This is a genomic window from Streptomyces sp. NPDC087422 (genome assembly GCF_044744145.1).
Lineage (GTDB): Bacteria > Actinomycetota > Actinomycetes > Streptomycetales > Streptomycetaceae > Actinacidiphila.
The window spans coordinates 1-112,978 of the sequence record NZ_JBIUXT010000015.1; the positions used below are offsets into that span (position 1 = coordinate 1).

The 112,978-nt window shown below is 73.0% G+C and carries 98 protein-coding genes and 2 pseudogenes (1 of these 100 cut by a window edge); 48 read left to right on the forward strand and 52 right to left on the reverse strand.

Translation table 11 applies throughout. The features are described from left to right. The 3 genes and pseudogenes from ACIO6U_RS32500 to ACIO6U_RS32510 all read right to left on the reverse strand — a co-directional run. Nucleotides 1-269 (reverse strand): annotated as a pseudogene (locus ACIO6U_RS32500) ((4Fe-4S)-binding protein); the annotation flags it as partial. Next, nucleotides 266-1,036, reverse strand: a complete 771-nt coding sequence (locus ACIO6U_RS32505; RefSeq protein ID WP_401314068.1) for a (Fe-S)-binding protein — start codon at nt 1,034-1,036, stop codon at nt 266-268. The gene ACIO6U_RS32505 and the pseudogene ACIO6U_RS32500, both read right to left, overlap by 4 nt. Nucleotides 1,037-1,268: 232 nt before the next feature. Continuing rightward, a complete protein-coding gene (locus ACIO6U_RS32510) occupies nt 1,269-2,408 on the reverse strand; it encodes an NAD(P)-binding domain-containing protein (protein WP_401724580.1) in 1,140 nt (379 codons plus the stop codon). A 176-nt stretch (nt 2,409-2,584) separates the two neighbouring features. On the opposite strand from ACIO6U_RS32510, the gene ACIO6U_RS32515 reads away from it, so the two are divergent. Continuing rightward, entirely contained in the window at nt 2,585-3,121 is a 537-nt protein-coding gene (locus ACIO6U_RS32515) for a MarR family transcriptional regulator (RefSeq protein ID WP_355343699.1), read from the forward strand. Nucleotides 3,122-3,134: 13 nt separating this feature from the next. Here the strand turns inward: ACIO6U_RS32515 and ACIO6U_RS32520 are convergent, their stop codons facing one another. The 3 genes from ACIO6U_RS32520 to ACIO6U_RS32530 all read right to left on the reverse strand — a co-directional run bounded on the left by ACIO6U_RS32520 (nt 3,135) and on the right by ACIO6U_RS32530 (nt 6,414). Continuing rightward, the gene (locus tag ACIO6U_RS32520) at nt 3,135-3,977 is read right to left on the reverse strand and encodes an NAD(P)H-binding protein (RefSeq protein WP_391050270.1); all 843 of its coding nucleotides are present in this window, start codon (nt 3,975-3,977) and stop codon (nt 3,135-3,137) included. 230 nt (nt 3,978-4,207) lie between these two features. Then, complete coding sequence (locus ACIO6U_RS32525) at nt 4,208-5,041, reverse strand: glycoside hydrolase family 3 N-terminal domain-containing protein (RefSeq protein WP_355343705.1); 834 nt, start codon at nt 5,039-5,041, stop codon at nt 4,208-4,210. 167 nt (nt 5,042-5,208) lie between these two features. After that, entirely contained in the window at nt 5,209-6,414 is a 1,206-nt protein-coding gene (locus ACIO6U_RS32530; RefSeq protein ID WP_355343708.1) for an LLM class flavin-dependent oxidoreductase, read from the reverse strand. Nucleotides 6,415-6,858: 444 nt separating this feature from the next. Between ACIO6U_RS32530 and ACIO6U_RS32535 the strand changes: the two genes are divergently transcribed. Both ACIO6U_RS32535 and ACIO6U_RS32540 read left to right on the forward strand, forming a co-directional pair. Beyond that, nucleotides 6,859-7,281 (forward strand): secondary thiamine-phosphate synthase enzyme YjbQ, encoded by a 423-nt coding sequence (locus tag ACIO6U_RS32535; RefSeq protein ID WP_355343711.1) that lies wholly within the window; start codon nt 6,859-6,861, stop codon nt 7,279-7,281. Nucleotides 7,282-7,604: 323 nt separating this feature from the next. Beyond that, nucleotides 7,605-8,834, forward strand: coding sequence for an extracellular solute-binding protein (locus ACIO6U_RS32540; protein ID WP_355343714.1), 1,230 nt, complete (start codon nt 7,605-7,607; stop codon nt 8,832-8,834). A gap of 36 nt (nt 8,835-8,870) precedes the next feature. Here the strand turns inward: ACIO6U_RS32540 and ACIO6U_RS32545 are convergent, their stop codons facing one another. Beyond that, the gene (locus tag ACIO6U_RS32545) at nt 8,871-9,932 is read right to left on the reverse strand and encodes an ATP-dependent DNA ligase (RefSeq protein WP_355343717.1); all 1,062 of its coding nucleotides are present in this window, start codon (nt 9,930-9,932) and stop codon (nt 8,871-8,873) included. Nucleotides 9,933-10,009: 77 nt separating this feature from the next. Here ACIO6U_RS32545 and ligD point away from each other — a divergent pair, with 77 nt between their 5' ends. After that, entirely contained in the window at nt 10,010-11,041 is a 1,032-nt protein-coding gene (gene ligD, locus ACIO6U_RS32550) for a non-homologous end-joining DNA ligase (protein WP_391050262.1), read from the forward strand. Between the two features lie 32 nt (nt 11,042-11,073). Here the strand turns inward: ligD and ACIO6U_RS32555 are convergent, their stop codons facing one another. Then, nucleotides 11,074-12,906, reverse strand: coding sequence for a glycoside hydrolase family 35 protein (locus tag ACIO6U_RS32555; RefSeq protein ID WP_401724586.1), 1,833 nt, complete (start codon nt 12,904-12,906; stop codon nt 11,074-11,076). Between the two features lie 144 nt (nt 12,907-13,050). Here ACIO6U_RS32555 and ACIO6U_RS32560 point away from each other — a divergent pair, with 144 nt between their 5' ends. Further along, nucleotides 13,051-14,079 (forward strand): LacI family DNA-binding transcriptional regulator, encoded by a 1,029-nt coding sequence (locus ACIO6U_RS32560; RefSeq protein WP_401724589.1) that lies wholly within the window; start codon nt 13,051-13,053, stop codon nt 14,077-14,079. Between the two features lie 243 nt (nt 14,080-14,322). Further along, on the forward strand, nt 14,323-18,915 hold the full coding sequence (locus ACIO6U_RS32565) for an endo-alpha-N-acetylgalactosaminidase family protein (RefSeq protein WP_401724592.1): 4,593 nt from the start codon (nt 14,323-14,325) through the stop codon (nt 18,913-18,915). A gap of 78 nt (nt 18,916-18,993) precedes the next feature. Here the strand turns inward: ACIO6U_RS32565 and ACIO6U_RS32570 are convergent, their stop codons facing one another. The 4 genes from ACIO6U_RS32570 to ACIO6U_RS32585 form a co-directional block, all read right to left on the reverse strand. Further along, nucleotides 18,994-19,893 (reverse strand): MauE/DoxX family redox-associated membrane protein, encoded by a 900-nt coding sequence (locus ACIO6U_RS32570; protein WP_355343733.1) that lies wholly within the window; start codon nt 19,891-19,893, stop codon nt 18,994-18,996. An 11-nt stretch (nt 19,894-19,904) separates the two neighbouring features. Next, nucleotides 19,905-20,534, reverse strand: a complete 630-nt coding sequence (locus tag ACIO6U_RS32575) for a cell wall protein (RefSeq protein ID WP_401314053.1) — start codon at nt 20,532-20,534, stop codon at nt 19,905-19,907. 11 nt (nt 20,535-20,545) lie between these two features. Then, nucleotides 20,546-20,968 (reverse strand): hypothetical protein, encoded by a 423-nt coding sequence (locus ACIO6U_RS32580; RefSeq protein ID WP_188284393.1) that lies wholly within the window; start codon nt 20,966-20,968, stop codon nt 20,546-20,548. Nucleotides 20,969-21,678: 710 nt separating this feature from the next. Next, a complete protein-coding gene (locus tag ACIO6U_RS32585) occupies nt 21,679-22,257 on the reverse strand; it encodes an Lrp/AsnC ligand binding domain-containing protein (RefSeq protein ID WP_391050250.1) in 579 nt (192 codons plus the stop codon). Between the two features lie 145 nt (nt 22,258-22,402). Between ACIO6U_RS32585 and ACIO6U_RS32590 the strand changes: the two genes are divergently transcribed. Then, nucleotides 22,403-23,968 (forward strand): FUSC family protein, encoded by a 1,566-nt coding sequence (locus tag ACIO6U_RS32590; protein ID WP_401724598.1) that lies wholly within the window; start codon nt 22,403-22,405, stop codon nt 23,966-23,968. 83 nt (nt 23,969-24,051) lie between these two features. Further along, nucleotides 24,052-25,098: a lactonase family protein gene (locus ACIO6U_RS32595; RefSeq protein WP_401724600.1), complete on the forward strand. Its 1,047-nt coding sequence runs from the start codon at nt 24,052-24,054 to the stop codon at nt 25,096-25,098. A 117-nt stretch (nt 25,099-25,215) separates the two neighbouring features. Here the strand turns inward: ACIO6U_RS32595 and ACIO6U_RS32600 are convergent, their stop codons facing one another. The 5 genes from ACIO6U_RS32600 to ACIO6U_RS32620 form a co-directional block, all read right to left on the reverse strand. Then, a complete protein-coding gene (locus tag ACIO6U_RS32600; protein ID WP_355343749.1) occupies nt 25,216-26,103 on the reverse strand; it encodes a hypothetical protein in 888 nt (295 codons plus the stop codon). Nucleotides 26,104-26,184: 81 nt separating this feature from the next. Then, a complete protein-coding gene (locus tag ACIO6U_RS32605; protein ID WP_401724603.1) occupies nt 26,185-27,267 on the reverse strand; it encodes an N-acetylglucosamine kinase in 1,083 nt (360 codons plus the stop codon). Between the two features lie 3 nt (nt 27,268-27,270). Continuing rightward, nucleotides 27,271-28,110: a phospholipid scramblase-related protein gene (locus ACIO6U_RS32610; RefSeq protein ID WP_355343755.1), complete on the reverse strand. Its 840-nt coding sequence runs from the start codon at nt 28,108-28,110 to the stop codon at nt 27,271-27,273. 25 nt (nt 28,111-28,135) lie between these two features. Continuing rightward, a complete protein-coding gene (locus ACIO6U_RS32615) occupies nt 28,136-28,813 on the reverse strand; it encodes a uracil-DNA glycosylase (protein ID WP_188280927.1) in 678 nt (225 codons plus the stop codon). 98 nt (nt 28,814-28,911) lie between these two features. Beyond that, a complete protein-coding gene (locus tag ACIO6U_RS32620; RefSeq protein WP_401314042.1) occupies nt 28,912-30,006 on the reverse strand; it encodes an NADH:flavin oxidoreductase/NADH oxidase in 1,095 nt (364 codons plus the stop codon). Nucleotides 30,007-30,144: 138 nt separating this feature from the next. Between ACIO6U_RS32620 and ACIO6U_RS32625 the strand changes: the two genes are divergently transcribed. After that, nucleotides 30,145-30,570: an ArsR/SmtB family transcription factor gene (locus tag ACIO6U_RS32625; RefSeq protein WP_401724608.1), complete on the forward strand. Its 426-nt coding sequence runs from the start codon at nt 30,145-30,147 to the stop codon at nt 30,568-30,570. 130 nt (nt 30,571-30,700) lie between these two features. On the opposite strand, the gene ACIO6U_RS32630 is transcribed toward ACIO6U_RS32625, so the two are convergent. From ACIO6U_RS32630 to ACIO6U_RS32655, 6 genes and pseudogenes are all read right to left on the reverse strand, one after another. Then, nucleotides 30,701-32,074, reverse strand: a complete 1,374-nt coding sequence (locus tag ACIO6U_RS32630) for an FAD-dependent oxidoreductase (RefSeq protein ID WP_401724610.1) — start codon at nt 32,072-32,074, stop codon at nt 30,701-30,703. A 96-nt stretch (nt 32,075-32,170) separates the two neighbouring features. Beyond that, nucleotides 32,171-32,857 carry a TetR family transcriptional regulator gene (locus ACIO6U_RS32635; RefSeq protein WP_391164107.1) on the reverse strand — a complete coding sequence of 229 codons (687 nt, stop codon included), beginning with the start codon at nt 32,855-32,857 and terminating at the stop codon, nt 32,171-32,173. Between the two features lie 227 nt (nt 32,858-33,084). Continuing rightward, complete coding sequence (locus ACIO6U_RS32640) at nt 33,085-33,789, reverse strand: HAD-IA family hydrolase (RefSeq protein ID WP_355343771.1); 705 nt, start codon at nt 33,787-33,789, stop codon at nt 33,085-33,087. Nucleotides 33,790-33,812: 23 nt separating this feature from the next. After that, entirely contained in the window at nt 33,813-34,751 is a 939-nt protein-coding gene (locus ACIO6U_RS32645; RefSeq protein ID WP_355343774.1) for a M56 family metallopeptidase, read from the reverse strand. Nucleotides 34,752-34,832: 81 nt separating this feature from the next. Then, on the reverse strand, nt 34,833-35,444 hold the full coding sequence (locus tag ACIO6U_RS32650) for a DUF5134 domain-containing protein (protein ID WP_355343777.1): 612 nt from the start codon (nt 35,442-35,444) through the stop codon (nt 34,833-34,835). A 376-nt stretch (nt 35,445-35,820) separates the two neighbouring features. Then, nucleotides 35,821-36,705 (reverse strand): annotated as a pseudogene (locus tag ACIO6U_RS32655) (DMT family transporter); the annotation flags it as partial. On the opposite strand from ACIO6U_RS32655, the gene ACIO6U_RS32660 reads away from it, so the two are divergent. Continuing rightward, nucleotides 36,704-38,131: a PLP-dependent aminotransferase family protein gene (locus ACIO6U_RS32660; protein ID WP_401724615.1), complete on the forward strand. Its 1,428-nt coding sequence runs from the start codon at nt 36,704-36,706 to the stop codon at nt 38,129-38,131. The pseudogene ACIO6U_RS32655 and the gene ACIO6U_RS32660 sit on opposite strands and share 2 nt — an antisense overlap. 221 nt (nt 38,132-38,352) lie before the next feature. Next, complete coding sequence (locus tag ACIO6U_RS32665; protein WP_355343786.1) at nt 38,353-38,886, forward strand: GNAT family N-acetyltransferase; 534 nt, start codon at nt 38,353-38,355, stop codon at nt 38,884-38,886. 78 nt (nt 38,887-38,964) lie between these two features. Here the strand turns inward: ACIO6U_RS32665 and ACIO6U_RS32670 are convergent, their stop codons facing one another. The 4 genes from ACIO6U_RS32670 to ACIO6U_RS32685 form a co-directional block, all read right to left on the reverse strand. Further along, nucleotides 38,965-39,792: an ATP-binding cassette domain-containing protein gene (locus ACIO6U_RS32670; RefSeq protein ID WP_391164113.1), complete on the reverse strand. Its 828-nt coding sequence runs from the start codon at nt 39,790-39,792 to the stop codon at nt 38,965-38,967. Further along, nucleotides 39,789-40,667, reverse strand: coding sequence for an amino acid ABC transporter permease (locus tag ACIO6U_RS32675; RefSeq protein WP_355343789.1), 879 nt, complete (start codon nt 40,665-40,667; stop codon nt 39,789-39,791). Before ACIO6U_RS32675 ends, ACIO6U_RS32670 begins: the two co-directional genes overlap by 4 nt. Beyond that, complete coding sequence (locus ACIO6U_RS32680) at nt 40,664-41,584, reverse strand: ABC transporter substrate-binding protein (protein WP_401724619.1); 921 nt, start codon at nt 41,582-41,584, stop codon at nt 40,664-40,666. Before ACIO6U_RS32680 ends, ACIO6U_RS32675 begins: the two co-directional genes overlap by 4 nt. A gap of 142 nt (nt 41,585-41,726) precedes the next feature. Beyond that, entirely contained in the window at nt 41,727-42,398 is a 672-nt protein-coding gene (locus tag ACIO6U_RS32685; RefSeq protein ID WP_355343795.1) for a glycerophosphodiester phosphodiesterase family protein, read from the reverse strand. Between the two features lie 234 nt (nt 42,399-42,632). On the opposite strand from ACIO6U_RS32685, the gene ACIO6U_RS32690 reads away from it, so the two are divergent. The 4 genes from ACIO6U_RS32690 (at nt 42,633) to ACIO6U_RS32705 (ending at nt 46,577) form a co-directional block, all read left to right on the forward strand. After that, a complete protein-coding gene (locus ACIO6U_RS32690) occupies nt 42,633-44,030 on the forward strand; it encodes a DUF6421 family protein (RefSeq protein ID WP_401724622.1) in 1,398 nt (465 codons plus the stop codon). A 23-nt stretch (nt 44,031-44,053) separates the two neighbouring features. Next, nucleotides 44,054-44,812, forward strand: a complete 759-nt coding sequence (locus ACIO6U_RS32695) for an SDR family oxidoreductase (RefSeq protein WP_355343801.1) — start codon at nt 44,054-44,056, stop codon at nt 44,810-44,812. Beyond that, nucleotides 44,791-45,882, forward strand: a complete 1,092-nt coding sequence (locus tag ACIO6U_RS32700) for a threonine aldolase family protein (protein ID WP_401724625.1) — start codon at nt 44,791-44,793, stop codon at nt 45,880-45,882. The genes ACIO6U_RS32695 and ACIO6U_RS32700 overlap by 22 nt, the downstream gene beginning before the upstream one ends. Before the next feature lie 92 nt (nt 45,883-45,974). Continuing rightward, nucleotides 45,975-46,577 (forward strand): transglutaminase family protein, encoded by a 603-nt coding sequence (locus tag ACIO6U_RS32705; RefSeq protein WP_401314023.1) that lies wholly within the window; start codon nt 45,975-45,977, stop codon nt 46,575-46,577. Nucleotides 46,578-46,636: 59 nt separating this feature from the next. On the opposite strand, the gene ACIO6U_RS32710 is transcribed toward ACIO6U_RS32705, so the two are convergent. Next, entirely contained in the window at nt 46,637-47,383 is a 747-nt protein-coding gene (locus ACIO6U_RS32710) for a lysophospholipid acyltransferase family protein (RefSeq protein WP_355343810.1), read from the reverse strand. Nucleotides 47,384-47,542: 159 nt separating this feature from the next. Then, nucleotides 47,543-47,950 (reverse strand): DUF4395 domain-containing protein, encoded by a 408-nt coding sequence (locus ACIO6U_RS32715; protein WP_355343813.1) that lies wholly within the window; start codon nt 47,948-47,950, stop codon nt 47,543-47,545. 205 nt (nt 47,951-48,155) lie between these two features. Here ACIO6U_RS32715 and ACIO6U_RS32720 point away from each other — a divergent pair, with 205 nt between their 5' ends. The 5 genes from ACIO6U_RS32720 (at nt 48,156) to ACIO6U_RS32740 (ending at nt 52,865) form a co-directional block, all read left to right on the forward strand. Further along, on the forward strand, nt 48,156-48,569 hold the full coding sequence (locus ACIO6U_RS32720) for a thioredoxin family protein (protein ID WP_401724629.1): 414 nt from the start codon (nt 48,156-48,158) through the stop codon (nt 48,567-48,569). A 264-nt stretch (nt 48,570-48,833) separates the two neighbouring features. Continuing rightward, complete coding sequence (locus ACIO6U_RS32725; protein ID WP_401724632.1) at nt 48,834-49,373, forward strand: flavin reductase family protein; 540 nt, start codon at nt 48,834-48,836, stop codon at nt 49,371-49,373. Between the two features lie 206 nt (nt 49,374-49,579). Continuing rightward, entirely contained in the window at nt 49,580-50,365 is a 786-nt protein-coding gene (locus tag ACIO6U_RS32730) for an electron transfer flavoprotein subunit beta/FixA family protein (RefSeq protein WP_355343822.1), read from the forward strand. A 99-nt stretch (nt 50,366-50,464) separates the two neighbouring features. Further along, a complete protein-coding gene (locus ACIO6U_RS32735; RefSeq protein ID WP_355343825.1) occupies nt 50,465-51,427 on the forward strand; it encodes an electron transfer flavoprotein subunit alpha/FixB family protein in 963 nt (320 codons plus the stop codon). Between the two features lie 145 nt (nt 51,428-51,572). Then, nucleotides 51,573-52,865, forward strand: coding sequence for a DUF6986 family protein (locus ACIO6U_RS32740; protein ID WP_401724635.1), 1,293 nt, complete (start codon nt 51,573-51,575; stop codon nt 52,863-52,865). Between the two features lie 90 nt (nt 52,866-52,955). Here the strand turns inward: ACIO6U_RS32740 and ACIO6U_RS32745 are convergent, their stop codons facing one another. Further along, nucleotides 52,956-53,945, reverse strand: coding sequence for a LacI family DNA-binding transcriptional regulator (locus tag ACIO6U_RS32745; protein WP_401724638.1), 990 nt, complete (start codon nt 53,943-53,945; stop codon nt 52,956-52,958). Between the two features lie 177 nt (nt 53,946-54,122). Here ACIO6U_RS32745 and ACIO6U_RS32750 point away from each other — a divergent pair, with 177 nt between their 5' ends. The 4 genes from ACIO6U_RS32750 (at nt 54,123) to ACIO6U_RS32765 (ending at nt 57,842) form a co-directional block, all read left to right on the forward strand. Further along, nucleotides 54,123-55,094, forward strand: a complete 972-nt coding sequence (locus ACIO6U_RS32750; protein WP_391050209.1) for an ROK family protein — start codon at nt 54,123-54,125, stop codon at nt 55,092-55,094. A gap of 642 nt (nt 55,095-55,736) precedes the next feature. After that, nucleotides 55,737-56,042, forward strand: a complete 306-nt coding sequence (locus ACIO6U_RS32755; protein ID WP_401724641.1) for a hypothetical protein — start codon at nt 55,737-55,739, stop codon at nt 56,040-56,042. A gap of 295 nt (nt 56,043-56,337) precedes the next feature. After that, nucleotides 56,338-56,502, forward strand: a complete 165-nt coding sequence (locus tag ACIO6U_RS32760) for a hypothetical protein (RefSeq protein ID WP_401724644.1) — start codon at nt 56,338-56,340, stop codon at nt 56,500-56,502. Nucleotides 56,503-56,807: 305 nt separating this feature from the next. After that, nucleotides 56,808-57,842 carry an NUDIX domain-containing protein gene (locus ACIO6U_RS32765; protein ID WP_355343837.1) on the forward strand — a complete coding sequence of 345 codons (1,035 nt, stop codon included), beginning with the start codon at nt 56,808-56,810 and terminating at the stop codon, nt 57,840-57,842. Nucleotides 57,843-57,926: 84 nt separating this feature from the next. Here the strand turns inward: ACIO6U_RS32765 and ACIO6U_RS32770 are convergent, their stop codons facing one another. Next, nucleotides 57,927-59,300, reverse strand: coding sequence for a dipeptidase (locus tag ACIO6U_RS32770; RefSeq protein WP_355343840.1), 1,374 nt, complete (start codon nt 59,298-59,300; stop codon nt 57,927-57,929). Nucleotides 59,301-59,459: 159 nt separating this feature from the next. Here ACIO6U_RS32770 and ACIO6U_RS32775 point away from each other — a divergent pair, with 159 nt between their 5' ends. After that, nucleotides 59,460-60,713, forward strand: coding sequence for a geranylgeranyl reductase family protein (locus ACIO6U_RS32775; protein ID WP_401724648.1), 1,254 nt, complete (start codon nt 59,460-59,462; stop codon nt 60,711-60,713). Nucleotides 60,714-60,759: 46 nt separating this feature from the next. On the opposite strand, the gene ACIO6U_RS32780 is transcribed toward ACIO6U_RS32775, so the two are convergent. Then, nucleotides 60,760-61,224 (reverse strand): nitroreductase family deazaflavin-dependent oxidoreductase, encoded by a 465-nt coding sequence (locus tag ACIO6U_RS32780; RefSeq protein ID WP_355343847.1) that lies wholly within the window; start codon nt 61,222-61,224, stop codon nt 60,760-60,762. A 150-nt stretch (nt 61,225-61,374) separates the two neighbouring features. Here ACIO6U_RS32780 and ACIO6U_RS32785 point away from each other — a divergent pair, with 150 nt between their 5' ends. The 3 genes from ACIO6U_RS32785 to ACIO6U_RS32795 are packed head-to-tail and all read left to right on the forward strand — an operon-like array spanning nt 61,375 to nt 64,287. Beyond that, on the forward strand, nt 61,375-62,157 hold the full coding sequence (locus tag ACIO6U_RS32785) for a TetR/AcrR family transcriptional regulator (protein ID WP_355343850.1): 783 nt from the start codon (nt 61,375-61,377) through the stop codon (nt 62,155-62,157). A gap of 58 nt (nt 62,158-62,215) precedes the next feature. Then, nucleotides 62,216-63,622 carry a sensor histidine kinase gene (locus ACIO6U_RS32790; RefSeq protein WP_401724653.1) on the forward strand — a complete coding sequence of 469 codons (1,407 nt, stop codon included), beginning with the start codon at nt 62,216-62,218 and terminating at the stop codon, nt 63,620-63,622. Further along, entirely contained in the window at nt 63,622-64,287 is a 666-nt protein-coding gene (locus tag ACIO6U_RS32795; RefSeq protein ID WP_391050197.1) for a response regulator, read from the forward strand. The genes ACIO6U_RS32790 and ACIO6U_RS32795 overlap by 1 nt, the downstream gene beginning before the upstream one ends. On the opposite strand, the gene ACIO6U_RS32800 is transcribed toward ACIO6U_RS32795, so the two are convergent. Together ACIO6U_RS32800 and ACIO6U_RS32805 are read right to left on the reverse strand one after the other, a co-directional pair. Then, complete coding sequence (locus tag ACIO6U_RS32800; RefSeq protein ID WP_401724657.1) at nt 64,248-64,694, reverse strand: DUF6332 family protein; 447 nt, start codon at nt 64,692-64,694, stop codon at nt 64,248-64,250. The genes ACIO6U_RS32795 and ACIO6U_RS32800 overlap by 40 nt on opposite strands. Nucleotides 64,695-64,878: 184 nt before the next feature. Then, entirely contained in the window at nt 64,879-66,456 is a 1,578-nt protein-coding gene (locus ACIO6U_RS32805) for an MFS transporter (protein WP_401724660.1), read from the reverse strand. Between the two features lie 87 nt (nt 66,457-66,543). Here ACIO6U_RS32805 and ACIO6U_RS32810 point away from each other — a divergent pair, with 87 nt between their 5' ends. Then, on the forward strand, nt 66,544-66,939 hold the full coding sequence (locus ACIO6U_RS32810; RefSeq protein WP_355343865.1) for a MarR family transcriptional regulator: 396 nt from the start codon (nt 66,544-66,546) through the stop codon (nt 66,937-66,939). A 35-nt stretch (nt 66,940-66,974) separates the two neighbouring features. Here the strand turns inward: ACIO6U_RS32810 and ACIO6U_RS32815 are convergent, their stop codons facing one another. The 3 genes from ACIO6U_RS32815 to ACIO6U_RS32825 form a co-directional block, all read right to left on the reverse strand. Further along, the gene (locus tag ACIO6U_RS32815) at nt 66,975-67,757 is read right to left on the reverse strand and encodes a maleylpyruvate isomerase family mycothiol-dependent enzyme (protein WP_401724663.1); all 783 of its coding nucleotides are present in this window, start codon (nt 67,755-67,757) and stop codon (nt 66,975-66,977) included. A gap of 62 nt (nt 67,758-67,819) precedes the next feature. Continuing rightward, nucleotides 67,820-68,233, reverse strand: coding sequence for an SCO4225 family membrane protein (locus ACIO6U_RS32820; protein WP_355343871.1), 414 nt, complete (start codon nt 68,231-68,233; stop codon nt 67,820-67,822). A 157-nt stretch (nt 68,234-68,390) separates the two neighbouring features. Next, a complete protein-coding gene (locus tag ACIO6U_RS32825; protein ID WP_401724666.1) occupies nt 68,391-69,737 on the reverse strand; it encodes an MFS transporter in 1,347 nt (448 codons plus the stop codon). A gap of 17 nt (nt 69,738-69,754) precedes the next feature. Between ACIO6U_RS32825 and ACIO6U_RS32830 the strand changes: the two genes are divergently transcribed. Then, nucleotides 69,755-70,987, forward strand: a complete 1,233-nt coding sequence (locus tag ACIO6U_RS32830) for an ROK family protein (protein ID WP_355343876.1) — start codon at nt 69,755-69,757, stop codon at nt 70,985-70,987. A gap of 882 nt (nt 70,988-71,869) precedes the next feature. Here the strand turns inward: ACIO6U_RS32830 and ACIO6U_RS32835 are convergent. Then, nucleotides 71,870-72,781: a DUF2797 domain-containing protein gene (locus ACIO6U_RS32835; protein ID WP_401724670.1), complete on the reverse strand. Its 912-nt coding sequence runs from the start codon at nt 72,779-72,781 to the stop codon at nt 71,870-71,872. 216 nt (nt 72,782-72,997) lie between these two features. Here ACIO6U_RS32835 and ACIO6U_RS32840 point away from each other — a divergent pair, with 216 nt between their 5' ends. Next, on the forward strand, nt 72,998-73,318 hold the full coding sequence (locus tag ACIO6U_RS32840; RefSeq protein ID WP_401724673.1) for an SHOCT domain-containing protein: 321 nt from the start codon (nt 72,998-73,000) through the stop codon (nt 73,316-73,318). 270 nt (nt 73,319-73,588) lie between these two features. On the opposite strand, the gene ACIO6U_RS32845 is transcribed toward ACIO6U_RS32840, so the two are convergent. After that, on the reverse strand, nt 73,589-74,098 hold the full coding sequence (locus ACIO6U_RS32845; protein WP_391050183.1) for an ATP-binding protein: 510 nt from the start codon (nt 74,096-74,098) through the stop codon (nt 73,589-73,591). A 250-nt stretch (nt 74,099-74,348) separates the two neighbouring features. Here ACIO6U_RS32845 and ACIO6U_RS32850 point away from each other — a divergent pair, with 250 nt between their 5' ends. Further along, nucleotides 74,349-75,578 carry a PLP-dependent cysteine synthase family protein gene (locus tag ACIO6U_RS32850; RefSeq protein ID WP_401724676.1) on the forward strand — a complete coding sequence of 410 codons (1,230 nt, stop codon included), beginning with the start codon at nt 74,349-74,351 and terminating at the stop codon, nt 75,576-75,578. A 54-nt stretch (nt 75,579-75,632) separates the two neighbouring features. Here the strand turns inward: ACIO6U_RS32850 and ACIO6U_RS32855 are convergent, their stop codons facing one another. After that, the gene (locus ACIO6U_RS32855; protein WP_401724679.1) at nt 75,633-76,040 is read right to left on the reverse strand and encodes a RidA family protein; all 408 of its coding nucleotides are present in this window, start codon (nt 76,038-76,040) and stop codon (nt 75,633-75,635) included. A gap of 349 nt (nt 76,041-76,389) precedes the next feature. On the opposite strand from ACIO6U_RS32855, the gene ACIO6U_RS32860 reads away from it, so the two are divergent. From ACIO6U_RS32860 to ACIO6U_RS32870, 3 genes are all read left to right on the forward strand, one after another. Further along, nucleotides 76,390-77,079 carry a molybdopterin-dependent oxidoreductase gene (locus tag ACIO6U_RS32860; protein WP_391164131.1) on the forward strand — a complete coding sequence of 230 codons (690 nt, stop codon included), beginning with the start codon at nt 76,390-76,392 and terminating at the stop codon, nt 77,077-77,079. Further along, nucleotides 77,060-77,752, forward strand: coding sequence for a cytochrome b/b6 domain-containing protein (locus tag ACIO6U_RS32865; RefSeq protein WP_401313980.1), 693 nt, complete (start codon nt 77,060-77,062; stop codon nt 77,750-77,752). Before ACIO6U_RS32860 ends, ACIO6U_RS32865 begins: the two co-directional genes overlap by 20 nt. Nucleotides 77,753-77,902: 150 nt before the next feature. Then, nucleotides 77,903-79,306: a hypothetical protein gene (locus ACIO6U_RS32870; RefSeq protein ID WP_401724683.1), complete on the forward strand. Its 1,404-nt coding sequence runs from the start codon at nt 77,903-77,905 to the stop codon at nt 79,304-79,306. Between the two features lie 180 nt (nt 79,307-79,486). On the opposite strand, the gene ACIO6U_RS32875 is transcribed toward ACIO6U_RS32870, so the two are convergent. Beyond that, complete coding sequence (locus tag ACIO6U_RS32875) at nt 79,487-80,332, reverse strand: DeoR/GlpR family DNA-binding transcription regulator (RefSeq protein WP_188286022.1); 846 nt, start codon at nt 80,330-80,332, stop codon at nt 79,487-79,489. A gap of 348 nt (nt 80,333-80,680) precedes the next feature. On the opposite strand from ACIO6U_RS32875, the gene ACIO6U_RS32880 reads away from it, so the two are divergent. After that, complete coding sequence (locus ACIO6U_RS32880) at nt 80,681-83,137, forward strand: hypothetical protein (RefSeq protein WP_401724824.1); 2,457 nt, start codon at nt 80,681-80,683, stop codon at nt 83,135-83,137. On the opposite strand, the gene ACIO6U_RS32885 is transcribed toward ACIO6U_RS32880, so the two are convergent. The 4 genes from ACIO6U_RS32885 to ACIO6U_RS32900 all read right to left on the reverse strand — a co-directional run bounded on the left by ACIO6U_RS32885 (nt 83,107) and on the right by ACIO6U_RS32900 (nt 87,873). Next, nucleotides 83,107-85,518, reverse strand: coding sequence for a right-handed parallel beta-helix repeat-containing protein (locus tag ACIO6U_RS32885; RefSeq protein ID WP_355343896.1), 2,412 nt, complete (start codon nt 85,516-85,518; stop codon nt 83,107-83,109). The two genes, ACIO6U_RS32880 and ACIO6U_RS32885, sit on opposite strands and share 31 nt — an antisense overlap. Nucleotides 85,519-85,636: 118 nt before the next feature. Then, the gene (locus tag ACIO6U_RS32890; RefSeq protein ID WP_401724686.1) at nt 85,637-86,266 is read right to left on the reverse strand and encodes a hypothetical protein; all 630 of its coding nucleotides are present in this window, start codon (nt 86,264-86,266) and stop codon (nt 85,637-85,639) included. Nucleotides 86,267-86,359: 93 nt separating this feature from the next. Beyond that, a complete protein-coding gene (locus tag ACIO6U_RS32895) occupies nt 86,360-87,187 on the reverse strand; it encodes an MOSC domain-containing protein (protein ID WP_401724689.1) in 828 nt (275 codons plus the stop codon). Nucleotides 87,188-87,240: 53 nt separating this feature from the next. Next, nucleotides 87,241-87,873 carry a DUF6643 family protein gene (locus ACIO6U_RS32900; RefSeq protein WP_355343905.1) on the reverse strand — a complete coding sequence of 211 codons (633 nt, stop codon included), beginning with the start codon at nt 87,871-87,873 and terminating at the stop codon, nt 87,241-87,243. Nucleotides 87,874-88,068: 195 nt separating this feature from the next. Between ACIO6U_RS32900 and ACIO6U_RS32905 the strand changes: the two genes are divergently transcribed. After that, complete coding sequence (locus ACIO6U_RS32905) at nt 88,069-89,397, forward strand: TerD family protein (protein ID WP_401724692.1); 1,329 nt, start codon at nt 88,069-88,071, stop codon at nt 89,395-89,397. 69 nt (nt 89,398-89,466) lie between these two features. On the opposite strand, the gene ACIO6U_RS32910 is transcribed toward ACIO6U_RS32905, so the two are convergent. Further along, nucleotides 89,467-90,624 carry a glycosyltransferase gene (locus ACIO6U_RS32910; RefSeq protein WP_401724827.1) on the reverse strand — a complete coding sequence of 386 codons (1,158 nt, stop codon included), beginning with the start codon at nt 90,622-90,624 and terminating at the stop codon, nt 89,467-89,469. A gap of 347 nt (nt 90,625-90,971) precedes the next feature. Here ACIO6U_RS32910 and ACIO6U_RS32915 point away from each other — a divergent pair, with 347 nt between their 5' ends. Together ACIO6U_RS32915 and ACIO6U_RS32920 are read left to right on the forward strand one after the other, a co-directional pair. Next, a complete protein-coding gene (locus ACIO6U_RS32915) occupies nt 90,972-91,733 on the forward strand; it encodes a glutamate racemase (RefSeq protein WP_401724695.1) in 762 nt (253 codons plus the stop codon). Between the two features lie 46 nt (nt 91,734-91,779). Beyond that, nucleotides 91,780-92,331 (forward strand): hypothetical protein, encoded by a 552-nt coding sequence (locus ACIO6U_RS32920; RefSeq protein WP_355343913.1) that lies wholly within the window; start codon nt 91,780-91,782, stop codon nt 92,329-92,331. A 76-nt stretch (nt 92,332-92,407) separates the two neighbouring features. Here ACIO6U_RS32920 and ACIO6U_RS32925 read toward each other — a convergent pair whose 3' ends face one another. Continuing rightward, nucleotides 92,408-93,550, reverse strand: a complete 1,143-nt coding sequence (locus ACIO6U_RS32925; RefSeq protein WP_391164139.1) for an O-antigen ligase family protein — start codon at nt 93,548-93,550, stop codon at nt 92,408-92,410. Between the two features lie 188 nt (nt 93,551-93,738). Here ACIO6U_RS32925 and ACIO6U_RS32930 point away from each other — a divergent pair, with 188 nt between their 5' ends. The 5 genes from ACIO6U_RS32930 (at nt 93,739) to ACIO6U_RS32950 (ending at nt 101,167) form a co-directional block, all read left to right on the forward strand. Next, nucleotides 93,739-94,248, forward strand: coding sequence for an NUDIX hydrolase (locus ACIO6U_RS32930; RefSeq protein ID WP_401724699.1), 510 nt, complete (start codon nt 93,739-93,741; stop codon nt 94,246-94,248). A gap of 384 nt (nt 94,249-94,632) precedes the next feature. After that, a complete protein-coding gene (locus tag ACIO6U_RS32935; protein WP_401724702.1) occupies nt 94,633-97,410 on the forward strand; it encodes an AfsR/SARP family transcriptional regulator in 2,778 nt (925 codons plus the stop codon). Between the two features lie 343 nt (nt 97,411-97,753). Then, nucleotides 97,754-99,409 (forward strand): MFS transporter, encoded by a 1,656-nt coding sequence (locus tag ACIO6U_RS32940; protein WP_401724705.1) that lies wholly within the window; start codon nt 97,754-97,756, stop codon nt 99,407-99,409. Nucleotides 99,410-99,594: 185 nt separating this feature from the next. Further along, nucleotides 99,595-100,668 carry a hypothetical protein gene (locus ACIO6U_RS32945; RefSeq protein WP_401724708.1) on the forward strand — a complete coding sequence of 358 codons (1,074 nt, stop codon included), beginning with the start codon at nt 99,595-99,597 and terminating at the stop codon, nt 100,666-100,668. A 241-nt stretch (nt 100,669-100,909) separates the two neighbouring features. Next, entirely contained in the window at nt 100,910-101,167 is a 258-nt protein-coding gene (locus tag ACIO6U_RS32950) for a hypothetical protein (RefSeq protein WP_355343930.1), read from the forward strand. Nucleotides 101,168-101,243: 76 nt separating this feature from the next. Here ACIO6U_RS32950 and ACIO6U_RS32955 read toward each other — a convergent pair whose 3' ends face one another. The 4 genes from ACIO6U_RS32955 to ACIO6U_RS32970 form a co-directional block, all read right to left on the reverse strand. After that, nucleotides 101,244-101,648, reverse strand: coding sequence for a PTS fructose transporter subunit IIA (locus ACIO6U_RS32955; RefSeq protein WP_355343933.1), 405 nt, complete (start codon nt 101,646-101,648; stop codon nt 101,244-101,246). Next, complete coding sequence (gene dhaL, locus ACIO6U_RS32960; RefSeq protein WP_401724712.1) at nt 101,645-102,319, reverse strand: dihydroxyacetone kinase subunit DhaL; 675 nt, start codon at nt 102,317-102,319, stop codon at nt 101,645-101,647. Before dhaL ends, ACIO6U_RS32955 begins: the two co-directional genes overlap by 4 nt. 73 nt (nt 102,320-102,392) lie before the next feature. After that, on the reverse strand, nt 102,393-103,385 hold the full coding sequence (gene dhaK, locus ACIO6U_RS32965) for a dihydroxyacetone kinase subunit DhaK (RefSeq protein WP_391050147.1): 993 nt from the start codon (nt 103,383-103,385) through the stop codon (nt 102,393-102,395). 197 nt (nt 103,386-103,582) lie between these two features. After that, a complete protein-coding gene (locus ACIO6U_RS32970; protein ID WP_401724716.1) occupies nt 103,583-105,058 on the reverse strand; it encodes an LCP family protein in 1,476 nt (491 codons plus the stop codon). 292 nt (nt 105,059-105,350) lie between these two features. Between ACIO6U_RS32970 and ACIO6U_RS32975 the strand changes: the two genes are divergently transcribed. Together ACIO6U_RS32975 and ACIO6U_RS32980 are read left to right on the forward strand one after the other, a co-directional pair. Beyond that, nucleotides 105,351-106,529, forward strand: coding sequence for an acyl-CoA dehydrogenase family protein (locus ACIO6U_RS32975; RefSeq protein WP_401724719.1), 1,179 nt, complete (start codon nt 105,351-105,353; stop codon nt 106,527-106,529). A 390-nt stretch (nt 106,530-106,919) separates the two neighbouring features. Beyond that, nucleotides 106,920-109,076: a tetratricopeptide repeat protein gene (locus ACIO6U_RS32980; RefSeq protein WP_401724722.1), complete on the forward strand. Its 2,157-nt coding sequence runs from the start codon at nt 106,920-106,922 to the stop codon at nt 109,074-109,076. A gap of 40 nt (nt 109,077-109,116) precedes the next feature. Here ACIO6U_RS32980 and ACIO6U_RS32985 read toward each other — a convergent pair whose 3' ends face one another. Continuing rightward, nucleotides 109,117-110,091 (reverse strand): Lrp/AsnC family transcriptional regulator, encoded by a 975-nt coding sequence (locus ACIO6U_RS32985; RefSeq protein ID WP_401724830.1) that lies wholly within the window; start codon nt 110,089-110,091, stop codon nt 109,117-109,119. Nucleotides 110,092-110,265: 174 nt separating this feature from the next. Between ACIO6U_RS32985 and ACIO6U_RS32990 the strand changes: the two genes are divergently transcribed. Continuing rightward, complete coding sequence (locus tag ACIO6U_RS32990; RefSeq protein WP_401724725.1) at nt 110,266-111,771, forward strand: MFS transporter; 1,506 nt, start codon at nt 110,266-110,268, stop codon at nt 111,769-111,771. A gap of 181 nt (nt 111,772-111,952) precedes the next feature. After that, nucleotides 111,953-112,978, forward strand: the 5' portion of a protein-coding gene (locus ACIO6U_RS32995; RefSeq protein ID WP_401724728.1) for an NAD(P)H-dependent flavin oxidoreductase. It continues 120 nt past the right edge of the window; 1,026 of the gene's 1,146 nt are visible here — the first part of the coding sequence; the start codon lies at nt 111,953-111,955; its stop codon lies off the right edge, out of view.

Sequence of the window (112,978 nt, forward strand, 5' to 3'; positions counted from 1 at the left end):
TCCAGGGCCCAGTGGACGGTGCCGCCGGCGGCGGTGATGTTCTCCTCGAGCTGGAGGAGGTAGTGGTCGAGGTGGCGCAGGGTGTGGTCCTTGACGGCGGCGCCTGCTGCGCGGAGTTGGGGCCAGTCGGCGAGTTCTGCGATGGCTCTGGCGCGTTTGTCGCGGATGGTGTGGGTGGCGTGGGTGAGGTTCGCGCGGAGCTGGGTGTCCTTCGTGGACGAGGCGGCGGCCTTCGGGAACGACGGCAGACCCAGATACGTACCACTCATCGGACCACTTCCTGCCGGTAGGGCTGTTCCTCGGTGGACGCGAGGATCTCCGCCAGATGTACGGCCCGCAGGTCGGCGTCCTGCCGCCGCAACAGACCGTCCAGGTGCATCAGGCAGGAGTTGTCCGCGCCGCACAGCACCTGCGCGCCGCTGTCGAGCGCGTGCCGCACCTTGTCCTCGCCCATCGCGGCCGAGACGTCGGGATTCTTCACGGCGAAGGTGCCGCCGAAGCCGCAGCACTCCTCCGCACCCTCCAACTCCCGCAGCTCAAGCCCCCTCACGGCTTCCAACAGCCGCCGGGGCCGCTCACCGAGCCCCAGCATCCGCAGCCCGTGACAGGACGGGTGATAGGTCACCGTGTGCGGGAAGTACGCGCCCACATCCGTCACCCCCAGCACGTCCACCAGGAACTCCGTGAGTTCGTACGTCTTCGGCACGGCGCTCGCCGCGGCCTCGGTGAGTCCCCGGTCGCGGCCCTCGGCGACGGCCTTGGCGGCGATCCGCGGGTAGTTGTCGCGCACCATGGCCGCGCAGGAGCCGGACGGCGTGACCACGTGGTCGTAGGCGTCGAAGGCGGCGGCGTAGCGGCGGACCAGCGGCTCTGTCTCGTGCCGGTAGCCGGTGTTGAACTGGGGCTGTCCGCAGCACGTTTGGGCGGTGGGGAAGTCCACCTCGACGCCGAGCCGTTCCAGCAGGGTGACGACGGCCCGCCCGGTGTCCGGGTACAGCAGGTCGTTCACGCATGTCACGAAAAGCGCTACGCGCATGTCTCCTCCGCGCCGCGCCGCGGCAGGCCGTGCGACTGACGATGACCCATGGCGCTCATACTGCCGCAACGGCGTGACGCGGGGAAGCGAGACATCCGATGTTTATCGGAATCGGTGGCCAGAGCGGCAGGCGTGCCGACGACCGGAGCGGCGGACAACGCGGAGCGCCGCCCCTCCCGGGACGGTCGGTAAGCATCACGCGTCCCCGTGGGTCGCAGGGGACAACTCGCGTTCAGTGCACGCGTTCGAGCGAACGCTCGCTCGTGGGTTCGGCTGTTCGGGTGGCCAGGAAGGCGCGGATCTCGCGTACGGCGCTTCGCCCCGCCCGGTTGGCGCCGATCGTGCTCGCCGACGGGCCGTAGCCGACCAGGTGGATGCGGGGGTCCTTGACCACGCGGGTGCCGTCGAGCCGGACGCCGCCGCCGGGCTCGCGCAGCTTGAGCGGGGCCAGGTGGTCGAGGGCCGCGCGGAAGCCGGTCGCCCACAAGATGACGTCGGCGTCCAGCGTGCGGCCGTCGGACCACGCGACGCCGTGCGGGGTGATCCGGTCGAAGACGGGCTCGGGCCGCAGGACTCCGCGGTCCTGCGCGTCGCGGATCGCGTCGGTCGCGGCCAGCCCGGTGACGCTGACGACGCTCTGCGGCGGCAGCCCCCGGCGCACCCGGTCCTCGACGAGGGCGACCGCGGAACGTCCCCACTCCTGGTCGAAGGGCGCGCTGTGGAAGACCGGCGGGCGGCGGGTCAGCCAGGTGGTGCGGGCGACCTCGGCCAGCTCCATCAGCAGTTGCACCGCCGACGTACCGCCGCCGACCACCAGGACGTGCTTCCCGGCGAATTCCGCCGATCCCCGGTACTCCGCCGTGTGCAACTGCCGCCCGAGGAAGGTCTCCTGGCCCGGGTAGTACGGCACGAACGGGCGGTCCCAGGTGCCGGTCGCGTTGATCAGCGTCCGCGTGGACCACACACCCGCGTCGGTCTCCACCCGCAGCCGCCCCGCGACCCCCTCCCGTACGGCGGTGACGTCGACCGGCCGCCGGACATCCAGGTCGAACTCCCGCTCGTAGCGCGCGAAGTACTCGCCGACCACCTCGGCGGACGGCCGGTCGGGGTCGGCGTCGCCCAGCGGCATACCGGGCAGTTCGTGTACGCGGTGAGCCTTGCCGTAGGTGAGCGACGGCCAGCGGAACTGCCAGGCGCCGCCCGCGCCGGGGGAGTGGTCGAGGACGACGAAGTCCGTGCCGGACCGCAGCCCCGCGCGGCGCAGGAAATACCCGGCCGAGAGCCCCGCCTGCCCGGCGCCGACCACGACCGTCCGCACGTCCCGCACGCCGGACACGTCCGGCCCGTCCGCCGCGTCACCCAAGTCGTTCATGTTTCACCCAACGGTGGGGGCGAGTGAAAGCTTCCCCCGCGCGCGGGCGGCCGGGGACGCGGGAGACGTCGGTGTCCGGGCGGGCGGCGGTCTGCCAAACTGTCTGCGTCGCGCAGAGAAGCGCGACGGCACGGGCGCGGGCCTCCACGGCCGCGCGGAACCACGCAGGAGGCACCATGGCGCGGACCGACGCCCCCACCGGCCGCCGCTCCGATCTGCTGTCCGAGCTGTCCGTGGCCTCGCGCCACTACACGGCGTCGTACGCCCTGTTCAACCAGGCGCTCGCCGACTACTTCGGGCTGCACCCCACGGACGTGCAGTGCCTCAATCTGCTGAGCCTGGAGTCGCGCCCGGTCACCATCGGGCGGATCGCCGAGCTGACCGGCCTCACCACCGGCTCCGCCACCCGGCTCGTGGACCGGCTGGAACGCGCGGGTTACGTGGTCCGTGAGCGGGACACCGAGGACCGGCGCCGGGTCATGGTGACCACCGTGCCCGACCGGATGGCGGACTTCGGCCGTGTGTGGGGCGGCCTGAGCGGCGGCTGGTGGCGGATGCTCGACTCCTACGACGACGACCAACTCGCGCTCCTGCTCGCCCATATGCGCCGCACCGTCGACCTGAGCACCGCGCAGATCGCGCGGCTGCGGGCGGGTGACGTGGCCGACCCCGGCGGCGCGGGCGAGGAGCACAGGGGCGCCGCCGGGGCCTGATCCGCCGTACCCGCTACGGGCGGGTGAAGGCGGCGGCGTTCTCCGCCGCCCAGGACGCGAAGGTGCGCGGCGGACGCCCGATCAGCCGTTCAAGAGTGTCGGTCACCTCCGTGGGCGTACCGTCGAGCGCCTTCCACCAGTCGAGCAGCGCCTCGGCGAACGCCTCGGGCAGATGCTCCGCCGTCTCCGCCCGCCATGCCTCACGGCTGACCGGCACGGCGGAGATCGGCTGTCCCGTGGCGTCCGCGAGCACGTCGACCTGCTCGGCGAAGCTCAGCGACTCGGGCCCCGTCAGGTGGTACGTCCCGCCGCGCACACGGGAATCGGTGAGCGCCGCGCAGGCCGCCTCGGCGAGATCGGCCTCGTGCACGGGGTCGGTGTGGGCGCCGGGATACGGCAGATTCACCGCGCCTGACGCCTTGATGGGCCACGCCCACTGGAGGGCGTTGGCGGCGAAGGCGCCGGGGCGTAGCACGGTCGAGGCGATCGGTGAGGCGGCGAGCGCGGTCTCCACCTCCAGGTGGTGCCGGGCGATCGGGTCCCGCTCGGCGTCGGGCTCCATGACGCTGGCGGACGAGAGCAGCACCACGTGCCCGACCCCCGCCCGTTCCGCCTGCTCCAGGAACGCGCCGATGTGCGACGCCTCGGCGTAGAGGAACACCGAGTCGACCCCCGCGAGCGCGGCGGGGAAGCCGGACGGGTCGTCCAGGCTCAGGGCGGTGGTCCGCACCCCTTCCGGCGGTTCGACCTCCTCCGGCTTCCGCGAGGCGACGCGTACGTCGGCGCCCCGGTCGTGAAGGAGCGCGGTGAGGGCGCGGGCGACGCGCCCGCGGCTTCCGGTGATGAGGACGGTCATGGCGGTGTTCCCCGTTCGTGGAAAGGACTTGGGAGCGGGTGGCACAAGGAGCCGTGCGGCCGACGGAAGGTCGGAGGGAGCAGTCGTGGCGAAAACTATGCGCCACGAAGAATCTGTGTCACGCAGATAAATATGGGCGTCATCTCCAGGGCTGTCAAACGGATCGGTGACAGGGCGCCGACACGCGACGGACCCGCGCCGCCGCCGCGATCCGAGGAGCGTGCGCCGCCTCAGGGGGCCGGTGTGCGGGCCGACGGACCCGTGACCCCGGCCGGGGCGGGCATGCGCGGTTCCGAGGCCCAGCGCCGCAGCCGGGAGACGCGTTCCGCCGCCTCCTCCAGCCGGGACAGCGGCAGGTCGCCGTCGGCGACCGCGCGGGCCGCGGCCGTGTGGATCGCGTCGTGCACACCCGCGCCGCTCGCGGGGCCGAGGCGTACCAGGTCGACCCCGGCGATCCAGGCGAGCACGGCCGCGCCCGGCACGCCCCAGCCGTCGACGATCGACGGCGCGTCCAGGGTGTCGCTGACCACGACCCCGCCGTAACCCAGCTCGCCGCGCAGGATGCCGGTGACGGCCGGGCCGCTGAGCGTGGCGGGCAGACCGTCCTCGCCGGGTACGGGGGAGCGCCCCGCGGTGATCGCGCGGACACCGGCCGCGGCCCCCTCGGCGAAGGGCCGCAGGCTGCCCGTACCGGTGAACGGCCCCAGCGCGGCGGCCACTCCGTGCGTCTGGAGGTCGGTCACGAAGACCCGCGTCTCGTCGGCGCGGGTGCCGGGCCGTACAGCGAGGTGCAGATTGGCACCGGCCGCCATGAGTTCGGCCGCCGCGGCGCTGCCGCCACCCGGCCGGTGCGGCTCCGGGTGACCGGTGAGGGCGTCGGGGAGCGCCGCGCGCAGCGTGTCGGACGCCTTGCGCGCCGCCTGGCCGCGGGCGTGCACCGCGACGCCGGGGGTGCCGCGTTCCAGGCCGCGCAGGATCCAGTCGGGAAGTCTCTCGTCCGCGCCGTCGACGGCGGGCAGCAGGCACGAGTCGACGAGCACGGCGAGCCGGTGCAGCGCGTTCACGTGGTGGTCCCCCTTCGGGGCGCGACAGAGGCGGATGTCCCGAGCCCCGGCGATATCCCGAGGCCCGCCGAATGGTACAGACCAATGCCCGGAGGCGGCAATCACCCCAGGTCCGCGTCCCCCCGGTGACCCCCGCGCCCACAGCCGGCCCCACGGCCGCGGACCGCTCAGCGGCCCCCGGACAGCAGCAGCGGCGCCCCGCCCGGAGCGGACGGCGGGCGGCCGTTGGCGGCGGGCACGGCGGACAGCGGCGACGGAAGGGCCTCCAGCAGACCGCGCGCGGCCAGTTCCGGCATGACGCCCTCGCCGAACCAGTACGCCTCCTCCAGGTGCGGATAGCCGGAGAAGATGAAGTGGTCGATGCCCAGCGCGTGGTACTCCTCGATCCGGTCGGCGACCTCCGCGTGGGCGCCGACCAGCGCCGTGCCGGCGCCGCCGCGCACCAGCCCGACGCCCGCCCACAGATTCGGCGAGATCTCCAGCTTGTCCCGCTGCCCGCCGTGCAGCGCCAGCATCCGCTGCTGGCCCACCGACTCGCTGCGGCCGAGCGCCTGTTGGGCCGCGGCGACCGTGTCCTCGTCGAGGTCGGCCAGCAGCCGGTCCGCGGTCGCCCACGCGTCGCGGGCCGAGTCCCGCGCGATGACGTGCAGCCGGATGCCGAATCTGACCGTACGGCCCTCGGCCTCCGCGAGCCCCCTGATCCAGTCGATCTTCCGCTTCACCTGCTCGGGCGGCTCGCCCCAGGTCAGATAGACGTCGGCGTACCGGGCTGCGACCGGCCCGGCGGCCTGAGAGGAACCGCCGAAGAAGATGTCGGGGCGGGGCTCGGGCGGCAGCGCCACCAGCCCGCCCGCCACCTGGTAGTGCTCGCCGTCGTAGTCGAACGGCTTGCCCTCCCACACCCCGCGCACCACCGACAGGAACTCCGCGGTGCGCGCGTACCGGCTGTCGTGGTCCAGATGGTCGCCGAACCGCTTCTGCTCGGTGGAGTCGCCGCCGGTCACCACGTTGAGCAGCAGCCGCCCCCGGCTGATCCGCTGATACGTGGCCGCCATCTGCGCCGCGAGGACCGGCGAGATCACCCCGGGCCTGAAGGCGACCAGGAACTTCAGCCGCTCGGTGTGCTGGGTCAGCGCCAGCGTCGTCAGCCACGCGTCCTCGCACCACGTACCGGTCGGCGTCAGCACCCCCTCGAACCCCAACTGGTCGGCGGCGCGCGCGATCTGGGCCAGATACTCGATGTCGGGGGCGCGGATGCCGGAGACCGGCGTGATCCGGGAGCGCTTCACGCCTCCGTCGGTGTAGACATGGCGGTCCACCAGGGTGCGGCCGTCGCCGCCGGTGGGCAGGAACCAGTGCAGGTGTACGGACATCGGGCGGACGCCTTTCGATGGGCGGGATCCGGTGCGGTCCGGCGGGATCCCGGCGCGCGGCACGGGAGGTCCGCCGGATCACCGCGGGGACGTCCCGAGGGGACCGGCGGGGCCGGAACGCGAAGAAGAGCTACGGAAGCGCGGGGGAGGGGAAGCGGCGCGAAACGTCAGCGACCGCGACAACACGCGGCAGACGCCACCCGCAGGAGGTCGATGTGACCACGCGAGGTGAGCATGCAGGGACGCGGCATACAACGACGGTAGTCACGCGTCCGTCGGCAGGTCAACGCCGTCTCACCTCGCGGATGGCGGCGGAACGCGGCTGATCGCGGCGCGAGCCGCCCGCCGGGCCGGAGCCCGCGCCCCGCTGCCGGGCACGGGGACCCCGGCGACCCGCCGCGCCGACACCCCCGCCGTCCCGCGGAATTGAGTGACCATGGACGTATGGCCGACAACCTCACCTCACGCGTCATCGATATCGCGACCGGCTCCAGCGAGACCGTCCACGACCTCACCGACGCCTGCGCGTCGTTCCTGCGCGAGGCGGCGGCCGGGCGCGACGGGCTGCTGAACGTCTTCGTGCCGCACGCCACCGCGGGCGTGGCCGTCATCGAGACGGGCGCGGGCAGCGACGACGACCTGCTCGCCGCGCTCCAGGACCTGCTCCCCGCCGACGACCGCTGGAGCCACCGCCACGGCAGCCGCGGGCACGGCCGCGACCACGTACTCCCCGCGCTCGTCCCGCCGCACGCCACCTTGCCGGTACTGGACGGCCGCCTGGAACTCGGCACCTGGCAGTCGGTCGTCCTGGTGGACACCAACGTCGACAATCCGCGCCGCCAGGTCAGGCTGAGCTTTCTGGGCTGACCGGCGGGCGCTCGCCGAGAAGCGCTGACCCGCACGCCGCGCCGCTCCATCTGGAGCGCCGCCACATCCCGACGCCCCGACACACATCGCGCCAGTCATATCAGCCTTTTGCGGCGGATATGACTGGCGCGATTTCCGAAATACCGCGATGTGTTGTACCTGGGCGCTCCGCTTCTTCTGACGGGATATCACGTGTGGTGTTGACCGTTGGTGAAGTCATGCGGAAAACTCGGCACGGCTAATACGGGGCGAGTAATATACGAAGGCGGTAGAAAGCGGTGCGGCGGCGACGATTCCTGGGCTTAGCGGCGGTCGGTGGCTCGATGGTGCTGGCGGTGACCACCCTCGGCGCGTGCGGGAACACCTCACCGCGGAGCAAGGCCATCACCCTGCACGTGGTCGCCACCGACTACAGCGGTCTGAAGACCGCGAGTCCGGTGGCCCAGACCTGGAACAGCCTGGCCCGCTCGTTCGAGGAGCGGAATCCGAACATCACGATCGACGTGCAGTTCGTGCCCGTCGCCGACGCCGACGCGCAGGTCGCCACCATGGTCGAGGACGGCCAGGCGCCCGATCTCGCGCAGCTCGACTCCTTCAGCGCCTTCAGCGACGGCAAGCAGCTCTACAGCGCGGACGAACTGTTCCCGATCAGCATGCAGTCCGCCTTCGTCCCGTCGCTGACGGACGCCGGTTCCGTCAACCACGTGCAGTACGGCATCCCGTGGGTCGCCTCCACCCGGATGTTCTTCTACAACAAGAAGCTCTTCGCCCGCGCGGGCATCACCCGCGCCCCGGAGACCTGGGCCGACATCAGGCGCGACGCCGTCAAGCTCAAGGAGCACGGCGTCCCGGTGCCGTACGGACTGCCGCTCGGCCCGCAGGAAGCGGAAGCCGAGACCATGATGTGGATGATCGGCAACGACGGCGGCTACACCGACAACGTCGGCTCGTACAACCTGGACTCGGTGCGCAATGTCGACGCCTTCGTCTGGCTGAAGAAGAACCTCGTCGACGCCGGTCTCGTCGGCCCCAAGGACCCGGCCAGGACGAGTGTCAGCGATGCCTTCAGCGACTTCCTCGCGGGCCGCACGGGGATGCTCAACGGCCATCTGACGCTGCTTCCCTCCGCGAAGGCGGCCGGAATCGACATCGGAGTGGCGCCGCTTCCCGGAAGGACGGGCCCCAGTTCGCAGGCGCTCGGGAACGCCGACTGGATGATGGCCTTCCGGCAGAAGGGACACCGGGAGGCCGACGCCAAGTTCCTCCAGTACATATACAGCGAAGAGAATTTGTTGAAATTCCAACAGGAGTACAAGTTGCTCCCGGTCACGGTGAAAGTCGCGGAAACGGTCAGGATGGATCCGCGGTACCGCGATCTCGTGCCATTCATGAACCTGCTGTCGGACGCGGCGTTCTATCCTGTCGCCAAGGCGTCCTGGGCCCCGGTCAGCGCCGAACTGAAGAAGGACATCGGACAGGCCGTGCACCGCGACCCCAAGGTCGTACTGGCCGGCCTCCAGCGCGACGCCCAGCGCAGCGACGGCGCCAGGTAGTCCGAGGAGCGGACGAGGGCGCCGCCGCACGGCCGGTCAGGCACCCAGCACCTCCGCCAGGTCGTACCCCACCGGCTCCTCCAACTGCGCGTACGTGCACTCCGCGGCCTCCCGGTCCGGGCGCCAGCGGCGGAACTGCGCGGTGTGGCGGAACCGGTCGCCCTGCATGTGGTCGTAGGCCACCTCGACCACCCGCTCGGGGCGCAGCGGGATCCACGACAGGTCCTTCTTGCCGGTCCACCGGCTGGGACCGCCCGGCAGCCGGTCGGCGGCCTGCGCCTCCTCGCTCGCCCACTCCTGCCACGGATGGCCCTCGACGGACGCCATCCGCAGCGGCTCCAGCTCCGTCATCAGCGCCTCGCGGCGGCGCATCGGGAAGGACGCGCAGACGCCGACGTGCTGAAGCATCCCCTCGGCGTCGTACAGACCGAGCAGCAGCGAGCCGACCACGGGACCGCTCTTGTGCAGCCGCATCCCGGCCACCACGCAGTCCGCGGTGCGCTCGTGCTTGACCTTGATCATGACCCGCTCGCCCGGCCGGTACGGCAGATGCAGGGGTTTGGCGACGACCCCGTCGAGACCGGCGCCCTCGAAGCGGGAGAACCACTCCTTGGCCGTGTCGATGTCCTGCGTGGCGGGCGCGGTGAACACCGGCGCCGTCGCCTCCCGCAACGCCTCCACCAGCACCTCGCGCCGGTCCCGCTGCGGCACCGGCAGCAGCGTCTCGTCGCCCACGGCCAGCAGGTCGAAGGCGACGAAGGACGCGGGCGTCACCTCCGCCAGATGGCGGACCCGGGACTCCGCCGGATGAATCCGCTCCAGCAGCGCGTCGAAGTCCAGCCGACCGCCCCGCACGATGACGATCTCGCCGTCCAGCACGCAGCGCGGCGGAATCCGCTCCCGCAGCGCCTCGACCAGCTCGGGAAAGTACCGGGTCAGCGGCTTGCCCGAGCGGCTGCCCAGCTCGATCTCGTCGCCGTCGCGGAAGACGATCGCCCGGAAACCGTCCCACTTGGCCTCGTAGAGCATGCCGGGCGGGACGGCCGCGGCGGACTTCGCCAGCATCGGCCGCACAGGGGGCATCACCGGAAGGTCCATGCTGGTGATTGTGCGCGGCCCCGCCCGGCGGCGCCCGCCGACGGGCGCCGCCCGGCCGTACGGCCTAGCGTGGTCGCATGGCCGAGACGCTGGAACTGACCGTCGGCGAGCGGGCCGTCCGGGTGTCCCACCCCGACAAGGTCTACTTCCCGCAGCGCGGATTCACCAAGGCCGACCTGGTGAGGTACTACCTCAGCGTCGGTGACGGCATCCTGCGCGCGGTCAGGGACCGGCCGACCACACTGGAGCGCTACATCCACGGCGTGGAGGGCGAGTCCTTCTTCCAGAAGCGGGCCCCGAAGAATCTGCCCGACTGGATCCCCACCGCCCGGATCGCCTTCCCCAGCGGCCGGTACGCCGACGAGATCTGCCCCACCGAGACCGCCGCCGTCCTGTGGGCCGCCAACCTCGGCACCTTCACCTTCCACCCCTGGCCGGTGCGCCGCGCCGACACCGACCACCCCGACGAACTGCGCATCGACCTCGACCCGCAGCCCGGCACGGACTACGGCGACGCCGTACGCGCGGCGCTCATGCTGCGCGAGGTGCTGGACGGACTCGGCCTGACCGGCTGGCCGAAGACCTCCGGCGGACGCGGCCTGCACGTCTTTGTGCCGATCGCGCCGGAGTGGACCTTCACCCAGGTACGGCGCTCGGCCATCGCGATCGGCCGCGAACTGGAGCGCCGCGCGCCCGACCGGATCACCACCGCATGGTGGAAGGAGGAGCGCGGCGAGCGGATCTTCGTCGACTACAACCAGACCGCGCGCGACCGCACGATCGCCAGCGCCTACTCCGTACGGCCGTTCCCGCACGCCCCGGTCTCGGCGCCGCTGCGCTGGGACGAGGTGAGCAGCGCCGTGCCCGAGGACTTCGACCTGGGCACCATGCCGGGGCGGTTCGCGGAGGTCGGCGACGTGCACGCCGACATGGACGAGCACGCCTTCCGGCTGGACGCGGCGCTCGAACTGGCCGACAAGGACGAGCGGGAGCACGGCCTCGGCGACCTGCCCTACCCGCCGGAGCACCCCAAGATGAAGGGCGAGCCCAAGCGGGTGCAGCCGAGCCGCGCCAAGAAGGCCGCGTCGGACAGCGACGCGGACGGGTAGCGACGCGAAGCGGTGGCCTCCGGCCGCGCGATTCAGTCGAACGTCTCGACGTACTCCTCGGTCGGCCCCAGCTCCGGCCGGTCGCGCAGCTCGACGCGGTCGCCGAAACGCTCCAGCTCCAGCACCGTGACGGTGTTCTCGCCGGCCGTCAGCAGCGGCGCGGGCACGTAGAGGGTGACCTGCGGGCCGATCTCCCAGTACCGGCCGAGCAGCGTGCCGTTCACCCAGGCGAAGCCCTTGCCGAAGCCGGGAAAGGCCAGGAAGGTGTCGGCCGGGGCGTCCGCCGTGAACCGGGCGGTCGCGAAACCCGCGTCGCCGGACGGCGGGGCGACCGACGGCGCGCGCTCCACGTCGGCCGCGGGCCATTCGTCCAGCGGCAGTCCGTGGACCGACCAGTTGTGCACCAGGCGGCGCTCGACGCGGACCCCGCCGAGGATGCCCTTGCCCTGGCCGAGCAGCGGACCGTAGTTGATCCGGCCCTGGTTCTCGACCAGGAGTTCCAGCAGTACGGGCTCGCCGGCGCCCTCGACGGTGAGCGAGCCGGTCTCCCGGTCGAGCACACCCGCGGGCGCGCCGTCCACGAAGACCTGGGCGCGGTCGTGCAGCCCGTGCACGGTGATCTCCCGCGGGCCGCGCGGCAGACGGGGGCGGGCGCGGTAGAGCACCAGCCCCGAGGGCTGTTCCAGCTCCTCGAAGCTCAGCGGATGCGGGGACGCCACCGGCCGCGACAGCGCGGTGAGCGCGGCCAGCAGACCGGCGCCCCGGACCACGGGCAGCGCGCGAGCGGTGAGCGGCGGCGCGGTCGCGGGCAGCGGCCGGGAGGCTTCGGCCGCGCCGGTCACCGCGAGCAGCCGGTCGCGCAGGGCGAAGAACTTCGGGCCGAGGCCGCCGTGTTCGGCGACCGGCGCGTCCGAGTCATAGCTGGTCACGGTCGGCTGGAGCCTGTCGCCGTCGTGGTTGGCGCCCGCCCACAGGCCGAAGTTGGTGCCGCCGTGCGCCATGTAGACACTCACCGAGCCGCCCTCGTCCAGGATCTCGGCGAGCGTGGCCTCCGCGCTGTCGACGGTCCGGATGTGGTGCTTCTCGCCCCAGTGGTCGAACCAGCCGTTCCAGAACTCGGCGCAGACGAACGGCTCGCCCGTTCTGCGCGAGCGCAGCAGTTCGGCGGCCTGCGCGGCGCGGGACCCGAAGGTCGCCGTGGTCAGCGTGCCCGGCAGGGCGCCGCCGTCGAGCATCAGGTCGGTCGGGCCGTCCGCGGTGTAGAGCAGTTCGGTGATGCCCCGCTCCACCAGCGCGTCGCGCACCCACGCCACATAGCCGTGGTCGTCGCCGTAGCTGCCGTACTCGTTCTCCACCTGCACGGCGACCACCGGCCCGCCGCAGGCCGCCTGGAGCGCGGCGACGCGCGGGATCAACGCGTCGAACCAGCGCGCCACTTCGTCGAGGAAGGGCCGGTGCGAGGAGCGCAGCCGCATGCCGGGCGTCCCGGTCAGCCACGCGGGCAGCCCGCCGTTGTCCCACTCGGCGCAGATGTACGGGCCGGGGCGCACGATCACGTCCAGGCCGGTCTCCCGCGCGAGCGCGACGAACCGCTCGATGTCGCGCGGGCCGTCGAAGGACGGCCGTCCCCGGCGCGGCTCGTGGAAATTCCACGGGACGTACGTGTCCACGGTGTTGAGCCCCATGGCCGCGAGGCGTTCCAGCCGGTCGGCCCACTGCTCGGGGTGGACCCGGAAGTAGTGCAGCGACCCCGCCAGGACGCGGTGCGGCTGCCCGCCGCGCAGGAACGTGCCGTGCGGATACGACAGCAGGGGCGCGGGTCGGCCGTTGGCGTCCGCGGGTGCGGTGGTGGTCGGAAGGCTCACAGCACCGAACTGTGGCACAGATTGTTATCGATGCCAACGCGGTGCCTTCAGCCGGTCCGGGGCGGGACCACGAGCTGGAGAGCGCCCCCTTTGGATGGGTGCGACCGCTATCATCGGCGGCAGCGGATCAGCCGGAAGGGACCCATGAAGAACCAGAGCGCGCGCGACGCCTTCCGTCCGCCCGGCATGGCGGATGTCGCACGGGTCGCCGGGGTCTCCGCGCAGACCGTCTCGCGGGCCCTGGCCGGTCACCCCAATGTGCAGGACAAGACCCGCGCCAAGGTGCTCGCCGCCGTCGACCAGCTCGGTTACCGCAGGAACAACGCGGCGCGCATGCTCTCCTCCGGCCGCAGCCGCACCATCGGCGTGGTCACCCTCCAGACCAACTTCTACTCCCGCACCGCCCTCACCCTCGGCATCGAACGGGCCGCTCAGGAGGCCGGTTACGCGGTCAGCACCGCCACGACGGCGTCGCTGGACACCTCCGCCATCGAGAGCTCGATGCTGCGGCTGGCCGACCAGCACGTCGAAGGCGTCGTGCTCGCCGTTCCGCTGATCCATGTGAGCCGCCAGATCGAGCAGCTCACCAGCGCCGTGCCCACCATCACCGTCGACGGTTCGCGCACGTCGGCGACCGAAGTGGTCGCCGTCGACCAGTCGGCGGCGGCGCGGCTGGCCACCCGGCACCTGCTGGACCTGGGCCACGAGACGGTCTGGCACGTCGCGGGACCCGGCGAGTGGCTGGACGCGGCGAGCCGGTCGCAGGGCTGGCGCGCGGTGCTCGAAGCGGAGGGCAGGACGGTGCCGCCGGAGCTGACGGGCGACTGGTCGCCCGCCTCCGGCTACCGCAACGGCCTCATCCTCGGCCGGATCCCCGACGTCACCGCGGTCTTCGTGGCCAGTGACGAGATGGCGTTCGGCGTCATCCGCGCCCTGCACGAACTGGGCCGCAGGGTGCCGGAGGACATCTCCGTCGTGGGCGTGGACGACATCGCGCTCGCCGAGTACTGCTCGCCCTCGCTGACCACGGTGGCCCAGCCCTTCGCCGAGATGGGGGCGCTCGCGGTCTCCCACCTCATGCGGTACATCGCGGACCCGGACGCCACCTTGGAACCGGCCTCCGTGGAGCCGACGCTGGTCGTCCGCGCCAGCACGGCGCCCGCCCGCCGCTGACGGTCAGGCGCCGGCCGACGGCCTGAGGGCGTCACCACGCGCGGGGGAGTACGTCCCCCTGCCGTCCGTGCCGCCGCCTGTCCGCGTTCCCGGACCACACCGGCCGCACGACCGCCCAATGTCGGCCGCTATCACCTGTGCAAGAAGCTCTGTCGGGCTCTGGTGTTATCGATGCCATCGCCGCTACAGTCTCCACCACTCCCGACTCGCTCCCGGCTCTTCACGGCCCTAGGTGGTACAGGAATGACCTCGCGCTCGCCCCGATCACCCCACCGCGGAAGGTGGCGGCGGCAGCGGTCCGCGACCGCCGCCACCCTGCTCGCCTCGCTCGCCCTGCTGTCGGTCGGCGTCACTCCGGCGCTCGCCGCCCCGCCGCAGACGTCGGCCGACCCGGCCGCCGCCGCGGGCACCCCGATCGACCCCGCCCAGTACACGCTGGTCCAGGCAGACTCCGAGTCGCCCGCCTACCCCGCGCCCCCGGCCCTGGACGGCACGGCGCTCGCCGCGTTCGACAACGACCCGTCGACGCAGTGGACGGTCGCCTACGACGTGGTCGGCGGCGTCGGCGTCGCCAAGACCCCGATGCCGCACTGGATCACCCTCGACGTCGGCGGCTCCTTCACCCTCACCGGTGTCGACTACTCGGTGAAGAACCAGGCCAACGGCCCGGTCAAGGGCTACCGGATCTTCGTCACCGACGACGCGGCCGTCGCCAAGGACCCGAAGGGGAACTGGGGAGCGCCCGCCGCGACCGGCTCCTTCCACCAGCCGACGAGCAACACCGAGGTGCAGACCGTCGTCTTCGACAAGCCCGTCACCGGCCGCTATGTGAAGGTCGAGGCCGAGAGCGCCGTCAACGGGTCCGACAACGCCTCCGCCTCCGAGATCAGGGTCCGCGCCGTCGGCGACACCACGCCCGCACCCGTCGACCCGCCGCCCCCGGCCGACCCCGCGACCCCCGTCGAGATCAGGCACGGCGCGCTCAAGGTCACGGTCGCCAAGGAATTCCCGCAGGTCATCTCGTACGCGCTGAACGGCGGCAGCCTCGCGGGCCAGGCGTCCGTCCTGCACACCTTCGACATCAACGGCGCCGCGCACACCGCGACCACGAAGATGTCCGCGCACGGCGACACCGCGACGTACACCTCGACCTTCGCCGACCTGCCGAACGTCACCATCACCTCGACGATCACCGCGACGGCGAAGAAGACCGTCGTCTTCGCCGTCCGGAAGATCACCGGCAGCGCCGCCCGTACCGTCAACCAGTTCTCGATCCCCGGCCAGTCGCTGCTGTCGGTCGACTCCTCCGACCCGCACGCGAGCCTGGCCCGTACGAAGATCTCCACGGACTCCACGACGACGGCCGACCAGTTCCTCACGATCAGCGCGGCGGCCAAGCCCGACAAGGCGTCCGTCGGCACCCCGTACGGCTTCGTCAGCAACTCCACGCTCGCGGGCGGGCTGATCACCGACGCGACCGACGACGCCGCGCAGGACAACAACGACAACGGCAACACCCGGCTCCAGTCGCGGATCGTGGACGCGGGCGGCGGCGCGCGCCGCGCGGAGCTGTCCGTCGGCACCTACACCTACGCGCCCAAGGGCGCCACGGACCGGCGGGTGGCGACGTACGCGCTGCCGCGGACCACGGTCGTGCTCTCCGGTGACGCCAACGGCGACAACAAGGTGACCTGGGAGGACGGCGCGCTCGCCTACCGCGCCGCGATGACGCGCCCGCTCGGCGCCGACCGGGTGCCCGAACGCGTCGTGCAGCACATCCCGTTCAACTTCGCGAGCCAGGCCACCAACCCGTTCCTCAAGACGCTCGACAACGTCAAGCGGATCTCGCTGGCCACCGACGACCTCGGCCAGTGGGTGCTGGAGAAGGGCTACGCCAACGAGGGCCACGACTCCGCGCACCCGGACTACGGCGGCGACTACAACGTCAGGGCCGGCGGCCTCACCGACCTCAACAAGCTGGCTTCCGTGGGCGCCGACTACAACTCCGACATCGCCGTCCACGTCAATGTGACCGAGGCGTACCCGCAGGCCAAGAACTTCAGCTCGGGACTCATCCAGGGCCAGGTCAACGGCTGGGACTGGCTCAACCAGTCGTACCACATCGACCAGCGCACCGACCTCGGCAGCGGCGCCGTCCTCGACCGCTTCAAGGAACTGCGCAAGCAGGCGCCCGGCATCAAGACCGTCTACATCGACGCCTACTACTCCAGCGGCTGGCTCGCCGACGAACTGGCCCGCCAGCTCCACGCGATGGGCTTCGAGGTCGCCAGCGAGTGGGCCTACAAATTCGAGGGCGACTCGATCTGGTCGCACTGGGCGAGCGACAAGAACTACGGCGGCGCCACCAACAAGGGCATCAACTCCAACATCGTCCGCTTCATCGCCAACTCCGACCGCGACGTGTGGAACGTCGACCCGCTGCTCGGCGGCTCCGACATCAAGGAGTTCGAGGGCTGGACCGGCCAGGACGACTACAACGCCTTCTACCGGAACATCTGGACCGACAACCTGCCGACCAAATTCCTCCAGCACTACCAGCTCACCACCTGGGACTTCGGCGCCTCCGCCGACCTCACCGGCGGTGTCCACGTCGCGATGGCGGGCGGCAAGCGCCAGGTGACCATGGGCGGCGCGCTCGTCCTCGACGGCGACAGCTACCTGCTGCCGTGGGGCGAGGCCAAGCGCGGCAACGGCACGTCCTCGCCGAGCGACGCCGACAAGATGTACTACTTCAGCGCGTCCGGAGGCGCCCACACCTTCGACGTGACACGGCAGTTCGCGGGCACCAAGCGCTTCACCCTCTACAAGCTCACCGACCAGGGCCGGGTGAAGGCCGGTGACATCACCCCGACCGGCGGCAAGGTCACGATCAGCGGCGACAAGAACCAGCCGTACGTGCTCGCCCCGCAGTCCGGCAAGGCGCCGCACACCAACGTCGACTTCGGGCATGGCACCGGTCTGAACGACCCCGGCTTCAACGCCGGCGACCTCACGGCCTGGAACGCCCACGGCGGCGCGACCGCCGTACGCACCGCCAACGGTGACAACGTCGCCCGGCTCGGCACCGCGGCCTCCGGTATCTCGCAGCAGGTCAAGGGCCTGACGTCCGGCAAGACCTACACCCTCAGCGCCAACGTCGAGATCGCCAAGGGGCAGCGCAGGGCCACCACCCTCGCCGTCACCGGCGGCAAGCAGCCCGCCGCCAACACCTTCGACACCACGCCCGCCGCCAACCAGATGGCCGCGGACGCCAAGCAGGGCACGTACTCGCAGCGCGCGTCGGTGACCTTCACCGCGCCGTCCAACGGCAAGGTCACCGTCGCCGTCAGCGCGGTGGCGGGGGGCGCGGCCGTCACGCTGGACGACATACGCCTGATGGCCGACACCACGCTGCCGCTGCCCAAGAAGGCGGCCGGTTCTGACGGGACCGTCCTCGCGCGGGACGACTTCGAGGGCAACCAGCCCGGCTGGGGACCCTTCGTCAAGGGCGACGCGGGCGGCGCCACCGACCCGCGCACCAGCATCAGCGACCTGCACGCCCCGTACAGCCAGAAGACCTGGAAGAACACCTACTCGCCGTACAACTCAGGGGCCCTCAAGGGCCAGGCGGTGGACGACGTCATCGGCGGGAACCACTCGCTCAAGGCCCACGAGGAGAACAGCGGTCTGGTCTACCGGACGGTGCCCGCGACCGTGCCCTTCGTGGCGGGCCACACGTACGCGGTCTCCTTCCGCTACCAGACCAACCTCGACGGCCAGTGGGCCTGGGTGACCGGCGCGGACGTCGTCGGCGGCGGAAAGGTCGCCTCGAAGGACGTGACGCGCGACGTGCTCGCGCCCGCGCTCGACACGGCCACGTACTCCAAGGAGATCGTCGCGGGCTGCGGCGACACCTGGGTGGGGCTGCGCAAGCTCGGCGGCGCCAACGGCACGGACTTCGTGCTGGACGACTTCTCGGTGACCGACCTGGGCCCCGCCCCGGCGGGTCCGGCGTGCGCGAGTGTGACGACGCCGCCGACCGCCGAGCTGAGCCCCGGCGTGCCGAGCGAGTACGTGACCACCTTCACCAACAGCGAGCTGACCGACGCCACCGGCGTCGTCCAGCGGCTCGACGGCCTGCCCGCCGGGTGGACCGCGGCGGTGAAGACCGAGCACGGCAACAGTTTCGCCACCGTGAAGCCCGGCGCGTCGGTGAGCACCACCTGGCTGCTGACCCCGCCCGCGGGCGCGGCGGGGACCGCCGCCTCCTGGAAGGTCGTGGCGGGCTACACCGACGACGGCGCCACCAAGTCGGTGTCGGCGGACGCCAAGGCGACCGTCGCGACCCGCGCGCTGCTCTCGCCCAGTTCGATGACGGCGACCGCGGACTCCGAGAACCTCTCCTCGGGAGCCGCGGAAGGACCGGTCTCCAACGTGCTCGACGGTGACCCCGGCACCATCTGGCACACCGACTACACCAACTCCGAGGCGCCGTACCCCCATTGGGTGACCCTCAAGCTGGGCGGCCCCGCCGACCTCGACGGCTTCGGCTACCTCGACCGCCAGAGCGGCGGGCAGAACGGCCGGGTGGCCGGCTACGAGGTCGCCGTCTCCGACAACGGCACTACCTGGACGACCGTCGCCCGCGGCACCCTCGTGGACTCCCCGTCGACCCAGGTCATCGCCTTCGACCGGGTCCGCGCGAGCTATGTCCGCTTCACCGCGCTCAGCGCGCTCAACGGACTGCCGTTCGCGGCGGCAGCCGAGATGCGGGCCTACGGCAGTTACGCCGACACGCCCGTCGGTTATCCGCCGGATCCCGCACCGGGCGCCTGACCACGGCCCGAACGGGCACCACGCGGGGCGCGCCCCCCTCCCTGACCGGGGAGGGGGGCGCGCCCCGTCGTTCTCGGGTCAGTTGACCAGCGGGAGGAGCTGAAGGCGCTCGGCCGCCGAGATGAGCGGGTCCACGTCGACCGGCTCCTCCGTGACGTCGTCGATGACGGACACCCGCACCGCGGGCACGGGCGCCGTGTCGATGGTCGCCGCCAGGTCGAGCGCGAACAGCACGTTCACCGGCCGCGCCCCGCGCGAGTCCTCGTGGACGCCCGCGAACCGCAGGATGCGCCAGCCCTCGTCGTCCCAGTGGTCGAGCAGGGCGGAGCGGACGACGGGAGCCGTCGCCTGCCAGGCCAGGGAGTTCTCCAGCAGCTCCACGGACGCCGCGACCGGCACCCGTTCGCCGGAACCGCTCAGCGGATGCCCGAGGACCCGCAGCCGCAGCTTGCGCAACGGCCGCAGCCACCGCTGGTCGAGGTCGGAGGACAGACCGAGCAGTACCGCCGCGGCCACCACCAGGACGACGGCCGACGGCACCGGATCCCCGCCGATCCGCGACCACCACGTACGGTCGGCGGCCACGGCGGCCAGACCGCCCACGACGACCAGACCGGCACGGGTGAAGGACCGCCAGCCGACCGGCCCCTCGTCACGGGCGCTGCACCCGCAGGACGACTCGGGCGCCGTCGCCCGCGCGTAGCCCAGATACGCGGTGAAGCCCGCGCCCAGGACCGCGGTTGCCACGGCGGGCGCCACGGCCTCGGGAACGGCGAGCAGCGCCGCCGCGATCAGCAGCTCGACCGCGCCCACCGCGCGCAGTGCCCGGGTGGCGCGGTGGCCGTTGCCCAGGACCCGCACCAGGACGGTGTTCGCGGCCAGTTGGGCCGTACGGCGGCCGAAGAGCTTCGGCGCGCCGGTCACGGCGAGCAGGACCCCGCACAGCAGCGGCGCCAGACTCGGGATGACGGAGATCATCGCGCTCCCTCCTAGTGGCCGACGGTCACGCGGGCGATGTCGATGGTGTCGTCCTCGGGACGCCAGGCGCCGAGGATCTGCGCCGACTGCCCGATCCGCACCCGCGACAGGTCCGAGGTGAGCGCGCCGCCCAGATACGAAGCGGTGGTCGTCTCGGTGACGATCCGGCCCACGACGGCGTGGTTGTTGCCGTGCGTGAGGTGCAGCCGGTCCTTGGCGATGCCCTGGATCTCGCAGAAGAGATTCACGATGTTGACCCACACCGCGTCGGCCGCGATGGTGCCGTCGGGCATGTCGACACCGCGCGCGTACAGGCCGTCGCCGACCTTGATCTCCGCCGCGGTGGTGGGGCGCAGCTTCCAGACGCTGGTGGCGTTGGTGAGCTGGATGAGGTGCTGGTCGCCGTAGGAGCCGGCGACCTCCAGCACGGTGCCGTTGATCGCGGTGATCCGGCCCTCGGCGAACGCCGACTTGGAGATCGCCGGGTCGAGCGACGGCATCGGCGCGGCGAAGGCGGCGTCCGCGTCGATGCCGCCGAGCGCGGTGGCGCCGACGATGGTCGCACCGCCGAGCGCGGCGGTGGTGAGGAAGCGCCGGCGGTCCATCCGGCCGCGGCCCGCGGGATTCTGGTCGTGGCTCATGTCGGTCCTCCTCACTCGTAGATGTAGACGGGGAGCTTGCCGGAGCTGAGATTGCCGATCGCGGAGAACGCGGCCGGGGTCAGGTCGATGACCCGGTTGGTGCGGCAGACGCCGTTGCAGCACGCGGACTCGCCGCAGAAGCTCTTGGTGCGCGGTCCGCAGTCGGAGACCGTGACGCAGACCGTCGCGCCGGAGCACTGGTGCTTGACGTTCATCACCGAGCCGCAGCCGCGGCGCGCGATGGTCTCACCGCACAGGTCGGGCCGGGTGATGTCGAAGCACGCCTGGGAGGCGTTCGGCCACGCCGCCTGGTGGGCGTTGGACTGGCAGGTGCCGCAGGCACCGGTGCCGGTGCTGCCGCAGGGGCCCCAGGCGCTGCCGCAGCAGAACCAGGTGGTCTCACCTGCCCAGAGACTGGTCGATCCGCAAGCCATGTCGATTCCCTTCGCTCGCGCGCAGGCGTTGTGACCTGCGCATGACAACACAAGGTGCGTGCCGCGCCATGCGTGACACGTGACACGGGGCCGCCGGTGGGGACGGCGGCGGTGCTGGGTGTTCGGCGTCCGGGATGCGCGCGCTCGCGGGGGAGGTGGGGCGACGGGCGGGGCCGCGAGGCGGTGGGGCGGTGTGGCGTGAATTGCGCGGATGTGCGAGGTGCGTGGTGCGCTCGATGCATGGGGGGACAGTGGGGGGTTCGGGTGCTGCGAGTACTGAGGGTGGCGCGGGTCCTGTGGGGATTCCGGGGCATGTGGGGACGCCGGGAGAATTGCATGCCCATGACAAGGTGTGCGTCGGATGGGTCGGCAGTGATGGTGGAACACGGCCATGATGCGCGCTTCTACGCGCGTCCGCCAGAGGGCGGGAGACACGAGAGGCCCTTGGGGCGGGCGGCACGAGCCGTACGGTGCGGGGTACCGGGCGTTGGCCTCGGGCATCACGGCCGCCGCGCGGCGCGCGGACGCGTGGGCCGTCTTTTGCGGGGTGCCCGGGATGTCGTGATCCAGCCAGCCGCGGCCACGGCGGCTCGCGTACGCCTACGATCTGCCGCCTGCCGCCTGCCGCCTGCCGCCTGCCGCCTGCCGCCTGCCGCCTGCCGCCCGCGTATCGGGCGCGGTCGCTGGGGGTGTCGCCCGGCGGTGAAGGGCTACCGGGTCGCCCGCTGAGCGCCACCGCCTGATCCGTCGCCCGATCCGGCGCCGGGCCCCGGGACCCCGGCCGCCCTGCCGCCCGGTCCGCCGCCCTGGCGTCGGGTCGCCGCGCTGCGGCCCACGGCCTCCACCAGCGGCAGCACGCGGTACGGGACCCGCTCGCGCAGGGCGATCTCCGTACGGGTGCGGACCACGCCCGGCAGTTGGATCAGCCGCTGGATGATGTCCTCCAGATGGGCGTTGTCGCGGGCCGCGACCCGGGTGAGCAGATCCCCGCCGCCGGTGATCGAGAGCGCCTCGATGATCTCCGGCACGGCCGCGAGCGCTTCGCCCACGTCGTCCAGGCGCCCCTGCGTCACCTCGATCCGCACGAAGGCCAGCACCGGGTGGCCCAGCGCGGCAGGCGACACGCGTGGTCCCGCCGTGGTGATCACCCCGTCACGCTCCAGCCGGTCGAGCCGGGCCTGGAGGGTGCCGCGGGCCACGCCGAGTATGCGGGCGTACTCACGGACGCTGGTGCGCGGCTGCTCCAGCAGCAGCCGCAGGATGCGGGTGTCCAGTGCGTCGACGGCCATGGGCCACTGGTCTCCTCATGGTCGATGACAGGACACCCTCACCGTACCAATGGCACAGCGCCGAGCGACCAGTTTGAGCCACTGCCCGCTCGGGTGCTTTCCTGGTGGTGACGATGGCGTTGCGGTCCTCCGCAACGCCTTTGCCATGTCCGGCGCCGACCGCCGCCGGGCACCCGTACCGGACAGGGGTGGAACCGCACACGTGAAGAAGTTGTTCGTCGCACCGGATCCGGGCCGCGCGCGGCTGCGCCACGCCTCCCGCGCCGTCCTCGGCATCGCGCTCGCCGTCACCGCGGCGGGCCTGGCCGGATTTCCGCTGCCCGCGATGTGCGGCGGCGGTCTCGCCGCGCTGCTCGCCTTTTTCGTCGTCGCCGACCCCCGCGTCGGCCAGCAGGCGGTCACCATCGCCCTGATGCCCCTGACCGGACTGCCGGTGCTCACCGCCGCGGCCTGGCTGCACCCGTACCCGCTCGCCCGCGACGCCGCCTTCGTCGCCGTCGTCCTCGCCGGGGTCTACGTCCGCCGCTGGGGCGCCCGCGGCCACGCGCTCGGCGTCTTCGGCTTCATGATGTTCTTCATCGCGCAGTTCCTGCACGCCGTACCGGCCGAACTCCCCGAGCTGTACGCGGCGATCGGCCTCAGCCTCGCCGTCGCCGCCACCGTCCGCTTCGGCCTGTGGTGCTACGAACGCGGCGCCGCTCCCGTACCGGCCATCTCTCTTGTCCAACCGCCCGGTCTGCGCAGGCCGACCACCCGGCAGGCCGTCCAGGCCGCGACCGCCGCGGCCGGAGCCCTCGCGTTCGGCCAGGCACTGTCGGAGGACCGCTGGTACTGGGCGGTCGCCACCTCCTGGTGGATCTTCGTCAACACGGCGTCGCGCGGCGAGACCCTGGTGCGCGGCTTCCGCCGCGTGCTCGGCACCGCGCTCGGCATCGTGGCCGGATTCGCCCTCGCCCTTCCCCTGCACGGCGCCCCCGTACCGTCCGCCGTCCTCGTCGCGGTGTGCGTCTTCGGCATCTTCTACAGCGCGGCCGTCTCCTACTCCTGGATGACCTTCTTCGTCACCGTCATGGCCGGCTCCCTCTACGGGCTGCTCGGCGTCCTGCACCCGGCGCTGCTCCTGCTGCGCCTTGAGGAGACCGGGGCGGGCGCGCTCTGGGCGGCCCTCGCCGTGCTGCTGGTGCTGCCGGTCACCACGCACGCCGCCACCGACGCCTGGATCCAGCGCGCCCTGGAATCCGTACGCGACTTCACCGCGCAGGCCGCCCGGCACCTCGCCGGTGAACCCGGCGCCGACCTGGCGGGACGCGCCGCCGAACTGGACCTGGTACTCGGCCGGGTACGCGCCTGCCTGGCGCCGCTGGTGCACCCGCTGAGCCCCCTGCGGGCCCGCAGAGCGCGGGCCGGTCACGTACTGCGCCTCCTCGACGCCTGCGCCCACCAGGTGCGCGGCCTCGCCGAGGTCGTCGCCCACCCCGAAGCGGGCCACGACGAGCGGCTGTCGGCCGCCTGCCGACGGGTCGAGGACGCCGTGCGCCGCCTGGTCGTACGCGGCGTCGAGGCACCGGAACCCCGGCCGGAAACGCCCCGGGACGGCGTGGGACATCCGCACGCCGAACGCGCGCTCGGCCACCTGCGGGTCCTGGAAACGGCGCTCACCGACCTCGCCGCCCCCCTGCACGCCGACCCCCGGGCGCCGCTCGCCGCCTGACCAGTGGGACCCGGGGGCGACGCGGCCGCCGTCAGGTACTAATCTCAGCCGCCGTACAGACATCAGGCGGAAGAGGTACGGCAGTGGCCGGGCACGTTTACATCGGGTCGTTCACTTCGGCGGGCGGGCGAGGGCTCACCACGGCCGCCGTCGACCCGGACACGGGAGCGCTCACCGCGCTCGGCGACAACGCCGAGGTGCAGAATCCGTCCTTCCTCGCCCTGTCCGACGACGGGCGGACGCTCTACACGGTCGGCGAGACCGAGCCGGAGGGCACCGCCGCCGCGTTCTCGCTCGCGGACCCGGCCGCGCCCCGGCTGCTCGGCGCGCCCGTGCAGGTGCACGGCGGCTGGCCCACCCACCTCGCCGTCCACCGCGGCCACCTGCTCACGGCCAACTACGCGGAGCCCGGCAGCGTCAGCGTCCTGTCCATCGGCGAGGACGGCGCGCTCGGCGGACTGCGCTCACTGCTGGAGCACGAGGGCGACGGCCCCCACCCCGAGCGCCAGACCGGGCCGCACGCCCACGCCGTGCTGACCGACCCCAGCGGACGCTGGGCGGTCAGCGTCGACCTCGGCACCGACTCGGTGCGGGTCTGCGAACTGGACGCCGACAGCGGCGAGCTGGAGATCGAGCGCGAGCTGGGACTGCGCTCCGGGATCGGCCCGCGCCACCTCACCTTCCACCCGGCCGGCCACCACGCCTATGTGATGAACGAACTCGACTCCGTCGTCACCGTCTGCCGCTGGGACCCCTCCATCGGCAGCCTGCGCCCGCTCGCCGAGGTCCGCGTGCTCCCCGACGGCACCGAAGGCGAGAACTACCCCTCGGAACTGGTCGTCTCGCCCGACGGCCGCTTCGCCTGGGCCGCCAACCGCGGCCACAACAGCATCGCGGTGCTCGCACTGGACGAGACGGGGGAGCGGCTGGAACTGCTCGACACCGTGAGCTGCGGCGGCGACTGGCCGCGCCACCTCACCCTCGACCCGTCGGGCACCCGGCTGTACGCGGCCAACGAGCGCTCCGGCGACGTCACCTGGTTCGACGTCGACCCGGGCACCGGCATCCCCAAGCAGGCCGGTTCGCTGGCGCTGCCCGCCGTGTCCTGCGTGCTCTTCGCCCGGCCCTGACGCCGCGGCGGCGGGCTCGCGCGGCCCGCACGACGAGGAAACGGCGCGGGCGGGCGGTCTTGTCGAAGGACCGCCCGCCCGCGCCGTTGTCGTCGCCGTGTCGACGCGCCGCCTCGTTCAGTGCGAGGGCGCGCTCTCCTGCTGCTGCATCGCGATGCCCAGCGCGCCCGCGTAATGCGTGACCACCAGCTTGCCGACCGCCGGGTACGGGCCGAGCGCGTCGGCGCCCGAGCAGCCCGCCTCCGCCGCGGCGGTGTGCAGGAGCTGCGGCGCGATCTCCGGGCCGATCAGGCACGGGGCGAGCGCGAGCCGGCCGGAGCCGGAGGAGCGCAGCTGCTCCGCCGCCCGTGCGATGGAGCCGTCCTCGTCGAGCGCGGCGGCCAGCACCGGCACGGCGAGCCGCGCGGCCAGCAGCAGCCCGGTCACACCCGCGGCCTGCGCCGCCTCCTCGCCGCCGACGGTCGCCAGGATGATCCCGTCGGCCGCGGTCGCCACGGTGAACAGCCGGGCGCGGTCGGCGCGGGCCAGACCCGCCTCGGCGAGCCGGACGTGCAGCGCCTCGGCGAGCAGCGGGTGCGGACCGAGGACGTCGGTCAGCTCCACCTGCGCCTTGGTGTCGGCGATGGCCTGCCGGATCCTGCGCAGCACCGAAGCCTCGGGTCCCGCGAGCAGCGGGACGACGACGGCCGCGGTGTCCTCCCCCGACCGCTCGTCCGCGATCGCGGCCAGGACGCCGCGCAGCGCCGGGAATTCGGTCTCCGCGCCGTCCTCACCGTCGACGAAGCCGATCCGCGGATCGAGTCCCGACAGCTCGGAGCGGGCGATGCTCACGACCTCCTCCGCCAGACTGAGCGCGGCGGCGGTGGGAGTGCCGGGGACGGCCAGAACCAGCACCGGCGCGCCCTCGGGCGCGGCCAGCGCCTCCGGTCGGCGGTGACGTCCCGGCTGGCGCGGGCGCGGCATTCGAACGGGAAGGCCGGAGGCGGGCCCTGTGGCAGTGCTCATGGCGACGCATGCTAACGCCTTGGGGCGCCTGGATGTTCGGCCGGGTCGGAGCCGCGGCAGACCTGTCCTGATCTGTCCCTTTCACCGCTCACGTTCGGTCATCGAACGAGTCTGAGCTGTGCCGGAACGCGCCGCGTCGGCACCGGAACGAACCGGTGCGGTACGCGAACGTGCCGGTGCGGCACGGGAGACGAGCCGCAGCAGCGCGGGGTCGGCCGGAAGCGGCAGCGCGTCCCGGTGCAGCGCCCCCGCGATCAGCAGCGCGCCGTCCAGCGGATCACCGGCCGCCGGTACGAGCCTGGCGTCCGGCAGCATCCGCCCGGCCCGCTCACGCAGCGGCCCGAGCAGCGGCTCACCCATCTTGAACAGGCCACCGGTCAGCGCCACGTCCACCGCGGCGGCGTCCGGCCGTACGGCAGCCGCCGACTCCAGGATGTGCGTCGCGGCGGCCTGCAGGATGCCGGAGGCCACCGGGTCGCCCCCCGTGGCGCAGGCGGCCACGTCGGGCGCGAACGAGGCCAGTACGGCGGGCCGGTCGGGTCGCGGGTAGAGCTGTGCGGGCATCCCGTCGAGCGGCCCGAAACGGTCCTCCGCGCGGGCCAGCAGCGCCGTGGAGCCGCCCGCCCTGCCGTCGTGCGCGCGCATCGCCGCGTCCAGGCCCGCGCGGCCGATCCAGGACCCGCCGCCCGCGTCGCCCAGCAGATGGCCCCAGCCGTCCGCGCGCAGCCAGCCGCGGCCGTCGGCCGCGGTGCCGAGCGCGATCATGCCGGTGCCCGCGGCGACGACGACGCCCGGCCGCAGACCGAGCGCGCCCGCGTACGCGGTCACCGCGTCACCGGCCAGCGCCAGCGACTCCACCCCGAAGGCGGCGGCCAGGGCGTCGGGCAGCACGGCGCGCAGGTCGGTGCCGAGTGTGGCCATACCGGCCGCGCCGACGCATGCGGCGGCCAGCGTGCCGGCCCCGGCCTTGTCCAGCAGGCCGTTCACCAGGGGCACGACCTGGTCGAGCAGGCTCGCGGCGTCGATCCCGCGCTCGCCGGTCACGGCCGGGCGGGCCGAGACGGCGGGCGCGGACACCTCGGTGCCGTCGGCGCGGGCGACGGCCACCCGCACCCCGGAACCGCCGGAGTCGATCCCGAGCACCCAGTCAGCGGAAGCGGGCACGGATCAGCCGAGCCCGCGCGAGTCCTGCTTGAGCGCGGTGTCCACGGTCAGCGCCGAGGCGACGACCATGCTCAGCAGCGGGTCGGCCAGCGGCCGGTGGATCTGGAGGACGTAGTTGTCCGCCGTGGTGAACATGGTCTTGGCCAGGCCCTCCCACGTCTTGGTGATCCGGCCGATCTCCGTCTCCGTGTGGTCCACGATGGCGAAGTTCCATGCCCGCCAGTTCTCGGCCTTGATGGCACCGATCTGCTGGCCGTTGTACATGAACGCGAACTTGATCTTGCCGAAGGCGTTCTGCTGCACGATCTCGCCGAGCGGCTCACCGTTCGAGCGGTGCACCAGCACCTTGGACTTGATGAACTTCGCGGGCCGGGTGAGCACCAACTGCGGCTGCCCGTGCGCGTCCCTGACCTCCAGCTTGTGGGTCAGGAACTGGTCCACGCTGGAGACGAAGCGCAGCACCTTCTTCGCTGTGCTCTGCCCGATCTCGACGACCGAGCCGAGGGTACGGCCCTGCTGGTCGAAGACGCTGTACTCGTTGACCAGCTCGATCAGCTTGGCCTTCTGGTTCACCACCAGGATCGGCTCGGTGAACAGGGTGCCGCCGCCGAACGAGGTCGGCGCTATCCCGGCCTGCTGCTGCACCTGGCGCTGGACCTTGGACGGGTCGGGGGCGCCGCTGACATTCACCTCCCACGCGTTGCCGCCGCCTTGCTGCTGCTGCGGAATCTGGCCGGGGTTCGTGTGCTCCGTCCACTGTTTGCCGTCCCAGTAGCGGAGCAGATTCGGAGTGCCTTGCGGGTCGGCGTACCAGCCCGCCGGAGTATTGGGATGCGTCGTCACCCGGGCAGAGTACCGTCAAGACATGTCAGGGAAGGAGCCAGTCGACCGGCTGCGCACCCTGCCGGACCAGCAGATCATTGGCGCGGCTGAAGGGCCGTGAGCCGAAGAAGCCGCGGTCGGCCGACATGGGGGAGGGGTGCGAGGACTCGATGGCGGGCAACTGCCCGAGCAGCGGCCGCAGATTGCGGGCGTCCCGGCCCCACAGCACGGAGACCAGCGGACGGCCCCGGGCGGCGAGCGCCCTGATCGCCTGCTCGGTGACCTCTTCCCAGCCCTTGCCGCGGTGCGCGGCGGGCCGCCGGGGCGCGGTGGTCAGCGCCCTGTTGAGCAGCAGCACACCCTGCCGCGTCCACGGCGTGAGATCCCCGTTGGACGGCCGCGGCAGCCCCAGGTCGGAGCCCAGTTCGCGGTAGATGTTCTCCAGACTGCCCGGCAGCGGCCGTACGTCCGGCGCGACGGAGAAACTGAGTCCCACCGCGTGCCCCGGGGTCGGATACGGGTCCTGCCCGACGATCAGCACCCGCACGTCGTCGAAGGGCTGCTGGAACGCGCGCAGTACGTTCGCACCGGAGGGAAGGTACGTACGCCCCGCGGCGATCTCGGCGCGGAGGAAGTCCCCCATCGCCGCGATCCGGTCCGCCACCGGTTCGAGCGCCTTCGCCCAGCCCGCTTCGACGATCTCGTTCAATGGTCGCGCTGTCACGGTCCGTCACTCTACTGGCTCAACGGCCGTGCCGCGGACGGGGATCGGACCCGCCCGCGCAACGACGGCTCGTCCGGCGGACCGCCGGGCAGGACCGGTCAGATACCGGCCCGGCGGAAGGCCCGCCCGTACTGCTGCGGCACCGCCACCTCGGAGCCCAGCTCACGGGCGGCGTGCAGCGGCCAGTTCGGCGTACGCAGCAGTTCGCGGCCGAGCAGGACGGCGTCGGCCTGGCCGGTGGACAGGATCGTCTCGGCCTGCCGGGGGTGGGTGATCTCGCCGACGGCCGCCACCGGCAGACCGGTCTCGGCCTTCACGCGGGCCGCGAAGGGCACCTGGTAGCCGGGGCCGAGCGGAATGCGTACGCCCGCGGCGTTCCCGCCCGTGGACACGTCGAGCAGGTCGACCCCGCGCACGAGCAGTTCCTTGGCAAAGCGGACCGTCTCGTCCGCCGTCCAGCCGCCGTCCTCCAGCCAGTCGGTGGCCGAGATGCGGAAGAACAGCGGCAGTTCCTCCGGCCAGACCTCGCGCACGGCGTCGACCGTCTCCAGCGCGAACCTGATCCGGTTCTCGAAGGCGCCGCCGTAGCCGTCGGTGCGGTGGTTGCTGTGCGGAGAGAGGAATTCGCCGATCAGATAGCCGTGCGCGCCGTGCAGTTCGAGCACCTCGAAGCCCGCCGCGAGCGCGCGCCGGGCCCCGGCCACGAACTGCCCGACGACGTCCCTGATGTCCGCCTCCGACAGCTCGGTCGGCACCTTGGACTCGTCGGAGAACGCCACCGGGCTCGGCGCCACCGGCTGCCAGCCGCGCTCGTCCGCGCCCAGCGGGCCGCCGCCCGCCCACGGCCGGTCCGTGGACGCCTTGCGTCCGGCGTGGCCGATCTGGATGCCGGGCACGGTGCCGTGGTCCTTGAGGAAGCGGGTGATCCGGCTGAAGGCCGCCACCTGGTGGTCGTTCCAGATCCCGAGGTCGGCGGGGCTGATCCGGCCCTCGGGGCTGACCGCGGTCGCCTCGACCAGGATCAGTCCGGCGCCGCCGACCGCCCGCGACGCGTAGTGCGCGAAGTGCCAGTCGCCGGGCGCTCCCTCGTCGGGCCCCTCGGTCGCCGCCGAGTACTGGCACATCGGCGCCATCCAGGCCCGGTTGGGAATGGTCACGGACCGCAGGGTGAAGGGCTCGAACAGCGCGCTCACGGCACTCTCCTCGTCGTCGGACTCCGTCGCGGGGCTCCACCGGTCGGGGCCTGTCGCCGCGCACTGGTGACGGCTTCTACGATAGACGCCGTAGTACGGCAGACGTCAAACTACGACGGGTATCGTAATATGACGTTCATGACACTCCCGATTCCGTCCCACGCGCCACCGGCACCGGCACCGGCACCGTTGTCGTCGGCGCCAGCCGCAGGTGCCGACGCCCCGGCCGCCGCCGGGCGCGCGCTGGAGCACCCCGGCGCCGGGGAGATCCGGCTCGAAGAGGTGCTGCACGCGCTGTCCGACCCGATGCGGCTGATCGTGGTCCGCAATCTGGCCGCGGCCCACGGTGAAGTGGCCTGCTCCGACGTGCCGTTGCCGGTCAGCAAGTCCACGACCACGCACCACTTCCGGGTGCTGCGCGAGGCGGGCGTCATCAGCCAGATCTACCGCGGCACCTCCAAGATGAACGCGCTGCGCATGGACGACCTCGAAGCGCTCTTCCCCGGTCTTCTCGACCGCGTCCTCGACGCGGCGGCCCGCCAGGCGGCCCGGCTCGACGGCTGACTGTGGGGCGTGGGGCGCCCGGATCCAAAGTCTGTATCCGAGTCCCTGGATTCGAGTGCCCGGATTCGAGTGCCCGGATTTCGAGTGGCTGGATTCGACGCGCCTCGATCCGTCCCGTCCGTGACGGGCCTCAGGCCGGTCCCTCGGCGGGCGGCGACGACGAGTGGCCCGCCGCCGTCAACAGCCCTTCCCAGTCGGGGATCTTGACCGTCCCCCGGTCCAGGGAACGGCCCCACTCCGCCTCCGCCGCCTCGATCGCCAGCCAGCCCCGCCAGGCGACCGGCCGTACGCCCGCGGCCCGCAGCCCGGCCAGCGGATCGGCCGACAGCTCTCGCGTCAGCAGACCCGGCGCGTCGGCGAGCAGCGCCGTCGCGGTCTCCTTGGCGCACGGCCGGTTGGTGCCGATCACACCGGTCGGCCCGCGCTTGATCCAGCCCGCCACGTACTCGCCGGGGGAGGGCGTACCGTCGCGCAGCACGCGGCCCGCGTCGTTCGGCACCACCGCGCCCCGAGGGTCGAAGGGCAGGCCGGGCAGCGGCACCCCCTGATAGCCGACCGAGCGCAGGACGAGTCCCGCGTCGATCTCCTCGCCGCCGCCTGTATCGGACACACCGCCGCGCCCGTCAGGACCCGTTCGGGTGAAACGGACCGCGCGCACCCGCCCGGCCTCGTCGGCGAGGAACGCGGTGGGGCGCAGGAAGAACCGCACATGGAGTCGGCGCGGCCGTCCCCGCGGCGGCTGCGCGGCCCACGAGCGCAGCACCTCCACATTGCGCCGGGCCGCCGTCGGCAGACCGGAGGGGGCGGCGTACGCCGGGTCGAGCGCCAACTCGTCCTCGCGCACGATCACATCGGTGTCGGCCAGCGCGCCCAGCTCACGCAGCTCCTTGGTGGTGAACTTCGCCTGCGAGGGCCCGCGCCGCCCCACCATGTGGATGTCGGTGACGCGGCTGTCGGCGAGCGCCCGCAGCGCCGCCTCCGGTACGTCGGTGCGCCGCAGTTCGTCCGCGCGCCGGGCCAGCACGCGCGCCACGTCGACCGCGACGTTCCCCACGCCGATGACCACGGCCGAGCGGGCCCGCAGCGCGAAGCCGTCCGGCGGCTCGTCGGGGTGCGCGCTGTACCAGGACACGAAGCGGGTCGCCGAGTAGCTGCCGGGCAACTCCTCGCCGGGCACGCCCAGTCTGCGGTCGGTCGCGGCGCCCACGCAGTAGACCACCGCGTGGTACAGACCGAGCAGCCGCTCCGGCGTCAGCGGCGCGGGCCCCACGCCGACGTTGCCGAGGAAGCGGACCCGCGGGTCCTCCAGCACCTTGCGCAGGCTGCCCTGGAGGGACTTGATCTTCTCGTGGTCGGGCGCGACACCGTATCTGACCAGGCCGTACGGGCACGGCAACCGGTCGAGCACGTCAACCGCGACATCCGGCACCGACTCCTGACGGGTGAGCGCGTCCGCGGTGTACACCCCGCTCGGACCCGAACCGACGACTGCGACGCGTAACACGACGGTGCTCCCTTCGGCGGGATGTCACCAGCATGCGCCCTCCGGACGCGTCGCGGCAGAGCGCCGCACCCGGCGGCCCGGTCGAGGCGCACGATTTCAGCCCACCGGTCGCCGGTCCCCGCCGTCCCCGCCGCCCCCGTCCCCGCCCGCGCCGGCCTTCGCGGGGGCCACCGCGCAGTCCTTCGGCGGCACCCCCAGCGTCCACTCCAGCCCGTACCGCTCGAAGAGTTCGGCCCGCAGCCGCGACAGCGGCATCGGAGCGCCCGGCAGCAGCAGCGCCACGGTCGCGCCCATCAGCAGCGCGCGCAGCAGCCGGTACTCCGCCTCCGGACCCTCGGGTCCCGACACGATTCCCGCGCCGTCCACCGCCTGGCTCAGCAGCGCCGCGAGCTTCTGCTGCTCCGGGCACTGGATGAAACCCTCCGCCTGGAGGATCGACGCCATGTGCGTACGCATCAAGGTGGTGTGCGTCTGCGTGAGGCCGAGGACCGCGTCGATGGCCCGCGCCAGCCGTTCCTGGCCGTCCTCCGACCGCGGCTCGCGGTCCAGCGCGGCGGCCAGTTCCATGTGCATCAGCCGGTGCACGGCGGACTGCAACAGTTCGCGCTTTCCCGCGAAGTAGTACGAGACCAGGCCGCGTGCCGACCCCGCCCGCTGGGTGATGTCCGCCAGCGTGGTGGCCGCGTAGCCGCGTTCCTCGACCAGCTCCACGGTTGCCTGGAGCAACCGTTCTCGGGAACGCTGACGCATAGCTTCATTGACCGATGCGCTCCGAGGGGACATTATTTACTCCTGCGTTGACTGGCTGCGAGCCAATATACTCAGCGCAACCCGGCGGGCTTCGCCCTGTCCGGGAAACGGGGGATGGTGCCGGGCCCGGCGGCGCGGGGGATCGCCGGGACCGGCGCCGATCCCGAAAGCGCTTGTCATCGAGGCTCGTGTCCTGAAAGCGCTTGCCCCTTCAGCGGCCGGTTCATGAGCGCTCGGCGCGTACGGTGCGCGGCGCCGCATCAGCCCAGTCGGTAGCCCAGTCGGTCCAGGACGCCGAGCAGCGCGTCGGGACGTGCCGTCACCGGCAGATGGTCCACCAGGAACACCGGGCAGCCCAGTGCGGCGGCGCCGCCGTCGGCCGCACGGCTGTCGCCCACCATCGCGACGTCCGCGGGCTCCAGCCCGAGCCCGTCGCAGGCGATCCGGAACAGCCGCTCGTCCGGCTTCTGGACGCCGTGCTCGAAGCTCAGCGCGAAGACGTCCACCAACTCGTCCAGCCCATGCTCCCCGAAGACCGGCCGCAGATCCCATCCGATGTTGCTCACCACCGCCACCGGCACGCCCCGGTCCCGCAGAGCCCGCAGCACGCGCTCGGTGTCGGGGTACGGATTCCACGCGGCGGGCGCCATGTGCCGGTCGTAGAGCGCGTCGTGCACATCCCAGGGGAGCGCGACGGTACGGGACAGGCCGCCGTACGCCGCCCGGTGCTCGGCCGCGCTGGTGTCGCGCCTGGCCCAGGCCGCCGCCAATCGCGGCGGAATCCGCTCGGGCGGTCCGCCGCCGGGCAGCGCGCCCGCCCGCTCCAGCGTTCCGGCGTACGCCGCGACCTCGTCGTCGGTGGCCGTGACGCCCTCGGCGGTGAGCGCCGACCGCAGCCAGGACTCGGCCGCTTCGACCCGCATCAGGGTGCCGGAGAAGTCGAACATCACGCCTTTGACGGCCATGGCCCCGCCTCTCCCGCCGCCGCTCAGGTCAGCGCGCCGAGGCCGGGGCCGAAAGCGATCAGCAGCGGGACGGCCGGGACCAGCAGCGCGAAGGCCGTCATCCGCACCCGTTGGCCGAGCGGCAGCCGGGGCGCGGGATCGAGCAGCCGGTGCACGCGGCCGGGCAGCGCGGCGAGCGGCGTGGGGCAGGGGCCGAAGACACCGCGTTCCGCGTTGAGTTCGACCAGCGCGAGGGCGGTGGTGAGGCGGCCGAAGCGGCGCGAGGCGGTGTCGTCGGCCGCCAGTTCCACCAGGTGGTGCACCTGGTCACGGAAGGCGGCGAAGACCGGCACCTGCGGGAAGCCGCCCGCGAGCGCGCCCGAGCAGTGCAGCAGCACGTCGTGCCTGGCGCGTACGTGTCCCTGCTCGTGGGCCAGCACGGCGTCCAGTTGGCGGCCCTTCAGGCGGCGCAGCGCGGCCGTGGTGATGACCAGTTGGGGCTCGGCGCCGGACAGCCACCAGGCGTCGGAGCGGGCGTCCTCCAGGACCACCAGACGCTCGCCGGGCGTGACGGTCTCGCCGGGCAGCCGGGGCGCGCGCACGCGGAGTTCCGCGCGGCGCTGCTTGCGCCGCGACCGTGTGCCGCGCACCTCGCGGGTGAGCATCGCCGCGGTCCACACACCGCCGAGCGCGAGCAGGACGGCGATGGTCCCGGCCCAGCGGCCGTACTCGGACAGCGCGTAGGCGTCGACCACACCGCTCGGGGCGAAGGCGAAGAGATTGCCGCGGACCGCGGCCCAGGCGGCCGAGGCGGAAAGCGCCATGGCCAGCACGCAGCACAGCAGTACGGCGGCGACCACACACTGCCAGACCCACAGGGCCAGCACCGGTTCGCGTTCCGGCCACTTGGCACGGGACAGCAGACGCGGCGCCATCGCCGCCGCAAGTGCGCCGAGAATCAGCAGCACGAACGGGACCGTCATGGTGATCAGCCTAGGAGGCGCGCGGTTCACGGGGGACGGACCACGACCCGATGTGACGCATGACTCACGGCAGCGAGTCCGTCACAGGGTCAGCAGCATCGCGAACATCCCCAGCGCCATCGCCACCCGGCAGGCCGCCGCGACCTCCGGCGCGTGCCGCAGCGGGACACGGTCCCGGCCGCCGCCCGCGCCTCCTTCCGCCTGGCCGGTGGATATCAGCGGGCCGCCGCCCGGCGCGCCGTGCGCCTGCGCCGGGAGCGCGACCAGGGTGGTGCCGCTGCGCAGGACGTAGCCCGCGAAGTAGAGCAGCAGCAGGCCGGTGAGCAGCGGGGTGCCCGCGCCGGTGGCCGCCATGTGCTCGGCGTGGCCGCCGTGCGCCGACGCCGCCCCGCCCATCGCCACGGCCATGTACACCATCGCGGCCGAGCACACGGAGTGGTGCAGATGGTGGCCGGGCCGCCGGACCAGCAGCAGCGCCCGTACCCCGGCCAGCGCGAAGACCACGCCGAGGACGACGGCGAACAGCGGCGTCCCCCACGGCCGCGGGTCGAGGACGGACATCGGGACGGCCATCACCGCCATGCCCGCCGCCATCACCGCCTCGTCGCGCGCTTCGCGGCGCAGCAGGCACGCGACCGCGGCGACGGTGCTGAGCGCCACGAGCAGCCAGGCCACCAGCGGTGGTCCGTGCATGCCGTCCTCCCCCTCATCCTCACGCCTCTTCGGCGCGCCCCGGTCCGTGCGGTGACCCTCGGCCGGTCCGGTCCGGTCCGGTCCGTTCAGGTCCGGTCCGTGACGACCGGCCCGGTCCAGTCCGTGACGACCGGACCGCCGGACGGTTGTTCGGCGGTCCCAGGAGAACTGCCCAGGTCCGAGGGCGCACACCCGAGCGCATCGGGGTAGTCGGGGGAGCGTGTCACCGCGGCGCGCGCCGTCGCGGATCGCCGTGTGCCACGATCTCGTGCGCGTCGCCCGACCGCAACGCCTCCGGGCCGGCGTCCGGCGCCTCGGCCCCGCGCGCCCGCGCCGCGGCCCGCGACCTGCGTACTTCCCGCGCCTGCCGGGCGCCGGAGCGCTGTGTGACGGCCACGCAGACCAGTACGGCGAGCGCCGCGGGCAGTGTGGCGCGGCCCAGGTGCTCACCGAGCAGCGCGGCGGACCACACCAACGTCAGCACGGGCTGGGCGAGTTGGAGCTGGCTGGCCCTGGTCACCCCGATCGCCGCCATGCCGCGGTACCAGACCATCAGGCCGAGGAACTGCGACACCACCGAGACCCACACCAGCCCGCCGACCGACTCGCCGGTCAGCCGTACCGGCTCCAGCGACAGCGACACGACCGCGGCGGGCAGGGTGAGCGGCAGCGTACCGACCAGCGCCCAGCCGACCACCTGCCAGCCCGGCAGCACCGACGCCAGCCGCCCGCCCTCCACGTAACCGGCGGCGCAGACCAGCAGCGAGGCGAAGAGGAAGCCGTCCCCTGCGGTCGGCGCGCCGCCGCTCTCGCCGAGCGAGAAGGCGGTGACCACCGCCGCGCCCGCGACGGCCGCGATCCAGAACGTACGGGACGGCCGCGCGCCGGTGCGTACGGCCGCGAGCACCGCGGTGCACAGCGGGAGCGCGCCGACGACGACGGCGGCGTGCGAGGTGTCGGTGGTGCGCAGCGCGAGGGTGGTCAGCAGTGGGAAGCCGATGACGACACCGCAGGCGACCACGGCCAGGCCCGCCCAGTGCTCCCGGTCCGGCACCTTCGCCCGGCCCGCCGCGAGGAAGGCCCCGGCGACCGCGGTGGCCAGGACCGCCCGGACCGTCACCGCCGACCAGGCGCCGAATCCGCTCAGCGCCCAGTGGGTGGAAGGGAAGGTGAGCGAAAAGGCGGCCACACCGAGACAGGCGAGCGCGGTGCCCGCGACCGCTACTGAGGTGCGGGGAGTAGCGCTATTCTTATCCTTCATGAATGACGATAGCAGTGCCAGTGCGCTGGCAGAATCCCTCCGAGGAGAGCTGGACCGCTTCTCACCGGGAGCGAAACTGCCGTCGAGCCGGGCCCTGGTCGAGCGGTTCGGGGTCAGCCCGGTGACGGTCTCGCGGGCGCTGGCGACGCTCGCCGCGCAGGGACTGGTCGTCACCCGGCCCGGCGCGGGCACCTACCGGGCCGCCGAGGACACGGCGACCACCACCGCCGTCGACACCTCCTGGCAGCAGGTCGCGCTCACCGCGGAGGACCCGGACGTGGCACCGCGCGTGGTCGACGCCTCCGGAGTGCTGGGCTGCCTGGTCGGCCCGCCGCAGGGCGTCATCCCCCTCAACGGCGGCTATCTGCACCCCGGCCTCCAGCCCGAGCGGGCGCTCGGCGCCGCGCTGGCCCGCGCCGCCCGCAGGCCCGGTGCCTGGGAACGGCCGCCGCTGGAAGGGCTCACCGCGCTGCGGAACTGGTTCGGCCGCGAGGCGGGAGTCCCGCCCGCCCAGGTGCTGATCACCTCCGGCGGGCAGGCCGCCCTCACCACGGCCCTGCGCGCGCTGGCCGCGCCGGGCTCCGCCGTACTCGTCGAATCGCCCACCTACCCCGGCGCGCTCTCCGCCGCCCGCGCCGCGGGGCTGCGGCCGGTGCCGGTCCCGCTCGACGCGGACGGCGTCCGGCCCGATCTGCTCGCCGACGCCTTCGAGGCCAGCGGCGCGCGGGTCTTCTTCTGCCAGCCGCTCTTCCAGAATCCGACCGGCGCGGTGCTCGCCGCCGGGCGCCGCCGCCAGGTGCTCGACATCGCGCGGGCGGCGGGCGCCTTCGTGGTCGAGGACGACTTCGCCCGGCGGCTCGGCCACGGCGACCCGCTGCCGCCGCCCCTGGTCGCCGAGGACCCGTACGGCACCGTCGTCCACTTCGCGTCGCTCACCAAGCCGACCTCGCCCAATCTGCGCGTCGGCGCGCTGATCGCCCGCGGCCCGGTGATGGAACGGCTGCGCGCGATCCAGGTGGTCGACAGCTTCTTCGTGCCCAGGCCCCTCCAGGAGGCGACCCTGGAACTCGTCGGCGCGCCCTCCTGGCCGCGCCATCTGCGCGCTGTCACCGCCGCACTGCGCGAGCGGCGCGACGCCATGCTCGCCGCGCTCCGGCACCGCCTGCCGGAACTGGTCCCCGACCCGGTGCCCACCGGCGGCTACCACCTGTGGCTGCGGCTGCCCGACGGCACCGACGAGACCGCGCTGACCGGCGCCGCGCTCCGCGCGGGCGTGGCCGTCGCCCCCGGCCGTCCCTATTTCCCCGCCGAGTCGCCCGCCCCGTACATACGGATCACCTTCGCCTACACCACGGGCGCCGCCGAGATCACCGAAGGCGTCCGGCGCTTCGAGGTGGCGCTGCGCGAGACCGCCCCCGCGCTGTGAGCACCAGCCCTGTCGCGAAGCCCTTCCGCGCGCAGCACATGTGTCCTTCCGCGCGCCGAGCACACGCCCTTCCGCGCGCCGCACACGCGTCCTGTCGCGCGCCGAACCCGCGCCCTGCCCCACGTCGAACACGCGCCCCGTCACGCGCCGACGCCGCCCGCCCGCGAAGACCTCGGCAGGACCCGTGAGCGCGGCCCGGACCTGGGGATAGCCTTGCCCGCATGGATATCGCCGCTCCCCGCTTCCGCGCCGCCACCCCCGACGACGTCCCCGTCCTGGTCGGGCTGATCGAGTCCGCCTACCGCGGCGACGCGAGCCGCGCGGGGTGGACGACGGAGGCGGACATCCTTCAGGGGCAGCGGACCGACCCCGAGGGCGTGCTGGCCGTCATCGAAGGCGCGGACAGCAGGCTGACGGTGGTGGAGTCCGGCGACGAGGTGGTGGCCTGCTGCCAGCTCGAACACCGCGGCGACCACGCGTACTTCGGGATGTTCGCCGTACGGCCCGCGCTCCAGGGCGCCGGGCTCGGCAAGGTGATCCTCGCCGAGGCCGAACGGTTCGCCCGCGAGGAGTGGGACGTCGCCGAGCTGCACATGACGGTGATCTCGGTCCGCGAGGACCTGATCGCCTGGTACGTCCGCCGCGGCTACCAGCGCACCGGGCAGACCAGCCCCTTCCCATACGGCGAGGAGCGCTTCGGGCTGCCGACCAGGGACGACCTGGAGTTCGAGCTGCTCACGAAGAAGCTGGTCTGAGACCCGGACGCCCGCCACCCGATCCACCCGTGCCACCCGGTACCCGGCGCCCCGAACCCGGTCGCCCGGCCCCGGCCGTCACAGCCGTCCCGCCTCCGTGATCCGGCGCAGGAAGTCCCGCGTGCGCTGCTCGGCCGGGGCGCCGAACACCTCGGCGGGAGTGCCGCGCTCCAGGATCACGCCCGCGTCCAGGAAGCAGACCTGATCGGCGACATCGCGGGCGAACGCCATCTCATGGGTGGCGATCACCATCGTCATGCCCTGCTCCTTCAGGTCGCGGACCACCGACAGCACCTCGCCGACGAGCTCCGGGTCGAGCGCCGCGGTCACCTCGTCGAGAAGCAGCAGCCGCGGCCTGGTCGCGACCGCCCGCAGGATCGCCACCCGCTGCTGCTGGCCGCCGCTGAGCCGGTCCGGATACTCCGCGGCCCGGTCGGCGAGCCCCAGCCGGGCCAGCAGCTCCCGCGCCCGCTCCTCCGCCTCGCCCCGCGGCACCCCGTGCACCCGGCGCGGCGCCAGCGTGATGTTGTCCAGCACCGTCATGTGCGGGAACAGGTTGTACGCCTGGAAGACGACGCCGATCCTGCGCCGTACCGCGTCCTGGTCGGCCCGCGGGTCGGTGATGTCCTCGCCGTCCAGGAAGATCGCGCCGTCGTCGATCTCCTCCAGCAGATTCGCGCAGCGCAGCAGCGTGGACTTCCCTGAGCCGGACGCGCCGATCAGCGCCGTGACCGTGTGCGCGGGCACGTCGAGCGCGATGTCCCGCAGAACGACGGAGGAGCCGTACGTCTTGCGGACCGACTCCAGCCGCAGCACGGGCGTGTCCCGGCTCCGGTCCGGATCGGCCAGGTCCCGCGCCTGGGGCGGTACGTCTTTGGCGAGCCGGTCCCCGCCCGTGCCGCTCATACGACGCCTCCCTGCGACTGCCGCCGGTTCATCCTGGCCGTCACCCAGTCGGTGAACCGCGTCATCGGGATGGTCAGCGCGACGAAGATCAGCCCCGCGACCACGTACGGCGTGTAGTTGAAGTCGCGGCTGGCGATGATCTGCGCCGCGTAGACGGCGTCCACGGCGCCCGCGATCGACACCAGGCCGGTGTCCTTCTGGAGCGACACCAGGTCGTTGAGCAGCGGCGGCACCACGCGGCGCACGGCCTGCGGCAGCACCACGTACCGCATCGTCTGCGCGCTGCTGAGGCCGAGCGAGCGGGCCGCGGCGCGCTGGCTCGGGTGGACGGTCTCGATCCCGGCCCTGAACACCTCGGCGACATAGGCGGTGTACGTCAGGCAGAGCGCCAGGCCGCCCAGGAGCACGGGGTCGTTGGTGACGCCGCTCAGCCGCAGCGCGGGCACGCCGAAGACCACCGCGAGCAGGCAGATGATCAGCGGCAGCCCGCGGAAGAAGTCCACGTACGCCGTCGCCAGGGCGCGCAGCGGGAAGAACACCGGGCCGCGCAGGGTGCGCACGACCGCCAGCAGCAGCCCCGCGACCAAGACGACGGCGCCGCACACCACCATCAGCCGCAGATTGAGCCAGAGGCCCTGGAGCACGTCCGGCAGCGCGAGCCGCGCGTAGTGCCCGTTGAGGAACGTCTCACGGGTGCGCTGCCAGCCGGGCGAACTGACGATCAGCCCGATCAGAACCCCGGCGGTCGCCAGGGTGCTGACGCTCGCCACTACCAGGGCGCGGCGGCCGCGGGCGCGTCGGTACAGCTCGCGCTCGATCCGCCGCGCGGACGGCTGGTACGTGTCGACCTGCGCGGGGTCGTCCCGCACGGTCATCCGAGCACCGGGGCGCCGACGGCGTCCGACAGCCACTGCTTCTCCAGGGCGGCCAGCGTCCCGTCGCCGTGCAGGGCGGTGACGGCCCGCGAGACGCACGCGGTCAGCTTGCTGCCCTTGTCGAGGACCAGCCCGAACTGCTCGGGCGAGGAGCCCGCCGCCGCGAACTGCCCGACCACCTTGGCGTCGGTGACCTCGGCCCCGGTGATGTAGAAGGCGGTCGGCAGGTCGACCACGATCCCGTCGACCTGGCCGTTCTTCAGCGCGGCCACGGCGAGGTCGTTGCGCTGGTAGACGGCGGGCTGTTTGGCGGGCTTCACCAGGTTGTCGATGACGTCCAGGCTGGTGGTGCCCACCTGGGCGCCGAGCTTGGCGTTCTTCAGGTCCGCGACGCTGTGCGCGTTCGCGATCTTCGAGGTCTTCAGCGCGACGACGGTCTGCCGTACGTCGTAGTAGCCGGGCGAGAAGTCGACGGCCTTCTTGCGCTCGTCGTTGATCGAAACCTGGTTGATGTCGAAATCGAAGTTCTTGGCACCGGGCGCGAACGCCTTGTTGAAGGCCACGGTCTGCCAGACGACCTGGCCCGGCGCGTAACCGAGCTGCTTGGCCACCGCGTACGCGACCGCCGACTCGTACCCCTTGCCGTTGGACGGCTTGTTGTCCGAGAACCAGGGGTCGTACGCCGGATTGTCGGTGCCGACGGTGAGCTTGCCGGGGGTACGGGTGGCGAGCGTGCCGGGCGCGCACGACGCCGTGGTGGCGGTGGTGGTGCCGGTCGCACCGGCCGACGCCGCGGAGGACGAGGGACCGGCGTCGGTCGTGTCGTCCTGGGGCGAGCAGCCGGCCAGTGCGAGGGTGAGCAGGGCAGCCGCGGCGAGCGCGGCACGGCGCGGGGACAGCGAGATCGCGGGACGCATGGCGGGACCTTGGCACCGCGCGGGCGCGTCTGTCCACGCGATTCGGCCAGTTGTCCGGATGCCGGACCTTTGTGTCCGGCACATTGCGCGGAGCCGCGGGACCGTGGCGCGCCGGGATGACGCCGGTACGGGACCGCGGGGGCTACGCGATGGCCGGTTCCTCGGGGAGGTCGGTGGCGGCGCCGTCCAGCCGCAGCGCGCGGGCCAGGGCCCACTCCTGCGCGGTGTTGACGGTCCAGGCCATGACGGCGATGCCCGCGGCCTGGCAGCGCTCGACGACGTCCAGGTTCACCTGCCGCAGTTCCAGGCTGACCAGGCGGGCGCCCACCGCCTGGGCGCGGGTGACGATCTCCGGGCCGAGGTCGCTGGCGACCAGCACCGTGCGCACGTCGGGCAGCAGCGTACGGATCTCGGCCAGCGCCTCGTCGTGGAAGGACAGCACACTGACCCGGTCGGTCGCGCCGTGCGCGCTCAGGGTGTCGGCCAGCGCGCGGGCCGCCGCCACGTCCTTGATCTCGGCCTGGATCGGCCGGCCGACCGCTTCGAGGACCTCCTCGAAGACCGGTACGCGCTCGCCGAGCCCGGCGTCCAGGCCGCGGATCTCGTCCAGCGTGAGGTCGCGGACCAGGCCGGCGCCGTCGGTGGTGCGGTCGACGTCGGCGTCGTGCATGACGATCAGCGCGCCGTCCTTGCTGAGGTGCAGATCCAGCTCGATCTGGTCCAGGCCCGCCTTTTCGGCTCGGCGGAAGGAGCGCAGGGTGTTCTCCGGCTCGACGCCCATGACCCCGCGGTGGCCGACGGTGAGGAAGCTCATACCGGCACCCTAGCGAGACCGGGCGACGGCGGGCCGAACACGCCGTGACGACTCGGGACCGCGTGCTCAAGCGGCCGCTATGCGCAAGTTTTAGTGACCCATCCCGGCAGACGACAGGAAGAACAGCGGCCTGTCGACCACCAGGCAGGACAATCTCCACCGGCTCCCCTTGATGGATCAACAAGGTCACGGATACGGTGTCCGGACGACAGTTTCTTTTGTGGAGGAGGGGTCATGGGCGAAGTTCTTTCGGCGAAGGTGGCGGACGGCGGCGGTACGTCCGGCGTGGGCATCGTCGGCCACCCCGCGTGGGCGGTGCTGAAGCAGGCCGTCGAAGCCATCAGGCCCTGGCAGCGCAAGGACGGCTCCATCGACTTCGATGCCGAGGGCGCGCCCAGCAAGGACGACGCCGAGCGGACCGTGCGCCGGGTGACCGAGTCGGTCGAACAGCTCTCCCCGCTCCTCCCGCACGACGCCGAGTACCACCGCGCCCTGGTCGCCGACCTGCGCCGCTGGTCCGACGACGGCTTCGGCGTCCCGGACTTCCTCGACTCGCTGCTGGCCTTCCAGCCTGCGGCCGACCGCCGCGACGGCCTGCCGCACCTGGTCGTCTTCCCGATGTACACGCAGAACGGCAACCCGGACCGCAATCTGGAGGCCGTCGCCCTGCGCGTCGTCTGGCCCGACTGGCTGGCCGAGCTGGAGCGCAATCGGTACGACAACCCGCTGTTCGTACCGATCACCTTCGAGGACTTCACCCCCGGCTACGACACCAACTCCGCGGTGCTCTTCCCGGAGACCGTCGCCGTCCGCGAGGCCCCCGAGCGCTGGACCTGGGGCGCGATCTTCTGCGACCGCGAGGCCGCCCGCTTCCGCGCGGTGACCGCCGCCGCCGTCGACACCCTCGGCCTGGAACTGCCCGAGGAGGCGGCCCGGCTGATCGCCGACCAGGACCTGGCGCAGCAGACGTACGTCCTGTGGGACATGATCCACGACCGCACGCACAGCCACGGCGACCTGCCGTTCGACCCGTTCATGATCAAGCAGCGCGCGCCGTTCTGGATGTACGGGCTGGAGGAGCTGCGCTGCGACCTGACCACGTTCAGGGAGGCCGTGAAGCTCCAGGCCGAGGGCCACCCGATGGGCCTGGGCGTGCAGTACGCGATCCTCTTCGACCGGCTCTTCCGCTTCCCGGTCACCGGTGAACGCGTCCGCAACTACGACGGACTCGGCGGACAGCTCCTCTTCGCGTACCTGCACAAGCACGACGCCGTACGCTGGACAGACAACACCCTGCACATCGACTGGGAGCGCGCACCGCAGGTCACCAACCAGCTCTGCGCCGAGATCGAGACGCTCTACCGGGACGGCATCGACCGGCCCAAGCTCGTGCACTGGTTCGCCGCCTACGACCTGGTCGCCAGCTACCTCTCCCCGCATCCCGGCTCGGTCTGGGCGAAGGGCCCCGACGCCCTCGACCTGTCCCAGCCCCCGCGCAAACTCGTGGACGACGTGCTGGCGGACGAGTTTCCGCTCAGCATGTTCTACGAGGCCCTTGCGAAGAAGCTGCGGACGGTGATCACCTCGACCAAGGGAATCACCGGCGAGAGCTCACTTCGGGGCGCCGCGTGACCGGTGCGGCCGAGGAGGCGGACATGACGACCGACACGTACACGGGTGGTCTCGACGGAGCGGTGATCGCCGTGGCGGGCGCGGGCGGCCCCGCGGGGCGGGCGGTACTGCAACGGCTCGCGCGCGAGGGCGGCCATGTGATCGCCGCCGACGCCGACCCCGAGCGGCTGGCCGAGGCCGTCGACGCGGCGCGCTACGACGCGGGCGGCGCTGACATCACCGGCGAGATCGTCGACCTGCTCGACCTGGAGGCGACCCAGGACTGGGCCGGCCGGATCGAGAAGGACCACGGCAGGGTCGACGGCCTGGTCCACCTCGTCGGCGGCTGGCGCGGCTCCGCGTCCTTCCCCGAGACCGACCTCGGCGACTGGGACGTGCTGCACAAGCTGCTGATCCGTACCGTGCAGAACACCTCGCTCGCCTTCCACGACGGCCTCATGCGCAGCCACGGCGGCCGGTACGTGCTGATCAGCGCGTCCGGCGCCACCACGCCGACCGCGGGCAACGCTGCCTACTCCGCGGCCAAGGCCGCGGCCGAGGCGTGGACGCTCGCGCTGGGCGACTCCTTCCGCAAGCTCGGCGGCGCCGACGGACCCACGGCCGCGGCCACTGTGCTGGTGATCAAGGCGTTGGTGCACGATGAGATGCGGGCCACGCGCCCGAACGCCAAATTCGCCGGCTTCACCGACGTGCGCGACCTCGCCGAGGCCATCGCGGACGTCTGGGACCAGAGCCCTACGGAAGTGAACGGGACCCGACAGTGGCTGACGCCCCGACCGTGACAGAACAGCTCGCCAGCGACGCCGTGCGCCGCCACGACCCGCAGGTGCGCGGCTTCGCCAGTGACAACTACGCCGGGGTGCACCCGGAGATCCTCACCGCGCTCGCCCTCGCCAACGGCGGCCATCAGCCCGCCTACGGAGGGGACGAGTACACCGGCCACCTCCAGGAGGTCTTCCGCGGCCACTTCGGCCCGCGCGCGGAGGTCTTTCCGGTCTTCAACGGCACCGGCGCCAACGTGACGGCGCTCCAGGCCGTCACCGAGCGCTGGGGCGCGGTGATCTGCGCCGAGTCCGCGCACATCCACGTGGACGAGTGCGGCGCCCCCGAGCGGGTCGGCGGCCTGAAGCTGCTCACCGTCCCGACCCCGGACGGCAAGCTCACCCCCGAGCTGATCGACCGGCAGGCGTACGGCTTCTCCGACGAGCACCGGGCCCAGCCGCAGGTCGTCTCGATCACTCAGACCACCGAACTGGGCACCTGCTACACGCCCGAGGAGATCAAGGCGATCTGCGACCACGCGCACCAGCTCGGCATGGCCGTGCACCTGGACGGCGCGCGGATCGCCAACGCGGCGGCCGGCCTCGACGTGCCGCTGGCCCGCTTCACCACCGAGGCGGGCGTGGACATCCTCTCCTTCGGCGGCACCAAGAACGGCCTGCTGCTCGGCGAGTGCGTGGTCGTCCTCAGCCCCGAGCGGGTGCGCGCCATCGACTACCTGCGCAAGCTGTCGATGCAGCTCGCCTCCAAGATGCGGTTCGTCTCCGTGCAGTTCGAGGCGCTGCTCTCGGGCGACCTGTGGCTGCGCAGCGCCGCCCACGCCAACGCGATGGCCCGCCGCCTGGAGCGGGCCGTACAGGGTGTGGACGGGGTCACCGTGCTGCGGCCCGTGCAGTCCAACGCCGTCTTCGCGCTGCTGCCGCGCGAGGTCAGCGAGCGGCTGCAGAAGCGTTACCGCTTCTACTTCTGGGACGAGTCGACGGGCGAGGTCCGCTGGATGTGCTCTTTCGACACGACCGAGTCGGACGTGGACGGCTTCGCCGCCGCGCTCGAGGAGGAGATGCGGGCCTAGGGCCTGTCCGGCGGCCCGGAGTCGGCCGCATGAGTATGCGGTTGGCGGTAATTCGATTGATCGAGTGGTCGGCGGTTTCCTAGGCTCCGCATATGGAGCTGATCCTGGAGACCGCCGACCTCTCGGCGTATACGGCCGCCGACGACGTCATCGACCACGGCCACCCACGAGTGCGCGACACCGCGGCCGCGCTGCTGGCCCGTACCACCGGACCGCATGACTATGCGCGGGCCGCCTTCGTATTCGTCCGCGACACGATCCCGCACTCCTTCGACTCCGGCGACGACCGCGTCACCTGGCGGGCCTCCGACGTGCTGGAGCAGCGCACCGGCATCTGCTACGCCAAGTCGCACGCGCTGACGGCGCTGCTGCGCGCCGCGTCCATCCCCGCCGGGCTCTGCTACCAGCGGCTCACCGACGACGACGGTACGGACCCGGTGGTCCACGGCCTGATCGCCCTGCTGCTGCCGGGGCGCGGCCACTGGTCACGGCTGGACGCGCGCGGCAACAAACCCGGCGTCGACGCGCGCTTCTCGCTGGACGAGGAACGGCTCGCGTGGGCGGCGCGCCCGGAGATCGGCGAGGCCGACTATCCGCTCGTGCACGCGGCGCCGCCCACGGCCGTACTGGAGGCCCTGCGCGGCGCGCGCGACCGGTCGGAACTGGCCAGGACGCTGCCCACCGAACTGCCGTGAAGGCGCCGTCGCGTCCCGCGTCCGGAGGGGTCCCGCGCCCGCGTCCGGAGGCTCCCGCCTCAGCTCGGCTGGGGCTGCTGCTCGCGGTCCCTGGCCGCCGCTTCCTCAGGCGTCGGGGCGGTGCCGCCCAGATGCGCGGGCAGCCACCAGCGGTCGGCGGGGCCCGAGGGCCTGCCCGGATACGTACGCTGCGCGTCGTCCAGCAGCTCCTGCACCCGCAGCCGCAGCCGCCGGGTGAGCGCGCCCGCCTTCTCGTTCTCCTGCGGGCGCATCTGCTCGCCGATCCGCAGCGTGATCGGGAACTTGCTGCGGCCCAGATTGCGCGGGTGCCCCTTCGTCCACAGTCGCTGAGTGCCCCACAGCGCCATCGGCAGCAGCGGCACACCGGCCTCCATCGCCAGCCGGGCCGCACCCGACTTGAACGACTTCAACGTGAACGACTGCGAGATGGTCGCCTCGGGGAAGACCCCGATGATCTCACCGCCGCGCAGGGCGTCCAGGGCGTGCGCGTACGCGTGCATGCCCTCGGAGCGGTCCACCGGAATGTGCTTCATGGCGCGCATCAGCGGACCCGACACCTTGTGCCGGAAAACCGATTCCTTCGCCATGAAGCGCACCAGGCGCTTGGCGGGCAGCGTCGTCAGACCGCAGAAGACGAAGTCCAGATAGCCGATGTGGTTGCTGACGAGCAGGGCGCCGCCTTGGCGGGGGACGTTCTCGGTGCCCCGGATGTCGAATTTGAGCCCCTGCACCTTGAACATGGTGCGGGCACAAGCGATCACCGGTGGGTAGACGAGTTCGGCCATGTCGGGGCACCTGCTCTCTCCGGGGCGGCGCTCCCGGCGGAAGTTACGCGCCCGTAAGTTGTTCGGCCGCTGAGCGATGGTGCCCCGCCGGCGGGCCCCCTGTCATCCTGGGGACCGGTGCCGAGGCGAGATTCTTCTCACGACCTGCGGCGGAACCCATCAGGCTGCTGCCCGTTTCAGCAGCAGATACACCTCGCACCCCAGGCAGTAGGCGAAAGCGGCGTTGAGAAAGGCGGCGGCGAGCGCGCACGCGGTGGCCGCCAGACCCAGCCACTGCGGGCCCACCAGATAGCCGATGACACCGATCACGGAGAAGCCGAAACCCACCGCCTGCGCGAACCGCGGCGGGGCCGCGTCCTCGGTGCCGGGCGGCGGCCCCAGCCTGGGCCGCACCAGGGTGCGGAAAACCCAGCCGTACGGCGAATTCTGCACTCCGGCCACCGCTCCCACGGCGAAGACCGCGGCCTGAACGGCCAGCAGCCAGCCGCTGCCGGTGATCAGCACGACCGCCAGCACCACCGTGGTCAGGGACGCACCGAAGCGGGGCCCTCGTACATCGATCTCCATGACTGAAATAATGGCCGACCAGCGACGGAACGCGACCGCGGGAATCATTGCGTTCGCATGAACGCTGCACGGATCGGAAAGACGGGGGCGGGAAGCCGCCGGACGTACGACCGTGTGTGTGACCGGACGTACGACGGTGTGTGACCGGACGTATGACCAGGCGTATGAGACGTACGAGATGTGTGAGCGGACGAGGAGCACGGCGTTGACGGGACTGGTGGTCTGCCTGGCCGTACTGCTGGCCGCGAGCGCCTACGGGCTGGTGCACCGGCGCAGGGACGGGAGAATCCGGGTGCGGACGAAGGACGGCGACGAGCGGCTGACGGCCGCTGAACTCGGCGGGCCGCTGGGGGAGCGCGCCACCCTGGTGCAGTTCTCCAGCGCCTTCTGCGCGCCCTGCCGGGCCACCCGGCGCGTGCTCGACGAGGTGGCGGGCATGGTGGACGGCGTCCGGCACGTCGAGATCGACGCCGAGGCGCACCTGGAGCTGGTCAGGCGGCTGAGCGTCCTCAAGACCCCGACCGTGTTCGTCCTCGACGCGGACGGCGCGATCGTGCGCAGGGCCGCCGGTCAGCCGCGCAAGGCGGACGTGATCGCCGCGCTGGGCGCGGCTGTCTGACGAGCCGGGCGGGCCGGCCGATCTGAGGGGCTGTCAGCCTCCGGCGGAGCGCGGTGTGACGGAAATTCCATATTCCGGGCGGGTCTTGACGTGACCCCGTCCGAATCGTCACTCTGACGTTATGTCGCACGACCACTTTCTGTACGCGTATCTGTACGCGCGCGCCGATGTCGACTTCGGTCGGCACTCCAGCGCGCGTTGTCCGAGCTGCTGAGCGCCCACGACCCGCACTCCGCCGCTCGACCGCTTCAGAAGGATCTGACCGTGACTGCCATCAGCGATCACCCCGCCGCCTTTGACTCCTCGGCCTTCGACCCCACGCCCGGCCCCGCTCTCGACCCCGCCGTCTTCCGTTCGGTCTTCCGCCGCCACGCGGCCGGAGTCGCCGTGATCACCGCCGCGGGCCCCGATCCCGTCGGCTTCACCGCCACCTCCCTGACCTCGGTGTCCGCCGAGCCGCCGCTGCTCTCCTTCGGCATCAGCCTGGGGTCGTCGAGCTGGCCGACCGTCGCCGAGGCGGCGTTCGTCGGCGTCCACATACTCGGCGAGCACCAGGAAGTGCTGGCCGGCACGTTCGCCCGCAGCGGCGCCGACCGCTTCGGCCCCGCCACCGCCTGGGCGTCCGGCCCGCACGGCGTGCCGCTGCTCGACGAGGTACCGGCCTGGCTGGTGTGCCGCGTCGTGGCGCGCATCCCGGCGGGCGACCACCGGATCGTCATCGCCCAGGCCGTCGCCGGCGACCCCCAGGGTCCCGGCCGCCCGCTCCTCTACCACCAGGGCGGCTTCAACTCACTCGGCCACTGACCGCGGCGGCGTCGGCCACATCACAGTTCAAGGTCCTTGCTAACGGGGAACCAGCTCTGTGTACTGGCGAGTAATATTTCTGTCGGGGCAGTTGCTGCGTCCCGGCGGGGAGCCGCCGCCGCGGACGCCTATGCTGCCATTCCGGGGCGGATTCCGGGGCAGTTGGACGAAGACGTTGCAACGATGCAGTAGGTAGGAGAGCTGGCGTGAGTTTGAGGATCGTAGTCGCAGTGAAGTACGTGCCCGATGCCACGGGCGACCGTCACTTCGCCGAGGACCTGACCACTGACCGCGACGCGGTGGACGGCCTGCTCTCCGAGCTGGACGAGTACGCGGTCGAGCAGGCGCTGCAGATCGCCGACGCGGCGGACGACGCGGAGATCACGGTGCTGACCGTGGGTCCCGAGGACGCGAAGGACGCGTTGCGCAAGGCGCTGTCGATGGGCGCGGACAAGGCGATCCACGTCGAGGACGACGGCCTGCACGGCACGGACATCCTCGGCACGTCGCTGGTGCTCGCCAAGGCCATCGAGCGCGCGGGCTTCGACCTCGTCGTGACCGGCATGGCCTCGACCGACGGCACCGCGGGCGTGGTGCCCGCGCTGCTGGCCGAGCGGCTGGGCGTGCCGCAGGTGACGTTCCTGTCCGAGGTGTCGGTCGAGGACGGCAAGGTGACCGGCCGCCGCGACGGCGACGCGGCCAGCGAGCGGCTGGAGGCGTCGCTTCCGGCGCTGGTCTCGGTGACCGACCAGTCGGGCGAGGCCCGTTACCCCTCGTTCAAGGGGATCATGGCGGCGAAGAAGAAGCCGGTGGAGGCCCTGGACCTGTCGGATCTGGGTCTGGACGCGGCCGAGGTGGGCCTGGCCGGTGCGTGGACGGCCGTCGAGGACGCCACGCAGCGTCCGGCGCGGACGGCGGGCACGATCGTGAAGGACGAGGGCGAGGGCGGCAAGCAGCTCGCGGAGTACCTGGCGAGCCAGAAGTTCATCTGACCGGATGCCGGGCGCCCTCCCGGACGCTGTCCCGGGCCCGCTTCCGGCCGTTCCGGTCCGTATCCGCCCCGTCAAACTTTTTCGTAGGAGTGCATTTCCATGGGTGAAGTCCTCGTCTATGTCGACCACGTGGACGGTGCCGTCCGCAAGCCGACTCTCGAACTGCTGACGCTGGCCCGCCGGATCGGTGAGCCGGTCGCGGTCCACCTCGGCCCCGGCGCCGACGCCGCCGCGTCCGTGCTGGGCGAGCACGGCGCCGTGCGGGTACTGGCCGCCGACGCGCCGGAGTTCGCCGACTACCTCGTCGTACCGAAGGTCGACGCGCTGGAGGCCGCCGCCAAGGCGGTGAGCCCGGTCGCGGTCCTGGTGCCGTCCTCCGCCGAGGGCAAGGAGATCGCCGCGCGGCTCGCGCTGCGCCTGGGCTCGGGCCTGATCACCGACGCGATCGACGTGGAGGCCGGCGCCGACGGCCCGGTGGCCACGCAGTCGGCGTTCGCCGCCGCCTTCACGACCCGCTCCCGGGTCAGCACGGGCGTCCCCGTTATCACGGTGAAGCCGAACTCCGCGCCGGTCGAGGCGGCTTCGGCGGCCGGGACGGTCGAGGCGCTGGAGGTGGCCTTCGGTGAACTGGCCACCGGCACCAAGGTCGTCTCGCGGACCCCGCGGGAGTCGACCGGGCGTCCTGAGCTGACCGAGGCCGCGATCGTGGTCTCCGGCGGTCGCGGTGTCAACGGCGCCGAGAACTTCTCGGTCATCGAGGCGCTGGCGGACTCCCTGGGCGCGGCCGTGGGCGCGTCGCGCGCGGCGGTGGACGCGGGCTGGTACCCGCACACCAACCAGGTCGGCCAGACCGGCAAGTCGGTGTCGCCGCAGCTCTACATCGCCAACGGCATCTCGGGCGCGATCCAGCACCGCGCGGGCATGCAGACGTCCAAGACGATCGTCGCGGTGAACAAGGACGCGGAGGCGCCGATCTTCGACCTCGTCGACTACGGCGTCGTCGGCGACCTCTTCCAGGTCGTCCCCCAGCTCACCGAGGAGATCAAGGCCCGCAAGGGCTGACCGACCCCTCCCCGACGGCCCCCGCACGCCAGCCGCGTGCGGGGGCCGTCGTCCGTCCGGCGCCCCGCTGGTGGGGTGTTGACCTCGGCCTACGGCACGGCTAGCTTCACTTCAACGATTTGTTGAATTTCCGGGAGGGTGGCACATGGCGCAGGGCTCAGCGGGCGCGGCGGCGGCCGGTACGACACTGGCGGACGCGGTACGGGCGGACATCGGCGCCGGTCTGGCCGGCACCGACGCCGAACTGGCCCGCCGTTACCCCGGCGACCCCGGCACCCGGCAGCCCGTGCACACCGTCTACGTACCCGCCGACGCCTTCGGCCCCCGGACCGTACGCGACTGGGGCGACCAGGCGCTGGCCGCACTCGACGCCCACGCCCCGGACGCCGCCGCGCTCGCCGCCGTACTCGGCCTTCCCGCGGGGCCGTCCACCGGGCTGGCCGCCGAGGTCCACGACCGGGTGCGGGCCAAGCTGGAGCGCGAGCCCGTCGAGGACCTGCGGATCGACTTCGAGGACGGCTACGGGCCGCGCCCCGACACCGAGGAGGACGCGGCGGCCGTGGCCGCCGCCCGCACCGTGACGGCCGCCGTCGCGGACGGCAGCGCGCCGCCGTACGTCGGCATCCGGATGAAGTGCATGGAGGCGGCGGTCCGCGACCGGGGCATCCGTACGCTCGACCTCTTCCTGACCGCCCTGCTGGACGGGGGCGGTCTGCCCGACGGGCTGCTGCTGACACTGCCCAAGGTGACCTTCCCCGCGCAGGTCGCGGCGATGGCGCGGCTGTGCGAGGAGTTCGAGCGGGCGGCCGGGCTGCCGCGGGGGCGGATCGGCTTCGAGATCCAGATCGAGACCACCCAGTCCATCCTCGGCCCCGACGGCACGGCGACCGTGCCGCGGCTGATCGACGCCGCCAAGGGCCGCGCCACCGGTCTGCACTACGGCACCTTCGACTACAGCGCCGCGTGCGGGGTCAGCGCCGCCCACCAGTCGATGGACCACCCGGCCGCCGACTACGCCAAGGCGGTCATGCAGGTCGCCGCGGCGGGCACCGGCGTCCGGCTGTCCGACGGCTCCACCAACGTGCTCCCCGTCGGCCCGGCCGAGCAGGTGCACGACGCCTGGCGCCTGCACTACGGCCTGGTCCGCCGCTCACTGGCCCGCGCGTACTACCAGGGCTGGGACATGCACCCCGCCCACCTGCCGACCCGCTACGCCGCCGTCTACGCCTTCTACCGCGAGGGCCTGGACGCCTGCGCCGCCCGCCTCGCCGCCTACGTCGCCAAGGCGGGCGGCGACGTCATGGACGAGCCCGCCACGGCCCGCGCCCTCAGCGGCTACCTGCTGCGCGGCCTCGACTGCGGCGCCATCGACGCCGAGGAGGTCACCGAGCGCACCGGCCTCGGTCGCGCGGAGCTGGACACGCTGGCGGGCCGCTAGGAGCCTGTCCCGCGGATCGCGGACGGCCCCTGACGCGGCGGGCGCATGCCCGCAGGACACGGGCCGATGCCGTACGGGCCCGGCGGGTGCTCAGTCGGACGGGGGGATCTCGCCGGAGCCGCGGGCGATCAGGCGGGCGGGGAGCTCCAGCCGGGCGGGGGCGGCGTCCGCGCCGCCCTCCAGGCGGCGGAAGAGCAACTGCGCCGCGCTGCGTCCGAGCCCCGGCGAGTCCTGGGCCACGACGCTGACCGGCGGGTCGAGCAGATCGGCGAGTTCGAAGTCGTCGAAGCCGACCAGGGCGACCGGGCGCGGGTGGTGGGACAGCACGCGCACCGCGGTGACGGTGACGCGGTTGTTGCCCGCGAACAGCGCGGTCACCGGCTCGGGACCGGACAGCAGGGACGCCAGGACGGCGCGGACCCGCTCGGGGTTGGTCGGGCCCATCGAGTACCACTCGGGCCTGATGGTCAGCCCCGCGTCGGCCATCGCCTCGCGGTAGCCGCGCAGTCGCTCGGCGGCGGTGTGAATGCCCGGCTGGTCACCGATGAAGCCGATCCTGCGGTGTCCGTGCGCGATCAGATGCGCGACACCGTCACGGGTGCCGCCCGCGTTGTCGGTCAGCACCATGTCCGCGTCGATCCGGCCCGCGGGACGGTCGACGAAGACCGTGGCCACCCCGGCCTCGATCTCGGGGACCAGATACCGGTGGTCGTCAGCCGCGGGCACCACGATCAGCCCGTCCACCCGGCGGGCGCAGAACGCCAGCACCAGCTCCTGCTCACGCCGCGGGTCCTCGGCGCTCGACCCGGTGAACAGCAGCGCGCCGTTGGCCCGCGCCACGTCCTCGACCGCCCTGCTGAGCGGGGCGTAGAACGGGTCGGCGAGGTCTTCGAGCACCAGGCCGACGCTGGCGGTGCGGCGGGTGCGCAGCAGTCGCGCGCTGTCGTTGCGCCGGAAGCCGAGCGCGTCGATCGCCGCCTGGACGCGGGCGACCGTGTCCGGGGTGACGCCGGGCTCCTCGTTCACCACCCGCGACACCGTCTTGAGGCCGACGCCCGCTCGGGCGGCGACATCTTTCATGGTGGGCCGGGGAACTCGTCCAGAACTGTGGGTCACGATCGTAGTATTCCCTGCGGGAAGAGTTGGACAACGTTGTCAGAGTTAGGCGAGACTATCTCTGGTGCCGTTTCCGCGGAACCCCGGGCGATTCGCCAGGATATTCGTCAGGAACGTCAGGAAAGAGGAGATCCCCGAGCGATGCACCCCCAAGGCGCTACCGGTCCACTCGTGGCCGCAATCGACATCGGCGGTACGAAGATCGCCGGGGCGCTCATCGACGCGGAGGGGCGACTGCTGGCGCGGGCGCTGCGGGCGACGCCCGCGGGGGAGGACGGCGAGACGGTGGTGCGGGCGGTCACCAACGTGATCGCCGAGCTGCGGGCCACCGCCGTGTGGCCCCGCGTCGTCGCCGTCGGCATCGGCAGCGCGGGTCCCGTCGACGCCGCGCACGGCACCGTCAGCCCGGTCAACGTGCCCGGCTGGCGCGAATTCCCGCTCGTCGCGCGGGTGTCCGACGCGGTCGGCGGCCTGCCCGTCGTCCTCACCGGCGACGGGGTCGCCATGACCGCGGCCGAGCACTGGCAGGGAGCCGCCCGCGGTTACGACAACGCGCTGTGCATGGTCGTCTCCACCGGGGTCGGCGGCGGTCTGGTCCTCGGCGGCGCCCTCCTTCCCGGGCCCACCGGCAATGCCGGGCACATCGGTCACATCAGCGTCGACCTCGACGGTGATCTCTGCCCGTGCGGGTCGCGCGGCTGCGTCGAGCGGATCGCCAGCGGACCGAACATCGCGCGCCGCGCGCTGGACGGGGGCTGGGTGCCGCCCGCCGGTGCCGCGCCCACGGCGGCGGCCGTCGCCGAGGCCGCGCGCGGCGGGGACGCCGTGGCGCTGGCCTCCTTCGACCGGGCCGCGCAGGCGCTCGCGGCCGGGATCGCGGCCACCGCGACGCTCGTCGAGATCCATGTCGCCGTCATCGGCGGGGGTGTCGCGGGGGCCGGGCCGATTCTCTTCGATCCTCTCCGGGAGCACCTCGCGCGGTACGCCACGCTCTCCTTCGCGGCCGGGGTCGATGTCGTGCCCGCCAAGCTCGGGACGGATGCCGGGTTGGTCGGGGCGGCGGCGGCTGCGGCGCAGGCGCTGCGGTTGGACGCTTTTACGACGACGATCTGACGGGGCGGCTCGCCGCCGGGTCCGAGTCCGCGAGGGCGGTTCCTGTGGGGGCGGGGGCCCGCGGCGTGCTCGGCTCTTGTCGGGCCGGTGGCCCGACAATCCGAAGAGGTGACCGCCTCGCGGGGGCCGGCTGCGGTCCGCGGCTGCGCGCTGGCTGGGCGCGCAGTTCCCCGCGCCCCTCAAAAGACCTGGCGTGCCCTCTGGCGATTGGTGAGGGCGGCGCACCGTGCGCGCCGAGATCTCGGCGCGCTCTCTTCCGAGGGGTGAGGGCGTCTGGGGGCGGGCCCCGAGACCTTGGCCTCCGCGCGGTGTGCTTCGCGTCGTGGACGCCACCGCGTGCCGTGTCTCGTCAGGGGGCGCGCACTCCGGTGCCGCGCAGCCGATGACGGCGCTGATCGCCTTCAGGGCCTTCCAGGGGCTCGGCGCTGGCGGTCTCGCCGTGGGCGCCTTCTGGCTGATCGGCGCGCCGGTGCCCCCGCGGCGAGCGGGGCCGCTACCAGGGCATGACCGCCTTGGTCATGGTGCTCGGCACCATTGGTCGCCCGTTGCTCGGCGGTTTCGTCACCGGCCACCTCGGCGGGCGCTGGGCCTTCTCCGTCAACTCTGCCGCTCGGCCTGCTCGCGCTGGTGTGGTGCCAGGTCATGCTGCGGCTGCCCGCCACCCGCCACCCGCCACCCGCCACCCGCCACCCGCTACCCGCTACCCGCGGCAAGGCCGGGACCGACTGGCTCGGCATCGTCCTCATGACCTTCGCCCTCTCCTCGGTTGTGCTCGCCGGGACCTGGGCGGGCAACCGTTACGCCTGGGCCTCCTGGCGGATCGGCCCGCTGGCCGTCGCCGCCGCGCTCGGCCTGGCCGCCTTTGTGGCCTCGCAGCGCCGCGCGGCCGACCCGTCCTGCCGTTGCGGGTGTTCGACACCCGCAACGTCCGGCTCTCGTCGATGTTGATCTTCGCGGTGGGCGCCGCGATGTGCGGTGCCACGCTCGATCCGCCGCTGTACCGGCAGAGCGTCCAGGGCGCGTCGGCCACCAGCTCCGGCCGGTGCGGGGCTCGGCCTGCTGATGCGGATGCCCACGACGATCGCCCAGAACAGCGTCGGGATGCGGGACATGGGCGTCGCGTCCGCCGGCACCACGCTCTTCCGTACGGGCGGCGGCTCGCTCGGCGTGGCCGTCTTCGGCTCGCTGTTCACCCGGGCCACCGAGGGGCGTCGGCCGGGCGCGGGCGGCGCGGGACGCGTACTTGCGTTCCGGCGCGACGGGGACGCATCAGATCTTCATGGTCGCCGCGGCCGTCTGCGCCGCTGCCTTCCTGGCCGCGCTGTTCGCCGAGGAGGACCCGCTGCGCGGCAAACCGGGTGCCGCGCCGAGGCCCGCCCCTGCCACCGCCGTGGCGGATTCCCGCTGAGGGGCGGGGCGTTTCCGTGGACCGGGAGGCGGGAGCGACCCGCACCCTCCACCGCATCGCGTGCGGCGCCCGGCTCGACGCGGCGGGCGCTGCCCGGTCCGCGGTGAGCACAGGGTGGCGCCCGCGGAGGCGGAGACGCGGCCCGGGCCGCGCTCCGACGGCCCGCACCGCGACGGTCCGGTGTCCGTCACGCTGGCCTCCCCGCGCCGACCGTTGCGGCCGGTACGCGCCGCCGCGGGCCACGGCGCGTTTGCCGCCCACGATGATCCGGGCAATTCGTAGGGGTCTACGGAAAAGGGGGCACCGTGATCATCTGGGTGAACGGGGCGTTCGGCGCGGGGAAGACCAGCGCCGCACTGGAGATGCTGGAGCTGATACCGGAAAGCACCCTGTACGACCCCGAGGTACTCGGCGGCTGTCTGCGCCAACTGCTGCCGGAAAAACGGCTCCAAGAAGTGACCGACTACCAGGACCTGGCCATATGGCGGCGATTGGTGGTCGAGACCGCCGCCGCTCTCCTCAATGAGGTGGGCGGCGTTCTGGTGGCCCCGATGACCCTGCTGCGGCAGGACTACCGCGACGAGATCTTCGGTGGCCTCGCGTCCCGTGGCATCGAGGTCCGGCACGTACTGCTGGAACCAGGAGAAACGATCCTGCGTGAACGCATCGCCACCAGGGACGACCACCCCGACCGCACCGGAACGAACGACCGGGCCCGTCGCTGGGCGCTGGACCGCATCGCCGACTACGAGAACGCCCTGCCGTGGCTCGCCCTGGACGCGCACATCCTGTCCACCGCGGGCCTGACCCCCCGTCAGACCGCGCTGCGGGTCACCGAGGCCGTCGGGCGCGGCGCCGGGGCCTGCGGGATCGTCCAGACCCCCGAACCGACCGCGGAGACCGTGGCGTCCGGCGTCCTGCTCTTCGACGACGCGGACCGCGTCCTGCTGGTCGACCCGACCTACAAACCCGGCTGGGAGTTCCCCGGCGGGGTCGTCGAACGCGGCGAGTCGCCCGCGCGCGCCGGACACCGCGAGGTCGCCGAGGAACTGGGGCTCGAACTCGCCCGCGGCCTCGAACTCCTCGTGGTCGACTGGGAACCGCCACGCCCGCCCGGCTACGGCGGGCTCCGCCTGATCTTCGACGGCGGCCGGGTCGCGGAAGCGGACATCGGCCGCCTGCTGCTGCCCGGCGCCGAACTGCGCGGCTGGCGCTTCGTCACCGAGGACGAGGCCGCGGGACTGCTCCCACCGGCCCGCCTCGACCGGCTGCGCTGGGCGCTGCGCGCCCGCGAACAGGGCCGCCCGCTCAACCTGGAGGCCGGTCACCCGGCCGAATGACCCCGCCCCGCCCGGCCGCCGCTGCCCCCGCCGCCGCCCACCCGGCGTGGACGGCGGTGACGGCGGCCGGGTCCCGCGGTTCGGTCAGGCCGCGCCGCCCGCGGACTTGGAGGCCGCGTAGTGGCCCAGGAACAGCGCCTCCGCCAGCGACAACCGCTCCAGCTCCCGCGGCGACACGCTCTCGTTGACCGCGTGGATCTGCGCCTCCGGCTCGCTGAGGCCGATCAGCAGGATCTCGGCTCGCGGATACAGGGTCGCCAGGGTGTTGCACAGCGGGATCGAACCGCCCTGCCCGGCCACCGCCAACTCCTCCCCGTACGCCTCCCGCATCGCGTCCGCCATCGCCGTGTACGCCGGGCTCCCGGTGTCCGCGCGGAACGGCTGACCGCTGCCGCGCTGCGTCACCTCCACCTTCGCGCCCCACGGAGCCGCCGCCCGCAGATGCGCGGTCAGCGCCTCGGCCGCCTGCTCGGCCGCGGTGCCCGGCGGGACCCGGACGCTCACCAGCGCGCCCGCGGTCGCCTGTACGGACGGGGTCGCGCCGACGACCGGCGGCGCGTCGATGCCCAGCACCGTCACCGAGGGACGCGCCCAGATCCGGTCCGCGACACTGCCCTTGCCGACCAGCTCCACACCGTCCAGCACCTTGGCGTCGCGCCGGAAGTCCTCCTCCGGGTAGCGCAGCCCCGGCCACTCGCCCGAGGCGTCGAGACCGTCGATCGTGGTCGAACCGTCCGCGTCCCGCAGCGACGCCAGGATCTGGATCAGCGCCCCGAGCGCGTCCGGCGCCGCCCCGCCGAACTGCCCCGAGTGCAGGTTGCCTTCGAGCGTCGAGACCCGCACCTCCGCCAGCACCATGCCGCGCAGCGTCGAGGTCACCGTGGGCAGCCCCACCCGGAAGTTGCCCGCGTCGCCGATCACGATCGCGTCGGCGGCCAGCAGCTCCGGGTGCTCCTCGGCGTAGCGCTCAAGACCGCCGGTGCCCTGCTCCTCGGAACCCTCCACGATCACCTTGATGTTCACCGGAGCGCCGCCGTGCTCGCGCAGCGCCCGCAGCGCGGTGAGGTGCATCAGCACGCCGCCCTTGCAGTCGGCCGCGCCACGCCCGTACCAGCGGCCGTCCCGCTCGGTCAGCTCGAAGGGCGGGGAGAGCCACGCCGATTCGTCCAGCGGCGGCTGCACGTCGTAGTGCGCGTACAGCAGCACCGTCGGCGCACCCTCGGGCCCCGGCAGCCAGCCGTACACCGACTGCGTGCCGTCGGGGGTGTCCAGCAGGGCCACCTCCTGGAAGCCCTCCGCCCGCAGCGCGTCGGCCACCCAGACGGCCGCCTTCTCGCACTCGCTCTTCGGGAACTGTCGTTCATCGGCCACCGACGCGTACGACACCAGCTCCGCCAGCTCCGTCCGGGCACGGGGAAGCAGGGCGGCGACAGTATCGGCGAGCGGGGTGCTGGACATAGGTGCTCCTAGCAGGAATCAGGTGGCAACATCGGTCGTTGGTGCACACAACGGGGTCGCTGCCGATGGTGCCACAGCGAGATGTTCCGGACGGGCGCAATAGGATGCGGCTGAACAGGGGCAACACAGCCGGACAGGCCGAGCGGGAGCGAAACAGACGTGAGCGGTGAGCAGGCGGCGCAGGACAGCGGCGCGAACGACGGCGAGGCGCTCGCGGTCTGGGACGTCGTGGTGATCGGCGCGGGCCCCGCGGGGGCCACCGCGGCCCACGCCGCGGCCGTGACGGGCCGTCGGGTCCTCCTCTTGGAGAAGTCCGAACTGCCGAGGTACAAGACCTGCGGCGGCGGCATCATCGGGTCCTCACGGGACGCCCTGCCGCCGGGATTCGAACTGCCCCTGCGCGACCGGGTGCACGCGGTCACCTTCAGCCTCAACGGCAAGCTGACGCGCACCAAGCGCTCCCGGCAGATGCTCTTCGGGCTGATCAACCGGCCCGAATTCGACAACGCCCTCGTGGACGCCGCCTGCGAGGCGGGCGCCGAGCTGCGCACCGGAGTGACCGTCTCCCGCGTGGAGCAGCACGGTCCCGGTGTCCCCGACCGTCGCACCGTCGCCGTCGTGCTCAACGGCAGCGGCGGCCCGGCGGGCAAGGGCGTCGAGGAGACCGTCTACGCCCGCGCCGTCGTCGGCGCCGACGGCAGTGCGAGCCGGATAGGCGCTCATGTCGGCGTCAAGCTCGACCAGGTCGACCTCGGCCTGGAGGCGGAGATCCCGGTCCCCACGTCCGTCGCGGAGGACTGGGCGGGACGGGTGCTGATCGACTGGGGCCCGCTGCCCGGCAGTTACGGCTGGGTCTTCCCCAAGGGCGACTCCCTCACCGTGGGCGTGATCTCCGCCCGCGGCGACGGCAGCGCCACCAAGCGCTACCTGGACGACTTCATCGCCCGCCTCGGCCTGGCCGGGTTCGAACCCAGCGTCTCCTCCGGCCACCTCACCCGCTGCCGCGCCGACGACTCCCCGCTCTCCCGGGGCCGGGTCCTGGTCTGCGGCGACGCCGCGGGCCTGCTCGAACCCTGGACGCGCGAGGGCATCTCCTACGCGCTGCGCTCCGGCCGTCTGGCGGGGGAGTGGGCCGTGCGCATCGCCGAGTCCCACGACGCGGTGGACGCCAGGCGCCAGGCCCTCAACTACACCTTCGCGGTGAAGGCCGGGCTCGGCGTCGAGATGGGGGTCGGCCGCCGCATGCTGACCCTCTTCGAACGTCGCCCCGGAATGCTGCACGCCGTGCTCACCACATTCCCGCCCGCCTGGCGCGCCTTCGCGGGCATCACCCGCGGAAAGAGCTCGCTCGCCGAACTCGTCCGCACCCACCCGCTCGCCCGCAAGGCACTGGAGGCCGTCGACCGCGCCTGACATCGGCCCCGGCCCGGCTCCGGGCCCTGCGCCGTACTCCCGCGCCTCACTTCCCGTCGGTGGCGTGGACCTGGAAGATCGGGTGGTTGGGCGCTATCGCGCGCAGCTCCTCGTCGGTCGAATCCGGGCCCACGCCGTCGAAGAAGGCTCCGACCTCGGCCTTCCAGCGCTTGAGGTAGGCGCGCAGGATGGCGGGCTTGTCGTCGTCGGCCACCTCGGTGGCGGTGAACTCCTCGACCTTCTTGCCGAGGTGCAGTTCACCGCCGCCGGCCACCCGCATGTTGTAGGTCCACTGGACGTGGCCGCGCGGGGCCACCAGATACCGCCGGTCCTCGAAGGTCAGCAGATTCACCGGGGTCTGCCGCCACTCACCGCTCTTGCGGCCCCGGACGGCCAGCACCCGCGAACCCCAGACGCTCAAGCCGCGCCGGGTCAGCCAGCCGACCGTGCGATTGAGGACGTTGACGGTGAACCAGCCGGGCTTCTTGACGTGTGCGACCTGCTCAGACATGGCGATCTCTCCGATTTCTCGACTGCTGTCGTGACCGCTGTTGTGAGCGGTGCTCTCGCTTGAGAACAGTGTGCCAGCGCCTCGTGAGAAAAAGCAAGAGCACTGCTCTCTTTCTTGGCTGATGCTCTTGAAGGTGGCACACTGACTGCCATGAGCGTGATCAGAGGAGCCAGGGAACGGGCGAGGATCGAAGTCACCGCGGCCATCAAGGAAGAGGCCAGACGCCAGCTCGCCGCCGAGGGAGCGGCGCGGCTCTCGCTGCGCGCGGTCGCACGCGAACTGGGCATGGTCTCATCCGCCCTCTACCGCTACTTCCCGAGCAGGGACGATCTGCTCACCGCTCTCATCATCGACGCCTACGACGCGATCGGCGCGGCGGCGGAGGACGCCCTGGCGAGCGCGGTGGAGCAGGGCGCGGCACCGGCCGACCGATGGGTCGCGATCTGCCGCGCCGCCGGCGAGTGGGCCGTCGCCCATCCGCACGAGTACGCGCTGATCTACGGCTCACCCGTACCCGGCTACACCGCGCCGCTCGACACCATCGGCCCCGCCTCCCGCGCCGCCCTGGCTCTGTTCTCCGTCGTCCGCGACGCCCACCGCGACGGCCTGCTCACGCAGCCGCCCGGCAATCCGCTCGCCGCCCCCGTCCGCGCCGACGCCGCCCGGCTCGCCGCGGAACTGGCCCCCGATCTGCCGGTGCGGACGGTCGCCGCGCTCGTCGCCGCCTGGGCGCAGCTCTTCGGGCTGATCAGCTTCGAGGTCTTCGGGCAGTTCAACCGGGTGGTCGAGGCCCGCCGTGAATTCCTCGAACTGGCAGCCGCGGGACTGGCCCGCCAAGTCGGCCTCGGCGCCGCCGCGAGCGCCTCGGCGGACACCCCTGACGACATACCCGCGGACGCGTCGGCGACGGACGGCGTACTCCCCGCGAAGTAGTCGCGGTGCCCCCGTACAGCGGACGCCGCCTCCCGGACCGCGGTCTAGCGTGGAACGCATGAGCCACGAGGAACCGACAGGGCCGCCGCGCCACGGAATCCCGTTCGCGCGGCCCGTCTGGATCCCCGCACTCGCGCTGGCCTTCGTCCAGGTCGTCGGCACCCGCGTGGCATCGGGCCACCAGACCGGCCGGGTCGGCCTGGACTGGCTCGGCTACCTGCTGCTGCTCGCGGGCCCGGCACTCCTGCTCCTCCGCCGCCGCGCGCCGGTCGTCGTGGCCGCCGCGACCTGCGGCGCGACGCTGCTCTACATCACGCTCGGCTATCCCTACGGCCCGGTCTTCGCCAGCCTCGTCGTCGCCTTCTTCAGCGCCGTCGCCGCGGGCCACAGAAGGGCCGTGCCGGCCATCGCCCTGGTGTTCCTCGCCGGACACACCCTGATCGGCCAGTGGCTCTACCGCTACCTGCCGCCCTCCGGCGACGGCCGCGCGTCCTGGGCGGCGACCTCCGCGGCCGGTGCCTGGCTGCTCGCGGTGCTGGCCGCCGCCGAGCTGTACCGGGTACGGCGGGAGCAGATCGCCAGGGACCGCCGTGAGCGGGCCGAGGCCGAGCACCGCAGGGCCGACGAGGAGCGCATGCGGATCGCCCGCGAACTGCACGACGTGCTCGCGCACAGCATCTCGGTGATCAATGTGCAGGCGGGCGTGGCCCTCGCGTTGATGGACGAGTGGCCGGAGCAGGCGCGGACGGCGCTGGTCACCATCAAGGCCGCCAGCAAGGAAGCGCTGGGCGAGGTACGGCAGGTGCTCAGTACGCTCCGCGCCCCCGGCGAGGCACCGCGCTCGCCCGCACCGGGCCTCGACCGGCTCCCCGAACTGGTCGAACAGGCGGGCTCCGCGGGCCTGAAGGCCGAGGTCACCGTCGACGGCGCACCGGCCCCGCTGCCGCCCGGCGTCGACCTCGCCGCCTTCCGTATCGTGCAGGAGGCGCTGACGAACATCGTGCGGCACTCCGGCTCCCGCGCCGCCCGTATCCGCCTCGGCTACCGGCCCGGCAGCGTGGAAGTGACGGTCGACGACGACGGACCCGCCGTCGCGGGCGGCGAGAGCGGCGGGGGCAACGGCCTGGTCGGCATGCGCGAGCGGAGCGTCGCGCTGGGCGGCACGCTGGAGGCGGGCCCGCGCCCCGACGGCGGCTTCCGGATCCGCGCGCTGCTGCCGATCGTCGCGCCGGGCGTACCGGCCGGCGGCACCGAGGCCCCAATCGGCCCGACGCCCGGACCCTCCGCCCCGGCCGACCGCCCCGAGGGCCCGACCCCACCGGCCGCCCCGCCGACGCCACGCGCCGTACGATCGGGCACGGCCGAGCCGCCGCCGCAGGACCGCGCCGACCGGCCCACCCCCGCCGACGGAGCCGCTGAGGCGACCGAGTTCACCAAGGCCGTCGAGGCCACCGAGGAGCGTTAGTGATCCGCGTGCTGCTGGCCGACGACCAGGTGCTGGTACGCGCCGGATTCCGCGCGCTGCTGGACGCGCAGAGCGACATCGAGGTGGTGGGGGAGGCGGCCGACGGCGAGGAGGCGCTGCGGCTGGTCCGCGACATGACCCCCGACGCCGTGCTGATGGACATCCGCATGCCGCTGACGGACGGTCTCGCCGCCACCCGCCGGATCACCGACGACCCGGCGTTGTCCGAGGTCAAGGTGGTCATCCTCACCACCTTCGAACTCGACGAATACGTCTTCGAGGCGATCCGCGCCGGAGCCTCCGGCTTCCTGGTGAAGGACACCGAACCGGAGGAACTACTGCGCGCGGTAAGGGCGGTGGTGGAGGGCGACGCGCTGCTGTCGCCCGGTGTGACCCGACGGCTGATCGCCGAATTCGCCGCTCGTTCCAAGGAGCCCGCGCAGGCGGTCGGCCTGGACCAACTCACCGAGCGGGAAAGGGAAGTGATGGCGCTGGTCGGCATCGGGCTGTCCAACGACGAGATCGCACGCCGCCTCGTCGTGAGCCCGCTCACCGCCAAGACGCACGTCAGCCGCGCGATGGTGAAACTCGGGGCGCGCGACCGGGCCCAACTGGTCGTGATGGCCTACGAGTCCGGGCTCGTCCGCCCCGGCTGGCTGGGCTGACCCGACGTCACCGACCCACCACCCGAAGGCGAACGGCCCGCCGCCGTACCCCACTGCGCCCCCGTATCAAGACCGGTTCCGGTGCCCGACTCGGCGCCCGCGCCCCTCTCGGCGCCCGCGTCCGCGCCGACGGGTGCCCCCGGTAACGGAATCCGTTCGTGCAGCGCGTGCCCCCGCTGCTCGAAGCGGCGGAGCGTCAGGGCGACGCGCCCGCAGAAGGCGGCCGCGGCGACGATCACCGCGGCGGTGAACCACCCTTCGCGGGCCGTGCCGTGGGCCTCGTCCGCCATGACCGGGCTCACCACCGCCAGAAATCCGACCGCCGCCAGCACGGCGCCCGACACCATGGCGAAGACCATTTCGACTGTGATGGCGTCGCGTTCCGCTTGCGTACGGCTTCCGCGCATCCCCCGCCCCTCCCGTCGCAATCGCGATGCGGCCAAGTCTGCCATGGCACGACCGGCCCCGCGCGATGCCTTTTCGCGCGGGGCCGGTCGTCAAGTGCCCGGATCACCAAGGGAGTCGGAGGACGCCGGAAGGGACGCGGGATGGGAATCGCACAGTCGGCCGAGCGGCCGGCCGACCGGGTGATCAGTCGCGCACGGCGACCTGTTCCGATTCGTCGGCCGCCTCGGCGGAGCCCGCGGAACCGACAGACCCCGTGGCAGCCGCGGAACCGGCGGCGCCGGTCCGTCCCGCGCCCCCGTTCTCGAAGTCGGCCGAGGACGCGACCAGGATGCCGTAGGACGCCTTCCTGCGGGTGAACAGCCCGGACAGGGTCAGCAGCAGGCCCACGAGACCGATGCCGGTGACGACCCACAGGCCGGGCCGGTAACTGTCGAGAATGGCCTGCTTGTTCGCCGGGTGATCGCCGCCGGCTGCGGTGACCACCGCGGTGACCACGGCCAGGAAGATGGCGCCGCCGACCTGGAAGGAGGTGTTGAGCAGCCCGGAGACCATGCCCTGCTCATGGTCCTTGACGCCGTTGGTGGCCTGGATGTTGAGGGAGGGGAAGGCCAGCGCGAAGGCGGCGCCGAGCAGCAGCATCGACGGCAGGATGGCCGCCGCGTAGTTCGGGTCCAGATTGATCCGGAGGAAGAGGATGTAGCCGATGACCAGCGAGGTGAAGCCGACGGCGATCACCCGTGGTGTGCCGAACCGGTCCACGATCGGGCCCATCCGGGTGGACAGGACGGCCACCAGTGAGCCCGCGGGCAGGAAGGCGAGCGCGGTGTGCAGGGCGCTCCAGCCCAGCACGTTCTGCATGTACTGCGTGACGAGGAACTGGAAGGCGACGTACGAGCCGAAGAAGGTGGCGCCGCCGAGGTTGGCCCTGATCTGGCTGGACGAGCGCAGGACGCCGAGCCGGATCAGCGGGGACGAGGAGCGGTGTTCGATGGCGACGAAGGACGCCAGCAGGACGGCGACGGCGGCGAAGGAGACCAGCGTGCGGGCCGAGGCCCAGCCCGCCTCGGACGCCGAGACCACGGTGAACACCAGCAACAGCATCGAGGCTGTGCCGGTGACGGCACCTGGCAGGTCGTATCCGCGGCCCTTGCCGCTCTCGCGCGGGCTCTTCGGGATGAGCTTCAGACCGGCGGCGAGGGCGATCAGCGCGACCGGCGCGGGCAGCAGCATCGTCCAGCGCCAGCCCGCCTCGGTGAGGAAGCCGGAGAGCACCAGACCCATGGAGAAGCCGGTGGCGCCGCAGCTCGAGTAGATGGTGAGGGCGCGGTTGCGGACCGGGCCCTCGGCGAAGGTCGTGGTGATGATCGACAGTCCGGCGGGCGCGGTGAACGCGGCGCTGAGGCCCTTGATGAAGCGGGTCGCGATCAGCAGTTCACCCGAGTCGACCAGGCCGCCGAGCAGTGAGGCGACGGCGAAGACGCCGAGCGCGATGAGGAAGACGCGGCGCCTGCCGAGCAGGTCGGCCGCGCGGCCGCCGAGCAGCAGCAGGCCGCCGTAGCCGAGGATGTAACCGCTGACGACCCACTGGAGCGAGGACGTGGAGAGGTCGAGGTCGTGGGCGATCGAAGGCAGCGCCACGCCGACCATCGACACATCGAGTGCGTCGAGGAAGAGCGCCGCGCAGAGCACCAGGAGCGTGCCCCACTGCAGGGCACTCCATCGCTCCTCGGTGCGGGGGACGGTAGGAGACGGAGAGGTCATGGAGGCGAGACTTACATGCGCACGCATTCAATGCAAGCGCATTTAATGTCCGTGCATGAAGGGTTCGCTTTCTGCTACCGTGCAGACATGACCGGCGACAAGGGTGAGCGGGCGCTCGTGGACGAGTGGCGGCAGATCCTTGCCGTTCACGCGCGCACGGCATGTGAACTCGACCGTGCGCTGCACCAGTACGGGCTCGGCGCCAGCGACTTCGAGGTGCTGGACCTGCTCGCCTCCGGCGACCCCCAGGACGGCGGCTGCACCTTCCGCGTCCAGGAGCTGGCCGACCGCGTCCACCTCAGCCAGAGCGCGCTGTCCCGGCTCGTCGCCCGGCTGGAGAAGGACGGTCTCGTCGACCGCGGCATCTGTAGCGAGGACCGCCGGGGCGTACGCGTCGGCCTCACCGAGACCGGCCGCGCCCGTTACGAACAGGCCCGCCCCTGCCACCGCGCCGTGCTGGAACGGATGCTCGTCCAGAGCTGACCCCGTTCGTCAATCCGCGGGCCCCGGTCCGTTCGTCAGGTGATCTTCGCCGTCCGACGCCACAGCTCCACCAGCGCGTCGTCACCCGTCACCGACAGCCGCTCGTACGGCCCGCGGTTCCACAGCGCCAGATAGAGGTCGGCCGCCGAGCCGGTGACGGTGCAGTCCGCCTCACCGGGCGCGTCGCGCTCCGCGGTCGGGGCCTCGGACGAGAGCCGCAGCAGCCACTCGCGGGCGCCGCCCGGCACGTCGGTCGCCCGGACCCGCAGCGTGCGCGGCCGGTCGGTGCGGAGCCTGGCCCGCCGCCTGGCCTGGAAGCCGGTCAGCAGCTCGTCCACGCCGTCCGCCGCGAAGCCGGTGGCCAGCGGGGACGGGTCGCGGCCGAGCGCCGCCTCCGCGTCGATCCGGTGGATCGTCGTCTCATGGGCCTGGCGGCGCGCCCAGAAGGCCAGCGGCGAGGGCGCCGCCAGGAAGAACCAGCACGTCAGATCGGCGGGGGCGGCGACCAGAGCTTCCGTCAGTCGCCGATGCGTACCCCGGTACCAGTCCACCAGCTCCGGGTCGTCGGGCACCGCCGGGTCCAACGGCTCGCGCTCCATGCGGCCTTCGGCGACGTACCCGGTGGCCCAGCGGTGCACCGCGCCGGTGTGCGCCAGCAGGTCGCGCACCCGCCAGCCGGGACACGGCGGCACGGGCGCGTCGAGACCGGCGCCGCCCGCCGCGTCGGCGAGCAGCGTGCCTTCGTCGCGCAGCGTGTCGATGAACTCGGCTGTCTCCATGCTCCCCGTCCGCTTCCCCGTCCGCTGATCGCTCTCCATGCGCGGATTCTCGCAGGACGGTCACCATGCGGGCGAGGGAGTAAACGGGGCCGGCGGCCCGCTCAGCGGGTGGGCCGGGCGCCCGTCTCCGCGGCCGTCGAGCCGTCGGCGGAGCGCTCGCCCCTGGTGTCGGCGCGGCGGCGGGCGTACCGGGCCGCGTAGCCGAGCAGTACGGCGTTGAGCGCCGCGGAGACCAGCGCGGCCACGACGGTCAGCGTCCAGCCGGACCAGCCGAAGGCGGTGCCACGGGTGTCCATGCCGCCGACCGCGGCGAAGAGCGCCCAGATCAGTGGCGTCCACGGCAGGGTCAGCAGCACCAGCAGGACGGCGGTGAGCGAGGCGTTGCGGTGCGAGAAGACCGCCGTGTCCAGCAGCATCAGCGCCAGCGCGGCGCCGACGACGTACAGATAGCCGCGGGAGATCCGTTCCCGGTGCAGCGGGCCGGTGGCGGTGGTCAGCCAGGACGGTATGCGCATCGCTCCTCCTTGCGGTTCCGAACCCGTACGGTTCCGGCCCGTGAGGCTCCGACGCCTTCGCCCCGCCCGGTCTCCGGGCCCTACGCTTCCGGCAGTGGATCTCGCGGCCGGGGACCAGCATGCCGTGATACGTGCCGGTGAGCGCCTGTTCCGTCGGTCACTTCTCGGCGCGCGCGGCGCTGTTCCGTACGCCGTAGGCGATTGCCGCCGCGACCGCGGCCAGGGCGGAGACGGTGGTCAGCGCGGTGGGCAGGCCGACGGCGTCGGTGAGGAAACCGATCGAGGGCGGGCCGAGCAGCATGCCGCCGTAGCCGAGGGTGGAGGCCGCCGCGACGCCGCCGGGGCCGGTCAGTTCGCCCGCCCTGGCCATGGCGGTGGGGAAGAGGTTGGCCAGGCCGAGCCCGGTGACGGCGAAACCGGCCACCACGACCGGGGTGGACGGTGCCAGCGCGCCGATCAGCATCCCCGCGGAGGCGGTGAGGCCGCCCAGCACCAACGCCCGTGTCTGTCCGAGGCGTTCGATCAGCGCGGTACCGGAAAGGCGGCCGAGCATCATCGCGCCCGCGACCGCCGCGTAACCGGCCGCCGCGATGCTCGACCCGCCGTGCAGATCCTGCTCGATGTGCAGCGGCCCCCATTCGGCGAGCGCGCCCTCGCCGTACGCGGAACACGCCGCGATCAGCCCGAAGAGGAGGACGATCAGCCCCGTCCTGGCGGGCTTGCCTGGCGCGGTCTTCGCGGCGGGCGCGTGCACCGGGTCCTTCGCCGTCGCGGTGACCGCGTCGGCAGGTGCCGCGACCGTACGGGCCGGGCCGTCCGCGAGCGGCGGTTCCGTACGGGCCTGTACGGGTCCGGCTGTCTGGCGTGCCGCGACCGCCGACGGCTGGCGCAGCGGGTGCGCCAGCAGGACGCGTCCGGCGAGGAAGACCGTCAGCAGGCCGATCGGGGTGAGCAGCAGCAGGTGCGTGGCGGCCGACAGGTGCGGTGCCAGCAGGCCGCCGAGCCCCGCGCCGAGCAGCCCGCCCATGCTGTACGCCGCGTGGAAGCTGGACATGACCGGGCGGCGCATGGCCGCGACCAGGTCGACGGCGAAGCTGTTGATCGCCACGTTCATGCCGCCGTAGGCCACCCCGAACAGCAGCAGGACGAGGCCGAGGGCGAGTGCCGAGTGCGTCCTCGGGGGCAGGGCGATGCTCAGGGAGAGGAGGATGCCGGTCAGCACCGTCACCCGGCGGCTGCCGAAGCGGCGGCAGAGCCGTCCGGTGAGCACCATCGTGGCGATGGCGCCGACGGAGACACCGAGCAGCGCGAGGCCCAACTGACCGGCGGTCGCGCCGGTCTGGGCCTTGATCGCGGGAATGCGGACGACCCACCCGGCGAAGAGGAAGCCGTCGACGGCGAAGAAGACGGTCAGGGCGACGCGCAGGCGGCGTAGGGCAGGAGAGGGTGGGGGAGTGTGGTGGGATCGGCCGAGGGCCGTCCCTATTTTGTTTAGCGTCGGCACAAAGTCAGAATAGAGGGGTGACACAGATTCGGACAAGGCTTGAGAGGGGTCGGGGCGCGCTCGGCCCGGCACTCTCCCTCGTGCACACCGGCCGCGCGGCGACCCGCGCCCTGCTCACCGCGGAGCTCGGAGTGACCCGCGCCACCGCCGGGGCGGTGGCCGCGGAGCTGGAGGCACTGGGACTGATCCGGGTCGACACCCGGCCCACCGGCCCCTCCGGCGCGCAGGGCCGTCCCTCGCACCGGCTCGACGTGGCCCCCGGTGGACCGGTCGCGCTCGCCGCCCAGGTGCACGCCGACGGATTCCGGGCCGCGCTGGTCGGACTCGGCGGCGAGATCGTCGCCACCGCGCCCGGCTCCATGACCGTGCACGCCGACCCCGCGCATGTGCTCGCCGCGGTCGTGGAGGCCGGAGCGGAGCTGCTGAGCGCGTCGGGCCGGGTCTGCGTCGGCGCGGGCCTCGCCGTACCGTCCGCCGTCGCGGAGCCCGAGGGCACCGCACTCAACCCGCTGCACCTCGCGTGGCCCGCGGGCGCCCCCGTACGGCAGGTGTTCGCGAGCCAGATCGCCCGCGTCGGCATCACGGGACCCGACGGCGACCCCGTCCCCTCCTTCATCGGCAACGACGTCAACGTCGCCGCGCTCGCCGAACACCGGCACGGCGCGGGACGCGACGCCCAGCACCTGCTCGTCGTCGCCTCCGGACACCGCGGTGTCGGTGGCGCCCTGGTCCTCGACGGCCGTCTGCACACCGGCAGTTCAGGGCTCGCCCTGGAGGTCGGCCACCTCACCGTGCTGCCCGACGGACGCCCCTGCCACTGCGGCAGCCGCGGCTGCCTCGACGTCGAGGCCGACCCGCTGGCCTTCCTCGAAGCGGCCGGTCGCGCGCCGGGGCCCGAGGGCTCGCTGCTCCAGCAGTCCATCGACCTGCTCCGCAGGGAGTACGACGACCCGTCCGACCCTTCCGTCCGCGACGCCGCGCACACCCTCATCGACCGCCTCGGCCGCGGTCTGGCCGGACTCGTCAACGTCCTCAACCCCGATCGCATCCTTCTCGGCGGCCTGCACCGGTATCTGCTGGACGCTGATCCGGAGCGTTTGCGGGCTGTTGTCGCCGATCACAGCCTTTGGGGGCGCAGCGGTAGTGTGCCGCTGCTCGCTTGTGCTCTGGACCACAACAGCCTTGTCGGGGCGGCGGAGTTGGCGTGGCAGCCGGTGCTGGATGATCCGCTGGCGCTGCTGGGCGGGTGAGGGGTGCCCGTTCGTTTGGCGGTTCGCCGCTGTGTGCCTTGTCTTTCCCGCCCGCCCACCCGTGCGGGTGTTTTCTTCGTCTGCGGGTGCCGCTTGTGCCTGGGGCGGTGCCGGTCCGGGGCACCTCCTCGGGCGACGAACGTGCACCCACTTCGAAAACGTCCAGCCCCTTTCCGTTCGTCCCCCTGCGGGGGCACCCCGGCCCGTCCCCTCCCGGTACGTCGGCGTCCGCCCGCCGGTGGGGGTGCCGGAGGTGTGTGGGTAGGGGCTCTGCCCTGCGCCCCCCGACCTCCCGGCGGGGTGGGCGAAAGGGGGTGGTTGGGCTCGGGTACCTCGACGTCCGACGGTCCACCTGGGGTGGGCGAAAGGGGGTGGGTGGGCTCGGGTATGTCGGCGTCCGCCTGTCCGTGGGGGCCGGGGTGGGGGTCCAAGATCGTGAGGGTGCCCCCGGTGTCTTCCGCCCTGAGGGGGCGCTCTCGGTCGATCCCACGGTGGAGGAACAGCCGGGCGCCGTCACAGGTCTTTGGGACTTTCCTCAGCCACAGTGGACCGTTGGACGCCGACGTGCCCGAGCCCATCCATCCCCCTCCCGCTTACGCGGGCGGGTCGGGGGGCGCAGGGGCCGAGCCCCCACCCACCCCCCTTCCCCGGCAACCCCCACCGGACCGCCGGACGCCGACGAGCGAGGAGGGGACGGGCCGGGGTGCCCCCGCAGAAATACGTTGACGGCCGGGTGCCGGATTCGCGAAGGCCAGGTGGTACGGATTTCGAGGAGGTGCCCCGGACCGGCACCGACCAGGCACAGGCGGCACCCGCAGACGACAAAGCACCCGCACGGGTGGGCGGGTGGGCGGGAAAGACAGACCGCGCAGCGGCGAGCCCTCAGAAGAGCGGCGGCGGGGCTTGCTTGGCCGGCGCGGTGACGGCCGTCGGGACGTCCGTTGGCGCGCCGTGCGGCGCGCGCAGCAGGGGCCAGCCCTGGGCGAGCCGGGTGTCGAGCAGCAGAAGGCGGCCCGAGTCTTCCGCCCCCTCCGGCTCCGAGACCCGCACGTAGACGTCGTAACCGGCCGCCGCCCTGGCCGTCCCGGTCACCGTGCTGCCCGGCGGCAGCGCGGTGATGCGGGCTGCCGGAGGCGGGAGTTGACCGGGGGAGAGGCCGAACAGGACGGCGTGGTCGACGACTTCGCAGGGCCGAGCCCGCAAGGTGTCGGGCAGCAGGCCGGCCACCGAGGCGTGCAGGCCGCGCAGTTCGGCCGCGCGGGCCTCCGCGTCGGGCAGCGCGTGGCGGGCGGCGCGCTTGGCCGGAGCGGAGACGCGGTCGGGGACGCCGAGGGCCGCGCCCAGGATCGCCTCGGTACGGCGGGCCGTCATCAGGGGCCCCTCGCCGAGGAAGGTGAAGCAGACGGCGGCCTGCTCCCGCAGCCTGGCCGCGCCGCGTTCGGCCGCCGTGATGCCCACCTTGAGCAGTCCGGGGCCGAACCAGGCCAGATAGACGGCGTACGGCCGCGGATCGTCCGCCTTGGTGTCGGCCGCCACCGAATACGAACGGTCCAGCGCGGCGCACCGCTCGCACTGGTCGCGCCGTACGTCGGGAGGCAGCCGCGCGCCGTAAGGACACGTCACGTACCGGCCGCCGCGCCACACCCCCGCGCAGGTGCGTACCGCGTCCGCGCCGACGGCCAGGGACAGCGGTCCGCCGAGCCGCAGCGGGCTCGACCGGCCGCGGTGCACCGGATGCCACCACGTCCACTCGGGACCGCCCTGACCCCAGCCCAGTCCCGTGCAGCGCCACATGTCCCCGACCCTAGGGCAGGGGTACGACAGCGCCCGCCCTCGACCGCCGGCGCCGGTGCCCGCACCGCCGGGAGCAGTGCCGGGACCGCCGCGTACTCCGCGAGTGGTAGCGCGGGTGCCGCTGGCCGTACGACGACGGGCGGCCCGTGGAGGACGAGGCTCGGTGGTGTCGGAAGAAGCCTCCCGACCCGGCATCCACCGAGGAGTTGACGAGCGATGAACACCCTGGCTTGGCATGATGGCGGGCCTGGCCCGTGGATTCTGTTCCTGCCACTGATCTGGGCGGCCGCGGTCGTCACCGTGATCACCGTGCTGCGCCGCACCGTCTGGCGCGGACGCGGGCGCGGCGGCCCCTGGCGCACAGCGCCGTGGCGGTCGGAGGCGGTCAGCGAGGCCGCGGAGAACTCGCCGGTCACCCTGCTCGGCCGCCGCTTCGCCGCGGGCGAGATCGACGAGGACGAGTACTGGCGCCGACTGTCGGTCCTGGACGAGCGCTTCGGCCGTGACCTGCGCGAGGGCAAGGGCGGTACGGCGTGAGCGCGCTGCCCAGCGGCCCGCGCGACGGGCGGCCCGGCTGGACGTCCTGCGGGCCGTCACCACCGAGTGAGCCAGCGGGGCACGGCGGCCCGGCACGACAGCGAGACACGACAGCGGGACACGACAGCAGGGCACGGGAGGAGCGCGCGCACAGACGGACCGGCCGTCGTATCCGCACGGGGGGATACGACGGCCGGTTCCGTGGCCTCGCGGATCGCCGCGCAGGCACCGTACGGATCGCCGTGACGGGCGGCCTGCGCACCGGGTCGGTCAGGCGACCGGTACGGCGATACTGGCGGCGACGGCGGCGATGCGCTCACGCGGGGGCTCGAAGGCCACAGCGGCACGCAGCGGGACCAGCGACGGCCGCGGCATCGGTGTGCGGAGCACGAACCACACGACCTTGCCGCCGTCCTCGGGCAGCAGATCGGTGCCCCAGCTGTCGCTCACCGCCTCCACCATGGCCAGCCCGCGACCGGCGGTCGCCAGCGGCTCCGCGGCGGCCGGTGCCAGCTTCGGCAGCCTCGGGTCGTTGTCGGTGACGGCCACCGTGAGGCGGTCGGACGCGTGCGACAGACGCACCGAGCAGTGCTTGTCGGGCTTGGCGTGGCGGTGGACGTTCGCGAGCAGTTCGCTGATGCCGAGCGACGCCGCGTCGATCAGCGGGTCGAGACGCCAGTAGCGAAGCTGGGCGGACACGATGCGCCGGATCTGCTGGATCCGGTACGGATGCGCGTCGAGTTCGAGCGCACACTCTCTGTCGGTTTGGTCGGCTTGCATGATCACGGCTGCGACTCCCTCCGCGGCGGGGGCCGGAACACCGCGGGGCGGGTCCGGGACGTACGCCGCTCCGATGGGAACACCTGAGCGAAAATGCGTAGAGTGACTGCTACAGCACTCCGTGATGCGATTTCAGAGTCTCCCCAGGTGGCCGAATCCGCAACTTCCGGGACCGTCGCCCGCCTGCGCAAAGGCCGACGGGCCAGTGCTGGACCGCTTTCCGGTGGTTTAGACGCTTATGATCCACGGCATGGACGCGAACGATTCGGACGAGACCGGCGAGCGATCGGACGGGGCGAGCGGCGCGGGAAGAACCGCCGAGGGGGCCGGAGCGGCGGGGGCGACCGGAGCGGCCGGGGCGGGTGACCGGGCGGGCGGCCGTACCGGCACGGTGGACGTCGACCGCACCGACATCGGCTACCGCGCCTGGCTGAAGGAAGCCGTCCGCAAGGTCCAGGCCGACGCCAACCGGTCCGCCGACACCCACCTGCTGCGCTTCCCGCTGCCCGAGTCGTGGGGCATCGACCTCTACCTCAAGAACGAGTCCACCCACCCGACCGGCTCGCTCAAGCACCGTCTCGCCCGCTCGCTCTTCCTCTACGGGCTGTGCAACGGCTGGATCCGCCCCGGCAAGCCGGTCATCGAGGCGTCCAGCGGCTCAACCGCCGTGTCCGAGGCCTATTTCGCGGGTCTCATCGGCGTGCCCTTCGTCGCGGTCCTCCCGCGCACCACCGCGCACGAGAAGCAGCGGCTGATCGAATTCCACGGCGGCCGGTGTCATCTCGTGGACGACCCGCGCACGGTCTACGAGGTCTCCGCACGGCTCGCGGCCGAGACCGGCGGGCACTACATGGACCAGTTCACGTACGCCGAGCGCGCCACCGACTGGCGCGGCAACAACAACATCGCCGAGTCGATGTTCCAGCAGCTCCGCCGTGAGCGGTACCCGGACCCGGCCTGGATCGTCGCCACCGCGGGGACCGGCGGCACCTCGGCGACCATCGCCCGCTATGTGCACTACATGCAGCACGACACGCGGATCTGTGTCGCCGACCCGGAGAACTCCTGCTTCTTCGACGGCTGGCTGACCGGTGACAAGTCCGTTTCCTGCGACCGGGGTTCACGGATCGAGGGGATCGGGCGGCCGCGCATGGAGCCGAGCTTCGTGCCCGGCGCGATCGACCGCATGATGAAGGTCCCCGACGCCGCCTCGGTCGCGGCCGTACGCGCCCTCGACACGGCCATCGGCCGCAAGGCGGGCGGTTCCACCGGCACCGGGCTGTGGAGCGCCTTCAAGATCATCGCCGAGATGGTCGCGGAGGGGCGCACCGGCAGCGTCGTCACCCTGATCTGCGATCCGGGCGACCGCTACCTCGACAAGTATTACTCTGACGCCTGGCTCGCGGCGCAGGGCCTGGACATCGCGCCGTACGCGGCGGCGATCGACGCCTTTCTGGCGGACGGCAGTCGGCCGGATTGACGCCACGTCAGATACGAGGTCGGCGCGCGGTCCGGCGCCGGACCCAGTGCCTGATCAGATCGCCGCCAGCGCGTCGATCTCCACCCGGAACGCGGGGTTGACCAGCCCGGCGACCCGTACCAGGGAACACGCGGGGAGCCTCTGCGGGGCCAGGAATTCGTCCCGCACCCGCCGGAAGGCGGCGAGATCGGCGAGATCGGTGAGGAAGACGGTGAGCTTCACGATCCGGTCCGGCGTCGCGCCCGCGGCGGCCAGCGCCGCGACGAGATTGACGAACACCTGCCGGATCTGGGCCTCCGCGTCGTCCTCGCCGACCAGCGTGCCGTCCGCGTCGAGCGGCACCTGACCCGACACCGCGACCATGCGCCCGGTGAACGCCACCGCGTGGCTGTACCCGTTGACCGGCGGCAGCCCCTCCGGCCGCTCGTAGTGCGCGATGCCCGACTGATCCTTGTCACCCATGACCGGCATGGTGGCACAGCCGGGTGCCGGTCCCCGCACCCGCACCCGCCGCGACCTCGCGGAACGCACAGCGGACGCGGATAAACGGACCCGGATGTGACGAAACTCTGACGGAGTGCCGCCGACCCTGGCCAGCGGGCCTCCGGCGTGCTCGAATCGAGGAATGGAAGACAGCACGTCCCACCCGGTGAGGTCACCGGAACCGCTTCCGCCGTCGGCAGTCCCGCACACCCCGAAATCGCCGGACACCCCCAGAACGCCGGACACCCCCCAACCGCGGGACACCCCGGACTCGCAGGACGCTCAGGACTCCCCGGAAGGCGCGGAATCGGAAGGGCGCGGCACCCCCGTGGGTCGCCGAGTCATCCTCGGCATGCTGGGACTCGGCGCCGTCGGCGTCGGCGTGGGCAGCGCCGTCCAGGGCAAGCTCGACACGATCCTGGCGTCGGTCAGCGCCAAGGACCCCACCGGGGTGACCGGACTGCTGCCCGGCGGCGGCGGTTTCCGCTTCTACTCGGTGTCCAACTCCATCCCGCACCGGGGCGAGAACGACTACCGGCTGACCGTCGGCGGCCTCGTCGACAAGCCCGCCTCGTACCGCCTCGCCGATCTGCGGGCGCTGCCGCAGGTGCGGATGGTGCACGACGTGCAGTGCGTCACCGGCTGGCGGGTGCCGAGCACCGCATTCTCCGGGGTGCGGCTGTCCACCCTGCTCGACGCGGCGGGCGTCCAGGCCAAGGGCGGGGCGATCCGCTTCAACTGCTTCGACGGCGTCTACACCGAGAGCCTCACCATGGAGCAGGCCAGGCGGCCCGACATGCTGGTGGCGCTCACCATGAACGACAAGCCCGTCACCGACGCGCACGGCGGACCCGTACGGCTCTACGCCGCGCCCATGTACTTCTACAAGTCCGCCAAGTGGCTGTCCGGAATCACGGTCACCAAGGACGTCCAACCCGGCTACTGGGAGCACTACGGCTATGACGTGGACGGATGGGTCGGCACGTCGAACGGCCGCCATGATGACCCGACTACGTGAGGCACGGGCCGTCACCGGGCTGCGCCGCTTCACCCGCGCCGAGACCTGGGTGCACCGCTCACTGGCCTGGCTGATGGGCGTGTGCGTGTTCACCGCCGCCTGTCTGTACTTCCCGCCGCTGTCGGAGATCGTCGGCCGCAGACGGCTGGTCGTCACCGTCCACGAGTGGTCCGGCATCCTGCTCCCGGTACCGGTGATCCTGGGACTGGCCTCGCGAGCCTTCCGCCGGGACGCGAGCGGGCTCGGCCGGTTCTTCCCGCACGACTGGCGCTGGCTGCGCGCCGCGCTGCGCACCCGCAGGCGCGAGCCGAGCCTGGCGGGCAAGTTCAACGCGGGCCAGAAGCTCTTCGCCGCCTTCAGCGTCGGCGCGGTGCTGGTGATGATCGGCAGCGGGCTGATCATGTGGTTCCCCCGGATGTCCCCGCTGCTCTACCGCACCGGCGCCACCTTCGTGCACGACTGGCTGGCGCTCCTGCTGGCCGCCGGGATCACCGGACACGTCTGGTTCGCCAGCAAGGACCCCGAGGCGCGGCGCGGCCTGCGCACCGGCTACGTACCGCGCTGGTGGATCAAGGAGGAACACCCGCTGTGGCAGCCGGAATCCCCGACCGAGGGTGACGGGGAGGGGAGCGGCGGCGGCCGTGCTCCGGGGAGGACGGGGAAGTCGGGGTAGACCACGGCGCGCGGGCCGCGCTGAACTCCGGTGCGCCCGCGGCCGGTTCGCGGTCGCACGTACCTTTCGCGGCAGTTCTGTTACGGGCCGGACACCGGGCGGTCGCTCCGGGGCCACCGGGGTTTCGCGGGACGCGCCTAGCGTCGCCGCATGACGACGTCTCAGGTGACGCGGCCCCCGGCGGGCGACCCGCCGGCGGTGGTGGCCGTAACGGTCAGGCAACCGGAGACGATACGCGCGCCGCGGCGCGGCCTTCGACGGGGGAAGGCCGGGCCGCGGCGGCTCGGTACCAGGGCCGTGACGGCGCTGGCGCTGCTGGCCGCGCTGTGCGCCGTCGCGGTCGCCGGGGCGATCGGCGTACGGTCCGACACCGCGGGGCTGCGGGACGCGGTGACCCAACGGGCCGCCGTGGCGGGTCAGTTGCGCTTCGCCCTGGCCGACCTGGACGCCCAGCGGGCCGACACCCTCGCACCGGGCAGATCCGCCACCGACGCACAGGTCGAGGTCGGCAACCAGCTCATCGCGCTGATCACCGCGCAGCAGCGGCGCGCCGAGATCAGTGACCTGCTGCGGCAGCTCGCCGCCGACCGCTCGCAGAGCGTCCGGGTGCGGGACCTGCTCGACGGGCTCGGCCGTTACGACGACCTCAGCGGCCGGGCCGCCTACGTGGACGAGCAGCAGCCCGACCGCACCGCGGGCCACCCGCCGCCGCGCGCCGTGGCGATGAACGTCCAGGCCGGGCAGATCATGCACGACCAGCTCCTGCCCGAGGCCACGGAGCTGTCCGCCGGGTACGAGGCGAAGGCGGCGCAGTTGGAGTCCGCGGCCCACTCGGCCGCGCTGCGCTGGGCCCTGGTCATCGGTGCCGTCGGCCTGCTGACGCTCGGCTTCCTCCTGTGGTGGCAGTGGGAACTGGCCACCGACTACCGGCGGTTGTTCAGCCCGGCGCTGGTCGCGGCCACCGTCGCCGCGCTGCTCGTCACCCTCGTGGGCACTCTCGCCCTCACCTCGTCCGCCGACGCCGTGACCGCGGCCGGCCGCGAAGGGCTGCGCCCCTGGTCCCGACTGGCCGAGGCCCGCGCCACCGCCGCGCAGGCCGCCGCGAGCGAGAGCCGCTGGTTCGTCCACGACGCCGCCTACGGGGTCGCCGACCAGCGGCAGTTCGACGGTCTGGTCAAGCGACTCGACGCACTGCTCAGCCCCGACGGATACGCCACCGCGGCCGAACGCGCCGCGTACGAGGACGTTCTCACCCGCTACGGCCACTTCCTCGCCGACGACAAGCGGCTGCGGTCACTGAAGTCGCGGGGCAGGACGGACGAGGCCGCGGTTGTCCTGACCAATGTCGGACGCGGTGACGTGGCCTTCGACTTCTGGGACTTCGCCACCACCCTGGACGCCCTCGCGGGCCGTCAGCTCGACGACTTCGACACGCACGCGAGGGCCGCCCACGACGATCTGGCGGGCTGGCCCCAGATCCCGGCGGGCGCGCTCGGCGCGGCCGGTCTGCTGGTGCTCCTCGCCGTGCGCGCACGCTTCGCCGAATACCGCTGAGCCGCTGGACGAACTGAGCCGAGGCCCTGGGCGGCCTGGGCCGAGGCCCTGGGCGGCCTGGGCCGAGGCCCTGGGCGGCCTGGGCCGAGGCCCTGGACGACCGGAGCCGAAGCCCTGTACGACCGGAGCCGAAGCCCTGTACGAACTGAGCCGAAGCCCTGAACACCCTTAGCCGGGCGGTCAGTTGTCGGCCGCGCCCGTCGAGCCCTCCGGCTCCTCGGCGACCATCAGCTCCGACAGGTGCTCGGCGATCTCCGCGCGCAGCACCTCGGGAATGCCCGCGTCCGTCACGAGAGTGTCCACGTCCTCCAGCGAGGCGAAGGAACTCAGGCCCACCGTGCCCCACTTGGTGTGGTCGGCGATCACCACGACGCGGCGGGCGGACCGTACGAACTGCCGGTTGGTCTCGGCCTCCGCGAGGTTCGGCGTCGACAGGCCCGCCTCCACGGAGATGCCGTGCACGCCGAGGAAGAGCAGGTCGAAGTGGAGGGACTGGATCGCCCGGTCCGCGACAGGGCCGACCAGCGTCTCCGACGGGGTGCGCACACCACCGGTGATCACCACGGTCGCGCTCGCCTCGCCGCTGTGGGCGCCGGTCCGCCGCTGCCCCGACTGGAAGACGTCCGCGACCCGCACCGAGTTGGTGACCACGGTCAGATCCGGCACGTCCAGCAGATGGTGGGCCAGCGCGAAGGTGGTCGTGCCGCCCGCGAGCGCGATGGCGCTGCCCGGCGTGACCAGGGTCGCCGCCGCCCGCGCGATGGCCTCCTTCGCGCCCAGCTCAAGCGCCGACTTCGCCTCGAAGCCCGGCTCGTGGCTGCTGGCCTCGACGACCGGCACCGCGCCGCCGTGCACCTTCTCCACGACACCCTGCCGGGCCAGCGCGTCGAGATCGCGCCGCACCGTCATGTCGGAGACGTTCAGCCGCCGCGTCAGCTCGTTGACCCGGACACCGCCGCGCCGCCGCACCTCGTCGAGGATCAGGGCCCGCCGCTGCTCCGCGAGCAGGTTCTGGTTGTCGCTCACCCGTGACCCCGTCCCGTCCGTCTCGTTGTCCGCGATGCCGTCCACCGACGTGCTGCGGTCATCTTTCCATGAGCGGCGACATCGCGTGTACGTCAGGTGACCGGACCGGTACGACTTCCGACCATCGACATCACGATTACGGCACGGCTGCCGGGCCTGACGGCTGCCCGCGGGCCGGGCGGGCACCACCGGAGGGAACAGCGAGGGACGGGGGACGCAGTGTCACCACGAACGGGAGCGGGAGCGGGAGGCGGAACGGACGCGCGGGCGGCGGAAGCGGAGGCGAGAGCCGAAGCGGAACCCGAGGCGAACACCGGACCCGAAGGCGGTACGTGCGAGACGCTCGCGCTGGAACTCCTCGTCCACGGAGTCGGCGGCACCACCCCCGCCCTCATGCTCGACGACTCCCGCATCGTCTGCGTCGCGGGCGACGACATCGCCGGGATACACCGCCGCGTCCGCGACGCCGACGCCGAGGAGCACCCCGAGGAACACCGCGACGGCCCGGTGGCCGAGGCGTACTGCTGGTCCAACCTCACCTCGGGCAACGGCAGCCGCGCGCTGTGGCTGCTGCTCCTGCCGTTCATGATCGCCAACCTGGCGCACTGGATGCGCCCGCCGTCCACCCGGCACCGGCTGCGCCGCGGCTACGACGTCCTCGTCCGGCTGATCGCGCTGACCCTCACCGTGCTGCTGGTCGCCGCCGCCTGCGAAGTCGCCCTCGACATCGTCGCGTGGCAGTGCGCGGGCCGGGCCGCCTGCGCCCGCGACAAGGCGTGGCTCGGCTTCGCGGCCGTCGAGCGCGGAGGCTGGTGGAGCGAGCCCGGCCGCCGCCTCGCCCTGGCCGCCACCGCACCGCTCGCCCTGACCTGCCTGCTGTGGTGGCTGTCCCACCGCACCTGGTACGCGTACGAGTCGCAGCGCCCGAACGACCGGCAGGCCCCGCCGCCCGGCTCCGGCACCCCCGCCCTCGCGCTGCCCGGCTCCGGCACCCCCGCCCTCGCGCTGCCCGGCTTCTGGTACGGCCGCCGGTCCGTCGCCCGGCTGCGCACCGCCCACACCGCCGCCGGCCTGCTCACCGTCGCCGCCGCCCTGTGCGTCCCGGCCCTGCGCTACGACCACGGCGACGGCGGGCGGGCGCTCCCGGCGGTCGGCTGGACGCTCGCCGGGCTGCTCGCTGTCCTCGGCACGGCGGCCGTCGTCGCCGCGTGCCGGGCCCGCCGTACCGAGAACGACGTGGACGACACCACCGACCGGCTCACCACGCGGGTCCTGCTCAACGGCACGGCGGCGGCACTGACCGCGGCCGTCGTCTACGGCGCCTGGCACCGGCCGGGCTGGACCTCCGCCGGACGGCTGCCCGCCGCCCAGACGTTCACCGTGCTCACCGTGCTCCAGGGCGCGCTGATCGCCGCGCTCGCGGTGACGGCGCTGCTCCTGCACCGCTCGCCTCCGCCGGAGTACGCGCCGACGTCCGCGACCCCTCGCGGGTCCGCCGACGCGCCCGACGATTCACCTGACGACGCCCCCGACGGCCTGCCCGCCGACCGCGGGGTCGCGCTGCGCGGGCTCGCCGGGCCCGCCGTCGCGCTGCTGGCCTGCGCGATGGGCGGAGTGCTGACCGGCGGGGTGGCGCAGCGGTGCGCGGACTGGCTGGACCGGGGTCCGACGCCCGGCGAGAAGGGCAGCTCGCTGGCCGGGCCGCCCGCCGTGCTGACCTGGGAGGCGTCCGTGATCCCCGCCGTCCTCGCGGTGCTCCTGCTGTGCGCCGCCGCGGTGATGTGGCGGCTGCGGCGCCGGGAGCGGGAGCTGCGCGCGGAGGTCGAGCGGATGTACCCGGAAGAGCCGCACCACAGGACCAGGACCCGGCAGATCGCCGGGACCCTCGCCCGCGCCGGGCTGACCGACAGCGCGCCGACGCTGATCGCCGTGGTGTGTGCGGCGTCGTTCGCCCTGGGCGCCGGGGCTCTCGTGGGCGCCCTGGGCTCGGGCCGCACACCGGGGGAGACCGCCGCCGGGGCGCCGGGCGTCCTCGACGCGGTCGCCGGCACCGCGCAGGCGCTCGGCTCCTGGATGGTCGGCGCCGGAGTGGTGGCGCTGATCGCGCTGGGACGGCGGGCGTACCGCGACGCCTCCGCGCGCCGCACGGTCGGCATCCTGTGGGACGTCGGCACCTTCTGGCCGCGCGCCGCGCACCCCTTCGCGCCGCCCTGCTACGCCGAGCGCGCGGTGCCCGACCTGAGCTGGCGGATCCAGACCTGGACGCGGCGCACCGGCGGCCGGATCATCCTGTCCGGCCACTCGCAGGGCAGCGTCCTGGCCGCCGCCGCGGTCTGGCAGCTCGACCCGGCCACCCGCGCCCGCGTCGCCCTGCTCACCTACGGCTGTCCGCTGGCCCGGCTCTACGGCCGCTGGTTCCCCGCCCACTTCGGACCCGATCGGCTGCGCGCACTGCACGACGACATGCACGCCTGGCGCAATCTGTGGCGCCGCACCGACCCGATCGGCGGCCCCGTCCACCTCGGCGCCCGCTCCAACGCACCGGAGGAGCACGGCAGTTCGGCCGCGCCGTACGTCGACCGGGGTCCGCTGCTCGACCCCGTCGCGTACGGCCGCAGTCTGTACCACCCGCTGCCGGAACCAGTGCTCGGGCACTCGGACTTCCAGGCCGACCCGGCCTTCGCCGAGGAACGCACGGCGCTGCTCGCCGAGTTGGCGCGGTCAAGGCCGGAGCGGGCCGTACGGTCCGCCCCGGCGCCGACCGCGCTGCCCGCTCAGGGCAGCTCCGGCAGATCCTCCGGGTAGAGCAACTGGAGCTCCTCGTGCGTGGGTTCCTCGACCTGCGCCAGCCGTCCCGCGTGCCGCTCGACCATCGCCTCGAACGTCTGCCGGGCCGCGCGGCCGTTGCCGAACCCCGGACCCTTCGGGATCGCGGTGAAGTACTTGAGCAGCGCCTCGCCCGCGTCGTCCGCGAGTTGGTACTCCTGCTCCAGGACCTGCGACTCCACGATCCGCAGCAGCTCCTCCGCGGTGTAGTCGCCGAAGGTGATGGTCCGTGAGAAACGCGACGCCACACCGGGGTTGGAGGCGAGGAAGCGCTCCATCTCCGCGGTGTACCCGGCGACGATCACCACCACCGCGTCCCGGTGGTCCTCCATCAGCTTCACCAGCGTGTCGATCGCCTCGCGTCCGAAGTCCCGCCCGGAGTCCTCGGGGGCCAGCGCGTACGCCTCGTCGATGAACAGCACACCGCCGCGGGCCCGTTCGAACGCCTCCTGGGTACGGATCGCCGTCGACCCGATGTGCTCGCCCACCAGGTCCACCCGCGCCACCTCGACGAGATGGCCGCGCTGGAGCACACCGAGCGACGCCAGGATCTCCCCGTACAGCCGGGCCACCGTGGTCTTGCCGGTGCCGGGGGAGCCGGTGAAGACCAGGTGGCGGCGGAGCGAGGGCGCCTTCAGCCCGGCCTCCTGGCGGCGGCGGCCGACCGCGATCAGGTCGATCAGCGTGCGCACCTCGCGCTTGACGCTGTCCAGGCCGACCAGCGCGTCCAGGTCGCCGAGCACGTCGTCGCTGTCCCGCGCGACCTGCTCGGGCGGCGCGGTCTCGGCCACCGGACGCTGCTCCGGAACACCGCCGAGCAGCCCGTACGACTGTGTCGCCGCGGCCTGCTGCACGGTCGCGGCGCCCGAGGGCACCGGCACCGGATCGGCCTCCGTCGCCGCCCGGTCGCTGGTGCAGTCCTCGGTGACCGGGCCCGGCTCGGCGAATTCGTAACCGCCGCGCGCACAGCGCTCGGTACGGCAGCGGGTCAGCGTGGACCGGCAGCCGTCGATGATGTGGAAGCCGTAGCCGCGGCTGCCGGTGACCCGGACGGCGGTGAAGGTGCCGCGGCCCTCGGCCGAGACGTAGATGCCGGACTCGGCCGCGTTGGTGACCGTGCAGCGGTCGAGCGCCGGGTCGGCGCCCTTGGTGACGATCACCCCGGTCGCGGTGTCGTCGATGGTGACCTGCGCGAGGGTGCCGCCGCTGCCGTGGTCGCGGAACCAGGCGCCGGTGGCGGCCTCCCGGATCCGGCAGTCGTCGAGCTGGACGTTCGCACCGTCGCTCACCGACACCGCGGTGTTGCGGATCTGCGAGAAGTCGGTGTCCACGACATCGGCGCGCGAGCCCCGGTCCAGGACGAAGAGCGCGTCCGGCACGTCGTGGACCCGGCAGGAATCCAGTATGGCCACGGCGCCGTCGCTCACCCAGACCGCCGGATAGTCGCCCGTACTGTCGTGGATCTCGCACTGGTTGGCGTCCACGCGGGTGCCCGGGTCCCACACCGACAGGCCGTTGCGGCCGAAGCGGCGGACCTGGCAGCGGGTCAGCGTCAGCACCGAACGCGCCCGCAGGTCGACCGCGTTCTCCGGGATGTCGTGGATGTCGCAGTCCGCCATCGCCAGCACCCCGTCGGTGTCCAGCGAGATGCCGTCGCCGGTCGTGCGGTGCACCTGGCAGTCGGTGAAGTGCGCGGAGGCGCGCGCGGAGACCTGCACACCGCTGCCGCGGATCTCGTAGACCTCGCAGCCCACCGCCTCCAGGGCGCTGCCCTCGCCGGTCACCGACAGGCCGGAGCCCGAGGTGTTGTGCACCCGGCAGCGCTCCAGGCGCGGCGCGGCCCCGCCGCGTACGGCGATCCCGCTCTGGCCCGCGGCGACCACCTCGCACTCCTCGAACAGCCCGCCCGCGGCGTCCAGCACGCTGATCCCGAGGCCGCCCGGATTGTCCACCGTGCACTGCCGCACCGTGGGCCGGGCGCCGTCGCGCACCTCAAGGCCCACGGCGGAACGGGTGTTGATCCGCAGGCCCGTCAGCTCGGGCGCGCACGCCTCGACGAGCAGCGCGGCGGCCGAGATGTCCTGGCCCTCGACCACGAGGTCCTGGACGGTCGCGGCGGCCCGTACGGTCAGCGCCACGCCCGAGGCCGGGGCGATCCGTACCGTCCCGGCGCCGTCGGCGCAGCGCAGTGTCACCGCGCGGTCCAGCACCAGATTCTCCCGGTAGGTGCCTGAACTCACCGAGAGGATGTCACCGTCCGCCGCCGCTTCGACCGCGGCGGCCAGGGACTCGTACTCGCCCGTGCGGCGGCGCCACCGCGAGCTGTTCGGATTGGTCACCTGGACCACGCCATGTGCCATCGGGCTGCTGTGCCCCCACCTCTTGCATCTGCTGACCGGGGACCCACCGTAGCGTGCGCGGAAGGCGGCTGTTGACGAACACCGGTCCGCCCGCGATCCCGCCCGGTCGTCGCGCCGCTCAGCCGCCCGCTCCCGCGCGGCCCCAGTCCTGGCCGACGCGGGCCCAGTCCCGCTCCCAGCTCGTCAGCCGGCGGCTCATCAGCCGCCACATCACCAACTGCCGTACGATCATCACGAATCCGGCGGCGGACGTCGCGGCCGCGGTGCCCGCCAGCACGGAGTGCGTGGCGGCGGTGGCCGAGTCCAGCGGTGGCGCGACCAGTTCGCCCGAGCGGTCCGTCCACAGCCAGATACCGCCCTTGCGCCAGACCTCGATGTCGCCGGGCACCGTCGCGCTGTAGACGGATTCGCCGTCCGGGGACTTCCAGCGCAGCAGATCGCCGCGGCGCGGATCGGCGGTGCCGACCTTGTCGGAGACCACGGGCGTCGTCGTGTCCGGCGGATCCAGCACGGTGGCGGGGACCAGCCGCCGCTGCGCGTTCTCGGTGCGCACCACCCGCTGGAGGGCCCGGTCCACCGAACTGCCCGCCCACCAGCCGAGCGCGGGGGTCGCGCAGAGCAGCACCACGGTGGCCACGCCGAGCCATGCCTCGACGAGATCGGAGCGGCGCCGCAGCGGATTGCGCCGCCACCGCCAGCCGAACTTCCTGAGCCGTGTGCGGTGACGCTGCCGACTCTGGCGATTCATGGACGGACCCCCTTCACACCCGTTCAACTACCGCAAACGGCGCGACTCATGCGTGTGGATCCGCGGGGGTCGCGGGAGCGCCGCGGCGACGCGTTACTCCACGATGGTCAACGGGTCGCCGACCCGTAGGGTTCCGGGGTTCTCGGGGATCAGATTCTGGCCGAAAACAAGACTCGAACCGATCCTGCGGTACTTGCCGAGGGTGTGCAGCGGCTCCTTGCCGCGCCCGGCGCTGCCCTGGTCGGTGGTGGTGATCACGCACCGCCCGCAGGGTTTGGGGACGCGGAAGGTGACCTCGCCGATCCGTACCCGCCGCCAGTCGTCCTCGGCCCACGCCTCGGTGCCCTCCACGACCGCGTTCGGCCTGAAGCGGTTCATCGGCAGCGGGCCCTCCTCGGCCCGCTCGCCCTGCGCGATCAGCGAGTTGAGGGCGGCGAGCGAGGCGGTCGTGGTCACCAGCAGCGGAAAGCCGTCGGCGAGGCTGACCATGTCGCCCGGCGCGGAGAAATCGGGGTCGACCGGCCGCCGGACCGCGGGGTCGTCCATGTGCATCAGCCGCACCGGGCGGCCGAGATACCCGCTGAACCAGTCGTCGGCCGCCTGCCCCGCGGGCACGACCTCGATCTTGTGGGCGAAGAGCGTCACCGTCTCCAGCGGACCCGGTTCAGGCACGGCGACGTCGAGCGGCGGCAGCCCGGGACCGGTCAGCCGCAGACCGCCACCCCCCACGGGTTCGGCGGCCAGCAGCGCCATACGCGGCTGTTCCCGCTGTGTCACGGCCTTGCCCCGCTCGCGGTCGACCAGCATCCAACGGCGGTCAGCGGTGAGCCCCCACGGCTCCACGACCGCCGTCCGCATGCTGATTCCACGCAGCGACTTGACCGGGTAGATGTGCAGCGCGCTGAGGACGGTCGAGGTCATACCGCCATCCTGCCAGCACGCGCGCCGGGCCGATCGGCCCGGGAGGTACCTGATCAGCCCTGGTAGTAACCGCCTCCGGCGGCCGGGGGAACACCCTGGCCGAGATTGCGCCGCGGATACTGCTCCTCCGGGTGGCCGCCGGGCGCCTGCCGCGGCGGTACGGGACGCGGCGGCACCGGCCGCGCGGCCTCGTAGCCGGAGGGGGAGGGCTGCGGAGGCTGCGCCGGGTACCCGCCGCCGTTGCTGTAACCGTTGCCGGTGCCCGTCCCGTTGGAGCCGCCGCCGTTGAAAGCGCCGCCGTTGCCGCCGTTGAAGGCGTTCCCGTTGAAGCCGCCGCGCGGGGCGGCGGTCTGCTGCGGGATGTACGGCGCGGGCGGCGGCTGGTACGCGGGCGTCGGGTAGCCGTTCTGCGCGGCGGGCTGCGGCTGGGTGTATTGCGGCGAGGGGGCCGACGGCCCCGACGGCAGAGCCGGGAGGGCGGGCAGCGCGGGAAGGTTGCTGCCGGGGTAGCCGCTGTATCCGGTGCCTGTCTCGTACGGGGTGTAGGACGGCACGCGGATGGGGGCGATCTGCGGTGTGCCTCGCTCGGCCACGAGGCTGTCGTAGATCGGGGTGTCCGGGAAGGACGAGGACGAGGGGTAGTAGCCGCTGTAGCCGCCACCATAAGAACCGCGGGGGGAGCTCATGAGCCATAAGTTAAGCCCACGATGTGGTCGTTGGGGAGACCGATTAGCGGGTTGTTTGCGCTGCGTGTTGCGCGGTCCTGTCCCCAATATGAGCGAATCCGGGGAAAACGGTCAGCGTCTCATGATGTGATCAGGTAAAAGCCGTGCGTCCTTGGTGTTACCGGGCGTCTCGGCGCACGTGCGAGGGGGCATCCGATGACGCTGCGCAAGGGCGAGAACATGCCGCTGCCCACGGCGGTCCTCCAGGTGGAGTTCACCAGGCGGGCGGGTACGGGCATCCCGCGCGCCGACGTCTGCGCGCTGCTCGTGGCGGACACCGGGGCCCGCGATGCGGACGATCTGGTGCACGCCGCCGCACCCGTTCACCCCTCCGGCGCGGTGCGCTACGCGGCTGGTGGAACGCCGGATCCGGACCCGGCCGCAGGCACGGTCACTGACACTCTTTCGGTTGACCTCGCGTCCGTCGAAACGACCGTCACCTCCGTGCTGATCGTCGCCCGCTCCGACGCCGGCACCTTCGGCCGGATCCCCGGACTGCGGCTGCGCGTCACCGACGGGGGAGCGGAGGTCGCGCGCTTCGACTGCGAGGGGGCCACGGCGGAGACGGCGTACGTCCTCGGCGAGTGTTACCGGCGCGGCGGCGGCTGGAAATTCCGGGCGGTCGGGCAGGGGTACGGCTCCGGGCTCGCGGGGCTGGGCGCCGCGTACGGGCTGCGGGCGGATCAACTGCCGGAGCGGCTGCCGGAGGTGGTGCCCGAGCCCGAACCCGATCCCGTACCTGAGCCTATGTCCGAGCCTCTGCCCGAGGCGACGCGTGCCGTCGCTCCGGAGCCGACCGTTGTCGTACCCGTCGTACCGCCCGCCCCGATGGCGCCGCCCGTTCCGGCTTCGGCACCCGCGCCGGTACGGCTGTCCAAGGTCACGCTCACCAAGGACGCGCCGGCGGTCTCGCTCACCAAACAGGGCGGCGCGACGGGCGCGTTGCGGGTCAATCTGAGCTGGCGGGTCGACCCGGCCCGCGGCGGCGGGCGGTTCCGCAAGGGCGGCGGCGTCGACCTCGACCTGTGCGCGCTCTTCGAACTCTCCGACGGCAGCAAGGGTGTGGTGCAGGCCCTCGGCAACGCCTTCGGCTCGCTCTACCAGCCGCCGTTCATCCTGCTCGACGGCGACGACCGCACCGGCGGCAGCGCGTCCGGCGAGAATCTGACCGTCAACCTCGACCACACCGCCCACTTCCGGCGGATCCTCGTCTTCGTCACGATCTACGAAGGCGCTCGCAGCTTCGCGGGACTGCACGCCACCGTCACGCTCCAGCCGCAGTACGGCGCCCCGGTCGACTTCGTCCTCGACGAGTGCACCGTGCAGTCCAACGTCTGCGCCCTCGCGCTGCTGGTCCGCGAGGGCGACGACCTCGTCGTACGGCGCGAGGCGCGCTATCTGGTGCCCAGGCGCGGCGTGAGCCCGCAGCGCACGACGGACTACGCGTACGGCTGGGGCCTGAACTGGACGCCGGGCCGCAAGTGAGGCGTGGCTGAAGGGACTTGGTGCGGGCCTCGACGGACTCCGTGCCGACGGGCTGGGCGCCGACGCGCCCTAGGCGGAGGCGTCGGGCCGCGCGTAGGTGCGGCCCTTCCAGGCCGCGCCCCGGCCGCGGTAGTGCTCGACCGCGGAGTCGACGGTCATCAGCAGATACAGCGCCGCCGTGTACGGCAGGGTCGGCGCCAGCCACCACGGCTGACCGTAGTACCGCAGCATCGGTACGTAACTGGCCGCCATCGCCGCCCACGCCGCGAGCCCCAGCGCGCACAGCGGCCAGGCCCCGGCGATCGCGCCGCCGACCGCCGCGAGCGGCGGCACCAGATAGATCAGCGCGAGCCCGAGCACCGTGCCGAGCAACACCGCCGGATTGTGCCGGAGTTGCGCGTACGCGCTGCGCGAGACCATCCGCCACAGCTCGCCCAGGTCCGGGTAGGGCCGCACGCTGTCCACGCGTTCGGCGAGCCCGAGCCAGATCCTGCCGCCCGAACGCTTCACCGCGCGGGCGAGCGCCACGTCGTCGATCACCGACTGCCGGATGGAGTCGGGCACGCGGGCGGCGGCCACGGCCGACGCGCGGATCAGCACGCAGCCGCCCGCGGCGGCGGCCGTACGGGAGCGGGCCTTGTTGATCCAGCGGAAGGGGTAGAGCTGCGCGAAGAAGTACACGAAGGCCGGGACGATGAGCTTCTCCCAGCCCGTCTCCACGCGCAGGCGTGCCATGAGCGAGACCATGTCGAGGTCGCGGGAGACCGCGGCGGCCGTCAACTCGCGCAGACTGTCCGGCCGGTGGGCGATGTCGGCGTCCGTCAGCAGCAGGTAGTCGGGGCCGCTGCGCTCGGCGGCCAGCGTGATGCCGTGCCGGACCGCCCACAGCTTGCCCGTCCAGCCGGGCGGCGGCTCGCCGGGCGAGGAGACCGTCAGCGGCAGACCTCCGTGCCGGTCGTGCAGCGCGCGGGCCAGGTCCCCGGTGCCGTCGGTGCTGCCGTCGTCGATCAGGAAGACCTCGGCGTGGCCCGGATACTCCTGGGCCAGCAGCGACGGCAGGCTCACCCCGATCACCTCGGCCTCGTCCCGCGCGGGCACGACGATCGCGATCGACGGCCACTCGTCCAGCGCGCCCCGCCGCGGCAGCCGCACATCGGTCCGCCAGAAACCCCCCTGCCCGACCACCAGCCACACCCAGGCCAGCAACGACACCCCTGCGATCACCATCAACACCGTCACGCCCCGCAGTCTGCCGCACCCACCCCCCACCACCCGCCGCGCCCCGCCCTCCCCGAAGCCCGATCGGACCGCCTCCCTGCCCGCCGACGGCCGCCCGGCGGCTGCGGTACCCACCGCCTGCGGCGGCGACGGCCTCGGTCCGGGCCGCAGCCATGGCCTCATCCGCCCGGGCGCGGCCCCCTGCCACCCGGCGCGCCCCTCGCCGACGCGGATCGGGCTGACCCCCGACCGCCGCGCGGCGGCGGCTCCGGCGGTGCGGGGATCGGCATCGGGGCGTGGGCGGGTCGGGGGTGGTGACGCGGCAGCGGGGCGGGGGGCGTCGCTAGAGTGGCGGGGTGAAGATCGCACTGGTGGACTCCGGGATCGGACTGCTCGCGGCGGCGGCGGCCGTACGGCGGCTGCGGGTGGACGCGGATCTGGTGCTGTCGTCCGACCCCGAGGGAATGCCGTGGGGTCCGCGCGGCGCGGACGACGTGACCGGGCGGGCGCTGGAGTGCGCGCGGGCCGCGGTCGCGCACCGGCCCGACGCGCTGATCGTCGCCTGCAACACCGCGACCGTGCACGCGCTGCCCGCGCTGCGGGCCGCCTTCGAACCGGCCGTGCCGGTCGTCGGCACCGTGCCCGCGATCAAGCCCGCGGCGGCGGCCGGCGGCTCCCTCGCCATCTGGGCGACGCCCGCGACGACGGGCAGCGCGTACCAGCGCGGACTGATCGCGGAATTCGGCAACGGCGCGCACATCACCGAGGTGCCCTGCCCCGGTCTCGCGGACGCCGTGCAGCACGGCGACACCGCGGCCGTGGCCGCCGCGGTCGCCGCCGCCGCGTCGCTGACCCCCGCCGGAGCGCGGGCCATCGTGCTCGGCTGCACGCACTACGAACTCGTCGCCGACCGGATCGCCGCGGCCGTCCCCGGCGCCGTGCTCTACGGCTCGGCGGACGCCGTCGCCGCGCAGGCGCTGCGCCGTGCGGGGTCCGCCGCCCGGGCGACCGGCGGCGGCCGGATCGAGGTCGTCCTCAACGGCCGGTCGGCCCCGCTCCCCGCGGCGGCGCTGGCGTACGCCGAAGGCGCCTCATTGGTGACACCCGCCACCGCCTGAGTGCATAGGGCTGCCTTCTGGTGGGTATCCCAGTACCCTTCACAGCATGACGCACCCTCCTCGGCCGGAGAGCGGCGCGCCCCAGGTCTGGACGGGGCGGGCCCGTAACCGCATGCAATGGGTGCTCGCCGCCTGTGGCGCCGCCTGCATGGCGCTGGGCATCGAGCTGGCCGTGGAAGGCCCCGACGCCGCCTCGGGCCTGGCCCCGCTGGTGATGTCGGTGGTGGGCTGCGTGGCCGTCGGGCTGCTGGTGCTGTTCGGCACGGTCGCCTTCACGCACGTCAGGGTCCGGGTCGACCACGACGCGGTCGACGTGCGCTGCGGCCACATCGGAGTGCCGCGCCGCCGTATCCCGCTGGAGCAGGTCAGCGGCGCCCAGCTCGCGCCCCTGGTCAGCCCGCGCAACTGGGGCGGCTGGGGTTACCGCTGGCGCCCCGAGGAGGGCACCGCGGTCGTCGTCCGCCGTGGCCAGGGCCTGGTCATCGACCTCGGCAGCGGTCGCCGCTTCACGGTCACCGTGGACGACGCGCAGGGCGCCGTGGACACCATCCGCGACCTGCTGACGCTGCGCACCGCCCGCCACACCTCCGGCGCCTGACCCGCGTCCCGCGGGCCGGAGACGCCCAGGCCCGCACACCCGTATCCGGGGCGGGCCCCGAGGCCGCGCCACCCGGTCAGCGCAGTGGACCGAATCCGTCGTCCGGCAGCAAGAGGCCGGACGCCGACCCGGCCACCGGCGGGCAGCCGTCGTCCGGCAGAGGGCGGGCCGTGGCCATGCCCGCGAGGAACCCGGCTCCCGCTGTGACCACGGCGTAGCTGAGCACGTGGTCGACGGTGGCGAGCAGGGCGAGCCCGGTGAGGGCGGCGCCCGCGGTGAGGACGACGGGGGTGGGGCGCGGCGAGCGCCACAGGGCGTACAGCAGCCAGCCGAAGGCGACGGCGAGCAGCGCCGCGCCCGGAATGCCCTGCTCGGCGGCGAGCTGGAGCGGCGCGGACGGCGGTGAGGCTGCGACGGCGGTGGTGGCGTCCGCGGGCGGACCGGCGTTCTCCTCGGTGAACCGCTCGGGCCCGACCCCGCGCAGCGGGTGCCGCTCGGCCAGGTCGATCGCCTCGTGCCACAGCTCGACCCGCGGCTGGGTGAGCTGGCCGGTCAGCGACTCGGACAGACCGGACGGCAGGGCGTCGACCGCGACGGCGTAGCTGCCGCCGACGGCGAGCGCGGCGGCCAGCGCCAGTCCGCACAGGCCGAGCAGCCGTCGCCGCATCCGGGCGGCGGCCAGCGAGTACAGGACGACGGCGATCCCCGCCGCGAAGCCCGCCGCCGAGCCCAGCGCGAGCGCGGTGACGGCGGCGCCCGCCGCCACGAGCCGCAGCCCGAGCCGCCACCCCTTGCCCCGGACCGCCCACGCGGCGCAGCAGGCGGCGCCGACCGCGAGGACCAGCAGCGCGGCGTCGGCGTTCGGATAGCCGAGCGGCGGCGCGTCGGGGTGCGCGGACAGCCGGCTCGGCGGGACGAGGACCAGGGCGAGTACGGCCACGGCCGCGACGGCGGGCGCGAGCACCGGCAGCAGCGCGCCGAGGATGCGGCCGGCCGCGTATCCGGCGCTGACCGCGAGGATGGCGAGCAGGGTGCCCTCGGGGCGGGCGGCGCGGCCCGCGGCGGCGATCAGCGTCCAGACGCCGCAGCAGACGAGGAGGGCGATGCCGACGGCGTCGGTGGTGCCGCTGTACGGACGCGGTTCGCGCCGCGGCGGGCGCGGCGCTCCGGCGGCCTTCGTACGCGTGGCGCCCGGCGTCCCGCCGGCCGTCGTGTCCATCCCCCGGTACCCCCTGCCACCCGGGCGCGACGGGGTACCGTCACACCCGCGTTCCCCGCGTGGGCGCTGTCTGTCGCCACCGTAACGGGTGACACCCCGACCTGTGGATATGTCGTACGGGAACCCGGCACCACGTGGGAAACCTGGTGCTGGTGTGGCGTTCACCGTCGTTCTCGTACGCTCTGGGCATGGCGATTCCCGAATTCATCCGAGACATCCGCGCGAAGGCGGGGGACACCCTGCTGCTCCTGCCGGGTGTGGTGACCGTCGTCTTCGACGACCGCGGCCGGATCCTGCTCAACCGCCGTACGGACACCGGAAAGTGGGCGCTCATCAGTGGCATCCCCGACCCGGGCGAGCAGCCCGCCGAGGCGGCCGTCCGGGAGATCGAGGAGGAGACCGGGGTGCACGCCGTCGTCGAGAAGGTGCTGAGCGTCTTCACCAACGAGCCGGTGAGGTACGACAACGGCGACCGCGCCCAGTACATCGACATCGTGCTGCGCTGTCGGGCCGTCGGCGGCGAGGCGCGGGTGAACGACGAGGAATCGCTCGACGTGCGCTGGTTCGCGCTGGACGAACTGCCGCCGCTCGGCCCGATCGCCCGCGGCCGGATCGACATGGCGCTGCGCGACGACCCCACGTGGTTCGCGCCCGCCACCGCTCCGGGAGCGGCGCACCCCGGATACCCGGCCCCGTAACAGCCGCACCGAGGACACCGGCCCGCGCGGGGGTACGAACGAGGCCCAGGTGCGGAGCCGCCCCGTGCCGGTTCCGAACCCGGGCCTCGCCCAGGGGAGGCACCGCGCGTGTCCCGGCCGTCGGCCGCCGGGACCCGAGGCGTATGCCATCGAGCCGATCTTCACGCCACACCCCCGTTGGGTGGCGGAAGACCGCCAAGCTTGTTTGCCTTCACCGCACTGATCGACTAATCAATCGACTACATCGACTACTCAACTGAAGGGCCTGGCTCAAGCATTGGGCACGGCGGCCTCAACTCGTCCTCAACTGGTCCTCATTGGAGCCCGCGGTCTATGATGCAGTTTCCGATCACAACGCCGGGCGAGCCCGGTAAGGGGGACGGCGTGAGGTTTCGGGTCCTCGGCGCCTTGGAGGCCTGGTCCGGTCGGACCCGAATATCCCTCGGCGGGCCCAGGGAACAGCGAGTCCTCGCGCTGCTGCTCCTCGAAGCCAACAGGACCGTATCGCTCAGCCACCTCGTCGACGCCCTCTGGGACGAGACTCCGCCCGCCACGGCCGGAAAGCAGATCCGCAACGCGGTGTCGCGACTGCGCTCGGCGCTGGTCGCCGCTCCCGGCGGGACCGGGGACATCACGGCCGTCGGAGACGCGGGATACCGGATGGCGGTGAGCGAAGGCGCGCTGGACAGTGCCGAATTCGACCGTCAGGTGGCCGCCGCGGAGTCGGCGCGCGTCGCGGGCGACCTCGCCGAGTGCGTGGAACTGCTGGGCGCGGCGCTGGAGTTGTGGCACGGACCCGCGCTCGCCGGGCTCTCGGGGCGGGTGATCGAGGCCAGGGCGGCGGCCTGGAACGAACGGCGGCTCGCGGTCCAGGAGACCTGTACCGACCACCAGTTGGCCCTCGGGCGGCATACGGAAGTGGTCGCCTCGCTGTCCGCGATCGTCGCCGAGTACCCGCTGCGCGAGAAGCCGGTCAGCCAGCTCATGCTCGCACTGCACCGCGGCGGCAGGCAGAGCGAGGCGCTCGCCGCCTTCCACGGGCTGCGCACCCGCCTGGCCGACGAGATGGGCCTGGACGTACCGCCCGCGCTCGACCTGCTGCACCAGCGGATTCTCGCCAATGATCCCTCGGTCGCCGCCCCCGAGAGGCCGCGCGCCACGGAGGGCGGACCGGTCGCCGCCCCGGCCCGCGTGCCCCGCCAACTCCCCGCTGCCTCACGGCACTTCACCGGCCGCCGCAGACAGCTCAAGCTCCTCGACGAACTCCTCGACCACGCCGTGCAGTTCGGCGGCACCGCCGTCATCTCGGCCATCGACGGCACCGCGGGCATCGGCAAGACGACGCTGGCCATCCACTGGGCGCAGCGCAATGCCGAGCGCTTCCCCGACGGCCAGCTCCACGTCAATCTGCGCGGATTCGCTCCCGGCTCCCGTCCGTTGGCGCCGGTCGAGGCGATCCGCGGCTTCCTCGACGCGCTCGGGGTGCCCGCCGAGAGCGTTCCCGAGGAACTGGACGCCCGTGCCGCGCTCTACCGCACCCTGCTGGCGGGCCGCCGGGTCCTGATCGTCCTGGACAACGCGCGCGACACCGACCAGGTCCGGCCGCTGCTGCCCGGCAGCACCTCCTGCGCCGTGGTGATCACCAGCCGCAATCAACTGACCGGCCTGATCGCCGCCGAGGGCGCCACCCCCGTCACCCTCGACCTGCTCAGCGCGGTGGAGTCGCTGGACCTGCTGGCCCGCCGCCTCGGCCCCGAGCGCACCGCCGCGGAACCCGAGGCCGCCGCCGAACTGGTCGAGCTGTGCGCCCGGCTGCCGCTCGCCCTGAGCATCGCCGCCGCCCGCGCCCTCGTCTCGCCCCGGCTGTCGCTCGCCGACCTGGTCGCCGCGCTGCGCGACGTACGGCACCGGCTCGACACCCTCGACATCGGCGACGCCTCCACCGACCTGCGTGCGGTCTTCTCCTGGTCGTACGGGCACCTGTCGGAGTCCGCCCGGCGGATGTTCCGGCTGCTGTCGGTCCACCCGGGACCCGACATCACCGTCCCGGCCGCGGCGAGCCTGACCGGGGTGACCGTCGCCGAGGCACGCCGCGCGCTGTACGACCTGACCCGCGCCCACCTGGTGATGGAGCATGTGCCGGGCCGCTTCACCTTCCACGACCTGCTCCGCGCGTACGCCGGTGAGCTGACCGCCACGCACGACAGCGAGGCGGAGCGCCGTACGGTCCTGCTGCGGGTGCTCGACCACTACCTGCACACCGCCCACGCGGCGGCCAGGCTGCTGAGCCCGGTGCCGATCCCGCTGACGCTGGGGGACCCGGAGCCGGGCGCGGTGCCCGAGACGCTCGCCGACGCGCGGCGGGCTGCGGAGTGGATGGAGGCCGAGGAGCAGGTCCTGATGGCCACCGTCACGCAGGCCGATGTCAACGGCTTCGACGTGCACTCCGACCGGCTCGGCTGGATCCTGATGGGCGTCTCCGACCGGCGCGGCCCCAACCCGGCGTCGCCGCCCGACCCCTGGGGCCCCCGGCGCTCCGGCGTGCACCGGGGTCTCGGCACCAGCTACTCGTGGCTGGTCGCCTACCCGGCCGCCCTCACCCACCTCGAACACTGCGCCGGGGTCTACCGCGACCTCGACGACAGCACCGGTCTCGCGCACACCTACTTCGGCCTCAGCTCGGTGCTCGAACACCGGGGCCGCTACCAGGAAGCGCTCGAATACGCCCAGCAGGCCGCGGAGTTGTTCAACGTCGTCGCGCACCAGCACGGCGAGGCGCGGGCCCGTAACGCGGCGGGCTGGCTGCTGGGCAGACTCGGCGACTTCGCCGCCTCCCTGACGCAGTGTCAGCAGGGCCTGGCGCTCTACAGCGTGCTCGGCGACCGGCCGATGCAGGCGGTCGCCTGGGACAATCTGGGCTACGCCCATCACGGGCTCGGGCAGTACGCGGAGGCCGTCGATGCCTTCGAACGGTCGCTGGAGATCACCCGGGCGTTGGGCGACCTCGCCGAGGAGGTCGTGACGCTCAGTTATCTGGGTGACACCCATCACGCCGCCGGTGACACGGCCGCCGCGGCCGAGGTCCGCCGCACCGCCCTGACCATTCTCGAAGGGCTCGAACCCCGCGAGGTCGCCGTGCTGCGCGAGGTGACCCACCTGTAGCGGCCGGTTGACGGACCAGAAGGCGTCTGTCACGGTTTTCCCAGGGGCTTGTCCTGCCCCACAACAGCCTCCGTGGGGGAACTCCCCTTCACACGGGGGCTTTTCGCCGCCCTGACCGCGCCGCGGGCGCCGGGCGAGCACACCCCCGCACCCGCGCGTTCACCTCGGCCATTCCCGCCGGTGGCCGCGCCGGTGTCACGCCTGTGATCCCTGCCTCACCGCCCGACGGCGATGTCACATCCGCTCGCGGAGGGCTCCTCTTGGGGCCGTAGAGCTGATCGTCGCCGCCTCGAACGACACACGCGACCGTGAGCGCCTGCCACGCCCACGGCAAGGAGGAATTGTGAACAAGTTGCGGGGCAACCCGTGGGCGATCCTGACGGTGCTGTCCATCGGGTTCTTCATGACACTGCTCGACCTGACGATCGTCAACATCGCCATTCCGGACATGGTGGAGCACCTGAACGCGTCACTCGACCAGATCCTGTGGATCACCAACGCGTACACCCTGGCGCTCGCCGTACTCCTGATCACCGCGGGCCGGATGGGCGATCTGACCGGCAAGAAGAACCTCTTCGTCTACGGCGTCGCGCTGTTCACCCTGGCGAGCCTGGCCTGCGGTCTGTCGCAGAACCCGTCGCAGCTCATCACCTTCCGCGCGATCCAGGGCATCGGCGCCGCGATGCTGCTGCCGCAGACCCTCTCCCTGATCATCGACATCTTCCCGCACGAGAAGCGCGGTGTCGCGCTCGGCATCTGGGGCATCGTGGCCGGTGTGTCCGGCGCCGCGGGACCGGCCGTCGGCGGTGTGCTCGTCACCAAGATCGACTGGCGCTGGATCTTCTTCGTCAACATCCCGCTCGGCGTCCTGGCGGTGGCCGGCGCCCTGCTGTTCATCCCCAACGCGGAACGAACGGTCAAGCACCGCTTCGACGTTCCCGGCGTCGTCCTGCTGTCGCTGACGCTCTTCCTGCTCTCCTTCGCGCTGATCGAGGGGCAGAAGTACAACTGGAACGGCTGGATCTGGACGTCGATCGCCGCCTCCGCCGTGGTCTTCGCGGTCTTCCTGGTCTACCAGCGCGGCCAGCAGGACAACGAGCCCCTGGTGCCGTTCTCGCTGTTCAAGGACCGCAACTTCACGATCATGAACTTCGTCGGCATCGCGATCTCGTTCGGCATCGTGGGCCTCTTCCTCCCGATCACCGTCTACCTCCAGTCCATCCTCGGCTACAGCGCCATGAAGTCCGGCATCGTGCTGCTGCCGCTGTCCGTCGGCACCTTCGTGATGGCCGGGCCCGCGGGTGTGCTCTCCGAGAAGCTGGGCGGCAAGTACATCCTGATGACCGGCCTCGTGCTGTACGGCGGCGGCCTGCTGTGGGTGATGTCCGTGGCCGACGTCGGCCAGAGCTGGACCGGCATCGTGGCACCGCTGTTCATCATGGGCATGGGCGCGGGCTGCACCTTCACCCCGATGGCCACCGAGGTCATGCGCAATGTGCCGCCCAAGCTCACCGGCGCCGCGTCCGGCGTCAACAACGCGCTGCGGCAGGTCGGTTCCGTGCTCGCGGGCGCCGTGGTCGGCGCGGTGCTCCAGGGCCAGCTCGCCTCCTCCCTCAAGGACCAGGCGGCGCAGCGGGCCGGGAGCGTACCCGCGGACTACCGCGAGGGGTTCGTGAAGAGCTTCGACAACGCGGGCAAGCACCTCGAAGTGGCGGGCAACACCTCGGGATTGAAGCTCCCCTCGGACGTCCCCGCCGACGCGGCGCACCGCATCCAGGACGCGGGCACCGCGGTCTTCGGGCACGGCTTCATCGACGCCATGCACCCGACACTGCTGGTGTCCGTCGTGGTGATGGCGCTGGGCGCGCTGTCCTGCCTGCTCGTCAAGAAGATCGACGGCGCCTCGGCCAACCCCCACGGGCTGCCGCTCAGCGCGGACGAGATCGCCGCCGCGGAGGCCGCCGCCTCGCCCGCCGACCCGGCCCCCGCCAGGGGCTGAACCGGTACAGGGCGACAGCGGTGCGCGGGCTCCGTTCCCCGGTTCGAGGGGGAGCGGGGCCCGTTTCCCGCACGGCGCCGCCCCGCGCCGCCCGCGACTCGCCGCACCGTACTGCGACTCGCCGCACCGCACCGCCCGCGCCCGACCCGCCGCTTCCGCGCAACCCCGAGGGGACCGTGCCCGCTATGCCCGACGCCACCCCCAGCCAAGACGACGCGTACGACAGCACGCACGACGACACGTACGACACCGCCGTCAACGAGGCCCTGGAACGGCTCGGTCACGCCGGGTTCTTCCTCGGGTCCGGCAATCAGCTGCGCGGATTCGCGCTCCACGCCCCGATGGGAGCCGAGGCGCTGGCCGCCCTCGGCCACGGCGACCAGGTGCCGGACTGGGTCGAGTGGTACGCGGGCCACCGCGGCCTCGGCGCGCCGCCCGACCTCTTCGCCCCCATCGACGCGGCGGACCCCGACTCCTGGCGCGCCGCGCTCGGCGAGGCCCGGCGGCTCGCCGACTGGGCGACGCTGTTCCGGCGCGAGATCGACGGCGCGGGCTGGCGGGAGACCTTGGTCAAGTGGTGGCCCCGGCTGACTCCCGGCATGTTCGCCGGTCTGACCCACGGCGTGATCCGTACCGCGCACGCCGTACGCGGCATCACCGCCGTCGGCGCGCCGAGCACCGTACAACTCCACGAACTGGCCAACGGCCTCGCCTTCTGGGCCGCGCTCTACCAGCCGCCGGACGGCGCCCTCGCGCGCGGCGCGAAGGCCGTGGGCGCGGTCAGGACACTCGGCCGCCAACCGAAGTCCAAGCTGTTCGCCGCCGCCGACGCGCGGCTCGAACAGTCGGTGGACGCCGCGCTCGCCGAGCTGACCGCGATCGGCGCCGGGCGCTACACCCTGATGCGGCCGGGCGGCAATCCGGTGCCCGCCATCCACGCCGTCACCGCGCCAGCCGCGGTCCGGATGACGCTGCCGCACCTGCCGCCGCAACTCGCGCTGCCCTCCTACGAAGCGGTCCGCGACGTGTCGGGAACGCTGCTCAACATCTTCACCGGACGCGGTGAACCCGACCCCGCCGCACCGGCCGTGGACGCCCACGACCCCGCGGAGCGCCGCCGGATCGTCGAGGCCGCGGTCGAACTGCGCGACGAACACGCCATCAAGATCGCCGAGGTGGCGCGGCGCGAGTACGCGACCTACGAGGACCCGCGCTGCTTCGCCGCCGCCCACCACGCCGTACGGCTGCTTGGCGGCTAGGGCTTGCCCGGCTGATCACGAACGGCCCCTTCGCCCCATGGCACGCACGGGCCTGTCCCGCGGACCGCGAAGGCCCTCGGCGAAATGTCCTGCGAAGTGCCCGCGAAGTGCCGTGCGGAGGGCCCTCGCGCGGGTCGGAAGAACCTCCCCCAACCCCCGTCTGAGCAGCGGCCTTTGTCAGTGCTTGGCGGTAAAATCGACAGTGTTCGAGAGGGTTGGCCGACGCCTCAGGAGGATGCCGATGGCCGTTGCCGCACTGCCCCTACTGTCCTTGCCGAAGAAGCCGCTTCCCGCCGGACGACCGCGCGAGTGGTACATCGCGCACAACCGCCGGCTCAAGACGATGCGCCTGGTCATCGCCCTGCTCGACTCGGGCGTCTACGATCCGGCGCAGGCGAGCAACCGCCGGATCCACGACACCGCCGAGCGCATCGGCGTCCACCCGCCGTCCGACATCACCTGCCGCATGGTCCGCGCCCTGATCAGCTACGGACGCTGACCCGCAGCAGCCCGCGGGCCCCCGCCGTCACCCGTGTGGGACGGCGGGGGCCCGCGGTCTTCTCCGGCGCCTCAGATCACAACTTGCGGTAGGTGTACGCGTCTTCGGCCGCCGCGGCCACCGCGTCCAGGTCCGCGCCGGTCGAGGCCGTGACGACCGCGGCGACCGCGCCTTCGAGGAAGGGGGCGTTCAACAACCGGCTGCCGGAGGGCAGTTCGTCGTCCGCGAGCAGCGCCTTGACGGTGAGTACGGCGCTGCCCAGGTCCGCGATGACGGCCACCCCCGCGCCCTGGTCGACCGTACGGGCGGCCGAGACGATCAGATCGGAGCTGGTGCCGAGCCCGCCGTCCGGGCCGCCGCCCGCCGCGACGACCGGCACATCGGTCGCGCCGCCGGTCAGTCCGGTGGCGAGCGCGACGACGGAGGCCGCGACGGAGGCGCTGTGCGACACGAGCACTATGCCGACTATCGGGGTGGTCACGCGGCACCGTCCCGCGCCGTGGCGGCCAGCGCGTCGACCAGGAGGGCCGCCGAGGTCGCGCCCGGGTCCTGGTGGCCGACGCTGCGCTCGCCGAGGTAGCTGGCCCGGCCCTTGCGGGCGCGCAGCGGCATGGTGGCCTTCGCGCCCTCGTCGGCCGCGGAGGCCGCGGCCGCCAGGCCCTCGGCCAGCGAGCCGCCCGCGTCGAGCGCGCCGGTCAGCGCGTCCACCGCCGGGAGCAGCGCGTCCAGCATCGTCTTGTCACCGGCCGACGCGCCGCCCAGCTGGGCGACCCCGTCCACCCCCGCGCGCAGCGCGTCCCGCAGCCGGTCCGCGCCGACGGCCTCCTCGTCGCCCAGCTCCTTGCCCGCCTTGCGCAGCAGCGTGCCGTACAGCGGCCCCGACGCCCCGCCGACCGTGCTGATCAGCGTCCGGCCCACCAGCACCAACACGCCGCCGGGCGTGCCGGGCGGTTCCTGCTCGACGGCGTCGCGCGCCGCGATGAAACCGCGCCGCATATTGCTGCCGTGGTCGGCGTCGCCGATGGGCGAGTCGAGTTCGGTCAGCCGCTCGGACTCGCGGTCGACGGAGGCGGTGGCCGTGTCCAGCCAGCGCCGCACGAAGTCCGCGTCGACGGTGGAGCCGGCGGATCCGGGGGAGGGGAGGGCATTCATACGGTTGTACGGTCCTTTCGGCGGTGGCGGCCGGTGGCCGGGAGCGGTCGGTACGGCGCGGGAGAGCGGGTGCTCAGCAGCCCCAGCGCAGCGCGGGCGTCGAGACCGGCGCGTCCCACAGCCCCAGCAGCTCCTCGTCGACCTGGCAGATCGACACCGAGCAGCCCGCCATGTCGAGCGAGGTCACATAGTTACCGACCAGTGTGCGCGCGACCGGAACCTTGCGTTCGGTCAGGGCCCGGTGCACCTCGGCGTTGAAGCCGTACAGCTCCAGCAGCGGCGTCGCGCCCATCCCGTTGACCAGCACGATCACCGGTCCGTCCGGCTGTAGGTCCTCCACGACCGCGTCGACCGCCACATCGGCGATCTCGCCGGACGTCATCATGGCCCGGCGCTCGCGCCCCGGCTCGCCGTGGATGCCGATGCCCAGCTCCAGCTCGCCGCTGGGCAGGTCGAAGGTCGGGGCGCCCTTGGCGGGCGTGGTCACGGCGCTGAGCGCCACGCCGAAGCTGCGCGAGGACTCGTTGACCCGGCGGGCCACGGCCGCCACCCGGTCGAGCGGCGCTCCCGCGTCGGCCGCGGCGCCCGCCAGCTTCTCCACGAAGAGCGTCGCACCGGTACCGCGCCGTCCCGCCGTGAAGAGGCTGTCGACCACCGCCACGTCGTCGTTGACCAGGACCTTGGCGACCTGCACGCCCTCGTCCTCCGCCAGCTCGGCGGCCATGTCGAAGTTGAGCACGTCACCGGTGTAGTTCTTCACGATGAACAGCACCCCGGCCCCGCTGTCGACCGCGGCGGCGGCCCGTACCATCTGGTCCGGCACGGGCGAGGTGAAGACCTCGCCGGGACAGGCGGCGTCCAGCATCCCGCGTCCGACGAATCCGCCGTGCAGCGGCTCGTGCCCGGAACCACCGCCGGACACCAGACCGACCTTCCCCTCGTACGGCGCCCCCCGCCGCACGATCACCCGCCGCTCGACGTCGACGGTCAGCTCCGGATGCGCCGCCGCCATCCCGCGCAGCGCGTCGGCGACCACGGTCTCGGCGACGTTGATCAGCATCTTCATCAGTACCTCCTGAGAAGGTCGGCAGTGCGGCGCCCGGGGGCCCTCGTCCAGGTCAAGGGGCCGGACGCGGTTCGGGGACCGCCTTGCCCGGTCGGCCCACGGCATGCTCCGGCCGGGCTGTCGCGTCTCCCCCCAGTATCGCCGCATACGCGCCGCACAGCGCGTTCCGCACCCGCGTGCTCAGGTGAGCGGGACCGTCAGGGCGCGGAGACCGGGATCCAGGGGGTGGCGCGGAAGGCGGCGCTCGGGGTCAGTGTCTCGCCACGCACGGTGACCGCGGGTCCGGTGGCGACCCGCGCGCAGGCGGCCTTTCCGCCGGCGGTACGGCCGAAGGCGTGGGTCAGGGGCGGGGCCGGAGTCGGGCGCGGGGTGGCGGTGGCCGCCTCGCCGCCGTAGGGGTCCCGCGTCGCGTCCCCTGACGGGTCGCCGTCGTCACCACCCGTGACCCCCGCCGTGGAATCCGCGGAGTCCGTGGGGCCCGTGGGGCCCGTGGCGTCCGTCGGATCGTCGGGCTTGCCGTCGATCGCCCGGGAGTCCGTGACGGTCAGCGGGAGGTCGGCCGCGATGGCGGCGAACAGGCGGCGGCCGGAGTGCGAGACGACCACGCGGTCGGGATCCTCCGGATCGGGCATGTTGGGCATGGTGACGAACGCGATCCGCGCCGACGGCACCTTGCGCAGGTCGTCGATCAGGTCGACCAGCCGGGAGACGCTCCCGAGCCGGGTGTCCACGGTCAGCGCCCGTGTGGCCGCGTCCGCGAGGTCCAGCAGCGAGGCCGGGTCGGTGAACGTGCTGTTCTCGCGCAGCCGGTGGGCGAGCGCGCCGAGGAAGAGATGCTGCGCGTCCGTACGGCCGAGGTCGCTGCCGTCGCCGAACGCGTGGCGCGAGCGCAGGAACTGGAGCGCGGCCGTGCCCTGGAGTTCGTGCCTGCCCTTGGCCAGCTTCAGGTGCGAGTAGGAGTCGTACACATTGCGGTCCACGCAGACCGGGACGCCGCCGACCGCGTCGGACATCCGGACCACGCCCGCGAAGTCGGCCATCACGAAGTGGTCGATGGGGATCCGCGTGAGCGCGTGCACGGCCGCGACCGTACAGCCGGGCCCGTAGCGCAGCGTGGAGTTGATCTGGGCGTGCCGGGGCTCGGTGACACCGCCGTGCGGGTCGCGGCAGGCGGGCAGGTCGGTGACCGTGTCGCGGGGGATGCTGAGCACCGAGGCGTGCGAGCGGTCGGCGGAGATGTGCAGCACCATGCCCACGTCCGCGTTCTGCCCCGGGCCGCAGTCGCCGCCGAGCCGGCAGTCCTCCGGGTCCGCGCGGGTGTCGGAGCCGATCACCAGCACATTGATCGGGGTCCTGCCGAAGGCGTCGGCCCGCTCGGTGCCCGCGTCGCCGCCGACCCCGCCGAACAGGGGCAGATCGCGGATGTTGCCGTCCAGGCGGAGGTAGAGGAAGGCGCCGGTCGCGGCGGTCAGCAGGACCAGGACGGAGACGGCGAGCGCGGTCACCCGCATCGTCCGCCGCCCTCGGTACCGCCGGACGCCGAGGGCTGTGGCGCCCGGCACGGACGGCGTGTCCTCCTCGGGGGATTCCCCGTCTTCGGCCACCGGTTCCCCGCCGGCCCCCGGCGGCCCGGTCCGGTCGTCCTCGTGGGGGTCGTCCTGCCCGTCGGCCATACGTGTGTGCGTCCCTCGCGTCCGTCCACGGACCGGTGGACACGGCGCCCACCAGCGAAATTGCAGTATCACCCACGGCGGCGGCGAATCCCGGCTGCCCGCGGGCGGGGTGTCGTGGACCGTCGCGGCACCCGGCCGCCCCCGTTCCCGCGCCGGGCTATCGGCCGTCGCCGCCCCTCGCACGGCCCTTCCGAATTTCTGGAACGCGTTCTACTGTGTGCGCCGGTATCGGGGCAGCGGCCGGCACCGCCGGTGCGTCCCGACGGGAGTCCCGAAGAGTTCAGGAGGGGCCGTGGACCTGGAATACACGCCCGAACAGCGGCGGCTGCGCGCCGAGTTGCGCGACTACTTCGCCGGTCTCGTACCGGACAACGCCTACGCCCGGCACGACGACCCCGCCGCACGCAAGGACTTCTACCGGCGGACGATCCGCGAGCTCGGCGCCGACCGCTGGCTCGGGATCGGCTGGCCCACCGAATTCGGCGGACGCGGGATGACGCCGATGGCGCAGTTCATCTTCTTCGACGAGGCCGCGCAGGCCGGGGTGCCGCTGCCGCTGATGGCACTCAACACCGTCGGTCCGACGATCATGCAGTTCGGCACGGATGAGCAGAAGGCGTACTTCCTGCCGAAGATCGTCGCGGGCGAGATCGACTTCGCCATCGGCTACTCGGAGCCCGACGCGGGCACCGACCTCGCCGCGCTCAAGACCCGCGCGGTGCGCGACGGCGACACGTACGTGGTCAACGGCCAGAAGATCTGGACCACCAACGGCGACACCGCCGACTGGGTGTGGCTCGCGGTGCGCACCGATCCGGACGCGCCGCCGCACAAGGGCATCAGCATGCTGCTGGTGCCGACCACCGACCCCGGCTACTCCTGCACGGTGATCAACACCCTGGCCTCGCACGACACGACCGCCAGCTACTACGACGACGTCCGCGTGCCCGTCGCCCGCAGGGTCGGCGAGGAGAACAAGGGCTGGCGGCTGATCACCACCCAGCTCAACCACGAGCGGGTCACGCTGGCCGCGCACGGCACCATGGCGATCCGCGCCCTGCACGACGTCCAGCGCTGGGCCGCCGACACCAAGCTCGACGACGGCCGCCGCGTCATCGACCTCGGCTGGGTCCGCGGCCGGCTGGCCCGCGCGCACACCCGGCTCGACGCCATGAAGCTGCTCAACTGGCAGATGGTGGACGCCCTCCAGCGCGGCACCCTCACCCCGCAGGACGCCTCCGCGGTCAAGGTCTACGGCAGCGAGGCCCGGCGGGACGCGTACGCCTGGCTGATGGAGGTGACCGCGGCGGCCGGACCGCTGAAGGAGGGCTCGGCGGGCGCCGTGCTCCACGGCGAGCTGGAACGCGGCTACCGCAGCGCCGTCATCTTCACCTTCGGCGGCGGCAACAACGAGATCCAGCGCGAGATCATCTCCTGGATCGGACTGGGCATGCCGCGCGTCCGCCGCTAGGGCCTGTGCGGCGGGTGCCCGGCTGTTCGGCCCCCGTCGGGGCGCGTCCCCCGTGGCGGTCCGGCGGGTCGGAGCCGTCACCCGGCCGTCGGTCCTACGGGCGGGGCCCGGCGCCCGTCACCCGTCACCCGCCCGGCGGGCCGCGGCTTCGCGAGTCCGCGGCCGTTTTGCCCTGATGCGCTGTGCCGCTTGTCGGCGGTCGCGGCCATACTGGGACCGGGGAAGCACCGAGGACCACGGGGGCGGCGGCACGCGATGGCGGCTGGACATCACGACGGACACGACCAGGGACATCCACAGGGACACGGCCAGGGACGCGAACAGACCTACCAGCAGGGGCGCGAGCAGGGACACGGACCGGGACGCGGGCAGGGGAACGGCCCCGAGGGATTGGGGACCCTCATCCAGGGGCGGTACCGGCTGCACGAACTGATCGGCCGCGGCGGCATGGGCGAGGTCTGGCGTGCGCTGGACGAGTCGCTGGGCCGCCGGGTCGCGGTGAAGTGCCTGAAACCGGTCGGCCACGCGGGCGACGCGGGATTCACCCGCGTCCTCCAGGAGCGCTTCCGCCGCGAGGCGCGCGTCGCGGCGTCCCTCCAGCACCGCGGGGTCACCGTCGTGCACGACTTCGGCGAACACGACGGCGTCCTCTACCTGGTGATGGAACTGCTCGACGGCCGCAATCTGCTCCAGGTGCTGGACGACGCGCGGCGCCATCCGCTGCCGGTCCCCGACATCACCGACATCGCGGAACAGGTCGCGGACGCCCTCGCGTACACGCACACCCAGGGCATCGTGCACCGCGACCTGAAACCGGCCAACATCATGCGGCTCAGCGACGGCGCGGTGAAGATCTGCGACTTCGGCATCGCCCGGCTCGGCCACGACATCGGCTTCACCTCCCGGCTCACCGGCACCGGCATGGCGATGGGCACCCCGCACTACATGTCGCCCGAGCAGATCGGCGCGGTCTCCGAGGTCGACCAGCGCAGCGACCTCTACTCGTTGGGCTGCGTGCTGTACGAACTGGCCACCGGACGGCCGCCGTTCGACCTGGAGGACGCCTGGTCGATCCTGGTCGGCCACCGCGACACCGCGCCCGACCCGCCACGGATGACGCGGCCGGAACTCCCCGCCGAACTGGACCGGTTGATCCTCGACCTGCTCGCCAAGGACCCGGAGGACCGCCCGCAGGACGCCGCGGACGTCGGCGGCCGGCTCAAGGCCATGCGGGCGGCGGCGGGCGCGGCCGCCGCCGAGCGTCCCTCGGCGCTGCCGTCCTGGGCCAGCGGACTGACCACCGGCTCCGCCGCGCGCTCCACCCGCGCGCACCGCATCCCCGACGCGCCGCACCACGAACTCACCGGCGCCTGGTCCACCCGCGTGGTCGTCGCCGCCGCGGGCCCCGACACCCTGGCCGCGCTCGCCGCCCGGCACACCGAGGGCATCGACCTCGGCCGGGTCGGCAACTGGCGGCAGGCGTACGACCTGCACACCTCCGTCGCCGCCGCCCGCGACCGCGCGCTCGGCACCGAGCACCCCGACACCCTGGCCAGCCGCCACGAGGCCGCCTTCTGCCTGGGCAGGCTCGGCCGCACCGAGGAGTCGCTGCGGCTGTACGAGTACATCTCGGACGTACGCCGCCGGGTCCTCGGCCCGGACCACCCGGACACGCTGGTGGCCCGGCACGAGGCCGCGTACGCGCTGGGCAGCCTCGGCCGTTACCTGGAGGCCCACCAGATCTACTCGGCCGTGCTGGCGGCGCGCGAGCGCACGGTCGGCGCGGACCACCCCGACACCCTGCACTGCAAGCACAATCTGGCCTTCAACCTGGGCCGTCTCGGCCGGACGGACGAGTCGTACGCGATGGCCGTCGAGGTCGCCGACGCCCGCGCGCGGGTGCTGGGCGCCGATCACCCCGAGACACTGGTGACCCGCTTCGAGGTCGGCTACGCGCAGGGCCGCGCGGGCCGCTGGGCCGAGGCGCTGGCCACCTACCGCGACGTGGCCGCCGCGCGCGCCCGGGTGCTGGGCGCCGACCACTCCGACACGCTGGCCGCGCGCTACGAGACCGGCATCTGCCTTGGACGGCTCGGCCGCAGCGGCGACGCCCTCGCGCTGTACGAGGAGTTGGTCGAGGCCAGGACCAGGACCGGGGGCTCCACCGACGCCGAGACGCTGCGGGCCCGGCACGCGCTCGGGGTCAATCTGGGACGGCTCGGCCACTGGGACCGGGCGCTGGCCGAGGCGCGCGACGTGGCGGCGGTGCGCGAGCGGGTGCTGGGCGCGGAGCACCCCGACACCCTCGTCAGCAAGCGGGAGATAGCGGTGGGGCTGGGCTGGCTGGGCCGCTGGTCGACCGCGCTCGCGGTCTACCACGAGGTCGCCGAGGCGCGCGAGCGCGTGCTGGGCGCCGACCACTCCGACACCCTCACCAGTCGCAACGACGAGGCGCACTGCCTGGAACAGCTCGGCAGGACCGCCGAGGCGCAGGCCCTGTACCGCCGTGTCTCCGCCCAACAGCAGGGCGCGCCCGAGCGGTTGTGAGCGGCGGGTCCGATCCGGTCCCGGCCCCTCGGCCCCGTCCTCAGCCGATCCGGAGGGTCGCGGCGGCCTTGTAGGTGCGCAGGACCGGCGCCGTCTCGATCCGCGCGATCGGGTCGAGCGCGACCTCGCGGGTCAGATAGCGGTGCAGTTCCTCCGCGTCCCCGCACAGCGCCTGCGCGACCAGATTCGTCGGCCCGGTCGTCGCCGCGACCATCGCCAGTTCCCGGTGCCCCGCCAACTCCGTGGCGACCGCGTCCAGATGCGCGGGCTTCACCTGCATCCACAGCAGCGCCGACACGGTCACGCCCAGCACCGCCGGTTCGATGTCCACGTCGAGGAAGAGCGCGCCACGCGTGCGCAGTTCGGCGAGTGTGCGGGCGACGGTGGCGGCCGTGGAGCCGGTCGCGGCGGCGAGTTCCGCGTAGCTGATCCGGGCGTCGTCGCGCAGCGCGTCCAGCAGGAGGCGGTCGGAGCCGGTGAGGAGATACGGCGAGGCGTCCGGCTCCTCGGCGGCGCTCTCGGCGCGCAGCCGCGCCCGCTGTGCGGCGTCCAGGACACCGACCCGTCCGTGCCAGGCGGTCGGTCCGCCGACGTAGGTGTGCAGGAGGTAGTGCGCGGACACCGCGGTGATCCCGGCGGTACGGGGGATGTCGCGCAGCAGCAGCGCGTGCGCGTCGGGGCCCGCGGGCTGGGTGTGGATGATCGCGACGATCTCGGTGCCGCCCGAGGTCAGCCGTACCCACGAGGTGTCGGGGCGCCGCGCGAGGGCGACCGCGATGTCGTGCGCGGCGCGCGTGGCGGCGGTCAGCCGTACGAACCACTGGTGGATACCGGCGCTGCGCGGCGCGGGCAGCGCGACCACCCGGAGGCCCGCGTGCGCGTACAGGCGTCGGTAGCGGCGTACGACGGTCTGGGTGGAGCAGCCGAGGACGTCCGCGACGAGCGTGAACGGCGCCCGGCCGTCCACTTGCAGGGCGTGGATCAGGCCACGGTCCAGATCGTCGAGTGCGAGCACATTCGCCATATCAGCCGACCTCGATGGAAGTAATCATCGAATTCTGCCACGGAAATGGAAGCGGGTGCCGTACGGGCGGGACGGTGGTGGTCGTCGGTCACGGGGCCGGGGCGTCGCGAGACGGACCACGCGCACGGACGACGGACCGCGCACCCGGACCCGCAGGGGAGAGGCATGTCCCGCAGCACAGGACACGAGACGCATGACACGTACGACCCGCACGGCGCGCCCGCCGTGACCGGGGGTCCCGGCACAGGTGAGGGACCGGCGGCCGGTTCCGTACCGCCGTCCGCGTACCCCTGGCGGTGGATCGCGCTGGCCGCCGTGCTGGTCGCGGAGGCGATGAATCTGCTGGACGCCACGATCGTGCAGGTCGCGGGCCCGGTCATCCACACCGACCTCGGCGGCGCGGCGGCGGCCATCCCGTGGTTCAGCGCCGCCTACACCCTCGCGTTCGCGCTCGGGCTGCTGACCGGCGCCCGGCTCGGCGACATCGCGGGCCGCCGCCGGGTCTTCCGGATCGGGGTGACGGCCTTCGCCGTCACGTCGCTGGCGTGCGCGCTCGCGCCGACACCCGAGACGCTGATCGGACTGCGGGCGCTGCAAGGCGCGGCGGCGGCGCTGATCATCCCGCAGACCTTCGGCCTGATCCGCGCGATGTTCGACGGCGACGAACTGGCCAAGGCGCTGGGCACGATCGGCCCGGTGATGGGTCTGTCCGCGGTCCTCGGCCCGGTGCTCGGCGGGGTCCTGACGCACGCCGACCTGTTCGGCTCGTCCTGGCGCGCCTGCTTCATGGTCAACGTCCCGCTCGCGGTCGTCGTGCTGGCCGTCGCGCGACGGCTGCGCGAGGACCGTGCCCCGGTCCGGCCGCGCCTCGACCCGGCGGGGACGGCGCTGGCCATGGCGGGCACCGCGCTGGTGGTGTGCCCGCTGGCCACCGGCTCGCCCGGAGCGGCCGGATGGGCGGTGGCGGCCGTCGGCGCCGCCGTACTGGCGCTGTTCGTCGTCCACCAGCGGCGCACCGCGCGCGGCGGCGGGGCGCCGCTGATCGAACCGGCCCTGCTGCGCGGCCGTGCCTTCCCCGCCGCGCTCGCCACCTCCACGCTGTTCTTCGCCGTCATGAACGGCGTCGTGATCACCGTGGTCCTCCATCTCGAACTGGGCCTGCGCCGCGGCCCGCTCACCGCGGGACTGACCATGCTGCCCTGGTCGCTCGGGCTGTCCGCGGGTTCGGTGGCCGCGGGCGGCCGTCTGGTCCCGCGCTACGGGACCCGCGTCATGCACGCCGGGATCGCCTTCCTCGGCGTCGGGATCGGCGGCGCGGTCCTCGCCTACCGGTCCGCCGCGCCCGACGCGTACCCGACGGCGCTGCTGTTCGCGCTCGCCGTCGCGGGCCTGGGCACCGGGCTGTTCACCCCGCCGTTCTTCACCACCGCGCTGAGCGGCGTCGGCCGGCAGGAGACCGGCTCGGCCGCCGGGCTGCTCAACGCCGTCCAGCAACTCGGCGGCACCATCGGCGTCGCCGTGATCGGCGGCGTCTACCTCGCGGGGGACGGCACACCGCGCGCCGCCGCGCAGGCAGCCCTCGGTACCGCCGCCGCGATCCTGGCGGCGACCGCGGTCGCCGCGGCGGTGATGACGGTGCGGCGGGGCGACGAGGGCGGCGACAGCCGCTGATGTGACGGGGGGCGGCGGCCGGGAGCGCCGCTGATGTGACGGGGCGGCGGCCGGGAGCGCCGCCGACGTGTGGCGCGCTCGGGCGTCGCGGCCCCGCGTGACGGGCGCGGGGTCGCAGAAATCTGACACCACGTCAGAAAATCTCTTCCCTCTCCAGACCGGCTGCGGCATCCTGCCCCCCATGGAGACCGAGCTGAGCACACGGCTGGGCATCGAGTACCCCGTCTTCGGCTTCACGCCGTTCCCCGCGGTCGCCGCCGCGATCAGCCGCGCGGGCGGCATGGGCGTCCTGGGCGCGGTCCGCTACTCCGCCCCCGACGAACTCGCCCGCGACCTCGACTGGTTGGACGGGCACACCGACAAACTGCCGTACGGCCTCGACGTCGTGATGCCCGCGAAGAAGGTCGAGGGAGTCACCGAGGCGGACATCGAGGCGATGATCCCGCCGGAACACCGCGCCTACGTCGAGGCGTTGCTGACCAAACACGGCGTCCCCGCACTCGCCGCCGACGAGCGCGCGGGCTGGCGGATCACCGGCTGGATGGAGAAGGTCGCCCGCGACCAGCTCGACGTCGCCTTCGACTACCCGATCAAGCTGCTGGCCAACGCGCTGGGCTCACCGCCCGCCGACGTCGTGCGCCGGGCCCATGACCACGGTGTGCTGGTCGCCGCGCTCGCCGGCAGCGCCCGGCACGCGCGGCACCACCAGGAGGCGGGCATCGACATCGTGGTCGCCCAGGGCTACGAGGCGGGCGGCCACACCGGGGAGATCGCGAGCATGGTGCTCGTCCCCGAAGTGGTGCGCGCCGTCGCCCCGTTGCCGGTGCTCGCGGCAGGCGGCATCGGCACCGGCGAACAGGTCGCCGCCGGGCTGGCGTTGGGCGCGCAGGGCGTCTGGCTCGGCTCGGTCTGGCTCACCGCCGCCGAGGCCGATCTGCACTCGCCCGCCCTCACCCGCAAGCTGCTCGCCGCGGGCTCGGGCGACACCGTCCGCTCCCGCGCCCTCACCGGCAAACCCGCCCGCCAGCTCCGCACCGAGTGGACCGACGCCTGGGAGGACCCGGCAGGCCCCGGCACCCTGCCGATGCCGCTCCAGGGCCTGCTGGTCGCCGACGCCGTCTCCCGCATCCAGCGCCACGAGGTCGGCCCGCTGCTCGGCACACCGGTCGGCCAGATCGTCGGCGCGATGAACCAGGAGCGCCCCGTC

Excerpts from the sequence above, each read along its gene's own strand:
- ACIO6U_RS32505 (WP_401314068.1), bottom strand. The coding sequence starts at position 1,036 with ATGCGCGTAGCGCTTTTCGTGACATGCGTGAACGACCTGCTGTACCCG.
- ACIO6U_RS32510 (WP_401724580.1), bottom strand. The coding sequence starts at position 2,408 with ATGAACGACTTGGGTGACGCGGCGGACGGGCCGGACGTGTCCGGCGTG.
- ACIO6U_RS32515 (WP_355343699.1), top strand. The coding sequence starts at position 2,585 with ATGGCGCGGACCGACGCCCCCACCGGCCGCCGCTCCGATCTGCTGTCC.
- ACIO6U_RS32520 (WP_391050270.1), bottom strand. The coding sequence starts at position 3,977 with ATGACCGTCCTCATCACCGGAAGCCGCGGGCGCGTCGCCCGCGCCCTC.
- ACIO6U_RS32530 (WP_355343708.1), bottom strand. The coding sequence starts at position 6,414 with ATGTCCGTACACCTGCACTGGTTCCTGCCCACCGGCGGCGACGGCCGC.
- ACIO6U_RS32535 (WP_355343711.1), top strand. The coding sequence starts at position 6,859 with ATGGCCGACAACCTCACCTCACGCGTCATCGATATCGCGACCGGCTCC.
- ACIO6U_RS32540 (WP_355343714.1), top strand. The coding sequence starts at position 7,605 with ATGGTGCTGGCGGTGACCACCCTCGGCGCGTGCGGGAACACCTCACCG.
- ACIO6U_RS32545 (WP_355343717.1), bottom strand. The coding sequence starts at position 9,932 with ATGGACCTTCCGGTGATGCCCCCTGTGCGGCCGATGCTGGCGAAGTCC.
- ligD (WP_391050262.1), top strand. The coding sequence starts at position 10,010 with ATGGCCGAGACGCTGGAACTGACCGTCGGCGAGCGGGCCGTCCGGGTG.
- ACIO6U_RS32560 (WP_401724589.1), top strand. The coding sequence starts at position 13,051 with ATGAAGAACCAGAGCGCGCGCGACGCCTTCCGTCCGCCCGGCATGGCG.
- ACIO6U_RS32565 (WP_401724592.1), top strand. The coding sequence starts at position 14,323 with ATGACCTCGCGCTCGCCCCGATCACCCCACCGCGGAAGGTGGCGGCGG.
- ACIO6U_RS32570 (WP_355343733.1), bottom strand. The coding sequence starts at position 19,893 with ATGATCTCCGTCATCCCGAGTCTGGCGCCGCTGCTGTGCGGGGTCCTG.
- ACIO6U_RS32575 (WP_401314053.1), bottom strand. The coding sequence starts at position 20,534 with ATGAGCCACGACCAGAATCCCGCGGGCCGCGGCCGGATGGACCGCCGG.
- ACIO6U_RS32580 (WP_188284393.1), bottom strand. The coding sequence starts at position 20,968 with ATGGCTTGCGGATCGACCAGTCTCTGGGCAGGTGAGACCACCTGGTTC.
- ACIO6U_RS32585 (WP_391050250.1), bottom strand. The coding sequence starts at position 22,257 with ATGGCCGTCGACGCACTGGACACCCGCATCCTGCGGCTGCTGCTGGAG.
- ACIO6U_RS32590 (WP_401724598.1), top strand. The coding sequence starts at position 22,403 with ATGTCCGGCGCCGACCGCCGCCGGGCACCCGTACCGGACAGGGGTGGA.
- ACIO6U_RS32600 (WP_355343749.1), bottom strand. The coding sequence starts at position 26,103 with ATGAGCACTGCCACAGGGCCCGCCTCCGGCCTTCCCGTTCGAATGCCG.
- ACIO6U_RS32625 (WP_401724608.1), top strand. The coding sequence starts at position 30,145 with ATGACACTCCCGATTCCGTCCCACGCGCCACCGGCACCGGCACCGGCA.
- ACIO6U_RS32635 (WP_391164107.1), bottom strand. The coding sequence starts at position 32,857 with ATGTCCCCTCGGAGCGCATCGGTCAATGAAGCTATGCGTCAGCGTTCC.
- ACIO6U_RS32640 (WP_355343771.1), bottom strand. The coding sequence starts at position 33,789 with ATGGCCGTCAAAGGCGTGATGTTCGACTTCTCCGGCACCCTGATGCGG.
- ACIO6U_RS32645 (WP_355343774.1), bottom strand. The coding sequence starts at position 34,751 with ATGACGGTCCCGTTCGTGCTGCTGATTCTCGGCGCACTTGCGGCGGCG.
- ACIO6U_RS32650 (WP_355343777.1), bottom strand. The coding sequence starts at position 35,444 with ATGCACGGACCACCGCTGGTGGCCTGGCTGCTCGTGGCGCTCAGCACC.
- ACIO6U_RS32660 (WP_401724615.1), top strand. The coding sequence starts at position 36,704 with ATGAATGACGATAGCAGTGCCAGTGCGCTGGCAGAATCCCTCCGAGGA.
- ACIO6U_RS32665 (WP_355343786.1), top strand. The coding sequence starts at position 38,353 with ATGGATATCGCCGCTCCCCGCTTCCGCGCCGCCACCCCCGACGACGTC.
- ACIO6U_RS32670 (WP_391164113.1), bottom strand. The coding sequence starts at position 39,792 with ATGAGCGGCACGGGCGGGGACCGGCTCGCCAAAGACGTACCGCCCCAG.
- ACIO6U_RS32675 (WP_355343789.1), bottom strand. The coding sequence starts at position 40,667 with ATGACCGTGCGGGACGACCCCGCGCAGGTCGACACGTACCAGCCGTCC.
- ACIO6U_RS32680 (WP_401724619.1), bottom strand. The coding sequence starts at position 41,584 with ATGCGTCCCGCGATCTCGCTGTCCCCGCGCCGTGCCGCGCTCGCCGCG.
- ACIO6U_RS32685 (WP_355343795.1), bottom strand. The coding sequence starts at position 42,398 with ATGAGCTTCCTCACCGTCGGCCACCGCGGGGTCATGGGCGTCGAGCCG.
- ACIO6U_RS32690 (WP_401724622.1), top strand. The coding sequence starts at position 42,633 with ATGGGCGAAGTTCTTTCGGCGAAGGTGGCGGACGGCGGCGGTACGTCC.
- ACIO6U_RS32695 (WP_355343801.1), top strand. The coding sequence starts at position 44,054 with ATGACGACCGACACGTACACGGGTGGTCTCGACGGAGCGGTGATCGCC.
- ACIO6U_RS32705 (WP_401314023.1), top strand. The coding sequence starts at position 45,975 with ATGGAGCTGATCCTGGAGACCGCCGACCTCTCGGCGTATACGGCCGCC.
- ACIO6U_RS32710 (WP_355343810.1), bottom strand. The coding sequence starts at position 47,383 with ATGGCCGAACTCGTCTACCCACCGGTGATCGCTTGTGCCCGCACCATG.
- ACIO6U_RS32715 (WP_355343813.1), bottom strand. The coding sequence starts at position 47,950 with ATGGAGATCGATGTACGAGGGCCCCGCTTCGGTGCGTCCCTGACCACG.
- ACIO6U_RS32735 (WP_355343825.1), top strand. The coding sequence starts at position 50,465 with ATGGGTGAAGTCCTCGTCTATGTCGACCACGTGGACGGTGCCGTCCGC.
- ACIO6U_RS32740 (WP_401724635.1), top strand. The coding sequence starts at position 51,573 with ATGGCGCAGGGCTCAGCGGGCGCGGCGGCGGCCGGTACGACACTGGCG.
- ACIO6U_RS32745 (WP_401724638.1), bottom strand. The coding sequence starts at position 53,945 with ATGAAAGATGTCGCCGCCCGAGCGGGCGTCGGCCTCAAGACGGTGTCG.
- ACIO6U_RS32750 (WP_391050209.1), top strand. The coding sequence starts at position 54,123 with ATGCACCCCCAAGGCGCTACCGGTCCACTCGTGGCCGCAATCGACATC.
- ACIO6U_RS32755 (WP_401724641.1), top strand. The coding sequence starts at position 55,737 with ATGCTGCGGCTGCCCGCCACCCGCCACCCGCCACCCGCCACCCGCCAC.
- ACIO6U_RS32770 (WP_355343840.1), bottom strand. The coding sequence starts at position 59,300 with ATGTCCAGCACCCCGCTCGCCGATACTGTCGCCGCCCTGCTTCCCCGT.
- ACIO6U_RS32780 (WP_355343847.1), bottom strand. The coding sequence starts at position 61,224 with ATGTCTGAGCAGGTCGCACACGTCAAGAAGCCCGGCTGGTTCACCGTC.
- ACIO6U_RS32785 (WP_355343850.1), top strand. The coding sequence starts at position 61,375 with ATGAGCGTGATCAGAGGAGCCAGGGAACGGGCGAGGATCGAAGTCACC.
- ACIO6U_RS32790 (WP_401724653.1), top strand. The coding sequence starts at position 62,216 with ATGAGCCACGAGGAACCGACAGGGCCGCCGCGCCACGGAATCCCGTTC.
- ACIO6U_RS32800 (WP_401724657.1), bottom strand. The coding sequence starts at position 64,694 with ATGCGCGGAAGCCGTACGCAAGCGGAACGCGACGCCATCACAGTCGAA.
- ACIO6U_RS32805 (WP_401724660.1), bottom strand. The coding sequence starts at position 66,456 with ATGACCTCTCCGTCTCCTACCGTCCCCCGCACCGAGGAGCGATGGAGT.
- ACIO6U_RS32810 (WP_355343865.1), top strand. The coding sequence starts at position 66,544 with ATGACCGGCGACAAGGGTGAGCGGGCGCTCGTGGACGAGTGGCGGCAG.
- ACIO6U_RS32815 (WP_401724663.1), bottom strand. The coding sequence starts at position 67,757 with ATGGAGAGCGATCAGCGGACGGGGAAGCGGACGGGGAGCATGGAGACA.
- ACIO6U_RS32820 (WP_355343871.1), bottom strand. The coding sequence starts at position 68,233 with ATGCGCATACCGTCCTGGCTGACCACCGCCACCGGCCCGCTGCACCGG.
- ACIO6U_RS32835 (WP_401724670.1), bottom strand. The coding sequence starts at position 72,781 with ATGTGGCGCTGCACGGGACTGGGCTGGGGTCAGGGCGGTCCCGAGTGG.
- ACIO6U_RS32840 (WP_401724673.1), top strand. The coding sequence starts at position 72,998 with ATGAACACCCTGGCTTGGCATGATGGCGGGCCTGGCCCGTGGATTCTG.
- ACIO6U_RS32845 (WP_391050183.1), bottom strand. The coding sequence starts at position 74,098 with ATGCAAGCCGACCAAACCGACAGAGAGTGTGCGCTCGAACTCGACGCG.
- ACIO6U_RS32850 (WP_401724676.1), top strand. The coding sequence starts at position 74,349 with ATGGACGCGAACGATTCGGACGAGACCGGCGAGCGATCGGACGGGGCG.
- ACIO6U_RS32855 (WP_401724679.1), bottom strand. The coding sequence starts at position 76,040 with ATGGGTGACAAGGATCAGTCGGGCATCGCGCACTACGAGCGGCCGGAG.
- ACIO6U_RS32865 (WP_401313980.1), top strand. The coding sequence starts at position 77,060 with ATGATGACCCGACTACGTGAGGCACGGGCCGTCACCGGGCTGCGCCGC.
- ACIO6U_RS32870 (WP_401724683.1), top strand. The coding sequence starts at position 77,903 with ATGACGACGTCTCAGGTGACGCGGCCCCCGGCGGGCGACCCGCCGGCG.
- ACIO6U_RS32885 (WP_355343896.1), bottom strand. The coding sequence starts at position 85,518 with ATGGCACATGGCGTGGTCCAGGTGACCAATCCGAACAGCTCGCGGTGG.
- ACIO6U_RS32890 (WP_401724686.1), bottom strand. The coding sequence starts at position 86,266 with ATGAATCGCCAGAGTCGGCAGCGTCACCGCACACGGCTCAGGAAGTTC.
- ACIO6U_RS32895 (WP_401724689.1), bottom strand. The coding sequence starts at position 87,187 with ATGACCTCGACCGTCCTCAGCGCGCTGCACATCTACCCGGTCAAGTCG.
- ACIO6U_RS32900 (WP_355343905.1), bottom strand. The coding sequence starts at position 87,873 with ATGAGCTCCCCCCGCGGTTCTTATGGTGGCGGCTACAGCGGCTACTAC.
- ACIO6U_RS32905 (WP_401724692.1), top strand. The coding sequence starts at position 88,069 with ATGACGCTGCGCAAGGGCGAGAACATGCCGCTGCCCACGGCGGTCCTC.
- ACIO6U_RS32910 (WP_401724827.1), bottom strand. The coding sequence starts at position 90,624 with ATGGTGATCGCAGGGGTGTCGTTGCTGGCCTGGGTGTGGCTGGTGGTC.
- ACIO6U_RS32920 (WP_355343913.1), top strand. The coding sequence starts at position 91,780 with ATGACGCACCCTCCTCGGCCGGAGAGCGGCGCGCCCCAGGTCTGGACG.
- ACIO6U_RS32925 (WP_391164139.1), bottom strand. The coding sequence starts at position 93,550 with ATGGACACGACGGCCGGCGGGACGCCGGGCGCCACGCGTACGAAGGCC.
- ACIO6U_RS32930 (WP_401724699.1), top strand. The coding sequence starts at position 93,739 with ATGGCGATTCCCGAATTCATCCGAGACATCCGCGCGAAGGCGGGGGAC.
- ACIO6U_RS32945 (WP_401724708.1), top strand. The coding sequence starts at position 99,595 with ATGCCCGACGCCACCCCCAGCCAAGACGACGCGTACGACAGCACGCAC.
- ACIO6U_RS32950 (WP_355343930.1), top strand. The coding sequence starts at position 100,910 with ATGGCCGTTGCCGCACTGCCCCTACTGTCCTTGCCGAAGAAGCCGCTT.
- dhaL (WP_401724712.1), bottom strand. The coding sequence starts at position 102,319 with ATGAATGCCCTCCCCTCCCCCGGATCCGCCGGCTCCACCGTCGACGCG.
- dhaK (WP_391050147.1), bottom strand. The coding sequence starts at position 103,385 with ATGAAGATGCTGATCAACGTCGCCGAGACCGTGGTCGCCGACGCGCTG.
- ACIO6U_RS32970 (WP_401724716.1), bottom strand. The coding sequence starts at position 105,058 with ATGGCCGACGGGCAGGACGACCCCCACGAGGACGACCGGACCGGGCCG.
- ACIO6U_RS32990 (WP_401724725.1), top strand. The coding sequence starts at position 110,266 with ATGTCCCGCAGCACAGGACACGAGACGCATGACACGTACGACCCGCAC.